Here is a 114,457-nt window from a genome sequence, read left to right on the forward strand (position 1 = left end):
CGCCCCCGCACTCGGCGCGCGGTTGCGGATCTCCGACACCGGTGAGGTGCTCGCGCGGTCCAACGTGGTGATGGAGGGCTACTGGGACAACCCGGAGTCCACCGCGGACGCGCTCGAGGACGGCTGGTTCCACACCGGGGACGGCGGCCACTTCGACGACGAGGGCTACCTGACGATCTCGGACCGCAAGAAGGACGTGATCATCACCGGTGGCGAGAACGTCTCGTCGATCGAGGTCGAGGACTGTCTGTTCTCGCACCCGGCCGTCGCCGAGGTCGCGGTCATCGGGGTGCCCCACGAGAAGTGGGGTGAAACGATCAAGGCGCTCGTCGTGCTGTCGGGTGAGGCGACCGAGGCGGAGCTGATCGGGCACTGCAAGGAGCGGCTCGCCGGGTACAAGGCGCCGACCTCGATCGAGTTCCGCGACGCGATCCCGCGGACGGCGACCGGCAAGATCCAGAAGTTCAAGCTGCGGGAGCCGTACTGGACCGGAAGGGACCGGCTCGTCAACTAGCCCGACCGGCGACACGCCCGACTCCGATCGTCCCAAAAGGACCACCGACCGTGTTCCACTGTGACACGTGTGGTTGACGGTGCGTTAGTTCCAGATGCGCACAATGGGTCTGATTGGTCTAATTCGGTCGGAGGTGATGCCTTGTGTTGACACGACTCTCCGCCGTGGTGGTGTTGATGACGGCCGTCCTCACGGGGACGGCCGTCGCCGTTCCCCCGCCTCCGCCGAACCCGAGCGACTCGGCGATCTCGGCGTCCCGGGCGGAGGAGGAGGCGAAGGCCGCCCGCGTGGGTGAGCTGACCGGACGGCTCACGCAGGCCGAGTCGCGCCTGCAGGAGCTGTACGACGACGTGTCGTACAAGCGCGAGCTCGCCAACAAGGCCCGTGTCGACCTGGAGACGGCGGTCGCCGAGGCCGAGGCGGCCCGCCGCGAGGCCACGGCCGCGCGCGTGCAGGCCGACGCCGCGTCCAAGGCCGTCGAGGAGAGCCGCCGCGCGCTCGACGAGTTCGCCGCCGCCTCGTACGCGCAGGGCAGCACCGTCGGGTCCTTCTCGGCCTACATCGGGGCGAAGTCGCCGGAGGACCTGCTGGCTCGCGCCCAGCTGCTCGAGGCGGTGTCGGCGTCCAGCCTGAACCGCCTGGACCAGGTGACCCGCGACCAGGGCACGGCCGCGAACCTCGACTCCGCCGCGCGCGCCGCGCTGCAGAAGGCCGAGTCGAAGCAGGCGGCCGCCGACGAGGCCAAGAAGGTCGCCGACCAGGCCCAGCAGGTCGCCGTGGACGCGCACGCCGCCCAGGCGTCGGCCACCGCCGAGTTGCAGGCCGACAGGGACGCCGTCGAGCGGGAGCTCGTCGCGGCGCGAGGTGCGGTCAACGGCCTCGAAGCGCAACGCCGGCAGTACGACCAGTGGGTCGAGGCGAAGAAGCGCGAGGACGAGGAGAACGCCCGTCGCGCCGCGGCCGCGGCCGCCGCCGCACCCCAGGCCGCCCCTCAGGCCCCGCCGCAGCGCCGCCCGGTGGCGGCGGCACCCGCCCCGTCCGGCAACCGCGTGCAGACCGTGATCAACCGGGCGTTGTCCCAGCGCGGTGTCATCTACGCATGGGGCGGCGGCAACTACAACGGCCCGACGTACGGCGTGCGCGACGGCGGGGTGGCCGACTCGTTCGGCGACTACCGCAAGATCGGCTTCGACTGCTCCGGCCTGATGATGTACGCGTTCGCGGGCGTCGGCGTGTACCTGCCGCACTACAGCGGCTACCAGTACAACTCCGGCCGCAGGGTGCCGCTGGCGCAGATGGCGCCGGGGGACATGATCTTCTGGGGTCCGGGCGGCGGCACGCACGTGGCGCTGTACCTGGGCGGCGGGATGATGGTCGAGGCGCCGCACTCCGGTGCGGTCGTGCGGATCTCTCCCGTGCGGTACGGCGGCATCATGCCGTATGTCACTCGCTTGTTGTGATCTCGTCGTGGGCGATGCCGTTCCCCGACGAGCTTGCGGGGAGACCGGGCGCGGCGCCGCAGGCTGGTTCTGCGGTGTGAAGATCGTGGTGTTCGGCGCGTCCGGCATGGTCGGCCGGGGTGCGCTGCGGGAGTGCCTGCTCGATCCCGAGGCCGACTCGGTCGTGACGGTCGCCGTTGGCGGTCAGCGATCCCAAGTCGCGGCACGTGCTCCACGCGGACTTCGGTGACCTCTCGCCGAGTGCGGACCAGCTTGCCGATGCTGACGCGTGCTTCTACTGCATGGGCGTTACGTCCGCCGGTCTGACCGAGGCCGAGTACACGCCTGTGACGCACGACTACGCGCTTGAGGCGGCCCGTGTCGTCGGTGGCACGTATGTGCATGTGTCCGGTGAGGGCGCGAACGCCGAGAGCAAAACCATGTGGGAAGAGTGAAGGGGCGCACCGAGAACGAATTGCCGGCGTTGGACCGGCCGGTGTTCGTCGTGCGACCGGGTTCGTGGTCCGCGTGGCTGTTCCCGGTGCTGGAGCGGCTGGCGCCGAAGTACGTCACCACCACCGAGCACGGCGACGAGCAGCGCCTGCTGCGCAGCGACGGGATCAACCGGGTGGCGGGATGACGATCGAGGAGGCCGTTCGCGAGTGCCGGGAGGACGGCTGCGAGGTCACGCACGTCGTCGAGCCGGTGTGCGGCGCGGGCTGTGAGGCGTGCACCGACTCGAAGATCGGCCCCCTGCCGGGCGGGCACCTCGTCACGCGGGCTTGAACGCGTCCTCGGTCTTGACCACGCCGGCCGTGCGGCCCGGTGCGGTGTGGTTCTCCCAGTAGAGGTTCGTGTGGGCGATGACCTTGTCCGGGGTGGGAGCGCCCCACTCGGACAGGTCCTCGGTCGTGTGCGCGTCGCTCACCAGCAGGGCGTCGTAGCCGCGGACGATGGCGCCGTGCAGCGTCGAGCGGATGCACTCGTCGGTCTGCGCGCCGGACACCACGAGGCTGCCGATCCCCTTGCGCGCCAGCACCTCTTCGAGGTCGGTCGCCTCGAACGAGTCGGCGTACGTCTTGTGCACCACCGGTTCGCCCTCGGCGGGCTTCAGCTCCGGCACGAACTGCCAGCCGTCGGACTCCTCCGGCATGTGCTCGGCGTTGCTGTGCTGCACCCACACCACGTCGACGCCGGCCGCGCGCGCCTTGTCGACGAGCGCGGCGACGTTGCCCACCACCTCGTCGCGGTGGTGGGCGTGGTCCACCACCCCGTTCTGCACGTCGATCACGAGCAACGCGGTACCGGGGCGGTTCGCCAGAGTCGTCACGCGGCCAGCTTAGGCCGCTTCCGGTGGCGTGCAAGGGTGTTCGGTCGACAGTGGACGGCCGCACGCGTGCGGCTCAGCGCGAACGCAACCGGCGCAGCATGCGGGCGTCCTCGAAACCGACGTTGCGCGCGGCGGTCTCGACCGTGGCGCCCTGACCGATGAGGTGTTCGGCCCGTTCGACGCGCAATGCTTGCTGGTACTTCAACGGCGTCATACCTGTCGCACGACCGAACAACCGTGTCACGGTGCGTTCGCTGCATCCCGCGTGTGTGGCCAGTTCCGCGAGCGAGAGCCGGTCCGTGAGCCGTGACTCGATCACGTCCTGAATGCGGTGCACCGTCTCGTTGATGTGCGACCGGTGCCGCAGCAGCACGCTCGCCTGCTGGTCGTCACCGTTCCTGCGCGCGTAGATGACCATTGTGCGTGCGATCGCGGCGGCCGTGGAAGGGCCGTGGCGCACAGCGATCAAGTGCAGCGCGAGGTCGATCCCGCTCGCGATGCCTGCCGACGTCACGACGCGATGGTCTTCGACGAACAAGACATCGCGGACGACCTGTGCGTGCGGGTAGCGCCGTTCGAGCTCCTCTTGCAGCTCGTGATGCGTGGTGCAGCGGCGGCCTTCGAGCAGGCCCGCGCGCCCCAACGCATCTGCGCCGGCGCACACACTCGCGACCGTGCCGCCGGCGTCGTGGTGCGCGCGCAACCACGCCAACGCGCGTTCGGACAGGTGTCCCGTGCCCGCGATCTTCGGTGACCGCCACCCCGGCACGAACACCAGGTCGTCCGCGTCGAGAGGGGGCAGCTCGGTCAACGCGCCCAACGGCACGCCCTGATGGCTCAGCACGGTGTCGGCGTCGCCCACGTACGACAGCGCGTAGCCGCCCACGAGGTCGGCGGCGCTGGAGAACACCTGCGCCGGCCCCGCGAGGTCGAGCAGGTGCACTCCGGGCACGAGCAGGAAGACGACTCTGGTCACGATCCGGTCAGCGTAGCGACGTCCGAGATCCGCGCGAACCGGCCCGCCAGCACGTACTCCGTCCGTTCGACGACCTCCTCGACGCCGAGCACCCTCCCGGTCCGCCAGTGCGGCAGCGGCGTGGTGGCCGTCGCGTCCGTCACGAACGTCATGTCGAACCCGAGGTCGGACCCCACGCGGGTGGTCGTCTCACAGCACTGCTCGGTTCGGATGCCGCTGACCAGCAGCTCCCGCACCCCGTGCCGCGTCAGGGTCTGCTGGAGGTTCGTCGTGGTGAACGCGTTGTGCGACGTCTTGGTCAGCACCTGCTCGTCGTCGAGGGGCTCGAGGCCGTCGATCAGCCGCACGTGCCCGAGCGCGGGGTCGAACACGTCGCCCGAGCCGGGCTCGGAGTGCAGCACCCACACGACGAGGTCACCGGCGTCGCGGCTCATGTCGACGAGCTGGTTGACCTTGCCGACGATCCCGGGGTTCGACACCTCGGCCCAGTCCGCCCGCCGGCGGAACGACTCCTGCACGTCGATGACGATCAATGCTCGCTTCATGACCACCAGCCTCGCCGTGCGCGGTGCCGGCCACGAGGCACGACCCGGCCGGGAAGCGGACGGATCCGGTCACTCTCCCGAGATCACAGCGGACGGCGGCCGGCGAACCCCAGATCGGTCCGGTGGTACCAGCCCAGCTCCCGGTCGCCCTCGAGCCAGCACAGCAGCACCGGCACCCCGTCCCTCTCGCTGGGGAAGTCGACCAGCAACGGGGCGAAGCCCTTCAGCTCGGCCCCGGTCCGCTGCACCGACTCCACCAGCTCGTCCAGCCTCGCCTGCGCGGCCTTGAACTCCGGCAGCCCGCCCAGCGAGGACCCGCCCGCGGCCAGTTCGGCGGCGTCGGCGCGCAGGCGCACGATCTCGTCGAGCACCGGCAGCAGGCGCGCCAGTTCGGTCCGGGCTTCGGCGAGCGTGAACAGTCCCACGGCGCCAAGGCTGGCACAGTGCAGGGGTGCAGTGGCGACTGGGTGACCTCACCGTGAACCGGATCGGGTTCGGCGCCATGCGCCTGCCGCAGGAGGGGACGGCGTTCGACCCCGCCGCGCGGCCGCGCGACCGCGGGCAGGCGATCCGGGTCCTCAGGGAAGCGGTGGAGCTCGGGATCAACCACGTCGACACGGCCGCGTTCTACTTCTCGGCCACGCGGTCGGCCAACGAGCTCATCAACAGCGCGCTGTCGCCGTACCCGGAGGACCTGGTCGTCGTCACCAAGGTCGGTCCCGGGAGGACGCCGCAGGGGGAGTGGCTGCCGCTCGCCACGCCGGGGCAGCTGCGCGGCCAGGTCGAGGAGAACCTGCGGCAACTCGGCCGCGACCACCTCGACGTGGTGAACCTGCGGGTCAGCGGGCTCGACGACGTGAGCGCGCACTTCGAGGCGTTGGCGAAGCTCCGGGAAGCCGGTCTCATCAGGCACCTGGGGTTGTCCAACGTGAAGCCGCACCACCTCGACCAGGCGCAGCGGATCGCGGACGTCGTGTGCGTGCAGAACTCCTACGGGCTGGGGCACCACCCCGAACAGGACGACTTCCTCGGCGTCTGCGGGGAGCGGGGGATCGCGTTCGTGCCGTTCTTCGCCCTTGCCGGAGCGAACCAGGAGGCCGGCACGTCGGCCGAAGACGACGAGGTGACCGCGATAGCGCGCGACCGGGGCGTCTCGCCCGCGCAGGTCCGGCTCGCGTGGACGCTCGCGAGAGGGCCGCACGTGCTGGTCATCCCCGGCACCGGTGATCCCGGGCACCTGCGGCAGAACGTCGAGGCGGGCGAGCTGCGGCTCACCCCCGGGGAGCTCACCCGCCTCGACGCGGTCCACCTCAACGGGAGCTGATCCGCCGGAACAGCCACGTGGCCCAGGTGAAGGCCACCACCAGCAGACCGCCCGACCACGCCAGGGCCGGCAGGGCCGAGGTGACGGGCTGGTCGGTGAGCAGGGCGCGCACGGTCTCGACGACCGGGGTGATCGGCTGGTGCTCGCTGACGGCGCGCAACCAGGGCGGCATCGTCGCCACCGGGACGAACGCGCTGCTCAGGTAGGGCAGGAAGAGCATGAAGAACCCGAGCAGGCTCGCCGACTCGACGGACCGGGCGATCACGCCGAAGCCCGCGGCGAGCCAGGACAGCGCCAGCACGTAGAGGAGCAGCAGACCCATCGCGAGCGCCCACGCGCCGGCCGACGCCGTCGGCCGGAAGCCCATCAGCAGGGCCACGAGCACGACCGCGAACGTCGCCAGGGCGTTGCGGGCGACCGAGGCGACCACGTGGCCGGTCAGCACGCTGAAGCCGCTGATCGGCATCGAGCGGAACCGGTCGACGACGCCCTTCTGCACGTCGTCGGCCACCGGCATCGCGGTGGACGTGGCGCCGTAGCCGGTGCACAGCACCACGATGCCGGGCACCACGTAGTCCACATAGGACTGAACGGAGCTGATCGCGCCGCCGAACACGTAGACGAACAGCGCCATCATCAGCACCGGCAGCACCACCGCCATGATCGCGGTGTCGAGGTTGCGGCGGCTCAGCCGGATGCTGCGGCCGACCATCGTCGCCGCCGCGCTCACGCCGCCACCGCCGTCAGGGTCGTGAAGACGTCGTCCAGGGTCGGCCGGTGCGTGGCCACGCGCAGCACGTGGATCCGTGCGGCGAGCAGGTCGTCCAGGACGCGGTGCAGGTGCGCGGCGCTGCCGTCGGACGGCAGGCCCAGGGTGGGGCCGTCGGCGAGCCCGCCGACGACGGACCCGGCCCGCAGGGCCTCCTCCCGGCTCGCGAAGGTCAGGTCGAGCCGGGTGCCGCCCACCGAGTTCTTCAACGCGTCCGCGGTGCCGTCCGCGACGACGCCCCCGTTGTGCAGCACGACGATCCGGTCGGCGAGGCGGTCGGCCTCCTCCAGGTACTGGGTCGTGAGGAAGATCGTCACGCCGTCGCGCACGAGGTCGCCGATCGCGTCCCACGTCGTCGTGCGGCTCACCGGGTCGAGGCCGGTGGTCGGCTCGTCCAGGAACAGCAGCCGCGGCCTCGCCACCAGGCTCATCGCGAGGTCCAGGCGCCGGCGCATGCCGCCGGAGTAGGTGCGCACCCGCCGGTCCGCGGCGTCCACCAGGCCGAACCGCTCCAGCAGCTCGGCCGCCCGCGCGCGTGCCGCCGGCCTGGTGCGACGGTGCAGGCGGGCGATCATGACCAGGTTCTCGCGGCCGGTCTGCTCCTCGTCGACCGCCGCGTACTGGCCGGTCAGGCTGATCACGCCGCGGACGTCCGCGGCCTCCCGCACGACGTCGAACCCGCACACCCGCGCCGAACCGCCGTCGGGCCTGGTCAGCGTGCTCAGGATGCGGATGGTGGTCGTCTTGCCCGCGCCGTTCGGCCCGAGCAGTGCGAGCACGGATCCCTCGGTCACCCCCAGGTCGAGCCCGTCCAGCACCGTCCGGGTGCCGTACCTCTTCGTCAGACCTTCTGTCTCGACGATCATCGAACCCCCTTTATGCGTACCTGATACGCAATATGTGAATTAGCGTATGGCATACGCATCTGTTTGACTAGAGGGCATGAAGAGGGGGCGCAAGCCGACCATCGACGCCGCCGACATCACGCGGGCCGCCATCGCGATCGCGGACGCCGAGGGCCTCGCCGCCGTGTCCATGGCCCGCGTCGCGCAGGAGATGGGGAACGCCACGATGGCGCTCTACCGCCACGTGAAGAGCAAGGACGAACTGCTCGCGCTCATGTGGGACGAGGCGATGGAGGACCCGCCGCCGCTGCCGGACGGACAGTGGCGCGACAAGCTCGGCTTCTGGGCGAAGGCGGTGCTGGCGGCGATCCGCCGGCGCCCGTGGTTCCTGCACATCCCGGTCAGCGGACCGCCCTCCGGGCCGCGCAACCTCGCCTGGTTCGACCGCGCGCTCACCGCCCTCGACGACACGCCGCTCGAGCCTGCGGAGAAGGTCGGCGTGGTCATGGGGCTGTCGACGTTCGTGCAGGGCGAAGCACGCCTGGGCGTCACGCTGGCCAGCGGGTTCGAGCAGGACCCCGGCCAGTTCGGCCACCGGTACGGGCAGCGGCTGCGCCAGATCGTCGACCCCCGCCGGATGCCCGCGCTCGCGGAGGTCGTCGCCGCCGGCGTCTTCGACCTCGACGACGTGCAGGACGTCGACGACCTCGACGCCGACTTCGACTTCGGCCTGCACCTGTTCCTGGAGGGCGTCGCGGCGCACATCGGAGGCCGGGCATGACGTACGCGGTGATCGTCCTGACCGGCGGCAGGGGCGAACGGCTCGGCGGCGTCGACAAGGCCGCGCTGTCCTTCCGGGACGCGACCCTGCTCGACCACGTGCTGTCCGTTGTGGACGACGCGAGCCGGAAGGTCGTCGTGGGACCGGAGAAGGACCTGCCCGGCGTGGTCTGGGCGCGCGAGGACCCGCCCGGCGGCGGACCGCTCGCCGGCTTGGCCGCCGGACTCGCGGAGGTCACCGAGGAGTGGGTCGCGGTGCTCGCCGTCGACCAGCCCGGCCTCACGAAGGACACCATCGCCCGGCTGCGGGCGGCGGGGCGCAACGCCGTGCTCAGGGACGACCGCGCCCAGTGGCTGATCGGCTTCTGGAACACCGCGCAGCTGCGCGAGGCCCTCCCCGGGGATCCGCGGAACCTGCCGCTGCGCAAGACTCTCTCGCAGCTCCACCCCGTCGAAGTGCCCGCTCTGCCCGGTGAGGCCCAGGACGTCGACACGCCCGCCGACCTGGACACCCTTCACAGCGGTTGAACAGGCGGGGAGTAAGACTGTTCCACGATCGGTAAACCCTGTTCCGCATGGAGGCCCGCACGTGACCGAGCCCGCCGCCGAGGCAACGCCGAACGCATCGGCGCCCGTCACCCCGGCTCGTGACGCCCAGCTGCTCGAACGCACCGTGTTCGAGGTGAAGCGGGTGATCGTCGGCCAGGACCGGCTCGTCGAGCGGATGCTCGTGGGTCTGCTGGCCAAGGGCCACCTGTTGCTCGAAGGTGTGCCGGGCGTCGCGAAGACGCTCGCCGTCGAGACGTTCGCCCGTGTCGTGGGCGGCTCGTTCTCGCGCGTGCAGTTCACGCCCGACCTGGTGCCCGCCGACATCCTCGGCACCCGCATCTACCGCCAGTCCAGCGAGGCGTTCGACGTCGAGCTCGGCCCCGTCGTCGCGAACTTCGTGCTCGCCGACGAGATCAACCGCGCGCCCGCCAAGGTGCAGTCGGCGATGCTCGAGGTCATGGCCGAGCGGCACGTGTCCATCGGCGGCAGGACCTTCCCGATGCCGAACCCGTTCCTCGTGCTGGCGACGCAGAACCCGATCGAGAACGAGGGCGTGTACCCGCTGCCCGAGGCGCAGCGCGACCGGTTCCTGTTCAAGATCCAGGTCGAGTACCCCACGGCCGAGGAAGAGCGCGAAATCGTCTACCGCATGGGCGTCGAGGCACCCACGCCGAACCAGGTCCTCTCCCCGGAGGAGCTGGTGCGCCTGCAGGGCGTGGCGTCGCGCGTCTTCGTCCACCACGCGCTCGTCGACTACGTGGTGCGCCTCGTGATCGCGACCCGGGCTCCCGCCGAGCACGGCCTCACCGACGTCGCCGGCTGGGTCGCCTACGGTGCCTCGCCGCGCGCGTCGCTCGGCATCATCGCCGCCGCGCGTGGTCTCGCGCTCGTGCGCGGCCGTGACTACGTGCTCCCGCAGGACGTCGTGGACGTCGTTCCGGACGTGCTGCGCCACCGCCTCGTGCTGTCCTACGACGCGCTGGCCGACGGCGTGCCGATCGACCACATCATCACGCGCGTGTTGCAGATCGTGCCGTTGCCGCAGGTGTCGGCCCGTCCGCAGCAGCCGCCGGTCCCGGCTGGTAGGCAGTGAGCAGGGAGAAGACCGAGGAGCGCCCTTCGTGGGCGCCGCCCGTGCTGCGCGGTGTCCGCATGGAGGCCGCCCTGCGCATGCTCGAGCTCGACGTCCGGCGCCGCCTGGACGGCCTGCTGCAGGGCAACCACCTCGGTCTCGTCCCGGGACCGGGCACCGAGCCCGGCGAGGCGCGGACCTACCAGCCCGGCGACGACGTGCGCCGGATGGACTGGGCGGTCACCGCGCGCACGACGGTCCCGCACATCCGCGAGACCGTCGCGGACCGCGAGCTCGAGACGTGGCTCGCCATCGACCTGTCGCCGTCGCTCGACTTCGGCACGGCGGCGTGCGAGAAGCGCGACCTGGCCATCGCCGCGACGGCCGCGGTCGCGCACCTGACGCGCGGCGGCGGCAACCGCATCGGCGCCGCGGTCTCGACGGGCGCGGAGAACATCCGCATCCCCGCCCGCGGTGGGCTGGCGCACGCGCGCGGCATGATCCGCAAGATCGCCGAGACGCCCCGGGCGCCGGAGGGCACGCGCGGCGACCTGGCGGCGTTGCTGGAGCAGCTGCGCAGGCCTCCACGCCGGCGCGGCCTGATCGTGGTGATCTCCGACTTCCTCGGCGACGTGGAGTGGCAGCGACCGCTGCGGGCCCTGTCCGCACGGCACGACCTCGTCGCCATCGAGGTCGTCGACCCGCGCGACGTCGACCTGCCCGAGGTCGGCACCGTCGTGCTGTCCGACCCGGAGAGCGGGCGGCAGCGCGAGGTGACCGCGTCGGCGTTGCTGCGCAAGGAGTTCAACGCCGCGGCCGCCGAGCACCGGGCCGAGGTGGCGGCGGGGCTGCGGCGCGCGGGCGCCGGGCACCTGGTGCTGCGCACCGACTCGGACTGGATCGCGGACACGGTTCGATTCGTGGTGGCGCGCAAGCGCCGCTGGTCCGGGGGTGTCGCATGAGCTTCTCCGACTTCGCCGCCCCGGGGTTCTTCTTCCTGCTGATCGGCGTCGCGGCGCTGACCTTCGGGTACGTGCAGGCGCAACACCTGCGCCGCAAGCGGCTGCTCCGGTTCACGAACCTGGAGCTGCTGGAGAAGGTCGCGCCCAAGAGGGACCGCTGGTCGCGGCACGTCCCGGCGGCGTTCCTGCTGGCGGCCTTGGCCTTGCTGACGGTGGCCCTCGCCGGGCCGACCTCCGAGCAACGGGTGCCGCGCAACCGCGCGACGGTCATGCTCGTGGTCGACGTGTCGCTGTCGATGAAGGCGACGGACGTGAAGCCGTCGCGGCTGGAGGCCGCGCAGGTGGCCGCCAAGTCGTTCGCCGAAGGTCTCACGCCGGGCATCAACCTCGGCCTGATCTCGTTCGCCGGCTCGGCCACCGTGCTGGTCGCGCCGACCACCGACCGCGCCGCCGTCTCGCAGTCGATCGACGGGCTCAAGCTCGCCCAGTCGACCGCGACCGGTGACGCGCTGGTGGCCGCGATGGCCTCGATCGACTCGTTCGGCAAGGTCGTCGGCGGCGCCGAGGGCCCGCCGCCCGCCCGCATCGTGCTGATGACGGACGGCAAGGAGACCGTCGGCACCCGCAAGGCGTTCGACGCGGCCGAGGACGCGAAGAAGGCCGGGATCCCGATCTCCACGATCTCGTTCGGCACCGAGGACGGCGTGGTCGACATCGAGGGCCGGCAGCAGTCCGTGCCCGTCGACGACGACTCCATGAAGGAGATCGCGAAGATTTCCGGCGGCGAGTTCTTCAAGGCCGCCTCGGCCGAGGAGCTGCGGCGCGTCTACGACACGCTCGGCGAGCAGATCGGCTACGAGAAGAAGCAGGCGGACGCGTCGAAACCGTGGCTGCTGCTCGGCACGCTGACGGCGATGTTCGCCGCCGCGGCCGCTCTGCTGCTGGGTCAACGCCTTCCGTAGGTCAGCAGCACGACCCCGTTGCCGAACGCCCTGGTGCCCTTGAGCGCCAGGGCGTTCGGCTTGCGGAAGAACGGCGTGCCGGCGCCGATCGCGACGGGGTTGACGTAGAGCCGGACCTCGTCGACCAGGTCGTGCTCGAAGAACGTCTGCAACAGCTCGTTGCCGCCGACCATGACGTCGCCCTCGAGCGCGCGGATCTCGTCCGGGTCGACCTCGGTGCGCGTCTCGGTGTTCCAGTCGGTGAACCGCCTCGTGCGCGAGTAGACGATCTTGCGGGTGTCGCGCCAGATCGGCGCGAAGTCGAGCATCGCCCGCGGCCACTCGGGGTGGTCCTCGGCGTGCGGCCAGGCGGCGAGCATCAGCTCGTGGTTGCGGCGGCCGTTGACGAACGTGCCGAACCGCGCCAGTTCGGCGTTGATGTGGCTGTGCAGCTCGTCGCTCATGTGGTGCCAGTCGATGTCGTGGCCCGGGCCCTCGAAGAACCCGTCCAGGGAGATCGACGCCATGGTGCTGATCATCCGTGCAGCCTCCGGTACTCCGCCGCCGCGCCGGGGTGCAGCGGCACCTTGCCCGTGTCGATGAGGCTGCGCACGTCGAGGTACTGGGTGCCGAGCGCCTGCTGCGGCACGAGCTGCGCCGCCTTGCCCACGAGCATCCGCACGACGGCGCCCGCGTAGGCCGCGCTCAGGTCCGGGCGGCACACCAGCAGGTTCGGCGTGCCGATCGTCGGGATGTCGACGGGGGAGCCGTAGACGCCCATGCGCACGTCGACGCGTTCGTAGACCTTGCCGTGCTGCTGGCGCAGCCTCGGCAGGAAGCCGTCCAGCGGCAGCAGCCTGATGCCGGTGGCCTTGTCGAGCTCCGGGGTCGGCACGCCGCCGGACCACAGCAGCGCGGCGATCTCGCCCGCCTTCAGCGCGTCCACGGCGTTGCGCAGCGGGTAGTGCTCCTCCCGCACGCCCAGCGCGAGCCGTTCGCCCTGCAGCGCGGCACCGGATCCCGTCGCGCCCAGCGAGACCGGCTTGCCGGCGAGGTCGGCCGGCGTGCGGTACGGGGAGGAGTCGAGGACCACGAGCTGCAGGTAGTTCTCGTAGACGCGGCCCAGGGCGACGAGACCGGGTTCCAGGTGCGCGCTGTCGCTCAGCGTCAGACCGATGTCGGCGGTGCCCTCGCGCAGGTGCTTCAGGTTGTCCGCGCTGCCGCCGGTCTGGATCGGCGTGATGGTGAGCGGGCTCGGGGCGAGGCGCGAGATCAGGGCGGCGAAGTCGTGGTAGAAACCGCCGGGCTCGCCGCCGGCGATCCTGATGGTGCCTTCGGGTTCCGAGGTGCCGCACGCGGTCAGCGCCAGCGTGCCGAGCAGGAAGGTGCGTCGCTTCACAGCAGCGGCTCCTTCGGCAGGTCCACCGTCACGACCAGGCCGTTGTCGGTGTGCAGCTTCAGCTTTCCGTTGTGCGCGGCGACGATCCGTTCCGCGATCGCGAGGCCGAGACCGGTGCCGCGCTGCGAGTCGTCGCCGCGCCAGAAGCGTTCGGTGGCGTGTTTGATGTCCTTTTTGGACAATCCTGGTCCGTTGTCCCGCACGGTGAGCGTGGCGCGGTCGCAGACGACGACGACCTCGGTGCCGCCGTACTTGATGGCGTTGTCCAGCACCACGTCCAGCACCTGGGCGAGGTCCGACACCGCGCACCGCACGAGGCCGGGCGCGCGGTCTTCGACGGTGATCGTGACGCCCTTCGCCTGCGCCGCCGCCCGCCACGCGTCGACCCGGTCGTGCGCGACGGCCCGGAGGTCGGCGAGCTCGGGTTCGACGCCGCCCGCGGCGCGTTCGGTGGCGGTGCTCTCGGCCGAGGCGAGGGCGAGCAGGCCGTCGAGCAGCGACTCCAGGCGTTCGACCTCGGTGAGCAGGGAACCGTTGGACGGCAGCATGTCCACGCGCAGCCGCAGTGCCGCCATGGGGTTGCGCAGCTGGTGCGAGGCGTCGGCGATGAGTCGCCGTTGCTGGTCCGCGGCCTCGGCGACGGCGTCGGACATGCGGTTGAACGACTCCGACAACGCCCGCAGCTCGGCCGGCCCCGCGGTGTCGGCGACGTGCGTGCGGCGCTGCCCTTCCGCCACGGCCCGCACGCCGCGGTCGAGCTCCTTCAACGGCCGCAGCAGCCAGCGGGAGACGACGAGCGCGAGCAGCACGCACGCGCAGGCCGCCAGCAGGGCGCCGGCGAGCACGAGGGCCCAGCGCCGTGCCACGTCCAAAGCGGCCACACGAGTGGAGGCACGCAGCACCACGGCGCCCGCGACCTTCGTGCCGATGCCGACGGGCCGCGCGAACAGCACGTCGCCGCCGCTCCACGGCATCACGGTCGGCACGGGCGCGGACGGCTGGTTCCGCAACGCCGCGTCGATCTGCGCCGACACGTCCGCCGCCTTCATGCCCGACTCGACGACGGGGGTGCCGGACGCGTCGACGACCACGATCTCCTCGCCGTAGACCTCGGCGTACCGTTCGGCCTCGGACACCACGACGTCCACGGGCAGCGTGGCGAAGCGGTCCAGGTCGGCGGTGCGGCTGATCACGAACTGCTGGGTGCGTTCCGACGCGGTGCTCATCAGCAACGGGAACGCGAACGCCGTCACCGCCGAGAGCGAGAACAGCAGCAGCACCAACAGCAGCCGTTGCCGCATCTATTCACCGAGCCGGTAGCCGAAACCGCGGATCGTGTGCAGCAGCCCTGGCCGGTCGAGCTTGGCGCGCAACTGCGTGAGGTGCACGTCGAGGGTCCGCGACACCGCCACGAACGCGTTGCCCCACACCTCGTCCATCAGCTGCTGCCGGCTCACCGCCGTGCCGGGCCTGCGCGCGAGCACCGCGAGGACGTCGAACTCCTTGGTGGTCAACGAGATCTCCCGCCCGCCGACCACGACCTGGCGGCTCTGCAGGTCGATCTCCACATCGGACACCCGCACCACGTCGCCCGGTTCCCGCGACCGCGCCGCGCTGCGCCGCGCCACCGCGTCGATGCGCGCCAGAAGCTCGGCCAGCCGCACCGGCTTGACCAGGTAGTCGTCCGCTCCGAGCCGGAGCCCCCGCACCACGGTGCGCTCGTCACCGCGGGCGGTCAGCACGAGCACGGGCACCGGGTCGATCTTGCGGAGCTTGCGCAGCACCTCCAGGCCGTCCTGGTCGGGCAGGCCGAGGTCGAGCAGCACCACGTCGGCGTCGCGGTGGGCGATCAGCGCGTCGGAACCCCGGCGCACGCGGGCGGGCCGGTGGCCGTTCGCCCGCAGTGCTTCCACCAGGGCGTCGGCGACACCGTCGTCGTCTTCGACCAACAGCACCCGCATGGGAGCAGTATCGCCCCCGGCGCCCGTTTCCGGGGCGTGTCGACGCGCCTAAGTGACTGTAAAGAAGCCTCAGAGGCCCAACCGGGCCGCCAGCGCGCTGGCCAGGTGGACGGGCTCGCGGTCGGTGGTGTGGCGGATCTGCGTGCGGCAGCTGAAGCCGTCCGCGATCACCAGGGCGTTCTCGTTGTCCCGCAGCGCGGGCAGCAGGTCCTGCTCGGCGCACGCGATCGAGACGTCGTAGTGGCCCTTCTCGAAGCCGAAGTTGCCGGCGAGGCCGCAGCAGCCCTCGACGACCTGCGGCTTCAGCCCCGCCTTCGCCATCGCGGCGCGGTCGGGTTCGAAGCCCAGCTCGGCGTACTGGTGGCAGTGGGTCTGCACCACGGCGTCCCGCGCGCCTTCCAGCGACGGCAGTTTCGGCTCCACGTGCTCGGCGAACGTCCGGGTGGCCCGCGCCAGCGCCAGCACCGCCGGGTCGTCGGACAACTTCGGGGCCTCCACGCGGAGGAACGCGGTGCAGCTCGGTTCCAGGCCGATCACGGGGACGCCCCTGCTCGTCCACGGGTGCAGCGCCCTCGCGGTGCGTTCGACGACCCGGCGGGCCTTGGGGAGCTGGCCCGTCGAGTGCCACGTCAGTCCACAGCAGACGTTCGCGGACGGCACCTCGACGCGGTTTCCCAGGTGCGCCAGGACGTTCGCGGCGTCGAGGCCGATGCCCGGCTCGAAGAAGTTCGTGAACGTGTCCGGGAACAGCAGCACCGGGTCGCCCTCGCCGAGCAGGCGCAGCCGGCGGACCAGGCTCGTCGTGGGGCGGGGCAGCTCGCGTTCGGGGGTGAGGCCCGCGAACCGGCCGAGTGCCGCGGTGAACCTGGTGACCAGCCCGTACTTCAGCCACGTCGGCAGCCAGCCCATGGCGTAGTGCGACCGCGGGCGCGGGCGTCGCCTGTAGTGCTCGTGCAGGAACTCGGCCTTGTAGCTCGCCATGTCGACGTCGACCGGGCAGTCGCGCTTGCAGCCCTTGCAGCCCAGGCAGAGGTCGAGCGCCTCGGCCACCTCCGGTGACCGCCAGCCGCCCTTGACCACGTCGCCGTTGAGCATCTCGAACAGCAGGTGCGCGCGGCCTCGCGTGGAGTGCTTCTCCTCGCGGGTGACCCGGTAGCTCGGGCACATCACGCCGCCGCGGGTGTTCAGGCACTTGCCGACGCCGACGCACCGCCGGGTGTCGCTCGCGAACTCCGCGCGGGTCGGGATCTTCGGTGGCGCGACCAGGATCCGCAGGTCGTCGTCGAGCTTCGACGGCTCCACGATCCGGCCCGGGTTGAGCAGGTTCGACGGGTCGAAGGCGTGCTTGAACTCCCGGAACGCCCTGATCGCCTCGGGCGGGTACATGCGGCTGAGCAGCTCGGAGCGCGCCTGGCCGTCGCCGTGCTCGCCGGACAGGCTGCCGCCGTGGCTCACGACGAGGTCCGCGGCGTCCTGGAGGAACTCCCGGTAGCCGTTCGCCAGGTCGAAGTCGATGCGGACGTGGATGCACCCCTCGCCGTAGTGGCCGTAGGTGATGCCGCGGCGGCCGTAGCCGGTCAGCAGCCGGTCGAAGTCGCGCAGGTAGGCGCCGAGGCGTTCCGGTGGGACGGCCGAGTCCTCCCAGCCGGACCAGGCCTCGCTGCCGTCGGCCATGCGGGTGGCGAGCCCGGCGCCGTCCTCGCGGATCCGCCACAGCGCCCGCTGGTGCGCCGGGTCGTGGATGACCATCGAGTTCTTCGTGATCGCGGCGACGCGCTCCGGGTGGTCCTCGACCTCGACGAACAGCCAGCTGCGGCCCTCCGGCAGGTCGGGGCGCGTGCGGACGCCGTGCACCAGGGACTCGTTCAGGCCCTCGATCGCGAGCGCGTCCTCGATCTGGGTGACCTGGTCGGCGGCCTCGTAGGTGTCCGCGAAACCCAGCACGACGAGGATCCGGCGCTCCGGCCGCCGCACGAGCCGGAGCTCCGCGCCCAGCAGCACCACGCACGTCCCCTCGGTGCCGACGAGCTGCTGCGTCAGCGTCGGGGCGTCCAGCGCGTACCCGCTGACGCGGCGGCTGAGCCGGGGAAACCACGCCGGGTCGTGCGACGGGAGGGCGAGCGGCGGGGGACTGGTCGTGTCGAACGTGCGGCCGTCGACGGTCAGCACTCGCAGGTTCGCGACGTTCTCGCTGGTCTTGCCCCATTTCACCGAATGCGCGCCGCACGCGTTGTTGCCGATCATCCCGCCGATCGTGCAGCGCGAGTGCGTGGACGGGTCCGGGCCGAAGAGGTACTCGCCGGCGCCGGCGTTGATCTTGTCGAGCACGGCGCCCGGCTGCGCGAACGCCCGGTCGCCGCTGATCTCGAACGCGTTCAGGTACCGGCTGAAGTCGATCACCAGGCCGGTGCCGCAGGCGTTGCCCGCGACGGACGTCCCCGCGCCGCGGCTCGTGATCGGCACGCGGTGCTCGGCGGCGATCCCGACGGCCGCGACCACGGCGTCCGTCGTGCGGGGACGGACGACCACGCGGGGCACGTGCCGGTAGTTCGACGCGTCCGCCGAGTACAGCGCCCGGCTGGCCGGGTCGTCGAGGACGTCGCCGTCGACCTCGCGGCGAAGCTGATCGAGAAAGGCCCGCATCACCCGATCATGCCCGCCCGGATGTGACATGGCTCCGCCGATGCCGGTCTACCTGTCGGTAGCCGATAGCCTCACCCGGTCAACCAGCGGCGATTGCAGGGAGAGCTAGTGAGTCGGTCCGTTCTGGTCACCGGAGGCAACCGCGGTATCGGCCTCGCCATCGCGCAGGCGTTCGCGGCGCAGGGCGACAAGGTCGCGGTGACGCACCGCGGGTCCGGCGCTCCCGAAGGCCTGCTCGGCGTGAAGTGCGACGTGACGAACTCCGAAGAGATCGATGCCGCCTTCAGCGAGGTCGAGGCCGCGCACGGCCCCGTCGAGGTGCTCGTCTGCAACGCGGGCATCACGCAGGACACGCTGCTGCTGCGCATGAGCGAGGAGCAGTTCACCCAGGTCCTCGACGCGAACCTGACCGGCGCGTTCCGGTTCGCCCAGCGCGCCTCGCGCGGCATGCTGCGCAAGAAGTTCGGCCGCATCGTCTTCATCTCGTCGGTCGTCGGCCTCACCGGTGGCCCCGGCCAGGTCAACTACGCGGCGTCCAAGGCGGGCATGGTCGGCATGGCGCGCTCGATCGCGCTGGAGCTCGGCTCGCGCAACATCACCGCGAACGTGGTCTCGCCCGGCTTCATCACCACGGACATGACGAACGAGCTGCCCGAGGCCGTCCGCGAGGCCGCGCTGAAGCAGATCCCCGCCGGTCGCTACGGTGCGGCCGACGAGATCGCGCGGGCCGTCACGTTCCTCGCGGCGAACGAGGCCGGCTACATCAACGGTGCCGTGCTGCCGGTCGACGGCGGCCTCGGCATGGGCCACTGAAGTTTCCGTTCTTCTTTCTGCGAAAGGGTTGGACCAAGTGACCGGACTGCTCGAAGGCAAGCGGCTGCTGATCACCGGTGTGATCACCGACGCGTCGATCGCCTTCCACGTCGCACGCGTCGCCCAGGAACAGGGCGCCGAGGTCGTGCTGACCGGGTTCGGCCGGATGAGCCTCGTGCAGCGCATCGCCCAGCGCCTGCCCAAGCCCGCGCCCGTCGTCGAGCTCGACGTGCAGAACCAGGAGCACCTGGACACGCTGGCCGACCGCGTCCGCGAGCACGTCGACGGCCTCGACGGCGTCGTGCACGCCATCGGCTTCGCCCCGCAGAGCTGCCTCGGCGCGCCGTTCATGGACGCGCCGTGGGAGGACGTCTCGGTCGCGATGCACGTCTCCGCGTACTCCTACAAGGCGCTCGTGCAGGCCGTCCGCCCGTTGCTGTCGCACGGCTCGTCGGTCGTCGGCCTCGACTTCGACGCCCGTCAGGCGTGGCCCGCCTACAACTGGATGGGCGCGGCGAAGGCGGCGTTCGAGTCGATCAACCGCTACATGGCGCGCGACCTCGGCCCGGACGGCATCCGCGTGAACCTGATCTCGGCCGGCCCGGTCCGCACCATGGCCGCGAAGTCGATCCCCGGCTTCTCCGAGCTCGAGAAGATGTGGGGCGAGAAGGCCCCGCTGTCGTGGGACGTCGACGACCCGACGCCGGTCGCGAAGTCGGTCTGCGGCCTGCTGTCCGACTGGTTCCCTGCCACCACGGGCTCGATGGTGTTCGTCGACGGCGGCGTGCACTTCCTCGGTCTCTGAGGTCACATGCGTTCGTCATGTGAGGTGTTCGGGCGTCTGATTGGATGGAGCGGTGAGTTTCGATGCGCTGCTCTGGCTGTCGTTCGGCGGCCCAGAAGGTCCTGAAGACGTCCGTCCCTTCCTGGAGAACGTGGTCCGCGGACGTGGCGTGCCGCCGGAGCGGCTGGACGAGGTCGAGGCCCACTACCAGCACTTCGGCGGCGTGTCGCCGATCAACCGCCTGAACCTCGAGGCGATCGAGGCCGTGCGCGCCACCGGTTTCGAGCTGCCGATCTACTTCGGCAACCGCAACTGGCACCCCATGGTCGAGGACACCGTCGCGCAGATGAAGGCGGACGGTGTTCGCCGCGCGCTCGTGTTCCCGACGAGCGCGTACGGCGGCTACTCCGCGTGCCGCCAGTACGACGAGGACATCCTGCGGGCGCTGCAGGCCGTTCCGGACGGTCCCGAACTGGTGAAGCTGCGCCAGTTCTTCGACCACCCGCTCTTCATCTCCGCCTTCGCCGACGGCGTGCGTGCCGCGGCGGCGTCCCTGCGGGGCGCGTACCGCCTGGTCTTCACCGCGCACTCGGTGCCGGTGTCGGCCGACAAGGCCGCCGGCCCGCCCTCCGAGGGCGGCTTCCGCTACTCGCGCCAGGTCGTCGAGGCGTCCCGCTTGGTGGCCGCCGAGCTGGGCGTCACCGAGTACGACGTGGTGTGGCAGTCGCGGTCCGGCCCGCCGCAGATCCCGTGGCTGGAGCCCGACATCGTCGACCACATCGACGCCCTGCACGCCAAGGGCGTCACCGGCGTCGTCGTGTGCCCGATCGGGTTCGTGTCCGACCACCTCGAGGTGGTGTGGGACCTCGACACCGAGGCGCGCGACCGTGCCGCGGAGCTGGGCATGGAGTTCGCCCGCGCCGCCACGCCGAACGCGGACCCCCGCTTCGCCGAGCTCGTGGTGGAGCTGGTCGCGGAGCACACGTCCGGGGCTCCGGCGCGGAAGCTCTCGTCGTTCACCTCGGCCGGGTGCACGGTGAACGGGGCTCCTTGCGCGCCGCTGTGCTGCGAGCCGGTGAAGAGGCCCGTGCGGCCCTAGCGGCCCTGCAAGGCGGCGGTCAGCGCCTGCTCGGCGTTGCCCGGCAGGGCGCCGTCGTGGTCGAGGGCGTACCGGATGACCGCGCGGAACTCGTCGCTGAAGCGCGAGTAGTACGGGGTCACCGGGCGCAGCCGGGCGTCCTCGATGGCGTCCAGCAGGGTGCCGGCGTACGGGTGCTGGGTGGCGATCCGGCTGTCCTGGTAGACGATGCCGCGGGTGGCGGCGAGCCCTCCTCGTTCGAAGAGGATCTGCTGGCTGCGGGGGCCGGTCAGGAACTCGATGAGGGCCTGGGCGGCGCGGGGTTTGGTGGACGTGGCCGAGATGGCGAGGTTCTGGCCACCCAGCACGCTCGGTCCCGTCAGCTGCGTCACCTCGAAGTCGATGCGCGGGCGGCCCGCCGACTCGTCCTGGTTGCCCTGCAGGATGCGGTGGGCCACCGGCCAGTTGCGCATGAAGGCGATCTTGCCGTCGCGGAACGCCTGGGTCGTGAGCTGCTCGCTCTGCTCACGGGACTCGGGCAGCACCACCGGCCGCTCACCCCGCAGCCCGTCGGCGAGCCAGCGCAGGGCGCGGCGGGTCCGTTCGGAGTCGATCACGACCTTGCCGGTCTCGTCGACGACGTCGCCCTTCTCCGCCCAGATCAGCTCCAGGGCGTTGACCGTGAGGCCCTCGTAGTCGGCGAGCTGGCCCGCGTAGCCCGCGGTGAGCCGGGTGTCCTGCGAGGCTCGCAGCACACGGGTGGAGGTCTTGGTGATGTCGTCGAGCTCCAACGGATCTTCCTGCACCAGGTCCTTGCGGTAGAAGAGCAGGCCCGCGTCCGTGTTGAACGGCAACGCCCACAGCACGCCCTGGTAGCGGCAGCTCTCCAGCGGGCGGCGCAGGAACCCGCTCGTGTCCACTGTGGACAACGGCCGCAGGTGGCCGGAGTGGGCGAACTCGGCGGTCCACGTGACGTCGAGGTTGAACACGTCGACGGCGCCGGTCTTCTCCTTGGCCCTCGCGACCATCTCGCTGCGCTGCCCGTCCGCCTCCACCGGCAGCTCGACGATCTCCGCCGGGTGCTCGGGGTGCTCGGCGTTCCACTGCTTGATCAACGCGCTGCGCTGGCCGCCGTCGCTCTGGTCGCGGCCGCTGAGCACGACGAGCTTGCCCTTCTCCCACTCCGTCGACTCGCGGAAGAGCGGCTGCACCCCGTTGGTGAACAGGATCGTCAGCACGATGCCGACGGCCACGCCCATCGCGAGCCACGACCGGTTCGCCCAGACCACGCCGGGCGGGCCCAGTCTCGGCAAGGCCGCCCACGTGCGCCGCAACCACCTCATCCGGCTCCTCCCCACACCCGGCGGAACAGGGCCGCCAGGTCGTCCCCGAGCGTGTCGGTCGTCGAGTCGCGGCACTCGCCGCCCGACGCGTCCGTGATCGCCGTCAGCGCGTGCGTCGCGCAGCTCGCGCCGCCGACCGCGATCACGAACACGCGGATCCCCTTGCGCCGCACCGCGTCCACGACTTCCTGCCGGGTCTGCGGGCTCGTCGTGTCCTCGCCGTCGGTCAGCGCGATCACCGCGCCGACGTGGCCCGCGTCGTCGGCGCCGATCCGGTCGAGGCTGTCGACGACCGCCTGGTGCAGCGGCGTGCCCCCGGACGGCCGGACCGTGCTCAGCGCGGCGGCCGCGGCCTCCTTGTCGCGGCGGCCGACCGGGATGAGCGGCCGCACTTCGGTGCCGCTGAACACGGACAGGCCGTAGGTGTCCTTCGGACCCATCTGGGCGAGGGCCTTGGCGACGCCGTCGACCGCCACGGCGAACCGCGTCTCCCCGGTCGGCGTCGGCTCGGTCATCGACCCGGACGCATCGAGCGTGAGCCAGACGCGGCCGTCCCTCTTGGCCTGCTCGTACCTCTTCTGGAACGAGGCCTGCGCCGCCTCGTCCGGGACGGCCTCGGCGCGGTCGAGCGCCAGACCGGCCCGCACGCCGAGCTCCTCGCGGAACTCGGCGCCCGCCGCCTGCGCCGCCGGACGCAGCCCGGCCGCGTTGAGCGCCGTCATGCCCTCCTGCGTGCCCAGCCAGGCCTGGAACCGCCTCGCCGGCCCGCGGGCGGCGTGGTTCGACACGTCCGCCGCGTCCCACGAGACCAGGTTCACCGGGTAGTCGGCGAGGTAGGTGTCCGCCGGGTACAGGGCCGTGAGGCACGGCTTCCGCGCGCAGCTCGTCCTGTTGTACCGCAGCAGCACCTGCTCGGTCGTGATCATCGCCGCACCCGGTCGCGGCCGGTCGGCCTCCTCGACCCGGCGCTCCACGACGGCGGGGTCGAGCGACTCGTACAGCGCCGTCGTGGCGAGCCTGCCGTCGGTCGCGACCAGCGGGTTCGGCCTGGCGACCGGGATGGCCGCCCCGGTCACGGCGGTCAGCGCCTCGCCCCACGTCGCCGGTGTGGCGACGACGCCGCCCCGCACCTCCTGAGCGGGCACCCCGAGCACGACGGGGGAGAACGCGACAGGCCCGCCCTGCTCGACGTGCACCGCCGACCCGATGCCCCTCGTGCGGCGCACCACCTCGGCCGTCTCCGCGGTCGAGTCGGGCACCCACACGTCCGGGTGCGGCCCGATCTCCCGCAGCGCCTGCGACGACCAGGAGGACCGCAGGGCGACCGCGCCCTGGTCGCCCGCCGCCGAGAAGACGTACAGCCGCGCCGTGCGGCACCCGTGGTTCTCCGCCGCCGTCCGCAGCTCGAACTTCCGCGCCACCTCCCCGAAGGCGGGCGCCGCGTCCTTCGACGTCAGCACGCGCACCTCGGTCGGCTGGGGGCAGCCGAGCAGCAGCACCCGCCCGTAGGCGACCACCGGCGGCCCGGCGAGCGCGATCACGCCCGCCGCGACCAGCAGCACGGCCGTGAACACCACCCAGCGCAACCGGATGCGCTTGGCCAGCTGGTTCAGCCGGTCGATCGCGGACGCGGACAGCACGAGGAGCGTGGCACCGATGCCGTAGAGCACCCACGACTGCCACGTCGTGAGCGAGCCCGTGGCCGTCTCCGACAGCAGGTGCCCGGCGACGGCGGCCAGCATGAGGGCGCCCGCGTACCGGGGTGCCGTGCTCGACCGGCGCTGGTCGACGTCCTCCATCCCGCGTCCTCCCCACCGGGCACCTTATGCGGCGCCACCGACAGTTCCGGGGGAGTTGCCGGGTCAGGGGGGACAGCGGGAGGAGAACCACTCGTTCGGGTCAGCGCGGACCCGCGGGATCAGCTCCTGGCGAACGTCAGTGCCGGCCGGCGCCGCTGTCCGCGAGCACGCGCACGGCCTCGTCGACCGCCGCGCACCGCGCCCGCCGCACGGCCTCCGACACCGGGCGCAGCGCCTCGGTGCGGGCCGTGATCGCCGACGCCGACAGCGCCCCGCCGGGGGAGTCGGACCGCGCCACCTGCACGATCGCGTCCACCTCCGCGGCGCGCTGCAGCACTCGCAGGGCACGGGGCGGCATGGCGTCGGGCCAGGGCAGCGCGGAGTTCTCCGCGGCCAGGTCGGCGATCTCCTTGCGCACGTTCGGGCGGTGTTTCGCCACGTCGAGGGCGGCCAGGGCGGCCGTCGCGCCGCGCAGGGCCGCGCCCAGGCCGTGTTCGGCCTCGCCGATCGGGATGTGCTCGAGGCCCGTGGAGGACGGCAGGTCGAACACCGTCCAGCGCATCACGCCGTCGGCGACGATCTTCGGCACGAGGCCGATGTGGACCGACGGGACCACGAGCGCCTCGCCGGAGCGCAGCGCGCAGGTCGCGAGCGTCCCCTTGCCGCCGAGGCCCCGGACGTCGCCCGGTACCGGTAGGACCATCCTCGCGGAGGTCGCGCCCGCGCGCCGCAGGGCGGCCAGCAGCAGGGCGGGGCCCACCGGGGCCTCGTCGGGACCGGGGAGGTCGAGCGCCGTGGCGGTGCCGTCGTCGTCGGCCACCACCTCGTGCTGCTCGGCCCACGTGTGCAGGGCGTCGAGGACGTCGTCGGCGGCCGCCAGACCGTGCAGCCAACCCGACGTCCACACGACCAGCGTGGCACTTGCACAGGACACCCGACGAGATTACGTGGCCGGGTGCCGGGAGCCCCACCCGGTGTGCCCGATCAGAGGCACCTACTTCGCCGGGCCGATGTGCCGTCGCAGGAGCGCGCGGAACGACGTCAGGTCCTCGTCGGACGCGAACGCCCGGTGCGGCACCGACAGCGACGCCGCGCCCTCGCCGAGGGTGTCCAGCACGAAGCCCTGCCGGGTCTCGGTCCAGCCGGGCAGCTCCTCCCAGACGATCTCCTCGCGGATCGAGCGCCCGACCGCCATCCGGAACGACTGGTCGTCGGCACTGCCCACCACGGTCCGGCTGATCATCTCGTCCGACGAGAAGCGCCACCACACCGCGACCGGTTCCATGAACCCGATGACCAGCGCGCACACCAGGCCGAAGACCGCCACGACGACCGTGTCCTCGAAGCCGAACAGCAGCACGAGCGAGATCACCGCGAACACGAGCGCGAACCACGGCGCCCACCTGAACATCGGCACCATCGCGCGCAGGCTGGCACGCCAGTCCGCCGGTGATGGGGCCCACCTGAAATCAACGCTGCTACTCATGTCGCCCCGCATTCTGGCGCACGGCGTCCGGCCGCGCCTGGAGTTGCTCCACATCGACGGGTCCGGATTCGGTGCGTAGCGTCGACCGCGTGACCCAGAACCTGGCCCGCACGGCGGGCGAACTGCGTGCCGCCGGGCACCTGCCGCGCGGCGTCAAGACCGAGATCAGGGAGAACCTCCTCGCGGCCCTGCGCGAGGGGCGCAACCCGTGGCCCGGCATCGTCGGTTTCGACCGCACGGTGCTGCCGCAGCTCGAACGCGCGCTGCTGGCAGGCCACGACGTCGTCCTGCTCGGTGAGCGCGGGCAGGGCAAGACCCGGCTGCTGCGCACCCTGATCTCGCTGCTCGACGAGTGGACCCCCGTCATCGAGGGCTCCGAGCTGGGCGAGCACCCGCTCGACCCGATCACCCCGGAGTCGCGGCGGCGTGCCGCGGAGCTCGGCGACGACCTGCCGGTGGTGTGGCGGCACCGCGACGAGCGCTACGCGGAGAAGCTCGCGACGCCCGACACGTCCGTGGGCGACCTGGTCGGCGACGTCGACCCCGTGAAGGTCGCCGAGGGCCGCTCGCTCGGCGACCCGGAGACCATCCACTACGGCCTGCTCCCGCGCGCCCACCGCGGCATCATCGCGATCAACGAGCTGCCCGACCTGGCCGAACGCATCCAGGTGGCGCTGCTCAACGTCATGGAGGAGCGCGACATCCAGGTCCGCGGCTACACGCTGCGGCTGCCGCTGGACGTGCTGCTCGTGGCGACCGCGAACCCCGAGGACTACACGAACCGCGGCCGCATCATCACGCCGCTCAAGGACCGCTTCGGCGCCGAGGTGCGCACGCACTACCCGCTGGAGGTCGACGCCGAGGTCGACATGGTCCGCCAGGAGGCGGAGCTCGTCGCCGAGGTGGGCGACCACCTGCTGGAGATCATCGCCCGGTTCGTGCGGCACCTGCGCGAGTCGTCGTCGATCGACCAGCGCTCCGGTGTCTCGGCCCGGTTCGCGATCGCGGCGGCGGAAACCGTCGCCGCGTCGGCGCTGCGCCGGTCCGCGCTGATCGGCGAGACGCCCGCCATCGCGCGCCCGGTCGACCTCGAGTCGGTGCCGGACGTGCTGCGCGGCAAGCTCGAGTTCGAGGCGGGGGAGGAGGGCCGCGAGGAAGAGGTGCTCGTGCACCTGCTGCGCCGCTCGATCGCCGACACCGCCCGCGCCCGCCTGGCCGGGCTGAACCTCCGCGCGCTCGCCGAGGCCGTCTCGGACGGCCACCCCGTCGCGACCGGTGACCGCGTGCACGCGGGCGACCTGCTGGCGGCGTTGCCGGAGCTGCCCGTCCTGCACGAGGTGGCCGCCCGCCTGGGCGCGGGCCCGAAGGACCCCGTCGGACGCATCGCGTCGGCCGTGGAACTGGCCCTCGAGTCGCTCTACCTGACTCGCCACCTGTCGAAGGACAACTCCTCCGACGACGACCGATCGGTGTACGGATGAGATACCGCTACGGACGCTGGGGCGGCGGCGCCGATCCGCTGGCGCCGCCCGTCGACCTCCGCGCGGCCGTGGACGAGCTCGGCCGCGAGATCATGGAGGGCGCGTCGCCGTCGTCCGCCCTGCGCGAACTGCTGCGCCGCGGCGTCGACGGCACCCGCGGCCTCGACGACCTGACGTCGCGCCTGTGGCAGCGCAGGTCCGCCATCCAGCGCCGGCACCGGCTGGACGGCACGCTGACCGAGGTCGCGCAGCTGCTCGGCAAGGCTCTGGAAGCCGAACGCCGGGCGTTGTTCCCGGACCCGTCCGACGACGCGCGCTTCCGCGAGGCCCAGCTCGACGCCCTGCCGCCGGGCACCGCCGCGGCGGTGCAGGAGCTGTCGTCCTACGACTGGCGTTCGCAGGAGGCCCGCGAGGCGTTCCAGCAGATCCGCGACCTGCTCGGCCGCGAGCTGCTGGACCAGCGCTTCCAGGGCATGAAGGAAGCGCTGTCCAACGTGGACTCGCGTGACGTCGAGCGCATCCAGCGCATGCTGCGCGACCTGAACTCGCTGCTGGAGGCGCACGCCGCCGGCTCGCCGGACACGCCGCGCCAGTTCGACGAGTTCATGCGCAAGCACGGCGAGTTCTTCCCCGAGAAGCCCCGCGACGTCGACGAGCTCATCGACGCGCTGGCCGCCCGCTCGGCCGCAGCGCAACGCATGATGAACTCGATGACCGAGGAGCAGCGCGCCGAGCTGTCCGCGTTGTCCCAGCAGGCTTTCGGCGGCATCGGCTCTTCGCTGTCCACCCTGGACTCGCTGCTGCAGCGGTTGCGCCCCGGTGAGGACTGGACGTCGTCCGCGCGCTTCCGCGGCCAGGACCCGCTGGGTCTCGGCGAGGGCGCGCAGGCGATGGCCGACCTCGCCGAGCTCGACGCCTTGGCCGAGCAGCTCTCCCAGTCCTACCCCGGCGCCCGCCTGGAGGACATCGACCTCGAGGCGCTCGAACGGCAGCTGGGCGAGTCGGCCACGGTCGACGCCCGCCGGCTGGCCGAGCTGGAGAAGGCGCTGCGTTCGCAGAACATCGTGGAGCGCGCCCCCGACGGCTCCCTGAAGCTGACGCCGAAAGCGTTGCGGCGCCTGGGGGAAACGGCCCTGCGCGGTGTCGTGGACCAGCTGCGCTCGTCGCAGGGGTCGCGCGAAACGTCGTCGGCCGGCGCCGCGGGCGAGCTGATCGGGTCGACGCGGCCGTGGCAGTTCGGCGACACCGAGCCGTGGGACGTGCCGCGAACGCTGCGCAACTCCGTGCTGCGCTCCGGCTCGACGTCCCTGGACGTCGTGGACCTCGAGGTGTCCGAGACCGAGCACCGGACACGTGCGGCCGTCGCGTTGTGCGTGGACACCTCCTGGTCGATGGTGCAGGACGGGCGTTGGGTGCCGATGAAGCGCACGGCTCTCGCGTTGCACCACCTCGTGCGCACCCGTTTCCGGACGGACGCGTTGCAGCTGGTGACCTTCGGGCGTTACGCCGAGACCGTGGACATCGGTCAGCTGACGGCACTGGAAGGCGTGTGGGAGCAGGGCACGAACCTGCACCACGCGCTGCTGCTGGCCGGGCGGCACGTCCGGCGGCATCCGGACGCGCAGCCGGTGGTCCTCGTGGTGACCGACGGCGAACCGACGGCGCACCTGGAACCGGACGGGGACGCGGAGTTCAACTACCCGCCGCTGCCCCGGACGTTGGCGAAGACGCTGAACGAGGTCGACGCGCTCGCGCGGCTCGGGGCGACGATCTCGGTGTTCAAGCTGGGGGACGACCCCCGGCTGGCGGCGTTCGTCGACATCGTGGCGCGGCGGGGCGGTGGCCGGGTGGTGTCGGCCGACGAGGAGGGGCTCGGAGCCGCTGTGGTCAGCGACTACCTGAGGTCTCGGCGCCGGCGGCGGTGACGGACCCCGCGCCCCGTGGCCGGCGAGGAGCGGGTGCGGGGGTGGCGGGCAGCGGCTTCCGGGCGTCCCGGCGCCGTACCCGCTCTCCCCACGTGCCGTTCCGGGGCCGTGTCAGAGGTCGTAGAGCGCGGCCAGGCGGGGCAGCCGGGGGGCCAGCCTGGCGCTGTCCTCGAAGTCGAAGTCCCAGTCCGGGTCGAGCTCCGGGTAGCGGATCCGGAAGGCGTCCTGCGGCAGCTGCATGCCGGTGGCCTTGACGTGGGCGTTCCAGGCGATCGACAGGGCCTCCTGGCACTCGAGCTCCTCGCCGGACTCGGCGGCGGCCACGACCGCCGGCAGGTCCGCCAGCGAGTCGGGTGAGGCCAGTGCCGCGTGGTAGGTCTCCTCGCCCTGCGTCAGGAGCCAGCCGCGGAAGTAGTCGAAGCCGTCGTCCGAGCAGCCGCCGTTGATGACGTACGCCGCCGCCCACAACGGGTTCCGGTACGAGGCGGCGAGCAGGTCCCACAGGACCTGCTGGGTCGCCATGATCTCGGCGGGCGGGCGCTCGGCGAGCAGCGCCACCGCGGCGGCGGCCACCTCGTAGCCGTCGGACGGGTCGGCGACGCTCGCTCTCGCGTCGGCGATGAGCTTCCAGAAGGTGTTCGGGTCCACGGCGAAGAGCTTGGCAGAGGGGTCTGACATTTTCCGGAGCCCGACCTTGCGAGCCGTGGCGTTGCAGCGGTGCGGCTGGGGAACGTCGCCGCAGATCAGTGCCACGAGGCGACCGGTGAGCGCTGATTCGCTCGCCGGCGGGCCGGGCCGCACCGCTAGGTTGTAAATATGATCAAGACTCTGTTCCGCTCGCTCGAAGCCGTGCACGGAATGATCTACTTCGCCCCCGAGGCGGACTCCCGGTACGCGAGCGCCGGGCTCGACCGTCCCGGTGGGTACTTCGCGTCACGCGCCGCGGCGATGGGCGCGGTAGGGCCCGAGGTCGTGATCGCGACGTTCTACAACTTCAACCCGGACCTCGTGCGGGCGCGCGTCCCGCAGGTGTGGGAGAAGGTCACGCCGCAGCGCGTCCTCGAGCTGCGCTGGGAGGCGGCGGACGAGGCGTTGCGCAAGGTGCTGCCCGACGACCTCGGGGAGATCACCGAGCTGGCCAGGCGCGCCGCCGAGCGGTCGAAGGACATGCCGCACGGGCGCACGCTGTTCGCCGCGCACGCGAGCCTGCCCTGGCCGGACGAGACGCTCCTGCAGCTCTTCCACGCCCAGACGCTGCTGCGCGAGTTCCGCGGCGACGGGCACCTCGCGGCTCTGCTGAGGCACAACATCACCGGCATCGAGGCGTTGGTGCTGCACGTCGCGACGGGTGACTACCCGGCCGATACGTTGCGCAAGACGCGTGCGTGGTCGCAGGAGCAGTGGAACGCCACGGTCGAAGACCTTCAGCACCGCGGACTCGTCGGCGAGGACCAGCTCCTCACCGAGAAGGGACGCGAGCTGCGGCAGGGCATCGAGGACGACACCGACCGCATGGCCGCGCCCGCCTACGACGTCCTGTCCGACCAGGAGAAGCAGCGGTTCGTCGAGCTCGCCGCACCGCTGAGCAAGGCCGTCGTCGACGGTGGTCTGCTGCCCGGCAGGCGGTAGCTACTCCGGCTCGTCGTCGCGGTGCGTCGAGGCGAGCGCCTTCTCCGTCGTCTCGTCCTTGCCCACCTGGTGCTTGCCGGGGTGGGTGAGGGAGAAGTGCGCCTCCTCGCGCATCCGCTCGACCATGTGCGGGTAGTGCAGCTCGAACGCCGGGCGCTCCGAGCGGACGCGCGGCAGTTCCTTGAAGTTGTGCCGCGGCGGGGGCGAGGTCGTCGCCCACTCCAGCGAGTTGCCGTAGCCCCACGGGTCGTCCTGCGGTGCCGGTTCGCCGTAGCGGTACGAGCGGAAGACGTTCCACACGAACGGGAGCACGGACGCGCCGAGGATGAACGAGCCGATCGTGGAGAACGTGTTGAGGAACGTGAAGCCGTCCGACGGCAGGTAGTCGGCGTAGCGGCGCGGCATGCCCTCGTTGCCCAGCCAGTGCTGCACCAGGAACGTGCCGTGGAACCCGATGAACGTCGTCCAGAAGTGCAGCTTGCCCAGCGGCTCGTCGAGGAACCGGCCGGTCATCTTCGGGAACCAGAAGTAGATGCCCGCGTAGGTGGCGAACACGATCGTGCCGAACAGCACGTAGTGGAAGTGCGCCACCACGAAGTACGTGTCGGACACGTGGAAGTCGAGCGGCGGTGACGCCAGCAGGATGCCGGACAGGCCGCCGAAGAGGAACGTGACGAGGAAGCCGATCGAGAACAGCATCGGCGACTCGAACGTGAGCTGCCCCTTCCACATCGTGCCGATCCAGTTGAAGAACTTGATGCCGGTCGGCACGGCGATCAGGAACGTCATCAGCGCGAAGAACGGCAGCAGCACCGCGCCGGTGGCGTACATGTGGTGCGCCCACACGGCCACGGACAGCATCGCGATCGCCAGCGTCGCGAACACCAGGCCCTTGTAGCCGAACAGCGGCTTGCGGCTGAAGACCGGGAAGACCTCCGTCACGATGCCGAAGAACGGCAGGGCGACGATGTAGACCTCGGGGTGGCCGAAGAACCAGAACAGGTGCTGCCAGAGGATCACGCCGCCGTTGGCCGGGTCGAACACGTGCGCCCCGAGGTGCCGGTCCGCCGCCAGGCCCATCAGCGCGGCCGTGAGGATCGGGAACGCCAGCAGGATGAGCACGGACGTCACCAGGATGTTCCAGGTGAAGATGGGCATCCGGAACATCGTCATGCCGGGCGCGCGCAGGCACACGACCGTCGTGATCATGTTGACCGCGCCGAGGATCGTGCCCAGGCCGCCCACCGCGAGACCCATGATCCACAGGTCCGCGCCGACGCCCGGCGAGTGCACCGCCGACGACAGCGGCGTGTAGGCGAACCAGCCGAAGTCCGCCGCGCCGCCGGGCGTCACGAAGCCCGCGACGGCGATGAGGGCGCCGAACAGGTACAGCCAGTACGAGAAGGCGTTGAGGCGGGGGAACGCGACGTCCGGCGACCCGATCTGCAGCGGCAGGACGAAGTTCGCGAACCCGAACAGGATCGGCGTCGCGTAGAGCAGCAGCATCACCGTGCCGTGCATGGTGAACAGCTGGTTGTACTGCTCGTTGGACAGGAACTGCAGGCCCGGCCGTGCCAGCTCACCGCGCATCAGCAGCGCCATCACGCCGCCGATCATGAAGAACACGAACGACGTGGTCAGGTACATGATCCCGATCTGCTTGGGATCCGTCGTCCTGAACAGCGAGAGGAAGTACGAGCCCTTGGGCCGTGTGCGCGCCGCCCCGGGGTGGGGGATTACGGGCGTGGGCTTGATCGTGGTCATCGCGCCTCCTCCGTGCAGGGGACAATCGTCCTCCCGGTCAGACCGCGGGGCAATCCACGACCAGCACCGCGGACGTCACCGGAACGACCGGAGCGCCTGCTCTGATGCCGCTGACCTGCACGTAGTAGGCGCCGGGGGTCAATCCGCCGAATCTGATCGCCATGCTCTCCGATATCGCCGGGCTGCGCGATTCGAGCTGTCTGCCGTTCTCGTCGAGCACCGCAATCTTCAACGCCCGCGCGGTCGTGTTCCTCAGCTCGACGGTGACCTCCACGTCCTCGCCGGCCAGCGCCAGGTCGGGCACGCTGACCTGCGGTTCCGTGTCGGTGATGTTACGCGGGACGATCTCCTTGGCCGTCAGGAACGACTCGACGGCGTCCAGTACGGCGGCGTTGTCCTGCAACGACGTGTGCTGCTCCGTCACGCGGTGCAGTGTGTTCGACGACAACGCGAGCCCACGTCGTGCGGCGCCGACCATCGGCACGGTCGCGTCGCCGTACAGCTCCTCGCCCTCGTACGTCCGGTAGCAGGTGACCTTGCCGTCGGCGATACGCGCCGTCGTCGCCGTGGGCTGCTTACCTCCGAGGATCGCGTACGTGCGGTCGGCGAACGAGTCAGTCAACGCGTCGTGGAACGCCATCGCGTCCACGACCATCTTCGTGTCCAGCTCGGGCAACGAGGTCTCGGTCGTTTTCACCAAACCGCCGGGCGTCTCTATGCACGCGTACTCGGGCAGCAGCTGGTGCAACGACGGCATCGACCGCGCGAACTCCGTGAGGTCGACCGCCAGCGGCCCGAGACCCTTGCGCACGCCGTTGACCAGCTGGTCCAGCGCGGTGGCGGCCCCGCGGTAGGGCGTGCCCATCGTGATCAGCTTGTCGGTCCGCTCGGCCATCCCGCACTGCTCGACGCACCACCGCGCCACCAGACCGCCCATCGAGTGGCACACGAAGCTGACCTTCGCGTCCGGGCCGATCCGGTCCAGCGCCTCGTCCACCCGCCTGGCCAGCAGCGCGCCGTTGTAGCGGTTCGACAGCCGCCAGTCGTAGGCGAAGAGCAGCAGGTTGCCCTTCTCGACGGTGTAGCCGAGCGAGTTCATCCTGCGCGTCACCCGGTCGTAGCCCTTGAGCGGCGTCCAGATGCCGGGGACGACGTGCAGGTCCGTCATCAGCCCCACGGGCTCGATGCCGTCACCGGGGTGCTCGTCGCCGATGCCGGCCGGGAGTGTCAGCCGCTTCAGGCTGCGGCCCAGCGTGAGGACGGCGCGCAACGCGGCCTTGGGCGACACCTCCCAGACCATGCCGTCGGCGTTGCGGAGCGTGCTGCCGAGAATGCCGGGCAGGACGACGACCAGATCGCTCATCAGGACTCCTCGGCGAGCTTGCGGATGAGGGTGAGCAGTGCGAGGTTCGCGGGCACCAGGTGGGTCAGCTCGCGGATCCACGCGAGGCGCTGGTCCGGCACGGGCAACGCCAGCCGTTCGTCACCGGCCCGAGCGCGCGCGACCACCTTGTAGAGCGCGGCCAGCGCGTGCGGCTCCAACGCCGTCACGGCCTGGGTCAGCGCCTGAGGTGACGCGGACGCCGCCAGCTCGCGCAGGACCTCCGTGGCGCGGGCGGGGTCCTCCACGGCGTCCAGCACGCGGTCGAGCACCTCGGCGTCCTGCCCGGCCAGCAGCAGCAACGCGTGCACGGGGCGGTTGTCGCGGACGTTCTTGAGGACTTCCTTGTCCAGCAGCTCGGCCCGCCGCGTGGCGAGCAGCTCGCGGCGGCGGGCGGGGGTGGCGTCGACGAACTCGTCCGCGAGGCTGGCGAGCAGCCACGGCCGGTAGGCGAGCTCGACGCCCTTCTGCCGCGCGGTGGCCCGCCGCGACTGGATGACCTGCGCCTCGATCAGGCTCGTGCCGTACAGCGCCTCCGTCACCGCGACGTCGGCGTCGGCCGACAGCAGCTCGGGGTGGCGCAGCAGGACCGCGCACTCCTCGGCGTACGAGCGCGCGAACACCCAGGCGCGGGCGGTCCGCAGCAGCGTCCGGTCGACCGTCAGCCAGTCCGGGGTCGTGTCCCACGGCCACGGACCCGAGTCGTAGTGGCGGCGCGCGATGTCGTGCACGTCGTGGATCGTCTGCCGGGACTGGCCGACGTGCGCCAGCGCCTGGCAGAGCCACTTCGCCGCCGCCGGATCACCCGCCGACGTGGCCGCCGCCCGCAGCATCAGCAGCGTGGCGAGGCGCGGGCCGGTGAACCGCGCGGTCACCCGCTCCCAGGCCCTCTCGGCGGTCTCGGGCTGCCCGAGGCCGGCGCAGAGCGTGTCGAGGGTGAACAACGCCGCCGCCAGCGTCGAGAGGCGGTCGGCGTTCTCGGGCAGCAGGCAGACCTCGATCGTCTTCTCGCCGGTCTCCAGCGCCTCGGTGGGCTTGTCCGCGTCGCGCTGGCGGCGCATCAGGTTGTGCAGGGCCTGGGCGTGGATCCGCTGGCCCTCGGCGAGGGTGGCGGCCTGCCGCGCGGCGGTCAGGGCGGCGTCGGTGCGGCCGACCATGCTGTGGGCGACGCTCAGGCTCAGCGCCGCGTCGGCGAGCTGCGGGCGGAACGCCGCGTGCCTGCCGAGCGTGCCGCTGATCTCCGCGGCCTGCCGGGTCGCGCCGTCGGCGTCGGCCAGCCTGCCGAGCGCCAGGTAGTCACGGCTCAGCTCGACGAGCGCGCTGACGAGGTCCGCGAGGAACACCGGGTTCGTCTGCGCGAGCGCCCAGAACAGCTCGACGGCCTGCTTCGACCGGTGCATGGCCTCGTACCGCAGCCCGGACTCACTGCACCGCGCGGCAAGACACGTCATCGCGCGCGCAAGGGGAGCATCGGACTCAACGGCCGCGACGGCATCACGAGCCGTGGACAGCGCATCTTGCCTACGTCCGAGCATCGCGTACGTATCGCTCAGATCAACCAACGCGCCGCTGAGGTGTGCCGCGTACGTCCGGTTGTCACCGCCGTGCGTCGTCGTCTTCGCGATGCGCTGCGCCAGCCGTTTGTGCGTCAGGCTTTCCGCCGTCGTCGGGGTCGCGGCCACCAGCTCCCGGTAGCGCACCGCGGCCTCCTCGGCGGGCCCCACGGCCTGCTGGAGCCGTCCCGCCTCGCGGAACCGCCGGCCGAGCTTGTTCAGCACGAAAGCCAGGTCCGCCAGGTACATCCGCAGTTCCGGCACCAGCGCGCGGAAGTGGTCGGCCGCCTCCTCCAACGGCGGAATGGCCTCATCGCCACGACCCCAGTGCATCAGCTCGTTCGCCGCCGTCGTGGCCGCGAGAGCGATGTCCGGCAACAACATCCGGTCCGCCACCGCGAGAGCGCGCAGTCCGTCCAACGCCCGTGTGCCCGCATGTCCGCAGTGCCGCCACGCGTACTTCCACAGGTATCCCGGCACGTTCGGCGGCACTCCGGCCTCGATGCGCTGCCGGTACAGCTCGATGAGCGCGCAGGCGACCTTCTCGGCATCCGGGGCGAAGACCTCGTCCCGGCTCGGCGCGAACGGCGGCCGCAGGTGGTCCGCGAACGTCTGGTGCGTCAGCTTGAAGACCGCCGTGCCCTCCTCGCCGTCCTGCACGACGTGGCGGCCCAGCTCGGTGAGCACCGCGGTGATGTCATCCCGCGTGAAGTCCTGTCCCGCCAACGCCCGTGCGACCGCGATCCACTCCGCTTCGGGGAATCCGGCGCCGTAGCTCCACGTCAGCGCCGTCAGCAGCGCACGTGCCGATGGAACCTTCGAGAGTTCGCGTTCGAACGCCGCGTCCAGCGACAGCTTCAGGTCGGCGCCGCCGTCCGCCAGCACCTGGTCGGTGATCATCCACGCGGTGAGGAACGGCAGCTTCGCCAGTTCGTCCACAGTGGACTGCGCGGCGCCGGCGCCCAGCCGTGCCAGGACGTACTCGCGGACGTCGGTCTCGCTGCCGGTCCGGTCGAGGTCGAGCACCTCGACCGGCGACAGCTCGGTCAGCAGGGGAGCGCCGCCCGCGACCCGCTGGGCCTGGCGCGTCGAGACGATCACGACCGCGCAGGCCGCGAGCTTGGTCAGCAGCGAGGTGGCGATCGAGAACGACTCCCCGCGCGCCTCGTCCAGGCCGTCCACGACGAGCACAGGCGGCGTCGGCAACGCGCTGACGACGCCCACCAGCTCGGCGGCACCCCGCCGCGGCCCCTCCGGCGCGGCGACCAGGCCCGCGGCGACGAGCTGGCGGCTGAGCAGGTCGGCCACGCGGTCGGCGTCCATCGCGCGGGCGTGCACGGCCGCGTCCACCGAGCCGGGACCGGGGTCGGCGTGCCGGAACGGCGGCCCGGTCGTCAGCAGCAGGTCGCGCTCGGCGGGGTTGGACAGGCTGACGACCCGGCCGACGACCGCGGACTTGCCGGTGCCCGGCGACCCGGTGACCACCCGCAGCCCGGGGACCCCGGACCTCACCCAGCCCACGACCCTGTCGACCTCGGCGGTGCGGCCGGTGAACCACGACCGGCCGGATGTCGAGTCGCCACCCCGTGCCGCGAGCAAGAGGTGCTTCACCACCGTGTTCGTGGCGTAGAGCGGATTCGGCAGCATCGGCTGTGCGGAGCCGTACTGCATGAAGCGCGGCCGTTGGACGTCGCTGTCCCACGCGTTCAGCAGCGCCATCCCGACCGCGCTGCCGTCGACGAACGCCGTGCGGTCGCTCCACCGCCGTGCGTCCTCATCGGCCGTCGGCCCCGCACGCAGCAGCTTGCGCAACTTCCCGCCGAACAGGCCGTCACGGGCCGTTTCGATGTCGGAGCACGACACGAGCACGCCTGCCCAGTGCACCTGACCCGTCAGCAGCTCGCTCTGGATCTCCGCGATCGTCCGGACGGCCTCGTCGAGCTGCGTGCCGGAGTAGCAGGCGTCGATGATGATGAGCACCTGCCGCGCCCCCGAGGCGGCGCACGACACCGCGAAGTCGTGCAGCGTGATGCCGTCGAGGTTGCCGGTGTTGTCCTTGGCCAGGAGCCGGAGGTTGCTCGCCGCGGGGATGGCGTGCCCGCTCCACAGCGCCACGAGCGCGCCGCCGTCCTGCGGTGCCGTCTGCAGGCCTTTCAGGTGCGCGCGGACCTCGGCCTCGGTCGGGTCGGCCAGCGGGTCGCCGTCGTAGCCCTTGAGCAGGGCGTGCAGCTCCCGCACGTCGCTCACGGCGTGCTGCAGCGGCTGCACCGACTCGTAGGAGCCGACGCCGATGCCGACGAACCTGTTCCTGACCCTTTCCCGCATGCGCCACTACCCCCTGTCCACACGTCGTCCGTGCGCGAGGGGCGTTACCCCGGTTAACTCACATGGAGGAGTCCTTCGTGTCCTTGGGCAGCTCCGCGTTCGTGTTCTTCTCCAGGAACCTCAGCAGCTCCACGGGGAACGGCAGCACCAGCGTCGAGTTCTTCTCCGCCGCCACCTCCACGATGGTCTGCAGCAGCCGCAGCTGTAGCGCGCCGGGAGTCTCCTCCATCGTCCCGGCCGCCTCCGAGAGCTTCCTGGACGCCTGCAGCTCGCCGTCCGCGGTGATGACGCGCGCCCGCCGCTCGCGTTCGGCCTCCGCCTGCCGCGACATCGAGCGCTTCATGCTCTCCGGCAGCGCCACGTCCTTGATTTCGACCCGGTCGATGTCGATGCCCCACGCGATCGCGGGGGTGTCGATCATCAGCTCCAGGCCCTGGTTGAGGCGCTCGCGGTTGGACAGCAGGTCGTCGAGCTCGCTCTTGCCGATGATCGACCGCAGCGAAGTCTGCGCCACCTGCAGCATCGCGAACCGGTAGTCCTCGACGTTGATGACGGCCTTCGCCGGGTCCTGCACCTTGAAGTACACGACGGCGTCGACGCGCACGGTGACGTTGTCGCGCGTGATGCCGTCCTGCGCCGGCACGGGCAGGGTGACGATCTGCATGTTGACCTTCCGGAGCTGGTCCACCCCGGGAACGAGCATCGTCAGCCCAGGCCCGCGCACGGCCTGCTGGAGCTTGCCGAACCGGAACACCAGCCCCTGTTCGAACTGCTTGATCACCCTGGCGCTCATCGCGAGGCCGATGCCCCCGAACACGACGATGCCGCCGAGGACCTCGAAGAAGACCATGAGACCCGCCTTTCCCGGCGCATGCCCTCGACCTGCAACGGTACGCCTCGGGTCCGACGATTTTCAGCAGCTCCGGCCCTCCGTCCAGGACAGACCGGGTGGTGGTTCCGACAACCGGGAAGTGCACTCCACCCGGCGGCACGCGTTAATGTCGGAAGCATGCAAACCTGGTCATCGATTCCTGTGCCGCGGGTTCCGGGGGACCCCCGCCCGCTGCGGCTGTTCGACACGGCTACGGGCGAAGTGCGCCCCACGGCTCCAGGAGACACCGCCAGGTTGTACGTCTGCGGCATCACGCCGTACGACGCGACTCACCTCGGCCACGCCGCGACCTACCTCGCGTTCGACCTCGTGCACCGCGTGTGGCTCGACAACGGTCACAACGTGCACTACGTGCAGAACGTCACCGACGTCGACGACCCGCTGCTGGAGCGGGCCCTGCGGGACAAGGACGACTGGGTGGTGCTCGCCATGCGCGAGACGGCCCTGTTCCGTGAGGACATGGAGGCGCTGCGCGTCCTGCCGCCGCAGGACTACGTGGGCATCGTCGAGGCGATCCCGGAGATCGTCGAGGTCGTCGCGAAGCTCGTGGCCGACGGTCACGCCTACCGCGTGGACGACCCCGAGCACCCCGACGTCTACTTCGAGCACAACGCCACCGGGCGGTTCGGCTACGAGTCGAACTACTCGGAGGAAACCATGCTCCGGTTGTTCGCCGAACGCGGCGGCGACCCCGACCGCCCCGGCAAGCGCCACCCGCTCGACGCCCTGCTGTGGCGCATGAAGCGCGACGGCGAACCGTCGTGGCCGTCCGAACTGGGCGAAGGCCGCCCCGGCTGGCACATCGAGTGCAGCGCCATCGCCCACAACCGCCTCGGCGTCGGCTTCGACGTGCAGGGCGGCGGCTCCGACCTGATCTACCCGCACCACGAGTACTCCGCCGCGCACGCCGAGGCCCAGACCGGCCAGCACCCGTTCGCGCGCCACTACGTGCACGCGGGCATGATCGGCCTCGACGGCGAGAAGATGTCGAAGTCGCGCGGCAACCTGGTCTTCGTCTCGAAGCTGCGCGCCGAGAAGGTCGACCCGAACGCCATCCGCCTCGCCCTGCTGGCGGGCCACTACCGCGCAGACCGCCCGTGGACCCAGGCCCTGCTCGACGAGGCGCTGACCCGCCTCGCCCGGTGGCGCCGCGCCGCGGAGCTGTCGTCCGGACCGTCCGCTGTGGACACCGTGACGCGGCTGCGCGACCACCTGGGCAACGACCTCGACACGCCGCGCGCCCTGGCGGCCGTCGACGCGTGGGCCGACGAGGCGCTGGCGCACGGCGGTTCGGACAAGCACGGGCCGTCGCAGATCCGCACGGCTGTGGACGCTTTGCTGGGCGTGGAGCTCTAAGCAGGCTGGTCGGTGGCCGTCGTCTCGGCGGCCACCGAGTGGCCGGCGACGCGGCGGATCAGGCGAGCCGGAACACGCAGGTGGCCAGCACGGTGCCGGATGTGGCCTTACGAGAGCCGTTCGTGCACCACCGCTCGGTGGTCGTGGTGGTCTGTCTTCCGCGCCCCTCGGCTGCGATCTCTTCCGGCGCCTTGCCGAAAAGTGCCGCTCGACTCTCCCGTTGCCGCGGTCGTTCGGTGCAGCGGACGTGCCGGGTCGTCATCGGCACCTGTCGCAACCGGCAACTGGAACCGCCCCCGAGGCGGAAGCACCGGGGGCGGCTCGTCCAGAGGTGGAGCGATCAGACGTCGAGCGTCCAGTTGTTCAGCGTGCCGGAGTCGAGGAGCGCCGCGTCGCGCACGCGCAGCGTCCAAGTGCCGTTGGCCGCCTCACCCGAGAGGTCGCGGGTGAAGGTCTCGTTGATGTTGTCGGCCGAGCCGCCGGCGCGGTTGTGCAGGTTGTAGACCGAGCCGTCGGGCGCGACCAGGTCCACCACGAGGTCGCCCTTGTAGGTGTGCGTGATCGAGACCTTGATCGACGCCGTGGCCGAGGCGTTGCCCGAGCAGCCGGAGACGACGATCGTGCTGTTCACGGTCGACAGGTCGCCGATGGCGACCGGGGTGGAGTTGGTGCGGGCGTCACAGCTGCCGCCGACCGCGTTGACGACCCAGGAGAAGGTCGCCGTGCCGGTCTTGCCGGCCGAGTCGGTGACGGTCGCGGTCACCGTGGAGGTGCCCGCCGTGGTCGGGGTGCCGGAGATGGCGCCGGAGGCGTTCGCCGTCAGGCCGGCCGGGAGGCCGCTCACGGACCAGGTGTACGGCGCGGTGCCGCCGGAGGCCGAGAGCTGCAGCGACACCGGCGTGCCGACCGTGGAGGTCTGCGTGCCGGGGTTCGTCACCGACGGGTTGCCCGGCTGCACGCCACCGAAGAGGGTGTAGAGCAGCTTGTTCGGGGAGCCGGTGCCGGGGCTGGTGATCTTGTTGGGGGTCGACGCGCCGTTCAGGCCCGCCCAGACGGCGGCGGGGCTGTCGGTCGGGTGCGTGGCGAGCCACAGGGCCGCGCCACCCGCGACGTGCGGCGACGCCATCGAGGTGCCGGAGATGTTGTTCGTGGCGGTGTCGCTGGTGTGCCACGCCGACACGATGTTCTGGCCCGGCGCGAAGATGTCCGTGCAGGTGCCGTAGTTGGAGAACGAGGCACGCGCGTCGGTGTTGGTCGACGCGTTGACGGTGATCGCCTCGGCCACGCGGGCCGGGGACGACGAGCAGGCGTCGGTGTTCGAGTTGCCGGACGCGACGGCGTAGGTCACGCCGGACGCGACCGAGTTGCGGACGGCGGTGTCCAGGGCGGCCGCGGCGCCGCCACCGAGGGACATGTTCGCCACGGCGGGCTTCACCGCGTTCGCGGTCACCCAGTTGACGCCGTCGACGACGCCCTGGATCGTGCCCGAGCCCTGGCAGTTGAGCACCTTCACCGCGACGACCTTGGCGGCCTTCGCGATGCCGTACTCGGCGCCCGCGACGGTGCCGGCGACGTGCGTGCCGTGGCCGTTGCAGTCGCTGTTGTTGCCGTCACCGGAGGTGTTGGCGCCCCAGGTGGCGCGGCCGCCGAACGTCTGGTGCGTGGTGCGCACACCGGTGTCGACGATGTACGCCGTCACGTTCGAAGCGGTCGTGTCGTACTGGTAGCTGTTGCTCAGCGGCAGGTCGCGCTGGTCGCTGCGGTCGAGACCCCACGACGGCGGGTTCTGCTGGACGTCGAGGAGGCTCACCTCGGCGTCCTGCTCGACGAACGCGACCTTCGGGTCCGCGGCGAGGCGGGCGGCCTGCTTGGCCGTCATCTTCACCGAGAAGCCGTTGAGCGCGTGCTGCCAGATCTTGCCGACCTGGCCGCCGTAGCGTCCCGCGAGCTCCGGAGCGGCGGCCCTCGACGCCGTTCCGGCCTTGAGCGAGACGATGTAGCTGTCCTTCACGACCTTGGCGCGGTCGGCGCCGAGAATCGTCCCCACGTTTTCTTGAGCAGATGCGGCTGGAACCACGGCGGCGGCCAAACACAGGGTGGCGGCGGCCGTGAGTCCCGTACCCAAGACTCTTCGCATTGCAGGGTTCTCCCTCGTGCAGGGAACAGGGTGACCTGCACGCTAGACCTAAACCGCAGGTCAGAGGGATACGCCGTCGAGTGCGAACTGTTGACAGATTTGACGTTCCGTGTCAATCCGAATGGTCGCTCTGAGTCACGGAAATAGACTGAGAGGACGCATTTCGATTCCCTATATCAACTCGAACGCCGAGAGGTCCACCCCTCGATCGGCCCTACCGGCCGGTAGGCAGCACGACATAGCGTCGCCCAGACGGAGGAACGAACTGATCGGGCAGTTCGACCGCCTGGGGACGCCTGTCATCCGGTGTCGTGCGAGCTGTGTTGCAGCACAGCTGATCTCCTCATCGCGGTTGCCCGGTCCGGCGTTACACCGGCCCTGCAGAAAACCGAAGATCAAGGAGAACTGCCTATGAAGCGCATGGCTGTCGCGGCTGTAGCCGTGCTGACGGGTGCACTCGCGGCCACGGCATCCCCTGTCGCCGTCGCCGCGCCGCAACCGTCGGCCGAACTGCTCGCCGCGATGCAGCGCGACCTCGGGCTCGACGCCGGGCAGGCGGTGGAGAGGCTGCGCCGGGAGAGCGCGGCCGCGGCCCTGCAGCGGGTCGTGGAGGGTTTCGCCGGTGAGAGCTTCGGAGGGGCGTGGTTCGACGCGTCCTCCGGCAAGCTCGTCGTGGGCGTCACCGACGCGGCCAAGACCGACCGGCTGCGCCAGCTCGGCGCGGAGCCCCGGACGGTCGCGCACAGGGCGAGCGACCTCGACGCGGCCAAGGCGAAGCTGGACGCCTCGCCGGCCCCCGCCGAGGTCACCGGCTGGTACGTCGACACGAAGGCCAACGCCGTGACGATCACGGTCCGGCGCGGCCAGGCCGAGGCGGCCAAGCCGCTGGTGGAGAAGGCGGGCGCCGTCGCGAAGGTCGTCGAGACCGACGAGGCTCCGCGGTTGTTCAAGGACATCCGCGGTGGTGACGCCTACTACATCAACAACGCCGGGCGGTGCTCGGTCGGCTTCGCGGTGCGGGGCGGGTTCGTGACCGCCGGTCACTGCGGTTCGCAGGGCGACTCCGTGGCCGGTGCCGACCGCACCGCGCTGGGCGCGTTCGAGGGCTCGTCCTTCCCGGGCAACGACTACGGGTGGGTCAGGGCGAACTCCTCGTGGACGCCCACGGCCAAGGTGAACCACTACGGCGGCGCCGACGTCGTCGTGTCCGGCAACACCGAGTCCGCGGTCGGCGCGTCCATCTGCCGTTCCGGCTCGACCACGGGCTGGCACTGCGGCGAGGTCCAGGCCAAGGCCCAGACGGTGAACTACCAGGAGGGCTCCGTCACCGGCCTCACGCGCACGAACGTGTGCGCGGAGCCCGGTGACTCGGGTGGCTCGTGGGTCAGCGGCACGCAGGCGCAGGGCGTCACCTCGGGTGGCTCCGGCAACTGCTCCAGCGGCGGCACGACCTACTTCCAGCCGGTCAACGAGATCCTCTCGGCGTACAACCTGACGCTCATCACGGGCTGAGGTAGCCGGGACGGGCGAGGGGGAGCTTTCAACGGCGAAAGCTCCCCCTCGTCGCGTCTCGCGGCGATGTCTCCGGCGACGGCCGTCAGGACTCCCGCTCCTCCAGCCACTTCTCCCGGTGCGTCCGCCACCGGTCGAGCAGCGCCCCGAGCTCGGAGTGCATGAACCGGAAGAACTCGCGCGTCTCGTCCAGGCGGGCCCCTGCCTCGGTGTCCGCGCCCAGCGCGGCGACTCCCTCGGCGAGCACCTCGTCGATCATCCCCAGCATCTGGTCCTTGCGGAACGTCGACTCGTACCAGACGTTGTCGCGCATCCGGTAGACGTCGCGGCGTGAGCCCGGCTCCCGTTCGCGGCTCACGACCTGCACCGTGGTCAGGTAGCGCACCGCGCCCGACACCGCCGCCGGGCTGATCTGCAGCACGTCGGCGATCTCGGCCGCGGTGAGCCGCCCGGAGTCCGTCGTCAGCAGCGCCGCGAGGATCCGCGCCGGCATGCGCGCCATGCCGGTGTCCGCCAGGATTCCGCCGAACCGCTCGACGAACTGGTTCACCGCCTGCTGGTCACGCTGTGTAGCACTCGTCACGGCCGCATCATCCCTTTCGTCAGCCGATCGGGCAAAATTTACGTGCTTCACGAAGTTGTGAAAGAAGTGTAGCTTACCGCCCATGACATCCGCGATATCCGTGTCGGGCCTGGTGAAGACCTTCGGCCCGACGCGCGCACTGGACGACCTCACCCTGGACGTCCAGACCGGTGAGGTGCACGGCTTCCTCGGCCCGAACGGCGCCGGCAAGTCGACGACGATCCGGATCCTCCTCGGCCTGCTGCGTGCCGACTCCGGCACCGCGCGGCTGCTCGGCGCCGACCCGTGGAAGGACACCGCGGCGCTGCACCGCCGGCTCGCCTACGTCCCCGGCGACGTGAACCTCTGGCCCAACCTGACCGGTGGCGAGGTCATCGACCTGCTCGGACGGCTCCGCGGCGGCGTGAACAAGGCCCGCCGCGAGGAGCTCCTGGAGCGCTTCGAGCTGGACCCGCGCAAGAAGGGCCGCACCTACTCCAAGGGCAACCGGCAGAAGGTCGCGCTGGTCGCCGCCCTGGCGAGCGACGTCGAGCTGCTGATCCTCGACGAGCCCACCTCGGGCCTCGACCCGTTGATGGAGGCCGTCTTCCAGGCCTGTGTCAACGACGAACGCGAGCGCGGTCGCACGGTGCTGCTCTCCAGCCACATCCTCGCCGAGGTCGAGGCCCTGTGCGACAGGGTGAGCATCATCCGGGGCGGCCGCATCGTCGAGACCGGCACGCTCGCCGACCTGCGGCACCTCACCCGTACGTCGATCTCCGCCGAGCTCGCGGGCCCGCCCGACGGCCTCGCGGACCTCCCCGGCGTCCACGACCTCGTCACCGAGGGCAACCGCGTCCGGTTCGAGGTCGACTCGGACAAGCTCGACCCCGTGCTCAAGCAGCTCGTGACGTCGGGCGTGCGCACGCTGACCTCGCAGCCACCCACGCTCGAGGAGCTGTTCCTGCGCCACTACGAGGACGCGAGATGATCGGCACCTGGCAGCTGGTCCGCCTCGCTCTGCGCCGTGACCGCGTCCTGCTCCCCGTCTGGGTCCTGTTCCTGGTGGGCGTCACCTACTCCACGACGACGGCGCTCGAGGAGCTGTACGGGTCGCAGGAGTCGCGGGCGCTGCTCGGCGTCACCGCCAACGCGAACTCCGCGTTCCTCGCGATGCTCGGCCCGCTGCACGACTGGTCGTCGCTCGGCGGCCTGGTCGTCTGGCGCTGGGGCGTCTTCTCCGGCCTGTTCATCGCCATCATGGCGATGCTGGTCGTCACGCGGCACACGCGCGCAGAAGAAGAAGCGGGCCGCACGGAACTCATCAGTGCCACCGTCGTCGGTCGGCACGCGCCCCTGGCCGCGGCCGTGGTCGTGGCGGGCGGCACGAGCCTGCTGATCGGGCTGCTGCAGGCGCTGGCGCTGATCGGCAAGGACCTCGCCCCGGCGGGCGCGTTCGCGTTCGGGCTCTCCACGGCGAGCGCCGGACTGGTCTTCACCGGTGTCAGCGCGTTCACCGCGCAGCTGTCGGAGAACTCGCGCGTGTCGAACGCGGTCGCGGGCGGGTTCCTCGGCGTCACCTACCTGCTGCGGGCCGCGGGCGACGCGGCGGGGGAGTCGGGGCCGCAGTGGCTCACCTGGCTCTCGCCGATCGGCTGGACCGAGCAGGTGCGGTCCTTCGGCGACAACAGGTTCTGGGTGCTGCTGATCCCGCTGGTGGTGTTCGCGGGGCTCGTCGGCGTCTCCGCGTACGTCGTGACGCGCCGCGACGTCGGTCTCGGCCTGTTCGCGGCACGCCTCGGACCCGCGCAGGGCTCGATCGGCAGTCCGTTCGGACTGGCCTGGAGGTTGCAGAAGGGGTCGCTCATCGGCTGGTCCACCGCGCTGTTCGGCGTCGGCGTGATCTACGGCAGCGTGGCGCAGGCGGTCGGGCAGATGGTGCAGGACAACCCGGCGCTCGGCCAGGTCGTGCAGCGGATCGGCGGTGCCGACGCGATGGTGGACGCGTTCTTCGCGACCGTCACGCAGCTGCTGGGGCTGATCTCGTCGATCTACCTCGTCCAGGCGCTGCTGCGGCTGCGTTCGGAGGAGACGTCGTTCCGCGCGGAGCCGGTCCTCGCCACGCCGGTCCCGCGCTGGGGCTGGGTCGCCTCGCACGCGGTGTTCGCCCTGGTGGGCGGCGCGGTCGTGCTGGCGTCGGCGGGGCTCGGCCTGGGGCTGGTCCACGGCCTGCAGGTCGACGACCTGGGCACGGTCCTGCCGCGGATGCTGGGCGCGGCGCTGGTCCAGCTGCCCGCGGCCTGGGTCCTCGCCGGCGTGACGCTGCTGCTGTTCGGGGTGTTCCCGCGGCTCACGGGCGTGAGCTGGGCGGTGGTGTCGGCGTCGTTGGTGCTCACGCTGCTGGGGCCGACCCTGGGCCTCGACCAGTGGGTCCTCGACGTCTCGCCGTTCACGCACGTCCCGAAGTACCCGGACATCACCTTCGGGCCGCTCGCGTGGCTCACCGCGGTCGCGGTGCTCCTCCTCGTCGCGGGGTTCGGCGGGTTCCGGCGCCGCGACCTGACAACGTGACGATCGCGGGGATCGTGAGCAGCAGTCCCGCCGGCACCAGGAACCCCAGCAGCGGGTGCGCCTGGTAGAGCGGGACGAACGCCAGCGGGGACGCGGCGGCGCCCATGAAGCGCAGTGACTGCACGACACTGACGCTGCCGCCCCTGTTGGCGCTGTCCCCGGTCAGCACCAGCGCGTTGATGCTCACCAGCACGCCCTGGGCGGCCGCGCCGGTCAGAGCCCACGCGAGGACCACCGCCGCGGCCAGGGGCGAGGTGCCGGCCGCCGCGACCAGGCCCGCGCCGAGCGTCGCGCCGACGACGGCGGTGGTCGTGGCGCCGAACCGGTCGATCGCCCTGCCGACGTGCCGCGCGGTGAGGAAGCCGACGACGCCGAAGCCGGTCAGCAGCACCCCGCGCTGGCCGGCGCCGAGCCCGAAGACGTCGTCGAGCCGGAACGCCACGAGGAACGACAGGCCGCCGAGGCAGCCCCAGCCGATGAAGCCGACGAGCGCCGGCCACAACGTGCTCGGGACGAAGGCGCTGCGCAGGCTCGCGTCGCGCTCCGGCTCGGCGTCGGTCGGCGGCACGCCGAGGACCGCCAGCGCCACGGCCACGACCGCGATCACCACGAACGCGAGCCGCCAGTCGATCTCGGCCGCGAGCCCGCCGACGAGCGGGGCGGAGGTCTGCCCGGCCGCCTGCATCGCGCCGAAGAGCCCCAGCGCGCGGCCGAGCTCCTCCTTCGGCGTCGAGGCGGCGATCACCGCGAGCAGCACCGGCGTCGTGAACGAGTTCGCCGCTCCCTGCAACGCGCGTGAGGCCAGCAGCACCTCGAAGGTCCAGGAGGAAGCGGCCAAAGCGGACGTGACGGCGTAGGCGACGTACGCGATCCGGACAGTCCGTTGTGGACCCCAGCGTTGCGCGAGCGTGCCGGAAGCCAGCATCAGCACGGCGAACGGCACGAGGTAGAACGTCAGCGTCGAGGCCGCGGAGCCGGCCGACCGGCCGAAGCTGCCGCCGATCTCGGGCAGGATCGACGTGGTGACCGCGCCCCCGAACGGTCCGATCAGGGCCCCGGCGTACAGCCCGGCACGTGCCAACCGTCCCACGGACACCTCCGCCGCTCACCCTATTGGGGGCGAGCGGCGGAGAGCGCGCAAAAGTGTTTCGTATCGCTGAGCACTTCGGGAGGCTCAGCGGGGACCGGTCGACGGCCAGCCGGGACCGCGGCCGCGGCGGCGCAGGTAGCGCTCGAACTCCGCGGCGATGTCGTCGCCGGACGCCTCGGTGATCTGCATGGCCGCGTCGCCGCGCTCCTCCAGGGCGCGCACGTAGTTGCGCACGTCCTCGTCCTCGTCGGCCATCTCGGAGACCGTGCGCTCCCACTCCTCGGCCTGCTCCGGCAGCGCGCCGAGCGGGACCTCGATGTCGAGCACCTCCTCCACCCGGTGCAGCAGGGCCAGGGTGGCCTTGGGGGAGGGCGGCTGCGAGACGTAGTGCGGCACCGCGGCCCAGAACGAGATCGCCGGGATGCCCGCCTGCACGCACGCGTCCTGGAACACGCCGACGATGCCGGTCGGGCCCTCGTACTTCGAGTGCTCCAGGCCGAACTTCTCGGCGGCGTCCGCGTCGTAGGCCGTGCCGGTGACCGGGACCGGGCGCGTGTGGGGCGTGTCCATCAGCAGGGCGCCCAGCGTCACCACCGTCGTCACCCCGAGCGCGTCGATGTGCCCGAGCAGCTCGGCGGCGAACTTGCGCCACCTCATGTTCGGCTCGATGCCGTGCACCAGGATCACGTCCACGTCCGACCCGGGAGGCCTGCACACCGACAGCCGCGTCGTCGGCCAGTCGACCCTGCGGGTGACGCCGTCCACCATCCGGACCGTCGGGCGGGTCACCTGGAAGTCGTAGTAGTCGTCCGGGTCGATCTCGGCGAGCGGGGTGGCGTCCCAGGTGAGTTGGAGGTGCTCGATCGCGGTGCTGGCGGCGTCGCCGGCGTCGTTCCACCCTTCGAACGCGCAGACCATGATCGGAGCCGTGAGCGGTTTGCGCGGGGTCGAGGGGGTCGGGGATTCCTGGGACGGATCGTTCACGGCGCCAGACTACGGCCTCCCCCGCCCAAGTCATCGTAGGCTTGGCCCATGCGTGATCGCGGAGAGTCGCCGTTGCTGGATGCGCTGGTCAACCGCGTTGTCGTCGCCGACGGGGCCATGGGCACCATGCTCCAGGCCGCGGATCTCTCCCTCGACGACTTCCGCGGCCTGGAGGGCTGCAACGAGATCTTGAACGTCACGAGGCCGGACGTCGTGAAGGCCGTGCACCGCGGCTATCTCGAGGTCGGCGTCGACGCCGTGGAGACCAACACGTTCGGCGCGAACCTCGCGAACCTGGCCGAGTACGACATCGCGGACCAGATCTTCCACCTGTCCGAACGCGGTGCCGCCCTGGCGCGCGAGGTGGCGGACGAGTTCAGCGGGCCGGGGCAGCCGAGGTTCGTGCTCGGGTCGGTCGGTCCCGGCACCAAGCTGCCGACGCTCGGCCACGCGTCCTACGCGACGTTGCGCGACGCCTACGAGGAGCAGTGCAAGGGCCTGCTCGCCGGTGGCGTGGACGCGATCATCGTCGAGACCTCGCAGGACCTGTTGCAGACCAAGGCGTCCGTGATCGGCGCCCGGCGCGCGATGACCGCGGAGGGCCGCCGGGTCCCGGTCATCGCCCAGGTGACCGTCGAGACGACCGGCACGATGCTGCTCGGCACGGAGATCGGCGCCGCGCTGACCGCCCTGGAACCGCTGGGGATCGACCTCATCGGCCTCAACTGCGCCACCGGCCCCGCCGAGATGAGCGAGCACCTGCGCACGCTCGCCAAGCACGCGCGCATCCCGCTGTCGGTGATGCCGAACGCCGGACTGCCCGAGCTCGGCCCGAACGGCGCGGTCTACCCGCTCTCGCCGGAGGAGCTGGCCCAGGCGCTCACGGGGTTCGTGCGGGAGTTCGGCACGCGCCTGGTCGGTGGCTGCTGCGGCACGACCGCCGAGCACCTGCGCCAGGTCGCGGAAGCGGTGAAGGACCTGGGACCCACGCCGCGCCGCCCGCGTCCCGAGCCCGGTGTGTCCTCTTTGTACCAGGCCGTCCCGTTCAAGCAGGACGCCTCGGTGCTGATGATCGGCGAGCGCACCAACGCCAACGGCTCCAAGGCGTTCCGCGAGGCGATGCTCGCGGAGAAGTGGGAGGACTGCGTCGAGATCGCGCGCGACCAGACGCGCGAGGGCGCCCACCTGGTCGACCTCTGCGTCGACTACGTCGGCCGCGACGGCGAGGCGGACATGCGCGCGCTGGCCTCGCGCCTGGCCACGGCGTCGACGCTGCCGATCATGCTCGACTCGACCGAGCCCGCGGTGCTGCGGGCCGGTCTGGAGTGCCTCGGCGGCCGGTCGGTGGTGAACTCGGTCAACTACGAGGACGGCGACGGTCCGGACTCGCGGTTCCAGAAGATCATGCGGCTCGCCTCGGAGCACGGTGCCGCGGTCGTGGCGCTGTGCATCGACGAGGAGGGCCAGGCCCGCACCGCCGACTGGAAGGTCCGCGTCGCCGTCCGGCTGATCGAGGACCTGACGGAGAACTGGGGCGTGCGGGTCGGCGACATCATCGTCGACTGCCTGACCTTCCCGATCTCCACCGGCCAGGAGGAGGTCCGCCGCGACGCGGTGGAGACGATCGAGGCGATCCGCGAGCTCAAGCGCCGCTACCCGGACGTGCAGACGACGCTGGGCCTGTCCAACGTCTCCTTCGGGCTCAACCCGGCCGCTCGCCAGGTGCTGAACTCCGTGTTCCTGCACGAGTGCGTGCAGGCCGGCCTCGACACCGCGATCGTGCACGCGTCCAAGATCGTGCCGATGGCGCGCATCCCCGACGAGCAGCGCGCGGTCGCGCTGGACCTCGTGTACGACCGCCGCCGCGAGGGCTACGACCCGCTGCAGAAGCTGATGGAGCTGTTCGAGGGCGTCACGACGAAGTCGAACTCCGCCTCCCGCGCCGAGGAGCTGGCCGCGCTGCCGCTGTTCGAACGGCTGGAGCGCCGGATCGTCGACGGCGAGCGCAACGGCCTGGAAGCCGACCTCGACCGCGCCCTCGACGAGCGCCCGGCGTTGCAGATCATCAACGACACGTTGCTCGCGGGCATGAAGACCGTCGGCGAGCTCTTCGGCTCCGGCCAGATGCAGCTGCCGTTCGTGCTGCAGTCCGCCGAGGTCATGAAGACCGCCGTCGCGCACCTCGAACCGCACATGGAGCGGTCCGACGACGAGGGCAAGGGCCGGATCGTGCTCGCCACCGTCAAGGGCGACGTCCACGACATCGGCAAGAACCTCGTCGACATCATCCTGTCCAACAACGGCTACGAGGTCGTGAACATCGGCATCAAGCAGCCGATCACCGCGATCCTGGAGGCCGCGCAGGAGCACCGCGCGGACGCGATCGGCATGTCCGGCCTGCTGGTCAAGTCGACGGTGGTCATGAAGGAGAACCTCGAGGAGATGAACTCCCGGGGTGTGGCCGCGCGGTGGCCCGTCCTGCTCGGTGGCGCGGCGCTGACCCGCGCGTACGTCGAGAACGACCTGACCGAGATGTACTTCGGTGACGTCCGCTACGCCCGCGACGCGTTCGAGGGCCTGCGGCTGATGGACGCGATCATGGCGGCCAAGCGCGGTGAGGCGCCCGTGGTCGACGAGGAGGCCAGGGCGAAGGCGGCCGAGCGCAAGGCGCGCCGGGAACGGGCGCTGCGCCTCGCCGCCGCCCGCAAGTCCGCCGTCGAGGAGGAGGCGCGCACCGGCCGTTCCGACGTGGCGGCGGACAACCCGGTCCCGGTACCGCCGTTCTGGGGCAGCCGGGTCGTGAAGGGCATCCCGGTCGCGGACTACTCGGCACTGCTGGACGAGCGGGCGACGTTCATGGGCCAGTGGGGCCTCAAGGGCACGCGCGGCGGCAACGGACCGTCCTATGAGGACCTGGTCGAGACGGAGGGCCGCCCGCGCCTGCGGTACTGGATGGAACGCCTTGCCACGGAAGGTGTTCTTGCCCACGCCGCCGTCGTCTACGGCTACTTCCCGTGCGTCTCCAAGGGAGAAGACCTGATCATCCTGCAAGAGCCCTCGCCGGACTCGCCGGAGCGCTTCCGGTTCACCTTCCCGCGCCAGAAGAGGGATCGGCGGCTCTGCCTGGCCGACTTCTGGCGCCCGAAGGAGTCCGGTGAGGTGGACGTCATCGCGTTCCACCTCGTGACGATGGGGCAGCCGATCGCCGACTACGCGAACGAGCTGTTCGGCAAGAACGCGTATCGTGACTACCTGGAAGTCCACGGACTGGGGGTCCAGCTCACCGAAGCGCTGGCCGAGCACTGGCACAAGCGCGTCCGCGAGGAGCTCGTGTGGCCGGGTGGCGGGTCAGTCGCCGCGGAAGACCCCGCCGACGTCGAGGAGTACTTCAAACTCGGCTACCGCGGTGCGCGGTACTCGTTCGGCTACGGCGCCTGCCCCGGCATGGAGGACCGCCGGCGCGTCGTCGAGCTGCTCGACCCGGCGCGCATCGGGGTCTCGCTGTCCGAGGAACTCCAGCTCCACCCGGAACAGTCCACCGACGCCTTCGTGGCGCACCACCCGGAGGCGAAGTACTTCAATGTCTGACCCGCAAGCGGTCCTGTGGGACATGGACGGCACGCTGCTGGACTCCGAGAAGCTGTGGGACATCCCGCTCTACGAGTACGCGGAGAAACTGGGCGGCGTGCTGTCGCCGGAGACCCGCGAACGCATGGTCGGCAGCAACGTCCCCACCACCATGCGCCTGCTGTTCGCCGACGTCGGCATCGAGCCGACCGACGCCGACATGGCCGACGGCGCCGCGTGGATCTCGCGCCGCACCGAGGAGGTCTTCCGCGCCGGCCTGCCGTGGCGGCCGGGCGCCCAGGAGGCGCTGAAGGCCGTGCGCGCGTCCGGTGTGCCGATGGCGCTGGTGACGTCCACCGAGCGTTCGCTGACCGAGGTCGCGCTGGACACGATCGGCCGCGACCTGTTCGACGTGACGGTGTGCGGCGACGAGGTGGACGGCCTGAACAAGCCGCTGCCCGAGCCGTACCTGAAGGCCGCGCGGCTGCTGGGCGTCGATCCGGCGCGGTGCGTGGCGGTCGAGGACTCGCCCACGGGCGTCGCGGCGGCGGTGGCGGCCGGGTGCACCGTGCTGGTGGTGCCGTGCGACGTCGAGGTGCCGGCGGGGGAGAGGCGGGTCTTCCGCGACTCCCTCACCGGCGTCGACCTCGAGGTGCTGCGCGCGCTTTAGCGGTGTGGCGCCGCGGCGGGGGTCCTCGCCCGGCGCGTGGCCGGGTCGACCAGCAGGCCGAACACCACGCCGATGCCGACGTGGAGCGTGGCGAGCTGGGCGAGCGAGCTGAGGCGGAACTGCCACAGCACGGCGACCGGCACGTCCGCGGGGATCGTGTCCGGTGACGCGGGGAACGCGAGCAGCACCACCGCGACGGCCGCGGTGACCGCGAGCAGCACGGCGGTCGTGCGGACCGGCTGCGACTGCTCGCGCAGCCGGTCGGCCAGCAGGCTCGCGCCCCACACGATCACCAGGCCCGCGACCACCACACCGAGGTAGAGCGCGGTGCGGTGGTCCACCGTCCCCGGGTCACCCACGGCGGGCGGGTTGGCCGGGTACTTGAGCCACGGCAGCAGCGCCACGGCGCCGAACACCGCGGCGCCGAGCGCGAAGCTGCGCGTGAACGGCGTGCCGGCGGCGAACCAGCGCTTCGACAGCGCGTAGGCCGTGGCGAACACCAGGCCCACCGCGACGCCGACGATCACCACGCCGAGCATGCCGCCCACGACCTGCGTGCCGCGACCGACCAGCTCCTCACCGCCGTGGGAGTGGCCGTGGCCGTCACCGGAGGGTTCCCGCGCCGCCTCGACCGCGAGCGCGGCGCGGATCGGGATCTCGGTGACCAGGAGCTGCACGAGCGCGGAGGCGACGCCGGCGACGGCGCCGGCCGCGACCCCGCGCAGCGCGAGGGACCTGTACGTCGTCATCTGCTTGATCAGCGGATCAGTGGCACGGGACGCCGAGGGCGTGGCGGCCGTCGTGGAAGAACTCGTGCAGCAGCTCCGAGCTCGCGCCGAGCGCGAGGCCGTTCTCCTGCAGGACCAGGTAGGTGACGATCAGGCCGAGCAGTGAGACGGCGAAGGCCCACTTGGGCACGCGGACGGCGGACAGGCTTGCTGCGGGGCTCGTCATGACGGGCTCCTCCATACCTCGTGGAAGGTCAACTCTCCTTGCGGCGCCGCAGCCGGTCTCCTGACTCCCGGATCAACGCTGCCCCCGCGTCTTCCCAGCCCCTCGCGGGACCAGTGACGTGCTCGGCGGGGATCGCTTCCCGGTCACAGTGGCGAGGACCGCGCCGGATTCACACCGGCTTCCCGTCACTGCGGCGCGTGCACCGTAAGTTCACCGGCCGGTCAGGCACAACCGGCCATAAGAGTTGTTGCGTTCCTCACTTCACGAGCGGACAGTCGCCGCACTTCCCACCTGCGGCGACGCGGTAGTAGAGGCAGCAACTCCTGCGCACGAACCCGACTTCGCCGGGAAAGCTCAGGAATGTGCCGGCCTGTTCGAACGGCGGTGCGCTCATGAGCAGTTCGCCCCGTTCTTCCGCTTCCTCCGCCGTGAGCATCTGTGCGCGCACAACCATTTTCAGCGCACCCGCGATGTTCGACATCGCGTTGCCCCACAACAACCCTCGCGCCACCGGCGTGACCGACTCGATCGCCTCGACCACGGGTTCCAGCGCCTCGGCGGCGGGCGGACCGAGCCGCGGCTCGTCGATGCGGACGCTCAGGCCGTTGACCGGGTGGTGCTGCCACCACAGGTTCTCCGGCCGGACGTCGATCGGGAGGTTCGCGGCCGTGAGCGGGCTGAGCAGCCGCGCGGTGTAGCCGAGGAAGAACAGGCTCGCCGCGACGCGGGGTTCCTCCGCCCGGTACCGGACAGCGATGGCGTCGATGGTGTTCTTGAGCGCCGGGCCCTCCAGGAGCGCCGTTCCCGGCGACCAGGAGTCGTCCGGACGGCCGACGTCGAGCGCGAAGAAGGGGTTGATCCCGCGCACCCGGCGCAGCGCTGCGAGGACCTCCGCGAATTCGGACACGGGAATTCACGCTACCGGGTGTTCATGCAGGACAGATCACGTCCACGGCCTGGGACAGATGCGACCGCGGTGCGGACCGGGGTCCGGGGGATGGGAGGATGTGGAGCCGTGAAGACCTTCGATTCCCTGTTCGCAGAGCTGACCGGACGAGCCGCCACCAAGCCGGAGGGATCCGGCACCGTCGCAGCGCTCGAGGCCGGGGTCCATGCGCAGGGCAAGAAGGTCCTGGAGGAGGCGGGCGAGGTCTGGATCGCCGCCGAGTACGAGTCCGACGAGAAGCTCGCCGAAGAGATCTCGCAGCTGCTGTACCGCCTCCAGGTGCTGATGCTGGGCCGCGGCCTGACCCTCGAAGACGTCTACAAGTACCTCTGACGGAGACCCTCACATGCTGCGCGTAGCAGTCCCGAACAAGGGTGCGCTCGCCGAACGCGCCTCCGCCATGCTCACCGAGGCCGGCTACCGGCAGCGGCACGAGCCGCGCGACCTGACCGTGCTCGACCCGAACAACGAGGTCGAGTTCTTCTTCCTGCGCCCCAAGGACATCGCGATCTACGTGGCGTCCGGTGACCTGGACCTCGGCATCACCGGCCGCGACCTGGCCGCCGACTCGGGCGCCGACGACAACGGCTCCTCCGTCGAGGAGCTGCTGGCGCTGGGCTTCGGCGCCTCGACGTTCCGCTACGCGGGCCCTCGCGGCACCGACTGGAAGGTCTCCGACCTCGAGGGCAAGCGCCTCGCCACCGCCTACCCGAGGCTCGTGGGCCGCGACCTCGAGGCCCGCGGCATCACCGCGCAGGTCATCCGCCTCGACGGCGCCGTCGAGATCTCGATCCAGCTCGGCGTGGCCGACCTGATCGCCGACGTGGTGGGCTCCGGCCGCACGCTGCGCCAGCACGACCTGGTGCCGTTCGGCGAGCCGATCTGCGAGTCCGAGGCGGTCCTGATCCACCGCAACGGCACGGAGCTGACCGCCGCCAAGAAGCAGCTGACGGCCCGCCTGCAGGGCGTCGTGTTCGCGCAGCAGTACCTGATGCTCGACTACGACTGCCCGCGCTCGCTCCTCGACGACGCCATCGCCCTCACCCCGGGCCTGGAGTCGCCGACGGTCGCCCCTCTCGCGAACCCGGAGTGGGCCGCCGTGCGCGCGATGGTGTCGCGCAAGGAGGCGAACAAGGTGATGGACGAGCTGGCCGCCATCGGCGCCAAGGCCGTGCTGGCCTCGGACATCAGGTTCTGCCGCCTGTGATCACGGAGCACGCCCTGCTGGACGTGCTGCCGGGTTCCGAGGCCGAGTTCGAGTGGGCGTTCGGCGAGGCGCGGGAGCTGATCTCCGCCTCGCCGGGCTTCCGCGGCCTGGAACTGCTGCGGTGCCTGGAGGCGCCGTCGCGCTACCTGCTGCTCGTGCGCTGGAACACGCTGGAGGACCACACGGTCGGCTTCCGGCAGGGACCCTCCTACGAGCGGTGGTCTTCGTTGCTGCACCGCTTCTACTCGCCGTTCCCGGTGGTGTCCCACTTCGAGAGCGCCCTGAGCACCTCGTCGTCCGTGGTCTGATCGAAGTCCTCGTACCAGGTGCTGACGGCCCGGAAGTGCCTCGGGACGAGGACGGCGACGGTTCTCGTCGTGAAGCTCCGCAGCGACTCCCCGGCCGCGACGGGAACGGCCAGGGTGGTGCTGCGCGGGCAGTGGTGCGCGATCCACCCGAGCGCCGCCTTGGCCGTGACGCCGGTGGCCAGGCCGTCGTCCACGAGGATGACGTCGCGGTCCCTGATGACCAGCGGCTTCGTGCCCCGGTAGAGGGCGGTGCGCCTCCGGGCTTCCGCGCGTTCCTCGTCGCAGATCCGGCCCAGCTGCTCCTCGGTGAGGTTCAGGGCCCGGAGCACCGCTCTGTCGTAGATCGGTGCGCTGTCGGCCGTCACCGCGCCCACGCCGTACTCGGGGTGACCGGGAGCGCCGATCTTCCTCGCCACGACCACGTCGAGCTCGGCGTGCAGGTGCTCGGCCACCTCCCTGGCGACCGGGACGCCGCCTCTGGGCAGGCCGAGGACCAGCGGGTCGTGCCACGAGCGGTCGGCGAGTCGCGCTGCCAGGGCGCGGCCCGCTTCCTTCCGGTTCGCGAACCTCTTCACAGTCCCGTTGACGCTACGCCCCTGCGAGGCCGGTCGGACAGGCCGAGGACATCGGTGGTCGTGCGGCCCGAGCCCGCGCGGGTGGCGAACCGGAACAGCATCGAGGCACGTCCCGGTGCCGGCCGCGGTACGCGGAAACTCACCCGGATGTGTCGGCCGCGGGTCTTCGTGGCGGTGGTGGGGCTGCGATTCCTGTCGTGGCCTGCGTCAGCGTTCGCGGACGAACAGCGCCTGCGCCGTCGTCCCCACCGGCCCCTCCACGTCGTGCACCACGCTGGTCGCGAGCCCGACCCCGTCCTGCCCGATGGTGGTCCGCGCGTCCAGGCCGATCCACTCGCCGGCGGGCGAGCGGTGCAGGTGCACCGTCAGGTCGGTGTTGATGGCGTACCACTTGCGGATGTCCAGACGGGACGAGACGCCGCTGGCCGAGTCCACCACGGAGAACAGGCGCTCCAGCGGGGACGGCTCCGAGCCCTCGACGACGGCCACGCGTGGGCGGGCCCACACCTGCGCGTCGCCCGGCGTGAAGATGCCGCCGGACAGGGAGAGCCACTCGACGGCGGCCAGGTAGCCACCGGACCAGTGGTCCGGGATCTCCATCGGCACGGCCGACGTGGGCGGTGCGAGCGGCGGCGGTGCGCCGGCGGCGACGGCGGTGGTGTCCGCGCCGACGATGCGCCACGCGCGGGCCGTCAGCACCGCGCGGCCCTGGAAGGACAGCGAAGCCGCCAGCAGCTCCACCGAGCGACCCGGGCGTTCGACCGAGGTGGCGACCGCCAGGTCGGCGACCGGGACGGGACCGAGCACCTCGAACGTCACGCGGGCCAGGGCGGACGACGGGGTGCCCAGGTCTTGCAGGGCGCGGACCAGCAGGGCCGAGGGCGGGCCGAGGTGCTGGCTGTCCGGGCCCCACGGGCCCACCGTGTGCTGCGTGGAGCGGAACGTGCCGTCGCCCAGCGGCTCGTAGAAGGCGGCCATCAGTCGCGGTCCCGGAGGGCCTCGGCGTCGTCGGGCTCCGGCCAGCCGGGGTAGGGCGGCGGGGTGCCGTCGAAGGCCGGGCAGAACGCCTTGTGGTCGCAGTAGTCGCACAGGCGGCTGGGATTGGGGCGGAAGTCGCCCGTCGGGGCGGCGCGCATGATGGCCTGCCAGATCGCCTCGAGGGTGCGTTCGAAGCGGGCAAGCTCCGACTCGTCCGGCGTGTAGGCGAGGGCCTGGCGGTCGGCGAGGTACATCAGGCGCAGCTGGCGGGGGACGACGCCGCGCAGCTTCCACAGCACGAGCGCGTAGAACTTCATCTGGAACAACGCCTTCGCCTCGCCGATCTCGCGGGGCGCGGCACCCGTCTTGTAGTCGACGACGCGGATCTCCCCCGTCGGGGCCACGTCCACGCGGTCGATGTAGCCGCGCAGCAGCACGCCGGAGGACAGCTCGGACTCGACGAGCAGCTCGCGGGACTCCGGTTCGAGGCGCCGGGGGTCCTCCAGGCCGAAGTAGCCGTCGAGCAGCTTCGTGGCCGACGCGAGCCACTCCGCTTCCTCGGCGCCGCCCGGCTCCTCGAACAGCGTGGCGAACTCCGGGCGTTCGGCCTTCACGCGCTCCCACGCCGGGGCGATCATCGCCCGCGCGCGGTCCGGCACGCGGTCGGCGGCGGGCAGGGCGAACAGGTCTTCCAGCACCGCGTGCACCACCGTGCCGCGCACCTGAGCCTTCGTCGGCCTCTCCGGCAGCCGGTCGACCGCGCGGAACCGGTAGAGCAGCGGGCACTGCTTGAAGTCCCCTGCCCGGGAAGGCGAGAGCGCGGGCCTGCGCAACGTGGTGCTCATGCTTCGCACCCTAGGACAGGGGTCTGACAATCCCGTTCCCGCCACCTGGCCGCGCACCAGACCGCGAGATCACACCGGTGGCTCTACAGTGCTCCCGTGGCCGCGCGGACCAGCGAACGAGAGGGCGGCCTGCTGCTGTTCCGGGTGGCGGGCATCCCGGTGCTCCTCGCGCCGTCGTGGTGGATCGGCTCGGCGATCATCGTCGCCTTCTACGCCCCGCTGGTCGACGACATCGCCCCCGGCACACCGGCGGGAACCGGCCTGCTCGTCGCCGCGCTCTTCGCCGTGTTCCTCGGTCTGAGCGTCCTCGCGCACGAGCTCGGCCACTGCGTCGCCGCCCTGCGGCTCGGCCTGCCGGTGCGAAGACTGCGCCTGTACCTGCTCGGTGGGCTGTCCGAGATCATGCGCACTCCCGGCAGACCCAGCCACGAGGGGCTGGTCGCCGGCGCGGGACCGGCGGTGTCGGTGGCGCTGGCGGTGGTCTTCGGCGTCGGCGGCTTCGCGATGACGCCCGGTGGCGTGCTGTGGCTGCTCGTCGTGCAGGTCGCCGGGGCGAACCTGGTGGTCGCCCTCTTCAACCTCCTGCCCGGCCTGCCGCTGGACGGCGGGCGGATCGTCCGGGCGGGAGTGTGGGCCGCCACAGGTGAACGGGCGGCGGGCACCCGTGTCGCCGTGTTCGGTGGTTTCGCCGTGGCCGCCGCACTGGTGGCGTGGGCGCTCTACGGAGTCGCGGCGGGCGCGGAAGACCGTTGGCTGCGCTTCGGTGTGTGCGTGCTCACGGCGTGGGTCGTCGTCGCGGGCGCGAGAAGTGAACTGGCCAGCGAACGGCGCCGTACCTGGCCCGCCGGCGTGACCCTCGAGGACCTGATCCTCCCCGTGCTCCAGCTCCCCGCCGAGAGCCCCGTCGCGGACGCGCTGAGCACCTCGGCCGGCCGGGGCGTGGTGCTGGTGCGCGCGGACGGCGTCGCGGCGGGGCTGCTCGACGCCGTGGCGGCCGAGAAGCTCGCCGCGGCGAGCCCCTTCGCCCCCGCGGAGCAGGCGGCCGAGCCGATCAGGCCGGAGACGGTGCTCCTCGCCGACGAGCCCGGCGAGGAGATCGTGGAACGCGTCCGGGGCACCGCCGCGTGGCAGTTCCTCGTCGTCGACCTGGAGGGGCGCCCGGCGGGCGTGCTGCGCAGGGAGGACCTGCGTGCGGCCATCGAGAAGGGCGTTTGACACCATTGCGCGGTGATTAGCGCAAGTGGACCGTTCCAGCCGGGTGACCGGGTTCAGCTGACCGACCCCAAGGGACGGCACTACACGGTCGTCCTGGAGCCCGGCAAGGAGTACCACACCCACCGCGGCGCCATCCCGCACGACTCGCTCATCGGCCAGCCCGAGGGCTCGGTCGTCGCGTCGGTGGGCGGCACGAACTTCCTGGCGCTGCGCCCGCTGCTGCCGGACTACGTGCTGTCGATGCCGCGCGGCGCGCAGGTGATCTACCCGAAGGACGCCGCGCAGATCGTCATGTACGGCGACATCTTCCCGGGCGCCCGCGTCCTGGAGGCGGGCGCCGGCTCCGGCGCGCTGTCGTGCTCGCTGCTGCGCGCGGTGGGGGAGAAGGGCAGCGTCCAGTCCTACGAGGTGCGCGACGACCACGCGGTCCACGCCATCCGCAACGTGGAGACGTTCTTCGGCGAGCGCCCCGGCAACTGGTCGATCACCGTCGACGACGTCAAGAACCACCGGGGCGAGGTCGACCGGGTCATCCTCGACATGCTCTCGCCGTGGGAGGTGCTGCCCACGATCGCGGAGAACCTCATCCCCGGCGGCGTCCTGGTCGTGTACGTCGCCACCACCACGCAGCTGTCCGTGGTCACGGAGGCGTTGCGCGAGCAGACCTGCTGGACGGAGCCGCACGCGTGGGAGACGCTCGTCCGCCCGTGGCACGTCGTCGGTCTCGCCGTGCGCCCCGAACACCGGATGATCGCGCACACCGCCTTCCTGCTGACCGCGCGCAAGCTCGCTCCCGGCGTGACGGCGCCCAAGCCGCAGCGCCGCCCCAGCAAGGGCTGACGCCTGTCCGGTTCCGGACGAGGATCCGGGATCTGTCCCGCAAGGTGATGATCGCCGTCGTCGCGCCGCGGGGTGTTCGGCGACGTACGAGCCTTTCAGCGGCGTCCACGAGGTCGGCTGGGACGTGTCCGAGTGCACGTCGTCCATCCAGCAGGTGCTTGATGTGCGGACGTGATCGAGCCCCGACCGGACGTCGGTCGCCTTCTGCCGCGAGTCGCACCAGGCGATCGGCGCGTCCACGCGGTTCCCGCGGAGCCGGCGCGAACGACGAGGGCCCCGCACTCCACCGGAGTGCGGGGCCCTCGGGCGTCAGGTCAGTTGCCCTCGATCTTGTCGATGCCGCAGACCTTCCAGTCACCGCCTTCCTTGGTCAGCTTGTAGATGATGCTGCCCGAGGTGGTCTTGCCGGGGTTGGCGGGATCGACGAGCCCGGTGAGCTTCTGCGTGAACGTGCCGGTGCTGCCCGACGTCTTGACCTCCGTCACGGTGGCCGTGGCGGTCGTCTGCGGCTGGCCGGACTGCGCCTTCAGCTTCGGGAACTCCGCCGTGCACACGAGGTCCTTGACGTCGTTCGGGCTGCTGCTGCCCGCGCGGACGCCCTTCAGGACGATCTCGGTGAACTCCTCGGCGACGTCCTTGGCCGCCGAGTCGCCTCCGCTCGACGAGCTCTTGGAGGACGGCGCGGTCGGCTTGCTGCTGCCGTTCGCCGGGTCCTGGGACGCCGCGGTGGGCGCGGCGGTCGTGCTGTTGTCGTCGGACTTGTCGGTGAAGTAGAAGAACCCCGCGATGCCGCCGCCGACGAGCACCAGCACACCGACGAGAACGCCGATGACCAGGCCGGTGTTGCTCTTCTTCGGAGGCGGGGGACCGCCGAACCCGCCGGGCTGGCCGTAGGGCTGCTGGCCGTAGGGGCCCGGCTGGCCGGGCTGCTGGCCGTAGGGGCCGGGCTGTCCGTACGGGCCGGGCTGGCCCTGCTGCGGGAAACCGCCGCTCTGCGGTCCCTGCTGGCCGAACGGGTTCTGCTGGGGCTGGCCGTAGGGCCCGGGCTGGCCGGGCTGCGCGGCGGGGCCGGGCTGGCCGTAGCCCGGCTGCGGCTGCTGGCCGTAACCCGGTTGCTGCGGCGGCTGCTGCCCGTAGGGCCCTGGCTGCTGGGGCGGGTAGGTCATGGAACTTCCCCCGGAGGTGGTGTGGGGACCCGGCGGTGACTTCTCACCTGGTCGTCGGGATCTTGATGTCCTTGGTGAGCGAGCAGAACTTCCAGTCGCCCGAGATCTTCCTGAACTTCACCTCGGTGTCGGCGCTGGAGCTCTGGCCGGCGACGTTCGTGGAGATGGTGACCTTGACGGTGGCCTCGTTCCCGTTCACCGTCGCGTCCTTGACCTTCGCCTGGGGCTTGAACTGCTTGGCGAGCTCCTCGGCCTGCTTGCGCTGCTCGGGGGTGAGGCTCTCGAGCTTCTTCTCGGCCTCCTTGGCCTCGTCGAGCACCTCCTGGCAGGCCATCGACTTGGCCTTGGCGGTGTTCCCGGAGAGGCCGGCCGCGTAGTACTCCTCCGCGACCTTCTTGACCTCGGCGGCCTCGTCGGAACCGCTGCTGTCGGAGTTGCCGGGGTCCGACGAGCCGCTGGAACTGGTGGAGCTGCCGGAGTCGTTGCCGCTGAGCACGACGGCGGCCGTGATGCCACCACCGACGAGCACGAGGACACCCAGGACGACGCCGATGATCACACCGGTGTTGCTCTTCTTCGGGGGCGGGGGACCGCCGAACCCGCCGGGCTGGCCGTAGGGCTGCTGGCCGTAGGGGCCGGGCTGTCCGTACGGGCCGGGCTGGCCCTGCTGCGGGAAGCCGCCGCTGTGCGGTCCCTGCTGGCCGAACGGGTCCTGCTGGGGCTGGCCGTACGGCTGCCCGTAGCCGGGCGGCGGCTGCTGGCCGTACCCGGGCTGCTGGCCGTGACCCGGCTGCTGCGGCGGCTGCTGCCCGTACGGCCCACCGGGCGGCGGCTGCTGCCCGTAGGGCCCGGGCTGCTGCGGCGGGTAGGTCATCGAAACTCCCCCGAATCGGATGAGGTGATCTTTCCTCGACATTGTGGTACTTCACCGGGCGGTCCGCGGCCGATTGACGCCTGTCGACACGCGCGAGTGGTCATGCACACGCCCTGCAGTCGCGCTCCGGTCACGCGAAGGTCGTGTCTGATAACGATTGCGGCAACTCCAGCGGGAATCGAGCGCGATGCTCTGCGCTGTCGGTGTGGTCCGCCGTACGCGTGGGCGGAACCACCCGGTTGGCCGCACGCCCACCGGTGGCACCGGCGGTCCGCTCGCGCGGATCTTCGGACGGACCCGAACGGAGTGGGTTGCGGTGCGTGACCGCCGAACGGATCAACGGCTCGTCCACCTGGTGGGACGGCGGGGGATCGCCGCCCGTCGCCGGGCCGTGAGCCGCACCAGGCGCGTCCCCGGTCGTCCGAGGGTGGTCGCGGAGCGTGGGAGCCGGGTGCCCGCACAGGTGCTCCCATGACCCTCTCCTCGGACTTATGCGCAGGTGGGCTGGCGTGTCGCGGTGCGAAACGCCGGTGGTGGTCTCCGGGACGCACCGTAGCGGGTGGGCTGGTGGGCCGGACACCGAGATGGAGCAGTTGACCTCTCCCGGAGGTGCGGTCGTTGCATCACACGGGCGAAGATGATGTTGTGTGTACCCCATTTTGTCGGTGATCGCCGGTACCGTAATCGGTACGAACACGGGAGGAGGGTGCCGACATGCAGCACGGTCATCCCGGCAGCCAACCCGATGAGGGTGGCGAGCTGAACCAGGGCAACAATTCCGCTGAGCTGACTGCGCAGATCAGGTTCCTCGAGGACGAGATCGCGTCGTTGCGTCGCAAGCTGACCGAGTCGCCGCGGCACACGCGGTTGCTGGAGCAGCGCTTGGCTGAGGCGACAGAGCGCGTCAGCCAGCTGACCGAGCGAAACACGAAGCTCATAGACACCCTCCGAGAAGCACGAAGCCAGCTGCTCGCGCTCCGCGAGGAGGTCGACCGGCTGGCGCAGCCTCCCAGCGGGTACGGCGTCTTCATGGCGCGGTACGACGACGGGACGGTGGACGTCTTCACCTCCGGCCGCCGGATGCGGGTCGCCGTGTCCCCGGCGGTCGAGCCGGAGAAGATCGCCTACGGCCAGTCGGTGCGCCTGAACGAGGCGCTGACGGTGGTCGAGGCCGGCGGGTTCGAGCGTTCCGGTGAGGTCTGCGCACTGCGGGAGGTGCTCACCGACGACGGTGAGGACACGATCGCGCGTGCGCTGGTCGTCGGCCACGCGGACGAGGAGAGGGTGGTCTGGCTCGCCCAGCCGCTGCTCGACTCGCCGCTCAAGCCCGGCGACTCGCTGCTGGTCGACTCGAAGGCGGGCTTCGCCTACGAACGGGTCCCCAAGGCCGAGGTCGAGGACCTCGTGCTCGAGGAGGTCCCGGACATCGACTACAACGACATCGGTGGCCTCTCCCGGCAGATCGAGCAGATCCGCGACGCCGTGGAGCTGCCGTTCCTGCACGCCGACCTGTTCCGCGAGTACGAGCTGCGCCCGCCCAAGGGCGTGCTGCTCTACGGCCCTCCCGGTTGCGGCAAGACGCTCATCGCCAAGGCGGTGGCGAACTCCCTGGCCAAGAAGGTGCGGGAGATCCGCGGCGAGACCGACAAGCAGGCCAAGTCCTACTTCCTCAACATCAAGGGCCCCGAGCTGCTCAACAAGTTCGTCGGTGAGACCGAGCGGCACATCCGCCTGATCTTCCAGCGGGCTCGTGAGAAGGCGTCCGACGGCACCCCGGTGATCGTGTTCTTCGACGAGATGGACTCGATCTTCCGCACCCGTGGTTCGGGTGTGTCGTCCGACGTCGAGACGACGATCGTGCCCCAGCTCCTCGCCGAGATCGACGGCGTCGAGGGTCTGGAGAACGTCATCGTCATCGGCGCCTCCAACCGCGAGGACATGATCGACCCGGCGATCCTCCGCCCGGGCCGGCTCGACGTGAAGATCAAGATCGAGCGGCCCGACGCCGAGGGCGCGAAGGACATCTTCAACAAGTACCTGACTCCGAACCTCCCGCTGCACGCCGACGACCTCGCCGAGTTCGGCGGGGACCCGAAGGCCTGCATCGAGGGCATGGTGCAGCACACCGTGGAGCGCATGTACGAGGAGTCCGAGGACAACCGGTTCCTGGAGGTCACCTACGCCAACGGTGACAAGGAGGTCCTGTACTTCCGGGACTTCAACTCCGGCGCCATGATCCAGAACATCGTCGACAGGGCCAAGAAGGCGGCGATCAAGTCGCTGCTCGACACCAAGCAGCCCGGGCTCTCCGTCCGGCACCTGCAGGCGGCCATCCTCGACGAGTTCGCCGAGAACGAGGACCTGCCGAACACGACGAACCCGGACGACTGGGCTCGCATCTCGGGCAAGAAGGGCGAGCGGATCGTCTACATCCGCACGCTCGTCACCGGGAAGAACCAGGACACCGGCCGCGCGATCGACACGGCCACGAACACCGGCACGTACCTGTAGCACGAGCCCGGACGGAACCGCCCCGGTCGCTTCTCGCGGCCGGGGCGGTTCCACGCTGTCACGCGCCCGCGGACGTGGAGCGCCGCGATCAGCAGCGCCATCACGACAGCCCGCTCACACGGCGTTCGTGTGCAGCCGCCGTGCACGCGAACCGCGCCGACCCGGCGTTGCCGGCGCACCGACGCGTCGGCTCGCGGTGGACGTTGAGCTCAGGGCACCTGGCGTCGTGGCTGACGCTCGCGGCCCTGCTCGTGGTGGCGCTGCTAGCGGACCAGTCCTGACTCGTAGGCCGCGATCACCAGCTGGGCGCGGTCGCGGGCGTGCAGCTTCGCCAGCAGGTTCCCGATGTGCGTCTTCACCGTCCCGGTGCTGACGTGCAGCTCGGCCATGATCTCCGCGTTGGACAGCCCGCGGGCGATCAGCAGCAGGACCTCCTTCTCCCGCTCGGTCACCCGCTCCAGGCCGCGCACCACCGGCGAGTCGGGCCGCCGGACGAACTCCGAGATCAGCCGGCGCGTGACCGACGGCGACAGTAGCGACTCGCCGGACGCCACCACGTGGACCGCCCTCAGGAGCTCGGCGGGCGGGGTGTCCTTGAGCAGGAAACCCGAGGCGCCGGCGCGCAACGCGCCGAAGACGTACTCGTCGAGGTCGAACGTCGTCAGCACGAGCACGCGCGGTCCGTCGATCAGCCCGGTGGCCTCGATGCCGTCCATCTCGGGCATGCGGATGTCCATCAGCACGACGTCGGGCCGCAGGGAGGCCGCCAGCGCGACGGCCTCGGCGCCGGTGCCCGCCTCGCCGACGACGGTCAGACCGGGGTCGTTGTCGACGAGGAGGCGGAAGCTGGCGCGCAGCAGCGCCTGGTCGTCGGCGATCAGCACGCGCGTCATCGGTGCGGCAGCTCCGCGACGACCCGGAAACCGCCGTCCCCGCCCGGTCCGGCGCTGAACGTGCCGCCGTAGACGGCGACGCGTTCGCGCATGCCGATCAACCCGTGTCCCGCTCCGAGCTCCTTCACGCCGGGACCGTCGTCCGCCACCTCGACGCGCACCGCCCGGGGTGTCACGTCGACCAGGACCCTGCACGACGCGGGTGCCGCGTGCTTCACGACGTTCGTCAGCGCCTCCTGCACGATCCGGTACGCGGACAGCCCGACGCCCTCGGGCACGGCGGAGTCGCCCCGCACCTCCAACGAGACGCGCACGCCCGCGAGCGACGCGCGGTCGGCCAGGTCGGCGAGGCCGTCGAGGCCGGGGGAGGGGGTGAGGTCGGCGTCGGAGCGCAGGACGCCGAGCAGGCCGCGCATCTCGTTCAGGGCGGCGCGGCTCGTCTGCGAGATCACCTCCAGCGCCTGGTAGGCGTGCTCGGGTGAGCGCACGTGTGCGGCGTTGCCCGCCTGCACGGCGATCAGGGAGAGGTTGTGCGCCACCACGTCGTGCAGCTCGCGGGCGATGCGCAGGCGTTCGTCGGACAGCGCCCGCTCGGCCTGCTGCGCGGTTTCCCGCGCGAAGTAGGACCGCCGCATCCGGGTCGTGTAGCCGATGACCCAGACGGCGCTCATCGCCGCCAGGACGACCAGCACGTTCTCGGGCTCGCCGCCGGAGACACCGGAGATCGCGACGACGGCGAACGCGAGGCAGGCGAGCGACCACGTCCGGGAACGGTCGACGGCCACGGTGTAGAGCGCGAAGCACACGGCGCCGACCGGGGCGCCGAGCGCCTCCGTCGGCAGCACCTGGCCGACCACCACCGCCGCCGTGGCGACCGTGCTGACCACCAGGCAGGTCACGGGCCAGATCCGGCGGACGGCGACCGGCAGCGCGACGAGGAGGGCGCCGGGGACCACCAGCCACCACGGCTTGTCCTGGTGCTCCACCATCGCGTAGCCCACGAGGACGCCGATGACCACCGCGGCGGTGAGGTCGACCAGGTAGAGGTGCAGTCGTGCGATCACGGCCACGACGTTAACGAGCGTGCGCCCGAACCGCCTCGGACCACGGTCCGATACCGCGGTTCGGCCCTCGGGCCGATCCCTCCGCACGGCGAACGGCCCACTCTCTTCCGCATGATCGAGGTGCGGAACCTGACGAAGAGATACGGCGGCACGACGGCCGTCGACGACCTGTCGTTCACCGTCCGGCCGGGACTGGTGACGGGCTTCCTCGGCCCGAACGGTGCCGGCAAGTCCACGACGATGCGGATGATCCTCGGCCTCGACCGGCCCACCGGTGGCGAGGCGCTGGTCGGCGGCAAGCGGTACGCGGACCTCGACCAGCCGTTGCGGCACGTCGGCGCGCTGCTCGACCCGGCGGCCGTGCACCACGGCCGCAAGGCGCTCGACCACCTGCGCTGGATCGCCGCGAGCAACGCGATCCCGCAGCGGCGCGCGGTCGAGCTGCTGGAGCAGGTCGGCCTCGGAGGCGTGCGGCACAAGAGGATCCGGGCGCTCTCGCTCGGCATGAAGCAACGGCTCGGCGTCGCGGCGGCGTTGCTCGGCGACCCGCGGGTGCTGATGTTCGACGAGCCCGTCAACGGCCTCGACCCCGAGGGCGTGCGGTGGATCCGCGACCTCATGCGGAGCCTCGCCAACGAGGGCAGGACGGTCTTCGTCTCCAGCCACCTGATGAGCGAGATGGCGCTGACCGCCGACCACGTCGTGATCGTCGCAAGAGGACAGCTGATCACGCAGACGCCGATGGAGGCGTTGACGCGCAACGGGTCCCTGGAGGACGCCTACCTCGAACTCACCTCCGGGAGGGGACTGTGAAGAACGCGCTCGCCGCGGAGTGGCTGAAGCTCCGGACCGTCCGGGCTCCCCGCGGCATCCTGCTGGCCATCGGCCTCATCCTCCTGTTCGGCGCGTCGATCTCCTTCTTGATCGTGCGGGACTACGACACGTCTCCGGCCGCCGAACAGGCGAAGTTCGCCTCCGCCGACTCCAGCGTGGTGATCACGCCGGTCGTGCAGTTCCTCGTCGCCGCTCTCGGCGCTCTCGTCGCGACCTCGGACCCGCGGCTCGCCGCGCTGACCGCCGTGCCGAACCGGAAGCGCCTGCTGGTGGCCAAGACCGCGCTCGTCGCCGCGACGTCCGCGGTGCTCGGAGCCGTGGCGCTGGCGGTCAGCACCGGCGTGAGCCGGGTGATCGCGGGAGACCGGCCACCACCGATCGCGCCCTGGGACACCGTGGGCGACGTGCTGCCGTGGGCGGGTACCGCGGTGCTGTCGATCCTGGTGACGGGCCTGATCGGACTCGGGACCGGCCTCGTGGTGAGGTCCACGGCCGTGACGGTCGTGGTCGTGGGCGTGCTGCTGTGGGGCCTGCCGGCCATCACGCCCATGCTGCCTGATCCCTGGAACGTCGACGCGTCCGCCGTGATGGTGCCGTACCTGGTGTGGGAGGTGGCCGGGGTCGTCGAGGACGCCCCGCTGGGCCCGCTCGCCGCCACCGCTGTTTTGGCGCTTTACGCACTGGTCGCGCTGGGTGCCGGAACTGCGACCCTGCTGCGACGGGACGCTTGACTCCTCCCAGGGCCGGCCCTATGGTCGTCTGTACCTTTAATCGGTAAGGAAACTTACCTAACTAATCCGCCGCCGACAGTCCGAGAGGAGACGCTGAATGGCTTGGCAGAAGTCCGTGGTGGCGCTCGCCGCAGCAGTAGTGCTTCCGTTGACCGGAGTGATGGCGGGCAGTTCCGTCGCCGCCGCACCCGCCGGTGACGTCTCCGCCACCGCGCTGCCGCCGGGCTCACCCGCGGCGGTCAACGGCCAGCTCAAGGTGTGCGGCGTCAAGCTGTGCAACAAGAACGGCAAGCAGATCCAGCTGCGCGGCATGAGCACGCACGGCATCCAGTGGTACTCCCAGTGCGTCAAGACCGCGTCGCTGGACGCGCTCGCGAACGACTGGAAGGCGGACATCCTCCGCATCTCGATGTACATCCAGGAGGGCGGCTACGAGTCGAACCCCCGGAAGTTCACCGACATGGTGCACGGCTACATCGAGGAGGCCACCAAGCGCGGCCTGTACGCGCTGGTCGACTGGCACCAGCTCTCGCCGGGCGACCCGAACCACAACACCGAGCGCGCCAAGACGTTCTTCAAGGAGATCGCCCAGCGCCACAAGGACAAGACGAACATCATCTACGACATCGCGAACGAGCCGAACGGCGTCACGTGGTCACGGGTGAAGTCCTACGCGGAGGCCGTCATCCCGACGATCCGCGCGGCGGACCCGGACAGCCTCGTGCTCGTGGGCACGCACGGCTGGTCGACGTTCGGCCTGTCCGACGGCAAGGACGTCAACGAGGTCAGCCGCAACAAGGTCAACGCCTCGAACCTGATGTACACGTTCCACTTCTACGCGAAGGACCACCGCGACTCGTACCTCAACGCGTTGCGCACGGTCTCGAGCCAGGTGCCGGTCTTCGTCACCGAGTTCGGTTCGCAGGAGGCCTCCGGTGACGGTCCCAACGACTTCACCATGGCGAACAAGTTCATCGCGTTCATGAAGGAGGCCAAGATCTCCTGGACGAACTGGAACTTCTCCGACGACCACCGCACGGGCGCGGTGTTCAGGAGCGGCACGTGCTCCGGCAGCAGCTTCGCCGGTGAGGGCCCGCTGAAGGACGCCGGCAAGTGGGTGCGCAACCACATCCGCACGGCGGACGACTTCTGATCCCACCCGGTTCGGCCGACCCCGGCGGGTCACGTGAGCGGCGGTCCTGCGGGGCCGCCGTTTACCGTTGGGGGCATGGCACAACTCGCGCTCGGTCTGGCGTCACTCGGTCGTCCCGCCTACATCAACCTCGGCCGTGAGGACGCGTTGCCGCGCGTCCGCGACGTCGACTCGATGCGCGCGCAGTGCCACCGCGTCCTCGACACCGCCTACGAGCTGGGCATCCGCTGGGTCGACGCGGCCCGCTCGTACGGGTTGTCCGAGGACTTCCTGTCGTCCTGGCTTCCCGGCCACGACGACGTGACGGTCTCCAGCAAGTGGGGCTACGCCTACACCGCGGACTGGCGGCCCGACGCCGAGGTGCACGAGGTCAAGGAGCACTCCCTGGCCCGGTTCACCCGGCAGTGGCAGGAGACCTCCGCGCTGCTGCCGCGCGTCGACCTCTACCAGGTGCACTCGCTGACGGCCGACAGCCCGCTGTTCGAGGACGCCCGGCTGCGCGACGCGATGACCGGGATCGGCGTCCCGCTCGGGTTCTCGACGTCCGGGCCCGGGCAGGCGGACACGATCCGCAAGGCGCTCGACCTCGGCGTCTTCCAGTCCGTCCAGTCCACCTGGAACCTCCTGGAGACCTCTGCGGGCGACGCGCTGCAGGAGGCGCACGACGCCGGGCTGCGCGTGATCGTCAAGGAGGGCTTGGCCAACGGGCGGCTCGTCGTGGACCCGCCGCCGGCGGTGGCGGCGCAGGCGGAGGCGCTCGGCGTCGGCCCGGACGCGGTCGCGCTCGCCGCCGTCGCCCGCCAGCCGTGGGCGGACGTCGTGCTGTCGGGCGCCGCCAGCCCGGAGCAGCTGCGGTCCAATGTGGAGGCGCTGCGCGTCGACGTGGACCTGCCGGAGCTGTCCGAACCCGCCGAGCGGTACTGGAAAACCCGTTCCGGGCTCGCCTGGAACTAGTTACGGTGGCGCCGTGAGCGCTGCGCCCGTCGAGGCTTTCGACCCCCCGTACTACGCCGTTGTCTTCACCACCGTCCGCACCGACGACCAGACCGGCTACCGCGAGACCAACGCGCGCATGGAGGAACTGGTGCGCCAGGTCCCCGGCTACCTCGGGATGGACCACGCCCAGAACCCCGGCGGGCTCGGCATCACGGTCGCGTACTTCCGCGACGCCGACGCCCTCACGCGGTGGCGGACGGACCTGGAGCACCGGGCGGCGCAGAAGCGCGGCCGCGCCGACTGGTACGAGAGCTACACCCTGCACGTGGCCAAGGTCGAGCGCAGCTCCGGCTTCAAGCGCTCCGAACAGTCCTAACCCCGGCGCCGCAACCACTCCCGGCCGATCGCGCGGCCGTCCGGGACGAGCGGCCAGTCCGGGTCCTCGATCCTGCCGCGCAGCTCGCCGGCGTCCATCCACCCGCCCCAGGCGACCTCCTCGGGCTGGTGGGTGAACGGGCCGTCGGTGTGCGTTTCGTAGACCCACGCGTGGTAGCGCGTCAGCTCGTCGACGTAGGTCGTCCGGAACAGCGGCGTCAGCGGTGCCTCGACGCCGAGCTCCTCGCGCAGTTCGCGGACCGCCGCGCTGTCCGGCGTCTCGCCCGCGTCGATCACGCCGCCCGCCGAGAAGTCGTACAGGCCGGGGTAGATGTCCTTGGTGTCCGTGCGGCGGTGGACGTAGACCCGTTCGCCGTCGCAGGAGAACACCACCGTCAGGACGCAGCCGTGCCAGAGGTTCTCCGCCCTCATCCGCTCGCGCGTCACCTCGCCGATGACGTTGGCGTCCTCGTCGTAGAGGTTGATCATCCCCGTGTCCTCCTGTGGTCGTACGCGAGCTTGCTACCCCAGTCCGACGCCCGCTGATCGCCCCCCTTCCTACCTTCGTGACCATCGGACGTCACCGAGGAGGATTCGTGTCCACTTCCCTGCGGCTCGGCGTCGCCGAGTTCCGCGCCCGGCCGGGCCGCGCGCTGCTGCCCGGCGTCGCGCTCGTCGTCGGCGTGGCCTGCCTGCTGGCCGCCCTGGTGCTGAGCGACGCGCTCGGCCGGTCGGTCGACGAGGGCGCGCCTCTCACACCGTCCTCCGTCGGACACGTCGTGGAGGTCGAGCCGCACCAGTACGACAGCGACACCCCCGCGGCGAACCAGGCGGAGCTCGACGACGCGTTGCTGGGCAAGCTCTCCGCGGTCGGCAGGGCGGTGCCGGTGCAGGTGGCGCAGGCGGACCTGCTCGACGCGAACGGCCGCGCGGGGCAGCACCGGGCCGAGGTGCACGTCCAGCAGCCGGACCTGGTGCGCTGGCCGCTGGCCGAGGGCAGGCAGCCGGCCGCCGGCGGCGAGATCGCCGTCGACAAGATCACCGCGTACGAGCGCGGTCTGAAGCCCGGTGACGCGATCTCGCTCGCGGCCGCCGACGGCAGGCCGTTCGAGGTCACCGTCAGCGGTGTCCTGAAGAGGGGCGCGGTCGACTCGCGGCCCGTCCTGGTCGCCGGTCCCGATCTCGCGCGCAAGCTCGACCCGCGGCCGCACACCAAGCAGGTCTGGGTGATCGGTGGAGCCCGTGACGCCGTCAAGGCCGCGGCGGGCGCCTCCTACGTCGTGTGGAACCCGGACCCGGACGCCGACAGGGTCGGTGACGACCTGAAGTTCGTCCTCCTGCCGTTCAGCATTCTCGCGCTGGCGACCGCTGTGTTCGTTGCCGCGGCCACGTTCCGTGCGGTCTATGCGCAGCGTCAGCGGCAAACGGCGTTGCTGAGGTGCATCGGGGCGCAGCGCGGGCCGTTGGTGCGCAGGAGCTTGTTCGAGGCGCTGGTGACGGGTGCGGTCGCGGGGATCGGCGGTGCGCTGCTCGGCGGGCCGATGGCGTGGGCCCTCGCGAGGACGTTCGACGTCACGGGCATCTCCGTGCTGTTCGGGGCGGTCGAGCTCAGCCCCGACCTGCTGCCGTCGCTCGGGTACGTGGTCCTCGGCGTCGCCGTCGCCGCGGTGCTCTCGGTCGTCGCCGCCGTTCGTCCCGCGATCAACGCCGCGCGTGTGTCGCCTCTCGCCGCGTTGCGGGACGCCGACAACGAGGTGCCGAAGCGCTCCGTGCGTCGTCTTCGGCTCGTGTTCGGTCTTCTGTTCACCGGTGGCGCCGCGGTCCTCGCGCTGGCGGCCATCGCGGCCAAGGGCACCGCGGCGGCGCCCCTCGCCGTCACCTTCTCCGCGATCGCCGCGGTGACGGGCCTGTTCTGGATCCTCGGCCCGGTCACGGTGCCGTTCATCGCGCGGCTGTTCGGCAGGATCGGCGGCACGCACTGGAAGCTCGCCGGCGCCGAGGTGCGCAGGATGCCGCAGCGGTCGGCGTCGGTCGCGCTGCCGTTGCTGCTGGCCAGTTCGATGGTGACGTTCTTCCTGGTCCTGCTCGGCACCGCGCAGGAGATGACCTACACGTTCGCCAACGAGGAACGCCCGGACGCCACCGTCGTCGACGCGGGGGAGCGGCCGCTGCCACCGATCCCCGCGCAGGACGGCGTGGCCGCGAGCGTCGTGCTGCACCGGGCCGAGACCGGTGCCGGCGCCGACCCGGAGCAGTTCAAGGCCTGGCTCGCGGCGCAGAACGTGCTCGGCGCCGAGCGGTTCACCTCCGGGACGGCGATCGTGCCGCAGCACTGGGGAGACCGGCCCTTCGTCGAGGCGGGTGGCAAGCGGTACGAGGTCGTCGGAACGGTGCCCGGCACGCTCACCGGCTATACGCCGGTCCTCGGCGGCCTGACCTCGGGACCGGCCGAGAAGGTGCTCGTCGCCCTGGAACCGGGGACGGATCCGGCGCGGTTCCGGGCCGGGTTGCAGGCGGCGCTGCCGGACAACCCGACGGTCATCGTGCAGACCGACGCCGACGAACGCGCGGAAGCCGACCGGTACATGCACCTCGGCACCGTGCTGATGATGGTGCTGCTCGGGCTGAGCGTCGCGGTGGCCGTGACCGGCATCGGCACGGCGCTCACGATCTCCGTCCAGGAACGCCGCAAGGAGCTCGCCCTCAGGCGCGCCTTGGGCGTCACCCGCGGCGGGCTGCAGGGCGGTGTCATCGCCGAGGCGGTCATGCTCGCCCTCGTCGGGGTCGTCGGCGGTGGCGTGCTCGGGTTCGGGTACGCGGTGGTCGCGATCCTGTCCGTCGGGATCCCGCTGGTGCTGCCGGCCGTCTCGGTGGTGTTGCCGCTGGTCATCGGCGCGGTGACGGTCGTCGTCCTCGCCGTGCTGGCCGCTTTCGGGCCTTCTCGCGGCGCCTCGCGGATTCGTCCTGCAGCAGGATTGGCGTCCGGGTGAATAGGGTGGGGGGAGTTTCACCGTGAAGCTCCCCTCACGCTGTTGTCCGGGGTCAGGTCATAAGGTGTGGCGTATGCGGCGGATCATGGGAACCGAGGTCGAGTACGGCATCGCGGTGCCGGGAGACGCGACCGCGAACCCGGTGCTCACTTCGACACAGGTGGTGCTCGCGTACGCGGCGGCGGCGGACATACCGCGCGCCAGGCGGGCGCGCTGGGACTACGAGGTGGAGTCGCCGCTGCGCGACGCCCGCGGGTTCGACCTGGGCAGCCCCGGCGGGCACTCCGCCGACTCCGACGTCGAGGACCTGGGCGCGGCGAACGTCATCCTCACCAACGGCGCGCGGCTCTACGTCGACCACGCGCACCCCGAGTACTCGGCGCCCGAGGTCACCAACGCGCGTGACGCGGTGATCTGGGACAAGGCGGGGGAGCGGGTGATGGAGGAGGCGGCGCTCAAGGCCGCCACCGTGCCCGGCCAGCCCCGCCTGCAGCTCTACAAGAACAACGTCGACGGCAAGGGCGCGTCCTACGGCACGCACGAGAACTACCTGATGCAGCGCTCGACGCCGTTCACGGCCGTCATCGCGGGCCTCACGCCGTTCTTCGCGTCGCGCCAGGTCGTGACCGGGTCCGGCCGGGTGGGCATCGGGCAGTCCGGCGAGGAGGCCGGCTTCCAGCTGTCGCAGCGCTCCGACTACATCGAGGTCGAGGTCGGCCTCGAGACGACGCTCAAGCGCGGCATCATCAACACCCGCGACGAGCCGCACGCGGACGCGGACAAGTACCGCCGCCTGCACGTCATCATCGGCGACGCGAACCTCGCCGAGTACTCCACGTACCTCAAGGTCGGCACGACCTCGCTGGTGCTCGACATGATCGAGGCCGGTCAGCGGTTCGACGACCTGCGCATGGTCGACCCGGTGCGCGCCGTGCACCAGATCAGCCACGACCCGACGCTGAAGACCAAGGTCGAGATGACCGGCGGGCGCAAGTTCACCGGCCTCGACGTGCAGTTCGCCTACCACGAGCGCGCCATGGCGTTCGTGGAGAAGGAGGGCGTCGGCGACCGCGAGGTCCTGCGCGTCTGGGGCGAGGTCCTGAACGACCTCGCCAAGGACCCGTCGCTGTGCGCCGACCGGCTCGACTGGGTCGCCAAGCTGCGGCTGCTCGAGGGCTACCGCCAGCGCGACGGCCTCGCCTGGGGCTCCGCGCGGCTCAACCTCGTCGACCTGCAGTACTCCGACGTCCGCCTGGACAAGGGCCTCTACAACCGCCTGGTCGCGCGCGGCTCGATGAAGCGCCTGGTCAGCGAGGAGGAGGTCATCGCGGCCATCACCACGCCGCCCGAGGACACGCGGGCGTACTTCCGCGGCCGCTGCCTGGAGCGCTACCCGACCTCGGTCGCGGCCGCGTCGTGGGACTCGGTGATCTTCGACCTCGGTCGGGAATCACTCGTGCGGATTCCGACGCTCGAACCGCTCCGAGGCACGAAAGCCCACGTCGGAGCGCTGCTGGAAGCCTCCGACACCGCCGAGCAGCTGGTGGACGCGCTGACTCGCGGGTGATCGTCTACCCGAGTGGCTCACAATTTTTGTCGGTGCCGCTGGGTAGTGTTCTTGTCAGGCGAGTCAGTGGGAGGCCGAGATGTCCCAGGAACAGAAGCAGCACCAGGGCGGTGGCGACGGCGACGAGGGTGCCGACGGCGCCGCCGGAGCCGGTCAGGAACGCCGCGAGAAGCTCGGCGAGGACGTGGACGCGATCCTCGACGAGATCGACGACGTGCTCGAGGAGAACGCGGAGGACTTCGTCCGCGCATACGTGCAGAAGGGTGGTCAGTAGGCCTTCGGGGGCCTGTTGACCACTTCGGGGACGGGAGAACAACCAACACATGGACAACAGCTCGACCGGGCGTCACCCGGCCGCGGCGCTGCCGACGGCGTACCTCACGCCGGGCTCGTCGTCGTTCACGGACTTCCTGCGGGCCCAGGCACCCGACATGCTGCCCAGTGCCCGGAAGCTCCCGGAGGGGACCGTCCAGGCCCCGCACGGGACGACGATCGTCGCGGCCACCTACAAGGGTGGTGTCGTGATCGCCGGTGACCGGCGGGCCACGATGGGCAACGTCATCGCCCAGCGCGACATGAAGAAGGTCTTCGTGACCGACGACCACTCGGCCGTCGGCATCGCGGGCACCGCGGGCATCGCGATCGAGATCGTGCGGCTGTACACGGTGGAGCTGCGGCACTACGAGAAGATCGAGGGCGTGCCGCTGTCGCTCGACGGCAAGGCGAACCGCCTCTCGGCGATGATCAGGGGCAACCTCGACGCGGCCATGGCGGGCCTCGCCGTGGTGCCCCTGTTCGCCGGGTACGACACCTCCGCCGCCGACCCGGAACGCGCCGGCCGCATCGTGTCCTACGACGTCACCGGCGGCCGCTACGAGGAGTCGCACGGCTACCAGGCCGTCGGCTCGGGCTCGCTGTTCGCGAAGTCGGCGCTCAAGAAGCTCTACGACCCGGACGCGGACGCCGACGCCGCGATCCGCTCGGTCGTCGAAGCCCTCTACGACGCGGCGGACGACGACTCGGCCACGGGTGGCCCGGACCCGGTCCGCCGCCTCTACCCGATCGTGGTCACGATCAACGGCGCCGACGGTGCCGTCGAGGTGCCGGAGTCGCAGGTCCAGACGGTCGCCGACGCGGTCGTCGAAGGCCGCCGGTCCCGCCCCGCAGGCTGAGTCCCCCACAGGTCCGACGTCAGGAGCACCACCCATGACGATGCCGCTGTACGCATCGGCAGAGCAGGTGATGCGCGATCGCTCCGAGTACGCCCGCAAGGGCATCGCGAGGGGTCGCAGCGTCATCGTGCTGAAGTACGCGGACGGCATTCTGTTCGTCGCGGAGAACCCCTCCAGCACGCTGCACAAGGTCTCGGAGATCTACGACCGCATCGGCTTCGCCGCGGTCGGCCGCTACAGCGAGTTCGAGAACCTGAGGCAGGCCGGCATCCGGTTCGCCGACGTCCGCGGGTACCAGAACGACCCGCGCGACGTCACCTCCCGTTCGCTGGCGAACGTCTACGCCACGACCCTCGGCACCTACTTCACCGAGCAGATCAAGCCCTTCGAGGTGGAGATCTGCGTGGCCGAGGTCGGGGACACGGCCGAGTCGGACACGCTGTACCGGTTGACCTACGACGGGTCCATCGTGGACGAGCCCCAGTACATCGTGATGGGGGGCACCGTCGATGCCGCCAACACGGCGCTGAAGGAGGCCTTCGCCGACGGGTTGTCGTTGGCCGAGGCCGTTCCTGTTGCCGTGAAGGCGTTGTCGGCCGGGTCCCCGTCCACCGGGAACGGGTCCGCTGAGCTGCTTCCGGCCGCCAAGCTGGAGGTCGCCGTGCTGGAGCGGGCCCGGCCTCGGCGGGCTTTCCGGCGGATCGCCGGGGCGGCGCTGGACGCCCTCATGCCCGCGCCCGTCAAGGACGGGAAGGCCGTGGAGGACGTCGAGCTGCCCGGGGACGAGTCCTCGAAGTAGGCGTCGAGTTCCGGTGCTGGGCCCCTGGCTTCGGCCGGGGGCCCTTCGCACGTCTCGGGTTCGGCTGGGCGCGCCGGGTTGGGTGAGTCGTCTCCTCGTTCCCGCTGCCTCCGGCACCGTCAGACGTCTGTCTTCTCCGGATCGGGCTGTGCCTGGTGGCGCAGCAGGCTCGACTCGCAGTGGTCGAGCCAGCGCAGCTCGGCCTCGGCCTGGAAGATCGTCGCGTCGAGCACGAGCAGCCACGGCAGGCCGGCGGGACGGGTCTTGAGCCTCGTGCACTCCTGCAGCGTGCGTGTGGTGGCGGTGCGCTGCGTCCTCACGACCTCGGCGACGTCGACGCCCGGTGTGGTGATGGCGAGCGCGAGCTTGATCGCCACCTCGTCGCGGGGGCGGTCGCCGCGCCGCACGGGCGTGGCGAACCACTTCTCCAACTCGTCGCGGCCGTGCGGGGTGAGCTCGTAGGGGCGCTGGCCCTGGTTCTCGGGCAGCGCGGCGACCAGGTCGTCGCGCTCCAGGCGTGACAACGTCGTGTAGACCTGCCCGATGTTCAACGGCCACGTGCCGCCGGTGGCCGCGTCGAACGCCGCCCGCAGCTGGTAGCCGTACATGGGCCCGCGTTCGAGCAGCGCCAGCAGACCGTGTTTGACCGACATGCACGCCGAGTTTGCCTACCGGGTATGTACCTGGCAAACGGTGAAGCGGAAAGAGGCGTGCGGGCGGCTCCGGCTTCAGGAACCCTGGACGGTGCCGGAGACGTCCGGCGTGCAGTCGGACTGGGGGAACGACGTGGTGGACGCCGCACGGGGGCGAGCCGGGGAGGTGCGCCTGCTGGGAGCACCGGGCCGCTCCAGGGGCACGCCGGGGCTGCCCGTGGAGATCAGGAGCTACGAACCGGAGGACGAGGTCCCGTGGCTGCGGTGCCGCGTGCTCGGGTTCCTCGCGACCAGCTACCACGACGACGTGTGGCAGGTCAGGCACCGCACCGACCTGGAGCTGGTCGCGGTCGTCGGGGACGTGGTGGCCGGGATCCTGGACGTCTCGGTGCCCGGAGCCGAGGCGACCATCGGCACGGTGGTGGTGCACCCGGACCACCAGGGCCGGGGGATCGCCACGGCACTGCTGGACGAGGCGGTGCCGCGGCTGGAGCGGTGCGGGGTGCGGACGCTCGACGCCTGGCCGCGGGAGGACCGTTCCGCGCTGAAGTGGTACGCGCACAACGGTTTCAGGGAAGAGCAGCACCACCTGCACGTGCACGCGACCGCCGAGGAGCTCGGCACGGTGCTCGTCGCGAAGCACGGCCTGGTCCCGGCCGGGGCGTTCCTGCACGCGCGGATCGAACGGGAAACCGAGATGCGCCAACGGTTCGAGCGCGTCCACGTGTGCCGCAGGGTGGTGCGCGAGCTCAGACCGTGATGCCGGTGAGCCGGGGGATCGTCGCGGTGCGTCCGGCCAGCAGCACGACCAGCGCCTCGATCGGGCCGCTGATCTCGGCGCCCTCACCCGCGGACCAGTCCGCGTCGGTGGCGACGAGGCGGTGACCCTCGAAGCGCTTGCGGGCGTGGAACGGGAAGCCCATGCGCCACAGGTCGTCCGCCGCGACGACGGCGGCGTCGACCGGCATGTGGCGTTCGACGCCCAGCGGCAGGGCGATGTCCTGCGCGTGGACCATGGAGTCCATCAGCGCGTTCTTGAGCGTCTGGCCGGGTGCCAGCTTGCGGTTGCCGACGATGCCGCGCAGCTCCGCGACGAGCTCGCCGGTCGGTCTGCGCGCTTCGGCGCGCGAGGTCTGGTCGACCATGCGGTTGAAGCTGCCGCGCGCCTTGGCGAACGCGACCAGGACCGCGCCGATCCCCAGGCGCGGGCCCAGTGACAGGTGCGCCGCGACCTCGCGCACCGTCCAGCCCTCGCACAGCGACGGGTAGGACCACTCCACCTCGGTCAGTCCGGCGAGGAGCTCGGCGGTCGCCGCGCGTTCGGTGTCGACCACCTGCCACATCCGAGTCTCGTCCATCGCGGTTCTCCTCTTGATTTAGTTCGATGGACTGACTACTTTAATCAGAGTATCTGACTAAAACAAGGGGGCTCCTCGAGTGAACATCGGTCTGCTGCTCTTCATCCCGAGCCGTGAGGTGGAGAACCGCGTCCTGGCCGCCGTCACGGCGGCGGGGTTCGAGATCACCCAGGCCCAGGCCCGTGTGCTCATGCGGGTCGGCCCGGACGGGACGCGCCTCACCGAGCTCGCGGAAGCCGCCCAGGTGACCAAGCAGACCGCCGGGTTCCTCGTGGACCAGCTGGAGAAGGCGGGCTACGTCGAACGCGTGCCCGACCCCACCGACGGCCGCGCGCGGCTCGTGCGCGTGACCGGCAAGGCGAAGGAAGCCGTCCCCGTCGCGGACGCGGAGATCGCCAGGATCGAGGTGGAATGGGAACAGCACATCGGCAAGCGCCGCATGACCCAGCTGCGCGAGGCCCTGGACATGCTCGGCGAGATCACCGACCCGTACCGCTGACCCGCGTGGTGCCGGTCGGCTTCCGGCCGGTCGCGATCACCACGGCGGCGCTCTACCGGGTCGTCTCGGCCGGGGAGCCGGTCTTCGTGAAGGTCCTGCGCACACCCGTGATCCCGAAGACCTGGCGGACCCGGTCGGCGACTTCCCGTGGCGCGACGAGGCGGACTTCCTGCTGTCGGACTTCGTGCTGCCACCGGGGTTCCGCCGCCCACGGGTGGTGCGGGTGGACGACCTCGGCGACCGCGTCGGGCTGTGGCTCGAGGACGTGCGCTGCGCCGACACAGAGTGGGACCTGCCGCGCTTCCGGCGGGCCGCGCTGGGGCTCGGCCGCTGGGCCGGCCGGCGGTTCGGCGGCGCGCCGGGACGGGCGTTGCGGTTGCTGTACGAGGGGAGGCTCGTGCGGGACGCGTTCCTGCGGCCGGACTGCCCGCCGTTCGCCGCGCGGGTGCCGGAGCTGGTGCGACGGCTGGAGGCGTTGCCGCAGGCGAACGGGCACAACGACGCGTGCCCGCAGAACCTGCTGGTGCCGGCCGGCGACCCCGAGTCGTTCGTGGTGATCGACGTGGGGTACCAGTGCCCGAACCCGATCGGCGCCGACCTCGGTCAGCTGCTCGTCGGGCTCGTGCACGAGGGGCGCATGGCCGTCGCCGACCTGCCTCCGGTGCACGAGGCCGTCGTCGACGCCTACCTCGAAGGGGTGCGGCTCGAAAACCGCGCTGTGTCACGGGAAGAGGTCGTGCTGGGGTGCGACGGGATGCTGGCGGTGCGCAGCGCGTTCCACTCGGAACCCGAACTGGCCGGGTACCTCCTGGAACGCGCCGCGGCGCTCTAGGAAGCCAGCAGCTCCGACACCCGCGTGCGGACCTCCGGCGAGTCGAGCCCGCGCACCACCACGGTGGTGCGGCGGCGCAGCACGTCGTCCACCTCGGACGCCCACTCGGTGCGGCGGGCGTGCTCGACCTGCGCCCAGATGTCCGGCCCGTCCGGGTGGACGCGTTCGAGCAGTGCCGGGTTCTCCAAGCCGAGGGCGACGACCTCGTGCGACGTCGTGCCGTAGTGGGTGGCGAGGTGGCGGACCACGTCGTCGGGCAGCGCGTCGTAGGCGTGGTTCAGCACCGAGCCGACGGTCTCGGGCGACGCCGAACCGGGCAGCGCCACGCCGTCCAGCGGGCTGTCGAAGGTGCGGCCGAGCTCGGAGTTCACGCGCGCGAGGACGGTGGCGCCGATCTTGCGGAACGTCGTCCACTTGCCGCCGGCCACGCTGATCATGCCGCCGGAGCCCGCGGTGATCACCGTTTCGCGCTTGGCGTGCGAGGTGTCGCCGGGGCCGCCGGGCAGGACCCGCAGGCCCGCGAACGTGTACGCGATGCGCGAGCGGTCCAGGCCGGTGACCGCGGTGCCCGCCTCGCCCAGGATCTGGTCGACGTCGGCGTCCGTGCAGGCGACCGCGGCCGGGTCGCCGTCGTAGGCCTCGTCGGTGGTGCCGAGCAGGAGGTGGCCCTCCCACGGGATCGCGAACGACACGCGCACGTCGTCGACCGGGATCGTCAGCGCGGCCTTCCACTCCGACGTCTGCCGCAGCACCAGGTGCGAGCCCTTGGACAGGCGGATCGACGGGTCGGCGGCGGGGTCCTCCATGCGCCGCAGCACGTCCAGCCACGGGCCTGTCGCGTTCACGACGACCTTCGCGTCCACTCCGAACTCGCCGAGCGAGTCGCGCAGGTCGACACCGGTGACCTTCGCGCCGGTCTTGCGCAGGCCCACGACCGAGATGTGGTTGAGCAGCACGGCACCGGCCTCGGCGGCGGCGCGCGCGGCGGTGATCGCCACGCGGCTGTCGTTCATCTGGTGGTCGTAGTACATCGCGGCACCGCGCAGACCGTCGGCGCGCAGGTCGGGCACCCACTCCCGCGCCCTGCGCGCCGACAGCACCTTCCCCATGCCGTCGCCGAAGCCCGACAGCGCGGAGTACAGCGTGACGCCCGCACCCAGCACGAACCGGCTGTGCGGGCCACCCTTGTAGACCGGGACGAGGAACGGCAGCGGCCGCACCAGGTGCGGGGCGAGGTGGTCACCCAGCGCACGCCGTTCCTTGTGGTTCTCGTGGACCATCGGCACGGCCGACGGGCCCATCGCGAGGTAGCGCAGGCCACCGTGCACGAGCTTCGAGGACGCGGACGACGTGGCGCCCGCGAAGTCGCCGCTCTCCACCAGGGCGACGCGCAGACCGGAGCGGGCCGCGGCCCACGTGGTCGCGATGCCCAGGATGCCGCCGCCGATCACGACGACGTCGAACTTGCCGTGCTGCAGTTCTTCGCGGGCGCGTGTCCGCTGTGCTGAGTCAGTCATCGTCCTCGTCCATCCAGCCGACGGTCCGCTCGACCGCCTTCTTCCACTTCCGGTAGCCCTTGGCGCGGGCGGCCGGTTCCATCGACGGCTCCCATTGCGCCGCCTTGTGCCAGTTGGCCTTCAGCTCGTCCGTGCCGGTCCAGTAGCCGACCGCGAGGCCTGCCGCGTACGCCGCGCCGAGGCACGTCGTCTCGGCCACGATCGGGCGCACCACCGGCACGTCCAGCACGTCCGACAGGAACTGCATGAGCAGGTTGTTCGCCGTCATGCCGCCGTCGACGCGCAACGTCTTGAGGTCCGCTGCCGAGCGGGCATTCACAGCGTCGGCGTTCATCGCGTCCACGACCTCGCGCGTCTGCCACGCCGATGCCTCCAGCACGGCCCGTGCGAGGTGCCCGCGCGAGATGTAGCCCGTCAGGCCCGCGATGACCCCACGGGCGTCCGACCGCCAATGCGGTGCGAACAGTCCGGAGAAGGCGGGCACGAAGTACGCGCCGCCGTTGTCGTCGACCGTGCGCGCGAGCGTCTCGATCTCCGCCGCCGAACCGATGAGGCCGATCTTGTCGCGGAACCACTGCACCAGCGCGCCGGTCACCGCGACCGCGCCCTCCAGCGCGTACGCGGCCGGTTCGTCACCGATCTGGTAGCCGACCGTGGTGAGCAGGCCGTTCCGGCTGAGCACCGGCTTGTCGCCCGTGTTGACGAGCAGGAACGCGCCCGTGCCGTAGGTGCACTTGCCCTCGCCGGGGGAGAAGCAGGTCTGGCCGAACAACGCGGCCTGCTGGTCGCCGAGCGCTGACGCGACCGGGACGCCCTCGTAGGTGCCGTAGACCTCGGAGGAGGACCGGATCTCGGGCAGCACGGCCCGCGGCACGCCCATCGCCTCGACGAGCTCGGGGTCCCAGTCGAGGGTCTCGAGGTTCATCAGCATGGTGCGCGACGCGTTCGTCACGTCGGTGACGTGGCGGCCGGTGAGGTTCCAGATCAGCCAGGTGTCCATCGTGCCGAACAGGACCTCGCCGTTCTCGGCGCGGGCGCGCAGGCCGTCGACGTCGTCGAGCAGCCAGCGCAGCTTCGGGCCGGAGAAGTAGGTGGCGAGCGGCAGACCGGAGCGCTCGCGGAACCGGTCCTGGTCGCCGAGCTGCTTGATCAGCGCGTCCGTGCGCGTGTCCTGCCAGACGATCGCGTTGTGCACGGGCTCGCCGGTCGCCTTGTCCCACACGACCGTGGTCTCGCGCTGGTTCGTGATGCCGAACGCGGCTATGTCGGCGTACGTGAGCGATGCGTGCGCAAGGGCGTCGCGCACCACGGCCTGCACGTTCGTCCAGATCTCGGTCGCGTCGTGCTCCACCCAGCCTGGCCGCGGGAAGATCTGCCGGTGCTCGCGCTGGGCGACCGACACGATCCCGCCGGACCGGTCGAACACGATGCACCGGGACGACGTCGTGCCCTGGTCGATCGCCGCGATGTACGCCACGTGCACACTCCTCTGTGTGAACCATTCGACAATGTCGAACGCTTCCACAGTACTACCAGGAGAGGCCGCCCAGCTCCCTGGAAACGCTGCGAGCTGCCTCACGTACGTAGGAGACGAGCTCGAGGCGCGGGGGCTGATCAGGCGAGTCGCACAGCCGCTCGACCGGCCCCGACACGCCGATCGCGCCGACGACCACCCCGCGCCGATCGCGGATCGGCGCCGCGGCGGACGCCTCGCCCTCGACGAGCTCGTGCAGGTCGTAGGCCCAGTCGCGGTCGCGGACGACGTCCATCGCCGCCCGCAGCTCCTCGGGGTCCAGCGTGTGCCTGGTGAACCGCCGCAGGTCGCCGTCAGGCCATTCGCCGAACGCGACCAGCGCCTTGCCGAGCGCGGTGGCGTGCCACGGCAGCAGCGAGCCGGTGTCGAGCGTCTGCCGGCTGTTGTCCGGCCGGAACACGTGGTGCACGACCAGCACGTGCCTGCCGTGCATCACGCCGATGCGCACCGCCTCGCGTGCACGCATGGCCAGCGTGTCCGACCAGTTCAGCGCTTTGGCGCGCAGCTCGTTGCCGTCGAGGTAGCTCGTGCCGATGTGGAACAGCGCGGCACCCAGGCGGTACTTGCCGCCCTCGACCTCCTGCTCGACGAACCCGACCTCCTGCAGCGTCCGCAGGATGCCGTGCACCGTCGGTTTCGCGAGGTCCAGGGCGCGGGCGATCTCGCCGACGCTCAGCTGGTGCGCGCCGCCGTGGGCGAGCAGCTTGAGGACCTCGGCCGCGCGCTGGATCGACTGGATGGGTCCGGGCACGCACCCCACTCTAGCTGCGACCGTTCGACAATGTCGAACACTAGGGCCGATAGATGCCCAGCGCCGCCGCCCGCGACCGGAACCGGAAGTGGTTGCCCCGCTCGCGCACCTCGCCGTCCGTCGCGATCGAGATGGGCGGGCCGTGCACCTCGACGTTCAACGAGGCCACCTCGAAGTGCTTGTACATGCGCGAGTGCTCCAGCGCACCGAACAGGGCGCCCAGGAAGAACCTGGTCCGCGAGTACCTCCGGTCCGCCCGGACGAAGCGCACGTCGAGCAGCCCGTCGTCCAGCCGCGGGCGCATCGTGGGCGCGAAGCCCTTCGGCCGGTACGGCCCGTTGCCGACGAACAGCAGCCAGACGAGGTGCTTGTCGCCGTCGATGGTGATGTCGAGCGGCTTGGCCCGCTGCAGCACGCGGAACAACGCCATGCCCGCCGCCGGCCACTTGCCCCAGCGCTTCTCGAGCTTCTCGCGGATCCGCACCATGTCCGGGTAGCCGCCCAGCGAGGCCGTGTTCACGAACCACTGGCCGTTGACCTGCGCCAGGTCCACCCGCACACCCACGCCGTCGGCCACGGCCTGCGCCGTGTCGTGCAGGCCGGTGATGCCCACGTCGCGCGCGAAGTGGTTGAGCGTGCCGGAGGGGATGAGGACCATCGGCAGGTCGCGCTCGGCGGCGATGGAGGCCACGGCGGCCACCGTGCCGTCGCCGCCGGCCACGCCCAGCGCCTTCGCGTCCGGGAGCGAGTCGAGCTCCTCGATCGTGACGACCTGCGCCTTCGGCCACTCCTCCACGATCTGCGGCGTCGGGTCGGGGCCGATCCCCGAGTGCGGGTTGACCACCACGACCAGGCCGTCACCGTCCTGCAGCGACGTCAGGTCGGCGTGCTCGTAGGCCGACGCCGGCTCGTTCATCCCGAGCGGCCACCACCGGCGCGTCAGGAACGCCGCGCCGACGCCGACCGCCGCGCCGGCCACGACGTCGGTCGGCCAATGCACGCCGGTGTGGACGCGTGAATAGGCCACGGCGGCCGCGATCGGAGCGACCACGGCGCCTGCTCCGGGCGATTCCAGGGCCACCGCCGTGGCGAACGCGGCCGCCGACGCGGAGTGCCCGGAAGGAAAGGACGACGACGTCGGCCGCTTGGACAGACGGCGTTCGAGCGAGATCAGGTCGGCGGCGGGTCTGCGGCGCGGGAAAAGCGACTTCCCGACCAGGTTCGCGCTGGCGGAAGCGCCGGCGATGGCCGCGAGACCGCGGAGCGCGCCACGCCGGAACGGCCCCTTGCCCGTGGCCAGGATCGCCGCGATGACGAACCACAGCAGGCTGTGGTTCGCGGCTTTGGAAAGCCTCTTCATACCCCTGTCGAGCCTGCTCGGAGGCAGTCCGGCGGAGGAGCTCATGAGCTTCTTGTCGAGAGCGCTGACCCGTTTCCACACCCCGTTGACACTAAACCGCAACCGGCGCGCCGCCCGAACGGATCACCCTGCTCCGCCTGAGAGTCGCCTACTGTTGACGTATGCAGCGGCGGATCTTCGGCATTGAGACAGAGTTCGGGGTGACCTGCACCTTCCACGGGCAGCGTCGTCTGTCCCCGGACGAGGTCGCGCGGTACTTGTTCCGCCGGGTCGTGTCCTGGGGGCGTTCTTCCAACGTCTTCCTGCGCAACGGCTCCCGGCTCTACCTCGACGTCGGCTCGCACCCCGAGTACGCCACAGCCGAGTGCGACGACCTGGCCCAGCTCGTCACGCACGACAAGGCGGGGGAGCGGATCCTCGAGGACCTGCTCGTCGACGCCGAGCGCAGGCTCGCCGACGAGGGCATCGGCGGCGACATCTTCCTGTTCAAGAACAACACCGACTCTGCGGGCAACTCCTACGGCTGCCACGAGAACTACCTGGTCGCACGGGCCGGCGAGTTCTCGCGCATCGCGGACGTGCTGCTGCCGTTCCTGGTCACCCGCCAGCTCATCTGCGGCGCCGGCAAGGTGCTGCAGACCCCGCGCGGGGCCGTGTACTGCCTCTCGCAGCGGGCCGAGCACATCTGGGAGGGCGTGTCGTCCGCGACGACCAGGTCCCGCCCGATCATCAACACCCGCGACGAGCCGCACGCCGACGCCGAGCGCTACCGGCGGCTGCACGTCATCGTCGGCGACTCGAACATGTCCGAGGTGACGACGCTGCTCAAGGTGGGCAGCGCGAACCTCGTGCTGGAGATGATCGAGCAGGGCGTCCAGTTCCGCGACTTCTCGCTCGACAACCCGATCCGCGCGATCCGCGAGATCTCCCACGACCTGACGGGCCGCCGCACGGTGCGCCTGGCGGGCGGCAAGGAGGCCTCCGCGCTCGACATCCAGCGCGAGTACTACGAGAAGGCCGTCGAGCACTGCGCCAAGCGCTCCCCGGACCCGATGGCCGAGCGCGTCCTCGAACTGTGGGGCCGGACCCTGGACGCCGTCGAGTCGCAGGACCTCACCAAGATCGACCGCGAGATCGACTGGGCCATCAAGAACCGCCTGATGGAGCGGTACATGGCCAAGCACGGCATGGACCTGTCGAACCCGCGCATCGCCCAGCTCGACCTCGCCTACCACGACATCCGCCGCGGCCGGGGCATCTTCGACCTGCTGCAGCGCAAGGGCCAGGTCGAGCGGGTGACCGACGACGGCGAGATCGAAGCCGCCAAGGACACCCCGCCGCAGACGACGCGGGCCAAGCTGCGCGGTGACTTCATCGCCGCCGCGCAGGCCGCCGGCCGCGACTTCACCGTCGACTGGGTGCACCTCAAGCTGAACGACCAGGCGCAGCGGACGGTGCTGTGCAAGGACCCGTTCCGGGCGGTGGACGAGCGGGTGGAGCGGCTGATCTCGTCGCTTTAGAACGGTTTCGGACAGGCAGAGGCGAGGGGCGCGCTCCACACTGGAGCGCGCCCCTCGCGTTGTTCGGATGTAGTGGGCTGGGGGATGCGCGGTATGCACTCCGGCACCGCTGATCCGGATCGACCGGTAATCGTGGTTCGCGGGCGAGCACGGCCATGTGAGACGGCCGGTTCACGGAAATCTCCGCCCGTCGCCAATTGAGTCGGGACGGCGGATCGATCGGATGTCTCTCCTGGAGATCTGATGCGTTCGCAGCTCATCGGCGGTTCGCCCGCAACCGTCGATTCCTCGGCGTCCGCCACTGGTGTGGCCGCGTCGGCGCACGAGCAGGGGCAGGCTGTGATCGTTCTTGCCATATGCGGCAAAACGGGCACTTTGAAGCCCGAACGGGCACCGCGACCGCTGTGGTGGATCGCGCAGGTCGCCAGCCGGGAACCGCAGGCCGGGCAAGATCGGCGGTAGCCTCGGCAGCCCCGATTCGCGCCGCAGCGCCGCCGGCGGGGACGAGGCGTCGTGTGCCGCCCCCGGACGCCTGGCGGGCATACCGCCGTGGCACCACTTACCGCGTAGTCGGTCACCTGCGCGAGGCCGACCTGGAATTCACGGCCCCGTCACGCGGAAAGATCCGATCGATCGCCGTGCGGTGAACGGATCGGAGCAGCGCGTCTCATCCGGTCACCCGTCCCGGACGGTGATCGGGCCTCGCCGTGGCGGCGACGGCGGTTGACATCCCCGGTGGCACCGCGCGATTCTCCGGGCCGATCGGGTGGGAGGTTCTCGGGTGAATCCGGAAAGCAGCGCCCCGCTGGAAATCCACGTCTCGTCCGGCTCGGCGCAGCACTTGTGAGGAAATCGTTTCCTGCTGTTGCCGCCGGTCATCCAGGACGGGAAAAGAAGCGTGGGCACACCTCTGAGCGAGAATTCCGCGCAATGGGACCGTTCCCCCGGACCGCCTCTTCCGCTGCGCGGGCGTGAGGACGAGACCCGGAAGCTGGAGCGGCTCGTCCTCGGAGTGCGGACCGGGCAGGCGCGCCTGCTGGTCGTGTCGTCCCCCGCGGGCACGGGGGTCACCAGGCTGGTCGCCGAGGGCGCTGCCCTGGCCACCCTGCGCGGCTTCTCGGTGCTCGACCTGTCACCGGGCGCCTTCCCCGCCCGGGAACTCGTGACCGGCCACCCGCACGTCGCCGGCGTGAGCGCGCTCGCCGCACAGCTCGAGCCGCGCGTGGTCCAGCGGCTCCGGCAGGGCCCGGTGCTGGTCACGCTCGACGACGCCCACCGCGCGCCGATGTCGGTGCTCGCCGCCGTGAGCACGGTGATGGCCGAGCTCGGGGACCTGCCCGTGGGCTGGCTGATCACCCTGCACGGCGACCAGTTCGCGAACGCCGTCCTCCAGGACATGGCGACCGTCGTGCCGTGCGACTGGATCGAGCCGCTCACGCCGTTGTCCGACGACGCGGCGCTGCTGATGGCCGCCGACCTCCTGGGCGCGGCACCGGACCCGGACGTCGCCTCGCTCGTCGGCAGCGCCGGCGCGACGCCGTCCGCGGTGACCGGCGTGGTGATGGGGCTGCTGGCGGAGAACCACGTCCAGGTCGTCGCCGACGTCGCCCGGCTGACCGCGGGCCCGCTGCGGTGCGGCACCGCCGCCGCCGTCTCGCCTCAGCCCGCCGAGCAGCTGCCCGCGTCGTTGCGGCGGAGGATCGCCGGACGGCTGGCCGTCCTCTCGCCCGAGGCGCAGGACGTGCTCCAGGTCGCGGCGGTGCTGGGCAACGGCTTCGCCCCGGACGACCTCGCCGAGATGCTGGGCAAGTCCGCGGCCGTGCTGCTGCGGCCCCTCAGGGAGGCGCTGGCGGCCGGGTTCCTGGACGCGGACGGTGCCGAGTTCGTCTTCCACCGCGAACCGGTGTGGCGGGCGGTGCTCGGGTCCGTGCCGGCGCCGATGCGGTCGGCGCTGCACCGGCAGGTGGCCACGATGCTGCTCGGCCGCGAAAGCCAGGACGTCGTGCGGATCGCCGTGCACCTGGTGCACTGCGCGCGCACCGGGGACGCGCGGGCCGTCGCGATCGTCGACGAGGCCGCGCGGATCCTGCTGCCGTCCTCGCCCGAGGCCGCCGCGGCACTCGCGACCAGCGGCCTGCGGATCACCGAGCCGGGGGAGCCCGGCCGCGGGGCGCTCGGCGTCACCGCGGCCGCCGCCCTGGTCAGGACGGGCAGGCTCAGCGAGGCGGTGGAGCTCGCGCGGGAGTTCCTGCAGCCCGACGACCCCTGCCACGTGCTGCGCGTGCCGTCCGGTGATGCCCACGAGCTGTCGCCGGAACTGGTGCTGCTCACCACCTTGTCGCTGCACGACCTCGACGCGGCGGCCTGCCTGGCCGACCAGCTGCTGGAGATTTGGGAGCACCACAGCTCCGAAGTGCTGGTGGGCGCGCTCACCGTGCGGGCCGTGACGAGCTGGCGCGAGGGCCGGCTGGACTCGGCCGTCGACGCGGCCGGCGCGGCGGTCCTCGTGCGCGGCGAGCCGGCCGGGATCGGGCAGGGCGATCCTCTGTGGACGAAGGCGTGGATCCTCACCCGGCTCGGCAGGCTGGACGAGGCGCTCGACGCGGTGGACCAGGCGTGCGTGAACGGCGTCGGCGTGACGAGCCCGGTCCCGTTCGCGCTGCGGGCCGCGATCTTGCTGGCCCGGGGGGACGTGACCGCCGCCGAGGCCGCCGTAGCCGCCGGTCTCGCCGCCTCCGACCAGACCGGGACGGCGGCGTTCCCGCCCCCGCTCGGCGCGGTCCTCGTGCTCTGCGCGCTCCGGCGGGGTGACCTGGTCGCCGCCGCGGACGGCCTGCGGAGGCTGGAGGAGTCCGTCCCCGCCGGGCGCACCGACCCGTGCGAGGTGGAGCTGCGGCTGATCGCGGGGCAGGTGGCACTGGCCGGCGACGGCCCGGCGGCCGCGATCGCCGAGATCCGCGCCGCGGCGGAGGATCCCGTCCTGCGCACCCGGCTGCTGCTGGAAGCGCCCACCGCGACCGCGTGGTGCGTGCGCACCGCCATCGCCGCCGGTGACCCGGCCCTCGCCGAACTGCTCGCGAGCGCCGCCGAGGACCTCGCCGCCGCCAACCCGGGTCACGAGTCCGTGGCCGCGGCAGCAGCGCACGGCCGTGCCCTGCTGAAGCAGGACGTCGCCGCGCTCGTCGAACTCGAAGCGGGCTGCTCCGACCCGTGGACGAAGGCCTCTCTCGCGGAGGACATCGGGTCCATGCACCTCGAAACCGACCGCCGGCAGGCCGTCGTCGCCTTCCACCGCGCGCTGTCCGGGTACGACGGGGTCGAGGCCGAACCGGACTCCGCCCGCGTGCGCCGCACCCTGGGGCGGCTCGGCGCCCGGCGGCGCCGTCCCGCACCGGGGAGGCGGGACGACCACGAGCACGAACCCCGGCCCCGCACCGGGTGGGGCAGCCTCACCGGCGCCGAGCAGGAGGTCGCGCGGCTCGTCGCGGACGGGCTGACCAACCGCCAGGTGGCCAGGGAGCTGTTCGTCTCCCCGCACACCGTCGGGTTCCACCTGCGGCAGATCTACCGCAAGCTCGCCATCGGCTCGCGGGTGGACCTCGCGAGGATCGCGCCGTGACCGCCGATCGGAGGGTGGGAGGCAGGCCGCCGCCTGGACGAGAGTGATCCCATGAGGATCATCGCGGCGACGCTCGCCGCCTTCCTGGCTCTTCCCGGGGTCGCGTCCGCGGACCCCTACTGGGAGCTGAAACCGACCGGCACGGACGTGCGCCTGCGCGGGCTGTCCGCCGTGTCCGGTCAGGTCGCGTGGGTCAGCGGCTCGAAGGGCACCGTCCTGCGCACGACGAACGGCGGCCGGACCTGGGACCCGGTCGGCCCTCCCGGCGCCGAGGCGCTCGAGTTCCGCGACGTCGAGGCCTTCGACGCGCGCACCGCCGTGGCGCTGTCGATCGGCGAGGGCGAGTCGTCGCGGATCTACCGCACGTCCGATGGCGGCAGGACGTGGCAGGAGTCGTTCCGCAACACCGACCCGAAGGCGTTCTACGACTGCATGGCGTTCTTCGACCGGTTCCGCGGACTGGCGCTCAGCGACCCCGTCGACGGCAAGTTCCGGGTGCTGCGCACGTGGGACGGCGGACGGTCGTGGCACGTCGACGACACGAAGGGCATGCCGGACGCGCTGCCGGGCGAGTTCGCGTTCGCGGCGTCCGGGCAGTGCGTGACGACCAGCGGCAACCACGCGTGGATCGCGACCGGCGGCGGCGCGAGGGCACGGGTGCTCGAGTCGCGGGACGGCGGCCGGTCGTGGAAGGCGTCGGACGTGCCGCTGCCCTCGGGTGCGGCGGCCGGGGTGTTCGCCGTGGCGTTCAAGACGCCGTGGCGCGGGGTGGCCATCGGCGGCGACTACCTCGAGCCCACCGATCCGACGCCGGCGTTCGCCACGAACGACGGCCGGGGCTGGAAGGCGGGGGCCACCGCGCCGGTCGGGTACCGGTCCGGCATCGCCTACCGCGGCTCCGGCCTGGTCGCGGTCGGACCGTCCGGTACCGACACCAGCAGGGACGGCAGGACGTGGGAGGTCGCGGACACGGGCAGCTTCGACACCGTTGACTGCGCCGGCGACACCTGCTGGGCCGCCGGCGAAAAGGGACGTGTCGGCCGCGCGTAGCCGGGGTAGTCGTAGCGGGTGTTCGAAGGATTCTCGTTGCGGCACATCGATGTCGGCGAGGCCGTGCTGCGAGTGAGGACCGGTGGGGCAGGGCCACCGGTCCTCCTCCTCCACGGCCATCCCCGGACGCACACGACGTGGCACCGCGTCGCGCCGTTGCTCGCCACGGACCACACGGTCGTGTGTCCGGACCTGCGCGGCTACGGCGAGTCCAGCAAACCCGGCGACTACTCGAAGCGCGCGATGGCCCGCGACTTCGTGGCCCTCATGGACGAGCTCGGCCACGAGACGTTCGCCGTCGCCGGGCACGACAGGGGCGCGGCCGCGGCGATCCGGCTCGCCCTCGACCACCCGCGCCGGGTCACGCACCTCGCCGTCCTCGACGGGCTGCCGATCGGCGCCCACCTCGCGCGGGCGGACGACCGGTTCGCGCAGGCCTGGTACCACTGGTTCTTCCTCGCGCGGCAGGAGCTCGCCGCCTCGATGATCAACGAGAACCCCGACCTGTTCTACGGGGGGCGCTACGGCGACACGCCGCTCGCGATGGGCGTCGAGAACTGGGCCGACTTCCAGCGGGCCGTCCACGACCCCGAGACCGTCCTCGCCATGTGCGGCGACTACCGCGCCGGGCTGGAGGTCGACCGCCACCACGACGACGAGGACTTCGCCGCAGGCCGGAGGATCACCTGCCCGGTGCTGGCCCTCTGGTCGGCCAAGGACGACCTCGGCGACCTCTACGGCGACCTGGCGGCGATCTGGGCCGACTGGGCGGACGACGTGCAGGTCCGGGCCCTCGACTGCGGGCACCACATGGCCGAGGAAGCACCGGTCGAACTGGTCCGCGAACTCCGCACCCTGATCTGAACGGACCGTTCACCACAGGTGGTGATGAGGTTTCGGCGCGCGCACGCGTTAGGGTTTGTCCGTGGCCATCGCACGTGCCGAACGCCTTGTCAACCTGGTGCTGTGCCTGCTGTCGACCCGTCAGTACCTGACAGCGGAGCGCATCCGCGCCATCGTCCCCGGCTATCACGAAGCGCCGACGGACGAGGCGTTCTTCCGCATGTTCGAGCGGGACAAGTCCGAGCTGCGCGATCTCGGCGTGCCGCTCGAGACCGGGCGCCAGACCAACGCCGAGGGCGCGGAGGACGGGTACCGCATCGCGCGCCGCGACTACGAGCTCGGGGACATCGACCTCGAACCCGACGAGGCCGCCGCGGTCGCCCTGGCGGCCCGGCTGTGGGACTCGCCGCAGCTCACGGGTGCCGTGCACGGTGCGTTGATCAAGCTCCGCGCCGCCGGCGTCGACGTCGACCAGGACACCCCCGCGGCCGTCGAGCCCAAGGTGCGCGCGAGCGAGCCGGCGTTCCCGCCGCTGCTGCAGGCCGTGCAGGCGGGACAGGCCGTCGCGTTCGACTACCGCAAGCCGCCACCGGGCGGGCAGAAGGAGCGCACGGTCGAGCCGTGGGGCGTGGTCGCGTGGCGCGGCAAGTGGTACCTGGTGGGCTGGGACCGCGAACGCAACGACACGCGCTGCTTCCGCCTCTCCCGGGTCGTGGGGACCGTGCGGACCGTCGGCAAGCCCGGCGCGTTCACCGTGCCCGAGGGCACCGACCTGATGAGCCTCATCGCGCGCACGGAGGCTGATCCGCACCAGACGGCGCCGGCCAGGATCTGGGTGGCCAAGAACCGGGCGCAGGGTGTGCGGCGGCACGCGAAGGTCGTCGAGGAACGCGACGGCGGCGACGTGGTGGAGATCGACCTGAAGTTCCCCGACTCGGCGGCCAAGTGGCTCGCCGGGTTCGGGCCCGACGTCGTCGTGCTGGAGCCCGAGGTCCTGGCCAAGTCGGTCCGCGACCGCCTGCAGGGCGCACTGGAAGGAGCGCGGTGACCGCGTCGAACGAACGGCTGCCGCGCCTGCTCGCACTCGTTCCGTACCTGCTCAACCGGCCCGCCATCACCGTCAAGGAGGCGGCGGCCGACTTCGGCATCACGCCCAAGCAGCTGCGCAAGGACCTGGAGCTGCTGTGGATGTGCGGCCTGCCCGGCTACGGGCCCGGTGACCTGATCGACCTGTCGTTCGAGGGCGAGACGATCACCGTGTCGTTCGACGCGGGCCTCGACCGGCCGCTGCGGCTGACCGCGGCCGAGGCGGCGTCGCTGCTGGTCGCGCTGCGGGCGCTGGCCGACACGCCCGGCGTGGTCGACACGGACGCGGTGCAGCGGGCGCTTGCGAAGATCGAGGCCGCGGTCGGCAAGGCCCAGCCCGCCGGCATGGTCGTCGGGCTCGGGGCGTTCGAGCGCGGGGAGACCGCGGAGATCCGTGCCGCAGTCCAAGACGCCGTGAAGCGTGAACGGGCCGTGCGCATCCGTTACTACTCGCAGTCGCACGACGCGATGAGCGACCGTGTGGTCGACCCGATGCGTCTGCTGCTCGTCGAAGGGCGCGGCTACCTCGAAGGATGGTGCCGCTCGGCGCTCGGCGTGCGGTTGTTCCGGCTCGACCGCATCGACGCCGTGGAGGTGCTCGACGAGCCCTCGGCGCCCCCGCCGCACGCCCAGCTGACCGATACATCGGAGGGGTTGTTCCAGCCGCGGGACGATCAGAAGATCGCGGTCCTCCTCCTCGAACCGGACGCGCACTGGGTCGCCGAGTACTACCCCGTGGACCACGCGGCGGAGCTCTCGGACGGCCGCACGCGTGTCCTCATGCGCTACGACGACCCGTCCTGGATGGTGCGCCTGCTCCTCGGGCTGGGCGGTGACGTGCACGTCGAACAGCCGTCGGAACTCGCTGCCGAGGTGCGCCGCCAGGCGCAGGAGGCGTTGCGCCGGGCAGATCACCTGCTGTCCACCTAAGCCGTATAACGTGTGTTCGTGCCGTCTACACCGACCCTGGCGCTGATCGCGCTCGGCCTCGTCGTCCTCGTGGTGATCGGGGTTCGAGTCCTCCGATCCTTGCGTCGACTCGCCCGCGCCCGCACTCTGGTGGGGGACGGGGTCGGGAACGGCGTCGGCCTGCTGAAGGCGCGGTCCGCAGCGCTGAAGGTGGCCCTCGCCGGACGGCGGCCCAAGGAACAGGCCCGCACCAGGGCGAACCCCGCGTACGATCGTCGTGGCGGGGGAGACAGGAGGATCACCAATGGGTAACCTCGGACCCACCGAGCTGATCATCATCGCTGTGGTGATCATTCTGCTGTTCGGTGCGAAGAAGCTTCCTGACATGGCCCGGTCGCTCGGCAAGTCGGCGAAGATCTTCAAGGCCGAGACCAAGGGCCTGCGCGACTCCGACCCGGACGACGCGCCCGCCCAGCAGCAGCCCGTGCAGCAGCCGGTCCAGCAGCTCCCCCCGGCCCAGCCGCAGGTGCAGCAGCAGCCGCAGGTCGCTCCCCCGATCGAGCAGACCGCGCAGAACAAGGCCACCAACAACTGACCTCCCGGGTCCCGTGACTTGTAAGGACGGTCAGCGAGGTGGCGAGTCCGTTCCGGTGGTTCGCTGAACGCCGGGAACGCGGCAGGCGCCGTCGGGGCAACGCCGACGGCACGATGTCGCTCAAAGAGCACCTTTACGAGCTGAGGTACCGGCTCGGCCTGGCGATGCTCGTCATCGCCGTCGGTGCGATCTTCGGCTTCATCTGGTTCCAGGTGCGGCTCGGCCCGATCCCGTCGCTGGGCGACATCCTGACGGGGCCGTACTGCCAGCCCGACCTGGAGAAGTACCGCGCGAAGATCACCAACAACGGTGAGTGCGCGCTGCTGCAGACCGAGCCGTTCGAGATCTTCCTCGTGCAGCTGCAGGTCGGCACCGCGGCGGGAGCCGTGCTGCTCAGCCCGCTGTGGCTGTACCAGATCTGGGCCTTCATCACGCCCGGTCTGTACCAGAAGGAACGCAAGTTCGCCCGCGTGTTCGTCGGCGCCGGGGCGCTGCTGTTCATCGCCGGCGCGGTGCTCGCGTACCTGGTGGTGCCCGAGGGCCTGAAGGTGCTGCTGGGCTTCGGTGGCGACAACTGGGTCACGGCGCTCACCGGCAGCAAGTACATCAACTTCGTCATCACGATGCTGTTCATCTTCGGCGTCAGCTTCCTGATCCCGCTGGTCGTGGTGATGCTCAACCGCGCGGGCGTGCTGTCCTACGAGCGGCTGGCGAGGTGGCGGCGCGGCCTCATGATGGGCCTGTTCGTGTTCGCCGCGGTCGCGACGCCGGGCACCGACCCGATCTCGATGGTCGTGCTCGCCCTCGCGCTGGTGGTGCTGTTCGAGATGGCGATCCAGATCGCCCGCGTCCACGACAGGCGCAAGGCCAAGCTGCGCGCGGCCGAGGGCTGGGACGCGCTCGACGACGACGAGGCGGCGCCGTTCCACTACGTGGCCTCCGACGCCGAGGGCAACGACCCCGGTGAGAAGGCCGTCGCTTCGGAGCAGCCGAAGCGCGTGAACTACGACGACGCCACGTGACGCGGGCGGCTCTGCTGGTCTGCCCGGCGTCGGGCAAGGGGCGGGCGGCCCGGATGGCCGGGTCGACCGCCGCCGCGCTGCGCCCGCACGTCTCGTCGTTGACGCAGCTCGTGGCGCACGACGCCGTGGGCACGCTGGCGATGGCCCGCGAAGCCGTCGCCGGCGGTGCCGACCTGCTCGTCGTGCTCGGCGGTGACGGAGCGGCCCACCTGGGCCTCCAGGCGTGCGCGGGCACGCCGACCGCTCTGGGCATCGTCCCGGCGGGCACCGGCAACGACCTGGCGAACGCCATCGGGTCGCGGACCGTCGAGGACGTCGTCCACGGCACCCGCAAGACCCTCGACCTGGGCCGGCTGTCGACGGGGCAGTGGTTCGCGACGGTGCTGTGCGCCGGGTTCGACTCCGCGGTGAACGAGCGGGCGAACGCGATGCGCTGGCCCGCCGGTCCCCGCCGCTACGACCTCGCGATCCTCGCCGAGCTGGCGTCGCTGAGGTCGGCGCCGCTGGTGGTGACGACGGAGTCGGAGACGTTCTCGCTGGACGCGACGCTCGTGGCGGTCGGCAACACGCCGAACTACGGCGGTGGCATCCCCGTGTGCCCCGGCGCCGACGCGAACGACGGGCTGTTCGACGTGACGGTCGTGGAACGCGCGAGCCGCGCGATGCTGATGCGGATGCTGCCGACGTTGCGCACGGGCAGGCACACCGAGCACCCGGCCGTGCGGACCTTCCGCGCGCGCGAGGTCTCGCTGGCCGGGGGCAACGGCTGGGTCGCCTACGCCGACGGTGAGCGCCAGGAGGCGCTGCCCGTGGCGATTCGGACGGTTCCCGGCGCCCTCACCGTCGTGGGTCGCTAAGTTATAGGGCTGATCGTTCCGCTCCAGTTCTTTCGGTAGGGATTCATGGAGACTCTTGAGTTTCAGTCCGAGGCGCGTCAGCTGCTGCAGCTGATGATCCACTCGATCTACTCGAACAAGGACACGTTCCTGCGCGAGCTGGTGTCGAACGCCTCCGACGCGCTGGACAAGCTGCGGCTGGAGTCGTTCCGCGACAAGGACATGAAGGTCGACGTCGACGACCTGCACATCGTGATCGAGACCGACCCCGCCGAGCGCACCCTCACCGTGCGCGACAACGGCATCGGCATGACGCGCGAGGACGTCGTGCGCCTGATCGGCACGATCGCCAAGTCCGGCACCGCGGAGTTCCTGAAGCAGCTCAAGGAACAGCAGTCCTCGACGTCCGACCTGATCGGCCAGTTCGGCATCGGCTTCTACTCGTCGTTCATGGTGGCCGACAAGGTCACCCTCGTGACGAAGTACCCGCACGCCGAGAAGGGCGTCCGCTGGGAGTCGACCGGCGAGGCCACGTACACGATCGAGGACGTCGACGACGCCCCGCAGGGCACCTCGGTGACGCTGCACCTCAAGCCGTCCGACGACGAGGACCGCCTGCCCGACTACACCGAGCCGTCGAAGATCCGCGAGATCGTCAAGCGCTACTCGGACTTCATCACCTGGCCGGTCCGCCTGGGCGGCGACGAGATCAACTCGCGCAAGGCCCTCTGGGCCCGCCCGGCCTCCGAGGTGACGGAGGAGGAGTACGCGGAGTTCTACCGCCACATCAGCCACGACTGGAACGCGCCGCTCGAGACCATCCGCATGCAGGCGGAGGGCACCTTCGAGTACCAGGCCCTGCTGTTCCTGCCCTCGCAGGCGCCGATGGACCTCTTCATGCGCGACGCCAAGCGAGGCGTCCAGCTCTACGTGAAGCGCGTCTTCATCATGGAGGACTGCGCCGAGCTGATGCCGGAGTACCTCCGCTTCGTCAAGGGCGTCGTCGACGCGGCGGACCTCTCGCTGAACGTCTCGCGCGAGATCCTGCAGCAGGACCGCCAGATCCAGCTGATGCGCCGCCGCCTGGTGAAGAAGGTCCTCTCGTCGATCAAGTCGCTCATGGGCTCCCGCCCCGACGACTACCGGAAGTTCTGGGGCGAGGTCGGCGCGGCGCTGAAGGAGGGCCTGCTCTCCGACCACGACAACCGCGACGCGATCCTCGAGATCTGCTCCTTCGCCTCCACGAACTCCGAGGACACGCCCACCACGCTGGCCGAGTACGTGGGGCGCATGAAGGACGGTCAGGAGCACATCTACTACATGACCGGCGACTCGCGGGTCGCCGTCGAGAAGTCCCCGCACATGGAAGCCCTGCGCGCCAAGGGCTTCGAGGTCCTCATCCTCACCGACCCGATCGACGAGATGTGGGTCGACTCCGTCCCGTCCTTCGACGGCAAGACCCTCCAGTCCGTCGCCAAGGGCCAGGTGGACCTCGAGACCGACGAGGAGAAGTCCGCGAACGAGGCCAAGGCCACCGAGTTCGCCGACCTCCTCACGTGGCTGAAGGAGCAGCTCGCGGACGACGTGAAGGAGGTCCGCCTCTCGTCCCGACTGACCACCTCGCCCGCCTGCGTGGTCGGCGACGCCCACGACATCACCCCGACCCTGGAGAAGATGTACAAGGCGATGGGCCAGGAGCTGCCGAAGATCAAGCGGATCCTCGAGCTGAACCCGTCCCACCCGCTGGTCGAGGGCCTGCACGGAGCGTTCGCGGCCGGCGAACGCGACGGCCTCGCCGACACCGCCGAGCTCCTCTACGGCCTCGCCCTGCTGGCCGAGGGCGGCGAGCTGGCCGACCCGTCCCGTTTCGTGAAGCTCGTGGCCGACAGGGTGCAGCGCACCTTCTAGCGGCCGGGACCTTCCCGTCGCAGGCGTGGCGGGTGGCGATGCGAACGCAGCCACCCGCCCCGTCCGGCGTTGGGCGGGGTGGCGTCAGGCGGGCGGAGTGCCGCCTGCCGGGCAAGGCGGTGCTGAGCGGAACGGCGTCGGGCGAGGTTGCGGCTGGTTGCTGTTCCGGCGGGGTGGTCATCTTGCGGCGTTGTCACCTTTGTGTGGTGGTCGCCTTGGAGCCTGTATCGCGCGTGGTTGAGTCATCGCCGCTTCGCGACGATTGCGATCGGGGCTTGACTTCGGGGCCCTCGCGAGATGCCGGGTCGGTCTGAAAAGCCGAGCAGAAAGGCTCGGCCGATCCGGGCAACGGTAGCATCTCGCACCCGAAGTCAAGCCCCGATCGCCGTCGTGGTTGCGCCATCACCGCTGCTCAGAGCCGTCTGGTCTGAACGGCTCGGCTTCGCCATCGCGCTCGGTGGCTTGGTGGCTCGCCTCCGGCTTCGCCCTGTTGGCCATGCGGTTCGCCTCGGCTTCGCCGTCGCGGTTGTCAACGGTGGCTCGCATCGTTCCGGACCGGCGGAGACTGTCAGACCCCGCGAGTACGTTGAGTCGCGGGGGACCTGGGATCAGAGGGGACCCCTGCGCGAGCCCGCCCGGCGCCGCAGCACTCGGAGCCTTCCGGCCGACCCGGCCAGACCCGCGAACCACTCCCGCAGCCTACTCAGTATCTTCAGTGCAGGCTGAAGTCAATCAATCTCGACGGCAATTGTCGGTGCGATGTGAAAGCCTGAAGGGGTGTCACGTGCTTCGCGGTCCCCGGCCGAGGCCTACGCCGACTCCCGGCGTCGCGCTCAGCGGCCCAAGCTGACCGACTTCGGCTCCGTCATCTCGTTCGAGCTGGACCCGTTCCAGCGCCAGGCCTGCGAGGCCCTGGAGGACGGTCACGGAGTGCTCGTCTGCGCCCCCACCGGCGCCGGCAAGACGGTGGTGGGTGAGTTCGCCGTGCACCTCGCGCTGAGCGAGGGGCGCAAGTGCTTCTACACCACGCCCATCAAGGCGTTGAGCAACCAGAAGTTCGCCGACCTCACCGCCAGGTACGGGCCGGAGAACATCGGTCTGCTCACCGGCGACACGAGCGTGAACGGTGGTGCGCCGGTCGTGGTGATGACGACCGAGGTGCTGCGGAACATGCTCTACTCGGGTTCGTCCACTCTGGACGGTCTCGCGTACGTCGTGATGGACGAGGTGCACTACCTGGCGGACAGGTTCCGCGGTCCCGTGTGGGAAGAGGTGATCCTGCACCTGCCCGAGCACGTCCAGGTGGTCGGTCTGTCCGCGACGGTCAGCAACGCCGAGGAGTTCGGCGAGTGGCTGGTCGAGGTGCGCGGCGACACCACGGTCGTGGTCGACGAGCACCGGCCCGTGCCGCTGTGGCAGCACATGATGGTCGGCAACCAGATGCTGGACCTGTTCGAGGGCGACGAGACGCACGCGCGGATCAACGCCCAGGTCCTGCGCAAGACCGAGGAGCTGACCCGGTACCACGTGCCGTTCAGCCGCGGGCGCAACCGGGGTGGCGGCGGGGGCCGGCCGCCGCGCAACACCGGGTACAAGCCGCCGTCGCGCATCGACATGATCCAGCGGCTCGACGCCGCGAGCCTGCTGCCCGCGATCGTGTTCGTGTTCAGCCGCGCGGGCTGTGACGCGGCGGTCGCGCAGACGGCGCGGGCCGGGTTGCGGCTCAACACGCCGGAGGAGACCGAGCAGGTCCGCCGGATCATCGACGAGAAGACGCGCGACCTGCCCGAGGCCGACCTGATGGTCCTCGGGTTCTGGGAGTGGCGCGAGGCGCTTGAACGCGGCATCGCGTCGCACCACGCCGGGTTGCTGCCCGCGTTCAAGGAGACCGTCGAGGAGCTGTTCGTCCGCGGTCTCGTGAAGGTCGTGTTCGCGACGGAGACGCTCGCGCTGGGCATCAACATGCCGGCGCGCACGGTCGTGCTCGAGAAGCTCGTGAAGTACAACGGCGAGGCGCACGTCGACCTCACGCCCGGCGAGTACACGCAGCTCACGGGTCGTGCGGGGCGGCGCGGCATCGACGTCGAGGGGCACGCGGTCGTCGTCTGGCAGCCGGGGATCGACCCGAAGTCGGTCGGTGGTCTCGCTTCCACGCGCACGTACCCGCTGCGGTCGTCGTTCCGGCCCGGCTACAACATGGCCGTCAACCTCGTGCTCCAGCTCGGCGCGGCGTCCGCGCGCGAGATCCTGGAGCAGTCGTTCGCCCAGTTCCAGGCGGACCGGTCGGTCGTCGGCCTCGCGCGCCGCATCGAGCGCAACAAGGAGGCGCTCGAGGGCTACTCCGAGTCCATGACGTGCCACCTCGGCGACTTCGCGGAGTACGCGTCGCTGCGCCGGCGCATCGCGGACCGGGAGAAGCAGCTCGCGAAGCAGAACACGAACGCGCGCCGCATCGAGACGGCCAAGTCGCTCGAACGGCTGCGCAAGGGCGACGTGATCGCGGTGCCGTCCGGCCGCCGCAGCGGTCTCGCGGTCGTGATCGACCCCGGTCTCGAGCCGATGGGGGAGGCGAAGCCCCTCGTCGTCACGGAGGACCGCTGGTCGGGGCGCCTCACGTCGGCGGACTTCCCGTCGCCGGTGGAGGTGCTCGGCCACGTCCGGCTGCCCCGGCAGGTCGACGTCCGCTCGCCCAAGTCGCGCCGCGACCTGGCCTCGACGATCCGCAACACCGGCATCACCGTGCCCTCGCGCGGCCGCAAGCGGACGACGGCGGACGACGACCCCGAGCTCGCGACGCTGCGCCGCGCCCTGCGCTCACACCCGTGCCACGGCTGCGACCAGCGCGAGGACCACGCGCGCTGGGGCGAGCGGTTCCACCGGCTGAAGGCCGAGACCGAGCAGCTGGAGCGCAAGGTCGCGGCGACGACGCACTCGCTCGCGCGCCAGTTCGACCGCATCCGCGCGTTGCTGCGCGAGCGCGGCTACCTGAGCGAGTCGGAGGAGGTCACGGCCGACGGCAAGCGCCTGACCAGGCTCTACAGCGAGTCGGACCTGCTGGCGGCCGAGTGCATCCGCCACGGTGTGTGGAAGGGCCTCAAGCCGGAGGAGCTCGCCGCCGTCGTGTCGTCGCTGGTCTACGAGGCGCGCCGGGACGGTCCCGTCGAGGCGCGCCTGCCGCAGGGCCCGGTGGCCGACGCGATGCTCAAGACCGTGCGGCTGTGGGCGGAGATCGAGGACGACGAGCGCCGCCTCAGGCTGGAGCGCATCACGCGGCAGCCGGACGCGGGCTTCGCGTGGCCGGTGTTCCGCTGGGCGCGCGGCGAGTCGCTCGAGAAGGTGCTCAGCGCCGCCGAGGCGGGGGGCAACGAGCTCGGCGCGGGCGACTTCGTCCGCTGGTGCCGGCAGGTGATCGACCTCCTGGACCAGATCCGTGACGTGGTCGGCCGGCAGGACCCGGTGGGCGCGGCGGCGGCGAAGGCCGTCGACGCGCTGCGCCGCGGAGTCGTGGCGATGATGTGACGTGGCCTGACGAAGGTTTTGCGAGTCGGAGTAAAGACTGACGTCAACGGTGTGATTGGATTTCGCCGCAACGTCGTACACACGGAGGTCGACAGATGAGCAGCCCGTACGGACCGTCCGGAGGGAACGATCCGCAGCAGCCCTGGGGCCAGCCGCAGCAGCCGCAGCAGCCCTACGGTGGCGGTTTCCCTCCCGGCACCCCGTCTGGCGGCTTCCCGGCTCAGAACCCCTACGGCCAGCCGCAGCAGCCCCAGCCGGGCCAGCAGCAGCCGTACCCGGGTTTCGACCCGTCGCAGCAGCAGACGCAGCAGTACGGCGTGCCCGGCCAGCAGCCGCAGTCGAACCCGTACGGCACCCCGCAGCAGGACCCGTACGGCCAGCAGACGCAGCAGTACGGCATGCCGGGCCAGCAGCCCAACCCGTACGGCCAGCAGCCGGGCTACGGCCCGCCGATGCCGCCGAAGAAGAAGTCCAGCGCGGCCATCTGGGTCGCCGCGGTGGTCGTCGTCCTGCTCGTCGGCGCCGTGCTGTTCACCGGTTTCGTGTCGCCGGCCTTCTTCAAAAAGAAGATCTTCGACAACACCGCCGTCCAGAACGGCATCGTCCAGATCCTGAAGGACGAGTACAAGATCTCCGACGTGGGCGCCGCGACGTGCAGCGGTGAGAACGAGGTCAAGCCCAACACCTCGTTCGAGTGCAAGGTCCAGGTCGGCGGCAAGGACAAGAAGGTCAAGATCGTCGTCAAGACCGAGGACGGCGAGTACGAGGTCGGCCAGCCCACCGGCTGATCGCGGTCGTGCCGGAAGGCGCCCCTTCGCGCGAGCGGAGGGGCGCCTTCCGCGTCCCGGGAAACTGAGGTGCGTTCGCCGTCGCGCTGGGCGACGATCGCGGGCGTGACGGAGATCCGCGTTCTCAGCGACGAATCGCAGTACCGCGCCCACAACACGCTCTTCCGCCGTGCGATGCACTGGGCCCCACTCAGCGACGAGCAGTGGAAGGTCACGCTGCCCTCCTACGAGCCCGGCAGGGTGCACGCGGCGTTCGAGGGCGACGAGATGATCGGGACGACGCAGTCCTACGGCGGCTCGATGGTGGTGCCCGGTGGCGCCGTCGTACCGCACTCGGCCGTCTCACGTGTGGGCGTCCGTGCCGACTACACGCGCCGTGGCGTGCTGAGCGCTCTGATGCGCGAACAGCTCTCCACGCTCCCGGACCCCGTGGCGACGCTGCGCGCGTCCGAAGGCCGCATCTACGGCCGCTTCGGCTACGGCCTGGCGGGCCGGGTGCGGTTCCTGCGCGTGGACACCCGCCGGGCCGTGATCCCGGGCGGCCCGACCGGCCGGGTGCGCATGGTGGACCCCGACACCGCCGACAAGCTCCTGCCGGAGCTGCACACCGCGTTCGGCCTCGGCAGGCCGGGCCAGATCTCGCGCTGGCCGGGGTGGTGGGCCAAGGCGCTCGACCGCGGGTCCGACGGCGACAACATCGTGACCGTGGTCCACAGTGGACCGGACGGCGACGACGGTTACGCGTCCTACAAGGCCTCCTCCGACAAGGACTTCAAGCACAAGCTGCAGGTCGTGGACTTCGCATGGGCGGACACCGACGCGTGGCGCGACCTGTGGATCTACCTGACCCGCCTGGACCTGGTCGACACCGTCGAGGTCGACGCGGCGCTCGACGACCCGCTCACCTGGCTCTTCGAGGACCCGCGCGTCGTGCACACCAAGGACGTCTTCGACCAGGTCTGGCTGCGCCTGGTGGACGTCCCGCGCATGCTCGCCGCCCGCACCTACGGCGTCGCCGAGGCCGTCGTCCTCGAGGTCCACGACAAGCTGCTGCCCGCCAACACCGGCTGCTACCGCGTCTCGGCCGACGGCGTCGAACGCGTCGAGGCACGGCCGGACATCACGATCCCGGTCGACCTGCTCGGTGCGGTCTACTTCGGCGACACGAGGTTCTCGGACCTGGCCGCGGTCAGGCGGATCGAGGGCGCGCGGTTCGGCGACGCGGACGCGTTGTTCGCGAGCCCCGTCGCGCCGCTGTGTTCGACGTTCTTCTAGAGCCGCACGGGCGCGGGTCCGGAGCGGTGGCCGCCCCGGACCCGTCCGTCAGGCGCGCCGCTCCATCGCGTTCACCAGCCGCGGCACCGAGCTGCCCAGCCCCCAGCGCTGCGTCAGCTCACGCAGCCGCTCCGGGTCGGCGGGCACGCGCGGCACCTCGTCGGAGCGGTCCAGCACGACGGGGGCGTCCAGCGCGGTGCGGACGACCACCGGTGCCGCGGCCAGGTACTCCTCGGCCGCGATGAGCGAGTTGCGGGCCTTGGTGGTGAGCTTGCGGTCCATCGGGTCGGTGACGGCCTCGAGCACGGCGTCGAGGGAACCGAACTCCGTGATGAGCTTGGCGGCCGTCTTCTCGCCGATGCCCGCGACGCCCGGCAGGCCGTCGGAGGGGTCGCCGCGCAGCACGGCCATGTCGGCGTAGGCGGAACCCGCGTTCTCGACGGGCAGCGAGTACTTGGCGGCCAGTTCCTCCGGGCCGAGGATCTCGACCTTGTTCCAGCCACGGCCGACGTAGAGGACGTGCACGGGTGTCGGTTCCGCGCGCACGACCTGGAACATGTCGCGGTCGCCCGTGACCACCTCGACGGGGGACTTCTTCTCGCGGTGGGCCAGCGCGCCGATCACGTCGTCGGCCTCGTAGCCCGCCGCCTCGCCGGTGCAGATACCGGCGGCGTCGAGAACGTCGAGGATGATCGGGATCTGCGGCGTCAGCGTGTCCGGGACCTCCTCCGACCCGTCGGTCGCGCCCTCGGCGACGCGGTGCGCCTTGTAGGACGGCAGCGCCCGCACCCGGAACTCGGGGCGCCAGTCGGCGTCGAGGCAGGCGACCAGGCGGGCCGCGCCGCGGTCGGTGATGACGCGCGCGATCGTGTCGACGAACCCGCGCACGGCGTTCACCGGCGTGCCGTCGGGCGCGGTCATCGAGTCCGGCAGCGCGTAGTACGACCGGAAGTAGAGGCTCGCGGAGTCGAGCAGCACCAGGGGAGAGCTCACGGGTGGACAAGCTACTAGGCTTTCCGGCATGGCAACGATCACCGGGCCCATCGACGTGTCCGCGCTGCGTGCGCGGCTCGACCGCGCTTGCGCCGCCGCCGAGCAGGCGGGCGTCGACGCCCTGCTCATCTCGCCCGGTTCGGACCTGCGGTACCTGATCGGTGCCGGGGGCGACTCGTTCGAGCGCCTCACCTGCCTCGCGCTGCCCGTGGGCGGCACGCCGAGGCTGGTCGTGCCGAAGCTGGAGCAGCCCGGCTACGCGGCCATCCCGACCGACGAGCTGGGCGTCGAGGTCGTCACGTGGGTCGACGGCGAGGACCCGTACGCGCTGGTCAAGGCCGCGCTGAAGGGCACGCGCGTCGCCGTGGCGGACATGATGCCCGCCCTGCACACCATCAAGCTCGGCCACGCCATCGGCGGCGAGCAGTCCCTCGCCGGCCCGATCATCCGCGAGCTGCGCATGCGCAAGGACGCCGCGGAGATCGCCGCCCTGCGCAAGGCGGGCGCCGCCATCGACCGCGTCCACGCGCGCATGGGCGAGTTCCTCCGCGTCGGCCGCACCGAGCGCGAGGTGGCCGTGGACATCGCCGCCGCCATCGTCGAGGAAGGCCACACCGTCGCCGACTTCGTGATCGTCGGCTCCGGCCCGAACGGCGCGTCCCCGCACCACCGCGACTCCGACCGCGTCGTCGGGGCGGGCGAGGTCGTCGTCATCGACATCGGCGGCCCGGTCGCCGAGGGCTACAACTCCGACTCGACCCGCACCTACGTGATGGGCGAGCCCGCGTACGACGACGTCCGCGAGACCTACGCGGTCCTGCAGGCCGCGCAGAAGGCCGCCGTCGAAGCCGTCCGACCCGGCGTGACGTGCGAGGAGATCGACGCGGTCGCCCGCAAGGTCATCGCGGACGCGGGCTTCGGCGAGTACTTCGTCCACCGCACCGGCCACGGCATCGGCCTGGACGTGCACGAGGAGCCCTACATCGTCAGCGGCAACTCCCTGCCGCTGGAAGCGGGCATGGCCTTCAGCGTCGAGCCCGGCATCTACCTGCCCGGCCGCTGGGGCGCGCGCATCGAGGACATCGTGGTCGCCACCCCGGACGGCGTCGAGTCCTTCAACAACCGACCTCACGACCTGGTGGTGCTTTGACCCTCGAGCAGATCGACAGGGCAATACTGAAGGAGCTCGCCTCGGACGGCAGGTGCAGCTTCACCGACCTGGCCGAACGCGTGGGCCTGTCCGTCTCGGCGGTGCACCAGCGGGTGAAGCGCCTGGAACAGCGAGGCGTCGTCAAGGGCTACGCCGCCCGCCTCGACGGCGCGGAGGTCGGCCTGCCGATGTCCGCGTTCATCTCGCTGTTCCCGATCAACCCCTCGGAGCCCGACGACTACCCGAAGCGCCTGGAGCACCTCCCGGAGATCGAGGCCTGCTACTCCGTGGCGGGCGACGCCTCCTACGTCCTGCGGGTCCGCGTCGCGTCGCCGGTCGCGTTGGAGGAGCTGCTGCAGAAGATCCGGGAGTCGGCCAACGTCTCCACGCGCACCACGGTCGTGCTGTCGACGCCTTACGAGGACCGGCCGCCCGCGGTGTGAGCGCGGGCCGCACGCGCCGCCGGGGTGGACCGGACGTGCTGCTGCGGTGGGGAGAACCCGCCGCAGCACCCGACTTCAGCCGACCCGCCCGTCGGCCAGCACCAGCACCCGATCAGCCACCTCGTGCACGGCCTCGTGATGGGTGGCGATCAACACCGCGGCCCCCTCGTCGGCAACCCGCCGCAACACCGCCACCGCCGCCACCGCGCTGACGGCGTCCAGGTGCGCGGTCGGTTCATCGGCGAGCAGGGCGGCAGGCCGGGCCACCACGGCCCGGGCCAGAGCGGCCCTCTGCCGCTGCCCGAACGACACCTGCGGGGGGAACCGCCCGCCCGAAGCGGAGATCCCCAGCTCCTCCAGCAACGGCGCGACCCCGTCGACGGGCAACCCGGCCAGCCGCAACGGCAGAGCGACGTTCTCCTCCAGCGTCAACTCCGACGCAAGCCCCAGGGCCTGCGGCAGAACGGCGCAGTCGGACCAGGAAGCCGGACCGGGCGACACCGACCCGCGATCCGGGACGTCGAACCCGCACAACAACGACAGCAGCGCGGTCTTCCCCGACCCGGACGGCCCGCTCAGCGTCACCAGCTCACCGGCGGCCACGGCCAGGTCCACCCCGCGCAGCACCGAGACCCCGCCGAAGCTCCGGTGCACCCCCGAAGCCCGGATCACGACGCGGCCAGCGGGATGCACAGGTCCGCCAGCGAGACCAGCCGGGGATCGTGCGACGCCACGACCGCGGGCACCGGCAGCGAGGCCAGCGTCTCCAGCACGAGGTCGGCGGACCGGACGTCCAGTTGCGACGTCGGCTCGTCCGCCACCACGACGGACGCCCCCTGCGCCACAGCGCACCCGAAGGCCAGCCGTTGCTGCTGCCCGCCGGACAGCGCGCCGATGCGCCAGGTCGCGGACCCGCCCAGCCCGAGGCGGTCGAGCAGCGACAGGTCGCGGGCGCCGGCCGCGCGCAGGTTGTCGCCGACGGTCAGGTGCGTGATCAGGTTGTCCGGCGGGTTCTGGAACACGACCGCGATCTCCTTGCGCCGCAACGCGCGCAAGTCCGACCACGACAGGGCGGAGGTGGGCACGTCGCGCACGTAGACCTCGCCGGCGGACGGTCGTTCCACGAGGGACAGCACGCGCAGCAGGGTCGACTTGCCGGAGCCGGAAGGGCCGGACAGCACGGTGAGGCCGGGCGCGATGGACAGCGACATGTCCGAGACGGCGCGCACGGAACCGTAGGACACCTCTACGCCACAAGCGCGGATCACCTGAGCAGCTCTCCCAACCGCGCGGTTCGCACACCGCGCAACGCAAGCCATGCCGCCACGAGGACCACCACGGCACCGCAGCTCACCATGACACCCAGCAGCGGCAGCAGGTTCGGGAGCACGGGGGCCGGGTTGAGCCAGGGGGCGGGATCCAGGCGCGGTACGGCCGCCCCGGTGCTCGTGAACGACGCCAGCAGGCCGACGGCCAGTGCCGGCAACGCGAGCGCGCCCACCTCCAGCAGGTGGCTCCACCACAGCACCGCCGGGCGCATGCCCATGCGGGCCGAGAGGGCGCCGGAGACGGCGTTCTGGCGGCGGCGCACCTCGACGGCCAGCAGCAGGGCCACGGCGGCGACCACGGCCAGCACGACGCCGATCGCGGCCACGAAGCCGAACGTCCACTCCACGGTCAGGAACGGCAGGCCGTCGAGCACGCGGGCACGGTCGACGACGTTCGTGTAGTGGATCCCCTGCGCCCGCAGCGCGGAGGTCAGGTCGGCCAACGGCAGCGCCGACCACAGGTGCCACGAGCCGACCTGGTCGACGGCGGGCACCGAGTCGCGCGCGACGACGTAACCGCGAGTGCCGAGCTTCGGGAACGACGGCAGCGATGCCACGGGCTTGAGCAGCGGCAGACCGGGGATCTGGATCTCCTGGTTCGCCGAGCGGCCGATGCGCACCGCGGGTGCGATGTCGCCGGTGCGCTTCAGGTCCGAGATGAGCGCACGGACCGAAGCAGCGTCGTCCAGGACGGCCGCGTCGGTGAACGTCGCCGGGTCCACGACCAGTACGCCGGTGCTCACGCCGACGAGAGTTGTGTTGCCGCGCAACGACGACGGCAGCTCGACGCGTCCGAGGGCGACGTCCTGCGACACCTGCACGGTGCTGTTGGCTCCGACGAACACGCCCGACTTGGAGGCGAGCGCCGACTGCTGCGCGTCCGCCACCGTGCTGCCGACGGCGATCGTGCCGACCGCCAGCACGCCCACGAGCAGCACGCCGGTCACGGGTCCGGCGGCCGCGGCCAGCCGGCGCACCGCGAACTGCGCGGCCGGGACCTGCCACCACCGCACGCGGTGCGACCAGCCGAGCGACCACCGCAGCAGCCTGGTCGCGAGCAGTGCCGCCGCCAGCACCACGAGCAGCGGGAACGCCAGCGCGGCCACGTCCACGCGCGGCAGCGAGCCCGCCTTCGGCGACGTGCCGAGCCCGTTGTCCGACAACCGGAACCAAGCGAGCACGGCGAGGGACGCCACGACCAGCTCCCACGGCACGAGGCCGAACCGACGCGCCCGCGCCCGCCGCTGGAACGTCCGATGCGCCCGCCACGACGCCACGAGCACCGTCACCGCCAGGCTCAGCACCACGACGCCGAGCACGAAGCCCAGCGCCACCCACAGCGTTCCGGGAGCCGGCACGACGCCCGGCGCGTACAGCGGCAGCAGCAGCCGCGCGGCCACCAGCCCCAGCACGCCGCCCAGCACCAGCGGCAGACCGAGTTCCAGCACACCGCGGAAGCCCAGCGCCAGCGGGCTCGCCCCGCGCACCCACAGCAGCCGCAGCTCCGAGTGCCGCCGCTGCGCCCACTGCACGGTCACGGTGCCGACGCCCGCGAGGCCGACCAGCACGCTGATGACCACCAACGGCAGCAGTGCCGACGAGACGTTGCGCTCGGACGTCCGCGCCGCCGCGATCGCGCCGGACAGCGGGTCGGTCCGCGTCAACGGCAGCCCGAGCGCCGTCAGCCGCGCGTTGCCCCGATCCCGCAGGGATTCGGCCTCGGCGAGCGTCGAGAGCCGCTCGGAGGCGAAGCGCAGCGTCACCGTGGCGTTCGACGCGAACTCCGGCGGCAGCAGCGCGAGGTCGGACGGGCTGGACACCCAGATCACCGACGTGCTGGCGCCGTCACCGCCCAGCGGGTTCGGCACCGCGGTCTTCGCCTCGGAGCACCACCACCCGTCCACCGGCTGCGCCAGATCGGCGTAGACGGCGGTCACCACGAGCGGGGACCCGGTCAGCCGGTCGCCGACGCGCACCTTCGCGGCCGTGGCGATCGTCTGCGGCACCCACAGGCCCGTGCCGCCGCCCTGCAGAACGGTGAGGTGCGCCCGCGCGTCCGGCCGGTAGCCGAACCGGCCGTAGGTCGCGATGCCGCCGAAGTCCGGCCTGCCGATCCGCGAGTAGGCGCCGCCGAGGTCGCTGCGGGCGGCCATCGAGACGGCCTGCGACAGCGGCAGGCCCTCGCCGTCGAGGCCGGGGTGCACGGTGTGCGGGCAGATGCGGTCCTGCTGGTAGGCGAGCGCGGCGCTGCCCGAGGCGGACGAGTGCAGCGCGGCGGCGGCCACCACGAAGCCCAGCAGCAACGTCGTCACGATGCTCACGACGAGGGTGAGCGGACTCGACAGCGCTGCCCTGGGCGCGGCTCTCCACGGCAACTGCACGAGCGCACGCTAACCGGCGTTCGTCGTTTTGGGGAGGCTCGGGAGGTAACGGAACGATTCGGCGCGGCAGGGACTCCGGACCGACCGTTGTCACGCACCCGAGCCCGGTGGCTAGAGCGCGAACCCCTCCGGGAACGGATCGGACGGGTCGAGCAGGTACTGGCCCATGCCCGTGATCCACGCGCGTCCGGCCACGGTGGGCACGACGGCCGTCCGGTCCCCGAGAGGGACCTCTTCCAGCAGACGGCCGATGAACCTGGTGCCGATGAACGACTCGTTGACGAAGTCCGTCCCGATCCCCAGCTCCCCGCGGGCGTGCAGCTGGGCCATCCGGGCGCAGGTGCCCGTGCCGCAGGGGGAGCGGTCGAACCAGCCGGGGTGGATCGCCATCGCGTTGCGCGAGTGGGCGCCGTCCTCGCCGGGCGCGGTGAACTGGACGTGCTTGCAACCGCTGATCGCCGGGTCCACGGGGTGCACCGGGCGGTTCACCGCGTTGATCCGGTCCATGATGGACAGTCCGGCGGCCAGGATCCTGTCCTTCTCCGCCCTGTCGAACGGGATGCCCAGGTCCGCGAGCGGCACGATCGCGTAGAAGTTGCCGCCGTAGGCCATGTCGTAGCGGACCTCGCCGAGCCCCGGCACGTCCACGACCGCGTCCAGCTCGTGCGCGTACGCCGGGACGTTGCGGATCGTCACGAGCTTCGTGCGGGTGTCGTAGTCGGCGAGCACCAGCCCCGCCGGGGTGTCGAGGCGGACGGTGGTGACGGGTTCGGTCACCTCGACCATGCCGGTCTCGACCAGCACCGTCGCCACGCCGATCGTGCCGTGCCCGCACATCGGCAGCAGACCGGACACCTCGATGAACAGCACGCCCCAGTCGGCGTCCTCACGGGTCGGCGGCTGCAGGATCGCGCCGCTCATGGCCGCGTGGCCGCGCGGCTCGTTGACGAGGAGCCTGCGGACGTGGTCGTGGTCCTCGATGAAGTTCAGGCGCTTCTCGGCCATCGTCGCGCCGGGGATCACGCCGACGCCACCGGTGACGACCCGCGTCGGCATGCCTTCGGTGTGGGAGTCGACGGCGCTGAAGTACTTCGCGAACCTCATGATGTGGCCAGCGCCATGTCGGCGTCGACCTGCGCGAGCTGCTCGGCGCTCAGCGGGCCGCGCGGGGGACGGCACGGACCGCCGTAGCGGCCGACGTAGTCCATGGAACGCTTGATGGCCTGGACGAACTCGGTGCGCGAGTCCCAGCGGAACGCCGGCACGAGCTTCTCGTACAGCGCGCGTGCCTTGTCCAGCTCGCCGTCGCGCGCCAGGGTGAACAGCTCGACGCTCTCGGCGGGGAACACGTTGGGGTAGCCCGCGAACCAGCCCGTCGCGCCCATCAGCAGGCTCTCCAGCACGACGTCGTCCGCGCCCGCCACGACCGTGAGGTGCGGGGCGGCCGCGCGGATCTCCAGCACGCGCCGGACGTCGCCGGAGAACTCCTTGACCGCCACGACGTTCTCGATCTGGCCGAGCTCGGCGAGCAGGTCCGGGGTCAGGTCCACCTTGGTGTCGATCGGGTTGTTGTAGACCATGATCGGCAGCCCCGCCTTCGCGACCTCGCGGAAGTGGTGCACCACCTCGCCGCGGTTGGCCCGGTACATGGTGGGCGGCAGGCACAGCACGCCGTCCGCGCCGTCCTCGGCCGCGAGCTCGGCCCAGTGGCGGGCCTGGTGCGCGCCGACGCCGTGCACGCCGATGACCGCGATGCCCTTGCCCTTCACCGCGGCGATGGCGGTCTGCGCGACCTCACGGCGTTCGGCGTCGGTCAGCGACGAGTACTCGCCCAGGGAGCCGTTCGGGCCGACGCCGCGGCAGCCGTTCTCGACGACCCACCGGCAGTGCTCGGCGAACCTGTCCAGGTCGGGGCGCAGTCCTGCCGGGGCGTTGCGGTCCTCGGCGTAGGGCAGCGCGGTGGCGACGATGACGCCGTCGAGGCGTTCGGTCATGACTTCTCCTCCGGGAGGTCGGCGAGTTCGCCTAGGGGGATCGGGACCGCGATCACGCGGCGCTGGCCGTCGAACGGGACGCCGGTCAGCTCGGCGGCGTTGCGGGCGCAGATGCGGCCCTGGCAGCGGCCGAGCGCGACGCGGCTGGACAGCTTCAGCTCGCGCATGCTCGTGGCGTCGGTGAGGTCGCCGAGGCGGACCTTCTCGCAGCGGCACACGGTGGTGTCCTGGTCGAGCCACGTCCGCCAGCCGGGCTGGACCTCGTGCGCCCTGGCCAGCGCCGCGGCGAACAGGCGGCCCCTGCGCACGGCCTCCAGCGCCTTCCCCGGCGGCGTGAGGCCGGCCGCGGCGGCCCCGGCGACGACCCCCTCCGCCTCGGCCAGGTCGGCGCCGCCGATGCCGGTGACCTCGCCGGCGGCGTAGACGTCCTCGACCGACGTCCGCTGGTGCTCGTCGACCTCCAGGAAGTCGTCGGTGCGCCTTGCCCGCGGCACCAGGTCGGTGCGGGGCAGGAAGCCGTAGCCGATGCAGACCAGGTCGGCCTGCACGGTGCGGTGGCTGACCGGGTGCCAGCCGCTGTCGAGCTTCGCGACGGTGACGTTCGGACCGCGCTTGGCGATCACCGCCGTGCGGGTTTCCAGGCGCGGCAGCACCTTCCGGTAGCGCGCGAGCTCGCCGAGCTTGTGCCGGTTGGCGGCGACGGCCTTCGCCTCGCGCAGCCACCGGGCGGGGGAGGAGGCCTCGTAGACGCCGACGAGCGTGGCGCCCATGTCCTGCAACGCGGTCGCGACGGGCAGCAGGAACGGGCCGGTGCCCGCGACGACCACGCGTTCGGCCAGCGTCACGCCCTGCTTCGCCAGCGCCTGGGCGGCACCCGCGGTGATCACCCCGGGGCCGTCCCAGCCGGGGAACGGCAGCGGGCGGTCGTAGGCGCCGGTCGCGATGACGAGCCTGTCGAACGCCAGCCGCCGCGGACCGCGCAGGTGCAGCGTGTGGTCCTCGACGAGCCA

General features: G+C 71.3%; 106 protein-coding genes, 1 pseudogene and 1 riboswitch (2 of these 108 cut by a window edge). Of the genes and pseudogenes, 59 read left to right on the forward strand and 48 right to left on the reverse strand.

The features are described 5' to 3' along the window. The 5 genes from L6E10_RS14295 to L6E10_RS14315 all read left to right on the forward strand — a co-directional run. Positions 1–514, forward strand: the 3' end of a protein-coding gene (locus L6E10_RS14295; protein ID WP_236219988.1) for a class I adenylate-forming enzyme family protein. It extends 1,001 nt beyond the left edge of the window; the window shows 514 of its 1,515 coding nt (coding positions 1,002–1,515); its start codon lies off the left edge, out of view; it ends in the stop codon at positions 512–514. A 143-nt stretch (positions 515–657) separates the two neighbouring features. Continuing rightward, positions 658–1,974: an NlpC/P60 family protein gene (locus L6E10_RS14300; protein WP_236219989.1), complete on the forward strand. Its 1,317-nt coding sequence runs from the start codon at positions 658–660 to the stop codon at positions 1,972–1,974. A 176-nt stretch (positions 1,975–2,150) separates the two neighbouring features. Continuing rightward, positions 2,151–2,408, forward strand: coding sequence for a hypothetical protein (locus tag L6E10_RS14305; protein WP_236219990.1), 258 nt, complete (start codon positions 2,151–2,153; stop codon positions 2,406–2,408). Continuing rightward, positions 2,405–2,593, forward strand: a complete 189-nt coding sequence (locus tag L6E10_RS14310; protein ID WP_236219991.1) for a hypothetical protein — start codon at positions 2,405–2,407, stop codon at positions 2,591–2,593. The genes L6E10_RS14305 and L6E10_RS14310 overlap by 4 nt, the downstream gene beginning before the upstream one ends. Then, positions 2,590–2,739, forward strand: a complete 150-nt coding sequence (locus L6E10_RS14315; protein WP_236219992.1) for a hypothetical protein — start codon at positions 2,590–2,592, stop codon at positions 2,737–2,739. The genes L6E10_RS14310 and L6E10_RS14315 overlap by 4 nt, the downstream gene beginning before the upstream one ends. On the opposite strand, the gene L6E10_RS14320 is transcribed toward L6E10_RS14315, so the two are convergent. The 4 genes from L6E10_RS14320 to L6E10_RS14335 form a co-directional block, all read right to left on the reverse strand. Continuing rightward, on the reverse strand, positions 2,726–3,283 hold the full coding sequence (locus L6E10_RS14320) for an isochorismatase family protein (RefSeq protein WP_236219993.1): 558 nt from the start codon (positions 3,281–3,283) through the stop codon (positions 2,726–2,728). The two genes, L6E10_RS14315 and L6E10_RS14320, sit on opposite strands and share 14 nt — an antisense overlap. A 73-nt stretch (positions 3,284–3,356) precedes the next feature. Beyond that, positions 3,357–4,259 (reverse strand): GlxA family transcriptional regulator, encoded by a 903-nt coding sequence (locus tag L6E10_RS14325; protein WP_236219994.1) that lies wholly within the window; start codon positions 4,257–4,259, stop codon positions 3,357–3,359. Next, positions 4,256–4,804: a cysteine hydrolase family protein gene (locus L6E10_RS14330; RefSeq protein ID WP_236219995.1), complete on the reverse strand. Its 549-nt coding sequence runs from the start codon at positions 4,802–4,804 to the stop codon at positions 4,256–4,258. Before L6E10_RS14330 ends, L6E10_RS14325 begins: the two co-directional genes overlap by 4 nt. Positions 4,805–4,887: 83 nt before the next feature. Further along, complete coding sequence (locus L6E10_RS14335) at positions 4,888–5,229, reverse strand: DUF2203 domain-containing protein (protein ID WP_236219996.1); 342 nt, start codon at positions 5,227–5,229, stop codon at positions 4,888–4,890. Between the two features lie 26 nt (positions 5,230–5,255). Between L6E10_RS14335 and L6E10_RS14340 the strand changes: the two genes are divergently transcribed. Next, a complete protein-coding gene (locus L6E10_RS14340) occupies positions 5,256–6,128 on the forward strand; it encodes an aldo/keto reductase (protein WP_308102787.1) in 873 nt (290 codons plus the stop codon). Here the strand turns inward: L6E10_RS14340 and L6E10_RS14345 are convergent. Both L6E10_RS14345 and L6E10_RS14350 read right to left on the reverse strand, forming a co-directional pair. Then, complete coding sequence (locus L6E10_RS14345; protein ID WP_236219997.1) at positions 6,115–6,858, reverse strand: ABC transporter permease; 744 nt, start codon at positions 6,856–6,858, stop codon at positions 6,115–6,117. The genes L6E10_RS14340 and L6E10_RS14345 overlap by 14 nt on opposite strands. Further along, on the reverse strand, positions 6,855–7,763 hold the full coding sequence (locus L6E10_RS14350; protein ID WP_236219998.1) for an ATP-binding cassette domain-containing protein: 909 nt from the start codon (positions 7,761–7,763) through the stop codon (positions 6,855–6,857). The genes L6E10_RS14345 and L6E10_RS14350 overlap by 4 nt, the downstream gene beginning before the upstream one ends. Before the next feature lie 76 nt (positions 7,764–7,839). Here L6E10_RS14350 and L6E10_RS14355 point away from each other — a divergent pair, with 76 nt between their 5' ends. The 5 genes from L6E10_RS14355 (at position 7,840) to L6E10_RS14375 (ending at position 12,067) form a co-directional block, all read left to right on the forward strand. Beyond that, on the forward strand, positions 7,840–8,523 hold the full coding sequence (locus L6E10_RS14355; RefSeq protein ID WP_236219999.1) for a TetR/AcrR family transcriptional regulator: 684 nt from the start codon (positions 7,840–7,842) through the stop codon (positions 8,521–8,523). Next, complete coding sequence (locus L6E10_RS14360; protein WP_236220000.1) at positions 8,520–9,050, forward strand: molybdenum cofactor guanylyltransferase; 531 nt, start codon at positions 8,520–8,522, stop codon at positions 9,048–9,050. The genes L6E10_RS14355 and L6E10_RS14360 overlap by 4 nt, the downstream gene beginning before the upstream one ends. Positions 9,051–9,111: 61 nt before the next feature. Continuing rightward, complete coding sequence (locus L6E10_RS14365) at positions 9,112–10,164, forward strand: MoxR family ATPase (protein ID WP_236220001.1); 1,053 nt, start codon at positions 9,112–9,114, stop codon at positions 10,162–10,164. Positions 10,165–10,223: 59 nt separating this feature from the next. Further along, on the forward strand, positions 10,224–11,105 hold the full coding sequence (locus tag L6E10_RS14370) for a DUF58 domain-containing protein (RefSeq protein ID WP_240010651.1): 882 nt from the start codon (positions 10,224–10,226) through the stop codon (positions 11,103–11,105). Next, complete coding sequence (locus L6E10_RS14375; protein WP_236220003.1) at positions 11,102–12,067, forward strand: VWA domain-containing protein; 966 nt, start codon at positions 11,102–11,104, stop codon at positions 12,065–12,067. The genes L6E10_RS14370 and L6E10_RS14375 overlap by 4 nt, the downstream gene beginning before the upstream one ends. Here the strand turns inward: L6E10_RS14375 and L6E10_RS14380 are convergent. The 5 genes from L6E10_RS14380 to L6E10_RS14400 all read right to left on the reverse strand — a co-directional run bounded on the left by L6E10_RS14380 (position 12,052) and on the right by L6E10_RS14400 (position 18,049). After that, entirely contained in the window at positions 12,052–12,585 is a 534-nt protein-coding gene (locus L6E10_RS14380) for a dihydrofolate reductase family protein (RefSeq protein ID WP_236220004.1), read from the reverse strand. The two genes, L6E10_RS14375 and L6E10_RS14380, sit on opposite strands and share 16 nt — an antisense overlap. Further along, positions 12,582–13,445, reverse strand: coding sequence for a TAXI family TRAP transporter solute-binding subunit (locus L6E10_RS14385; protein WP_236220005.1), 864 nt, complete (start codon positions 13,443–13,445; stop codon positions 12,582–12,584). Before L6E10_RS14385 ends, L6E10_RS14380 begins: the two co-directional genes overlap by 4 nt. Then, entirely contained in the window at positions 13,442–14,746 is a 1,305-nt protein-coding gene (locus L6E10_RS14390; RefSeq protein ID WP_236220006.1) for a HAMP domain-containing sensor histidine kinase, read from the reverse strand. The genes L6E10_RS14385 and L6E10_RS14390 overlap by 4 nt, the downstream gene beginning before the upstream one ends. Then, a complete protein-coding gene (locus L6E10_RS14395; protein WP_236220007.1) occupies positions 14,747–15,406 on the reverse strand; it encodes a response regulator transcription factor in 660 nt (219 codons plus the stop codon). It lies immediately after the preceding gene. A 69-nt stretch (positions 15,407–15,475) separates the two neighbouring features. Continuing rightward, positions 15,476–18,049, reverse strand: coding sequence for an FAD-binding and (Fe-S)-binding domain-containing protein (locus tag L6E10_RS14400; protein WP_236220008.1), 2,574 nt, complete (start codon positions 18,047–18,049; stop codon positions 15,476–15,478). Between the two features lie 108 nt (positions 18,050–18,157). On the opposite strand from L6E10_RS14400, the gene fabG reads away from it, so the two are divergent. The 3 genes from fabG to L6E10_RS14415 are packed head-to-tail and all read left to right on the forward strand — an operon-like array spanning position 18,158 to position 20,745. Further along, positions 18,158–18,862 (forward strand): beta-ketoacyl-ACP reductase, encoded by a 705-nt coding sequence (fabG, locus tag L6E10_RS14405; protein WP_236220009.1) that lies wholly within the window; start codon positions 18,158–18,160, stop codon positions 18,860–18,862. A gap of 37 nt (positions 18,863–18,899) precedes the next feature. Beyond that, positions 18,900–19,667, forward strand: a complete 768-nt coding sequence (fabI, locus tag L6E10_RS14410; protein ID WP_030471460.1) for an enoyl-ACP reductase FabI — start codon at positions 18,900–18,902, stop codon at positions 19,665–19,667. A 52-nt stretch (positions 19,668–19,719) separates the two neighbouring features. Further along, positions 19,720–20,745 carry a ferrochelatase gene (locus L6E10_RS14415; RefSeq protein ID WP_236220010.1) on the forward strand — a complete coding sequence of 342 codons (1,026 nt, stop codon included), beginning with the start codon at positions 19,720–19,722 and terminating at the stop codon, positions 20,743–20,745. Here L6E10_RS14415 and L6E10_RS14420 read toward each other — a convergent pair. From L6E10_RS14420 to L6E10_RS14435, 4 genes are all read right to left on the reverse strand, one after another. Then, on the reverse strand, positions 20,742–22,067 hold the full coding sequence (locus L6E10_RS14420; protein ID WP_236220011.1) for an extracellular solute-binding protein: 1,326 nt from the start codon (positions 22,065–22,067) through the stop codon (positions 20,742–20,744). The two genes, L6E10_RS14415 and L6E10_RS14420, sit on opposite strands and share 4 nt — an antisense overlap. After that, a complete protein-coding gene (locus L6E10_RS14425; RefSeq protein ID WP_236220012.1) occupies positions 22,064–23,866 on the reverse strand; it encodes a VWA domain-containing protein in 1,803 nt (600 codons plus the stop codon). Before L6E10_RS14425 ends, L6E10_RS14420 begins: the two co-directional genes overlap by 4 nt. A gap of 136 nt (positions 23,867–24,002) precedes the next feature. Further along, positions 24,003–24,800: a hypothetical protein gene (locus tag L6E10_RS14430; protein ID WP_236220013.1), complete on the reverse strand. Its 798-nt coding sequence runs from the start codon at positions 24,798–24,800 to the stop codon at positions 24,003–24,005. A gap of 60 nt (positions 24,801–24,860) precedes the next feature. After that, on the reverse strand, positions 24,861–25,286 hold the full coding sequence (locus tag L6E10_RS14435; RefSeq protein WP_236220014.1) for a YcxB family protein: 426 nt from the start codon (positions 25,284–25,286) through the stop codon (positions 24,861–24,863). Positions 25,287–25,441: 155 nt separating this feature from the next. On the opposite strand from L6E10_RS14435, the gene L6E10_RS14440 reads away from it, so the two are divergent. Together L6E10_RS14440 and L6E10_RS14445 are read left to right on the forward strand one after the other, a co-directional pair. After that, positions 25,442–26,833: a sigma 54-interacting transcriptional regulator gene (locus L6E10_RS14440; RefSeq protein WP_236220015.1), complete on the forward strand. Its 1,392-nt coding sequence runs from the start codon at positions 25,442–25,444 to the stop codon at positions 26,831–26,833. Further along, on the forward strand, positions 26,830–28,758 hold the full coding sequence (locus L6E10_RS14445; protein ID WP_236220016.1) for a VWA domain-containing protein: 1,929 nt from the start codon (positions 26,830–26,832) through the stop codon (positions 28,756–28,758). The genes L6E10_RS14440 and L6E10_RS14445 overlap by 4 nt, the downstream gene beginning before the upstream one ends. A gap of 111 nt (positions 28,759–28,869) precedes the next feature. On the opposite strand, the gene L6E10_RS14450 is transcribed toward L6E10_RS14445, so the two are convergent. After that, a complete protein-coding gene (locus L6E10_RS14450; protein ID WP_236220017.1) occupies positions 28,870–29,436 on the reverse strand; it encodes a DUF4240 domain-containing protein in 567 nt (188 codons plus the stop codon). A 138-nt stretch (positions 29,437–29,574) separates the two neighbouring features. Between L6E10_RS14450 and L6E10_RS14455 the strand changes: the two genes are divergently transcribed. Beyond that, a complete protein-coding gene (locus L6E10_RS14455; RefSeq protein WP_236220018.1) occupies positions 29,575–30,387 on the forward strand; it encodes a hypothetical protein in 813 nt (270 codons plus the stop codon). Here L6E10_RS14455 and ctaD read toward each other — a convergent pair whose 3' ends face one another. The 4 genes from ctaD to L6E10_RS14475 are packed head-to-tail and all read right to left on the reverse strand — an operon-like array spanning position 30,388 to position 38,260. Then, a complete protein-coding gene (gene ctaD / locus L6E10_RS14460; RefSeq protein WP_236220019.1) occupies positions 30,388–32,151 on the reverse strand; it encodes a cytochrome c oxidase subunit I in 1,764 nt (587 codons plus the stop codon). 37 nt (positions 32,152–32,188) lie between these two features. Further along, a complete protein-coding gene (locus L6E10_RS14465; protein WP_236220020.1) occupies positions 32,189–33,514 on the reverse strand; it encodes a triacylglycerol lipase in 1,326 nt (441 codons plus the stop codon). Then, positions 33,514–37,410: an AAA family ATPase gene (locus L6E10_RS14470; RefSeq protein ID WP_236220021.1), complete on the reverse strand. Its 3,897-nt coding sequence runs from the start codon at positions 37,408–37,410 to the stop codon at positions 33,514–33,516. Before L6E10_RS14470 ends, L6E10_RS14465 begins: the two co-directional genes overlap by 1 nt. Positions 37,411–37,468: 58 nt before the next feature. Beyond that, entirely contained in the window at positions 37,469–38,260 is a 792-nt protein-coding gene (locus tag L6E10_RS14475) for a slipin family protein (RefSeq protein WP_236220022.1), read from the reverse strand. Positions 38,261–38,419: 159 nt separating this feature from the next. Here L6E10_RS14475 and mshC point away from each other — a divergent pair, with 159 nt between their 5' ends. Continuing rightward, positions 38,420–39,658, forward strand: a complete 1,239-nt coding sequence (mshC, locus tag L6E10_RS14480; protein ID WP_236220023.1) for a cysteine--1-D-myo-inosityl 2-amino-2-deoxy-alpha-D-glucopyranoside ligase — start codon at positions 38,420–38,422, stop codon at positions 39,656–39,658. 340 nt (positions 39,659–39,998) lie between these two features. Here the strand turns inward: mshC and L6E10_RS14485 are convergent, their stop codons facing one another. Then, positions 39,999–41,705: a S8 family serine peptidase gene (locus tag L6E10_RS14485; protein WP_236220024.1), complete on the reverse strand. Its 1,707-nt coding sequence runs from the start codon at positions 41,703–41,705 to the stop codon at positions 39,999–40,001. Between the two features lie 501 nt (positions 41,706–42,206). Between L6E10_RS14485 and L6E10_RS14490 the strand changes: the two genes are divergently transcribed. Next, on the forward strand, positions 42,207–43,307 hold the full coding sequence (locus tag L6E10_RS14490; RefSeq protein ID WP_236220025.1) for a S1 family peptidase: 1,101 nt from the start codon (positions 42,207–42,209) through the stop codon (positions 43,305–43,307). 85 nt (positions 43,308–43,392) lie between these two features. Here the strand turns inward: L6E10_RS14490 and L6E10_RS14495 are convergent, their stop codons facing one another. After that, the gene (locus L6E10_RS14495) at positions 43,393–43,890 is read right to left on the reverse strand and encodes a GbsR/MarR family transcriptional regulator (protein ID WP_236220026.1); all 498 of its coding nucleotides are present in this window, start codon (positions 43,888–43,890) and stop codon (positions 43,393–43,395) included. Positions 43,891–43,972: 82 nt separating this feature from the next. Between L6E10_RS14495 and L6E10_RS14500 the strand changes: the two genes are divergently transcribed. Further along, entirely contained in the window at positions 43,973–44,860 is an 888-nt protein-coding gene (locus L6E10_RS14500) for an ABC transporter ATP-binding protein (RefSeq protein ID WP_236220027.1), read from the forward strand. Continuing rightward, positions 44,857–46,440 carry an ABC transporter permease gene (locus L6E10_RS14505; protein ID WP_236220028.1) on the forward strand — a complete coding sequence of 528 codons (1,584 nt, stop codon included), beginning with the start codon at positions 44,857–44,859 and terminating at the stop codon, positions 46,438–46,440. The genes L6E10_RS14500 and L6E10_RS14505 overlap by 4 nt, the downstream gene beginning before the upstream one ends. Here L6E10_RS14505 and L6E10_RS14510 read toward each other — a convergent pair. Beyond that, positions 46,370–47,530: an MFS transporter gene (locus tag L6E10_RS14510; protein WP_236220029.1), complete on the reverse strand. Its 1,161-nt coding sequence runs from the start codon at positions 47,528–47,530 to the stop codon at positions 46,370–46,372. The genes L6E10_RS14505 and L6E10_RS14510 overlap by 71 nt on opposite strands. Positions 47,531–47,614: 84 nt before the next feature. Further along, entirely contained in the window at positions 47,615–48,514 is a 900-nt protein-coding gene (locus L6E10_RS14515) for a PAC2 family protein (protein ID WP_308102788.1), read from the reverse strand. A 48-nt stretch (positions 48,515–48,562) separates the two neighbouring features. Here L6E10_RS14515 and metH point away from each other — a divergent pair, with 48 nt between their 5' ends. Continuing rightward, complete coding sequence (metH, locus tag L6E10_RS14520; protein WP_236220030.1) at positions 48,563–52,102, forward strand: methionine synthase; 3,540 nt, start codon at positions 48,563–48,565, stop codon at positions 52,100–52,102. Beyond that, complete coding sequence (locus tag L6E10_RS14525; RefSeq protein WP_236220031.1) at positions 52,095–52,751, forward strand: HAD family phosphatase; 657 nt, start codon at positions 52,095–52,097, stop codon at positions 52,749–52,751. The genes metH and L6E10_RS14525 overlap by 8 nt, the downstream gene beginning before the upstream one ends. Here L6E10_RS14525 and L6E10_RS14530 read toward each other — a convergent pair. The 3 genes from L6E10_RS14530 to L6E10_RS14540 form a co-directional block, all read right to left on the reverse strand. Beyond that, a complete protein-coding gene (locus tag L6E10_RS14530; RefSeq protein ID WP_236220032.1) occupies positions 52,748–53,500 on the reverse strand; it encodes a CbtA family protein in 753 nt (250 codons plus the stop codon). The two genes, L6E10_RS14525 and L6E10_RS14530, sit on opposite strands and share 4 nt — an antisense overlap. A gap of 16 nt (positions 53,501–53,516) precedes the next feature. Next, positions 53,517–53,705 (reverse strand): CbtB-domain containing protein, encoded by a 189-nt coding sequence (locus L6E10_RS14535; RefSeq protein ID WP_089955709.1) that lies wholly within the window; start codon positions 53,703–53,705, stop codon positions 53,517–53,519. Positions 53,706–53,758: 53 nt separating this feature from the next. Further along, a riboswitch (cobalamin riboswitch) is annotated at positions 53,759–53,891 on the reverse strand. A 70-nt stretch (positions 53,892–53,961) separates the two neighbouring features. Continuing rightward, on the reverse strand, positions 53,962–54,612 hold the full coding sequence (locus L6E10_RS14540) for a (2Fe-2S)-binding protein (RefSeq protein ID WP_236220033.1): 651 nt from the start codon (positions 54,610–54,612) through the stop codon (positions 53,962–53,964). A gap of 108 nt (positions 54,613–54,720) precedes the next feature. Here L6E10_RS14540 and L6E10_RS14545 point away from each other — a divergent pair, with 108 nt between their 5' ends. Genes L6E10_RS14545 through L6E10_RS14555 form a run of 3 tightly spaced genes read left to right on the forward strand, consistent with a single transcriptional unit; the run spans position 54,721 to position 56,166 of the window. Continuing rightward, positions 54,721–54,984 carry a phosphoribosyl-ATP diphosphatase gene (locus tag L6E10_RS14545; protein ID WP_090098071.1) on the forward strand — a complete coding sequence of 88 codons (264 nt, stop codon included), beginning with the start codon at positions 54,721–54,723 and terminating at the stop codon, positions 54,982–54,984. A gap of 13 nt (positions 54,985–54,997) precedes the next feature. Then, entirely contained in the window at positions 54,998–55,858 is an 861-nt protein-coding gene (hisG, locus tag L6E10_RS14550) for an ATP phosphoribosyltransferase (protein ID WP_236220034.1), read from the forward strand. Next, complete coding sequence (locus L6E10_RS14555; RefSeq protein ID WP_236220035.1) at positions 55,855–56,166, forward strand: antibiotic biosynthesis monooxygenase; 312 nt, start codon at positions 55,855–55,857, stop codon at positions 56,164–56,166. Before hisG ends, L6E10_RS14555 begins: the two co-directional genes overlap by 4 nt. Here the strand turns inward: L6E10_RS14555 and L6E10_RS14560 are convergent. The 3 genes from L6E10_RS14560 to L6E10_RS14570 form a co-directional block, all read right to left on the reverse strand. After that, the gene (locus L6E10_RS14560; protein WP_236220036.1) at positions 56,100–56,741 is read right to left on the reverse strand and encodes a phosphoribosyltransferase; all 642 of its coding nucleotides are present in this window, start codon (positions 56,739–56,741) and stop codon (positions 56,100–56,102) included. The two genes, L6E10_RS14555 and L6E10_RS14560, sit on opposite strands and share 67 nt — an antisense overlap. A gap of 207 nt (positions 56,742–56,948) precedes the next feature. Beyond that, complete coding sequence (locus tag L6E10_RS14565; RefSeq protein ID WP_236220130.1) at positions 56,949–57,722, reverse strand: thioesterase family protein; 774 nt, start codon at positions 57,720–57,722, stop codon at positions 56,949–56,951. After that, a complete protein-coding gene (locus L6E10_RS14570; RefSeq protein WP_236220037.1) occupies positions 57,719–58,564 on the reverse strand; it encodes a PD-(D/E)XK nuclease family protein in 846 nt (281 codons plus the stop codon). Before L6E10_RS14570 ends, L6E10_RS14565 begins: the two co-directional genes overlap by 4 nt. A 96-nt stretch (positions 58,565–58,660) precedes the next feature. On the opposite strand from L6E10_RS14570, the gene L6E10_RS14575 reads away from it, so the two are divergent. Both L6E10_RS14575 and L6E10_RS14580 read left to right on the forward strand, forming a co-directional pair. Next, on the forward strand, positions 58,661–59,779 hold the full coding sequence (locus tag L6E10_RS14575) for a site-2 protease family protein (RefSeq protein WP_236220038.1): 1,119 nt from the start codon (positions 58,661–58,663) through the stop codon (positions 59,777–59,779). 15 nt (positions 59,780–59,794) lie between these two features. Continuing rightward, positions 59,795–60,619, forward strand: a complete 825-nt coding sequence (locus L6E10_RS14580) for a tRNA (adenine-N1)-methyltransferase (RefSeq protein WP_236220131.1) — start codon at positions 59,795–59,797, stop codon at positions 60,617–60,619. Positions 60,620–60,933: 314 nt separating this feature from the next. Here the strand turns inward: L6E10_RS14580 and L6E10_RS14585 are convergent, their stop codons facing one another. Beyond that, the gene (locus L6E10_RS14585) at positions 60,934–61,785 is read right to left on the reverse strand and encodes a hypothetical protein (protein ID WP_236220039.1); all 852 of its coding nucleotides are present in this window, start codon (positions 61,783–61,785) and stop codon (positions 60,934–60,936) included. A 43-nt stretch (positions 61,786–61,828) separates the two neighbouring features. Next, the gene (locus tag L6E10_RS14590; RefSeq protein WP_236220040.1) at positions 61,829–62,659 is read right to left on the reverse strand and encodes a hypothetical protein; all 831 of its coding nucleotides are present in this window, start codon (positions 62,657–62,659) and stop codon (positions 61,829–61,831) included. A gap of 714 nt (positions 62,660–63,373) precedes the next feature. On the opposite strand from L6E10_RS14590, the gene arc reads away from it, so the two are divergent. Together arc and L6E10_RS14600 are read left to right on the forward strand one after the other, a co-directional pair. Beyond that, positions 63,374–65,170: a proteasome ATPase gene (gene arc, locus L6E10_RS14595; protein WP_089912058.1), complete on the forward strand. Its 1,797-nt coding sequence runs from the start codon at positions 63,374–63,376 to the stop codon at positions 65,168–65,170. Positions 65,171–65,310: 140 nt separating this feature from the next. Further along, positions 65,311–65,451, forward strand: coding sequence for a hypothetical protein (locus L6E10_RS14600; protein ID WP_236220041.1), 141 nt, complete (start codon positions 65,311–65,313; stop codon positions 65,449–65,451). On the opposite strand, the gene L6E10_RS14605 is transcribed toward L6E10_RS14600, so the two are convergent. Continuing rightward, the gene (locus L6E10_RS14605; RefSeq protein WP_236220042.1) at positions 65,434–66,063 is read right to left on the reverse strand and encodes a response regulator transcription factor; all 630 of its coding nucleotides are present in this window, start codon (positions 66,061–66,063) and stop codon (positions 65,434–65,436) included. The two genes, L6E10_RS14600 and L6E10_RS14605, sit on opposite strands and share 18 nt — an antisense overlap. Continuing rightward, complete coding sequence (locus L6E10_RS14610) at positions 66,060–67,127, reverse strand: sensor histidine kinase (RefSeq protein ID WP_236220043.1); 1,068 nt, start codon at positions 67,125–67,127, stop codon at positions 66,060–66,062. Before L6E10_RS14610 ends, L6E10_RS14605 begins: the two co-directional genes overlap by 4 nt. A gap of 111 nt (positions 67,128–67,238) precedes the next feature. Between L6E10_RS14610 and L6E10_RS14615 the strand changes: the two are divergent. From L6E10_RS14615 to L6E10_RS14635, 5 genes and pseudogenes are all read left to right on the forward strand, one after another. After that, positions 67,239–67,886 (forward strand): annotated as a pseudogene (locus L6E10_RS14615) (ABC transporter ATP-binding protein); the annotation flags it as partial. 50 nt (positions 67,887–67,936) lie between these two features. Next, a complete protein-coding gene (locus tag L6E10_RS14620; protein ID WP_236220044.1) occupies positions 67,937–68,692 on the forward strand; it encodes an ABC transporter permease in 756 nt (251 codons plus the stop codon). A gap of 97 nt (positions 68,693–68,789) precedes the next feature. Further along, positions 68,790–69,845 (forward strand): glycoside hydrolase family 5 protein, encoded by a 1,056-nt coding sequence (locus L6E10_RS14625; protein ID WP_236220045.1) that lies wholly within the window; start codon positions 68,790–68,792, stop codon positions 69,843–69,845. A 75-nt stretch (positions 69,846–69,920) separates the two neighbouring features. Continuing rightward, positions 69,921–70,799 carry an aldo/keto reductase gene (locus L6E10_RS14630; protein WP_236220046.1) on the forward strand — a complete coding sequence of 293 codons (879 nt, stop codon included), beginning with the start codon at positions 69,921–69,923 and terminating at the stop codon, positions 70,797–70,799. A 13-nt stretch (positions 70,800–70,812) separates the two neighbouring features. Next, positions 70,813–71,157 (forward strand): antibiotic biosynthesis monooxygenase, encoded by a 345-nt coding sequence (locus L6E10_RS14635; RefSeq protein WP_236220047.1) that lies wholly within the window; start codon positions 70,813–70,815, stop codon positions 71,155–71,157. Here the strand turns inward: L6E10_RS14635 and L6E10_RS14640 are convergent. Continuing rightward, positions 71,154–71,645: an NUDIX domain-containing protein gene (locus L6E10_RS14640; RefSeq protein ID WP_236220048.1), complete on the reverse strand. Its 492-nt coding sequence runs from the start codon at positions 71,643–71,645 to the stop codon at positions 71,154–71,156. The two genes, L6E10_RS14635 and L6E10_RS14640, sit on opposite strands and share 4 nt — an antisense overlap. A gap of 107 nt (positions 71,646–71,752) precedes the next feature. On the opposite strand from L6E10_RS14640, the gene L6E10_RS14645 reads away from it, so the two are divergent. From L6E10_RS14645 to prcA, 5 genes are all read left to right on the forward strand, one after another. Next, positions 71,753–74,146, forward strand: coding sequence for an FtsX-like permease family protein (locus L6E10_RS14645; protein ID WP_236220049.1), 2,394 nt, complete (start codon positions 71,753–71,755; stop codon positions 74,144–74,146). 73 nt (positions 74,147–74,219) lie between these two features. Beyond that, on the forward strand, positions 74,220–75,713 hold the full coding sequence (gene dop, locus L6E10_RS14650; protein ID WP_236220050.1) for a depupylase/deamidase Dop: 1,494 nt from the start codon (positions 74,220–74,222) through the stop codon (positions 75,711–75,713). A gap of 79 nt (positions 75,714–75,792) precedes the next feature. Next, positions 75,793–75,987 carry a ubiquitin-like protein Pup gene (locus L6E10_RS14655; RefSeq protein WP_236220051.1) on the forward strand — a complete coding sequence of 65 codons (195 nt, stop codon included), beginning with the start codon at positions 75,793–75,795 and terminating at the stop codon, positions 75,985–75,987. Positions 75,988–76,036: 49 nt separating this feature from the next. After that, the gene (gene prcB, locus L6E10_RS14660) at positions 76,037–76,885 is read left to right on the forward strand and encodes a proteasome subunit beta (protein ID WP_236220052.1); all 849 of its coding nucleotides are present in this window, start codon (positions 76,037–76,039) and stop codon (positions 76,883–76,885) included. A gap of 34 nt (positions 76,886–76,919) precedes the next feature. After that, positions 76,920–77,684 carry a proteasome subunit alpha gene (gene prcA, locus L6E10_RS14665; protein ID WP_236220053.1) on the forward strand — a complete coding sequence of 255 codons (765 nt, stop codon included), beginning with the start codon at positions 76,920–76,922 and terminating at the stop codon, positions 77,682–77,684. A 119-nt stretch (positions 77,685–77,803) separates the two neighbouring features. Here prcA and L6E10_RS14670 read toward each other — a convergent pair whose 3' ends face one another. Beyond that, positions 77,804–78,337, reverse strand: a complete 534-nt coding sequence (locus tag L6E10_RS14670; RefSeq protein ID WP_236220054.1) for a PadR family transcriptional regulator — start codon at positions 78,335–78,337, stop codon at positions 77,804–77,806. A gap of 91 nt (positions 78,338–78,428) precedes the next feature. On the opposite strand from L6E10_RS14670, the gene L6E10_RS14675 reads away from it, so the two are divergent. Continuing rightward, positions 78,429–79,097, forward strand: coding sequence for an N-acetyltransferase (locus tag L6E10_RS14675; protein ID WP_236220055.1), 669 nt, complete (start codon positions 78,429–78,431; stop codon positions 79,095–79,097). Here L6E10_RS14675 and L6E10_RS14680 read toward each other — a convergent pair. Then, complete coding sequence (locus L6E10_RS14680; RefSeq protein ID WP_236220056.1) at positions 79,087–79,695, reverse strand: maleylpyruvate isomerase family mycothiol-dependent enzyme; 609 nt, start codon at positions 79,693–79,695, stop codon at positions 79,087–79,089. The two genes, L6E10_RS14675 and L6E10_RS14680, sit on opposite strands and share 11 nt — an antisense overlap. A gap of 79 nt (positions 79,696–79,774) precedes the next feature. Between L6E10_RS14680 and L6E10_RS14685 the strand changes: the two genes are divergently transcribed. Continuing rightward, positions 79,775–80,194 (forward strand): MarR family winged helix-turn-helix transcriptional regulator, encoded by a 420-nt coding sequence (locus tag L6E10_RS14685; RefSeq protein WP_236220057.1) that lies wholly within the window; start codon positions 79,775–79,777, stop codon positions 80,192–80,194. 223 nt (positions 80,195–80,417) lie between these two features. After that, the gene (locus L6E10_RS14690; RefSeq protein WP_236220058.1) at positions 80,418–81,026 is read left to right on the forward strand and encodes a phosphotransferase; all 609 of its coding nucleotides are present in this window, start codon (positions 80,418–80,420) and stop codon (positions 81,024–81,026) included. On the opposite strand, the gene L6E10_RS14695 is transcribed toward L6E10_RS14690, so the two are convergent. From L6E10_RS14695 to L6E10_RS14710, 4 genes are read right to left on the reverse strand one after another with little or no spacing between them, the layout of a single operon-like run. Next, a complete protein-coding gene (locus tag L6E10_RS14695; protein ID WP_236220059.1) occupies positions 81,023–82,543 on the reverse strand; it encodes a glycerol-3-phosphate dehydrogenase/oxidase in 1,521 nt (506 codons plus the stop codon). The two genes, L6E10_RS14690 and L6E10_RS14695, sit on opposite strands and share 4 nt — an antisense overlap. Further along, a complete protein-coding gene (glpK, locus tag L6E10_RS14700) occupies positions 82,536–84,020 on the reverse strand; it encodes a glycerol kinase GlpK (protein ID WP_236220060.1) in 1,485 nt (494 codons plus the stop codon). Before glpK ends, L6E10_RS14695 begins: the two co-directional genes overlap by 8 nt. 52 nt (positions 84,021–84,072) lie before the next feature. Further along, positions 84,073–84,828, reverse strand: a complete 756-nt coding sequence (locus tag L6E10_RS40785) for an IclR family transcriptional regulator (RefSeq protein WP_236220061.1) — start codon at positions 84,826–84,828, stop codon at positions 84,073–84,075. 40 nt (positions 84,829–84,868) lie between these two features. Continuing rightward, complete coding sequence (locus tag L6E10_RS14710) at positions 84,869–86,233, reverse strand: bifunctional phosphatase PAP2/diacylglycerol kinase family protein (protein ID WP_236220132.1); 1,365 nt, start codon at positions 86,231–86,233, stop codon at positions 84,869–84,871. Positions 86,234–86,349: 116 nt separating this feature from the next. Here L6E10_RS14710 and pafA point away from each other — a divergent pair, with 116 nt between their 5' ends. From pafA to L6E10_RS14785, 14 genes are all read left to right on the forward strand, one after another. Beyond that, on the forward strand, positions 86,350–87,708 hold the full coding sequence (gene pafA / locus L6E10_RS14715) for a Pup--protein ligase (protein WP_236220062.1): 1,359 nt from the start codon (positions 86,350–86,352) through the stop codon (positions 87,706–87,708). An 898-nt stretch (positions 87,709–88,606) separates the two neighbouring features. Further along, positions 88,607–91,327, forward strand: coding sequence for a LuxR family transcriptional regulator (locus tag L6E10_RS40790; RefSeq protein ID WP_236220063.1), 2,721 nt, complete (start codon positions 88,607–88,609; stop codon positions 91,325–91,327). Positions 91,328–91,378: 51 nt separating this feature from the next. Further along, complete coding sequence (locus tag L6E10_RS14725; protein ID WP_236220064.1) at positions 91,379–92,377, forward strand: oxidoreductase; 999 nt, start codon at positions 91,379–91,381, stop codon at positions 92,375–92,377. A 36-nt stretch (positions 92,378–92,413) separates the two neighbouring features. Continuing rightward, a complete protein-coding gene (locus tag L6E10_RS14730) occupies positions 92,414–93,241 on the forward strand; it encodes an alpha/beta fold hydrolase (RefSeq protein ID WP_240010496.1) in 828 nt (275 codons plus the stop codon). Between the two features lie 61 nt (positions 93,242–93,302). Beyond that, positions 93,303–94,268, forward strand: a complete 966-nt coding sequence (locus tag L6E10_RS14735) for a YafY family protein (protein WP_236220066.1) — start codon at positions 93,303–93,305, stop codon at positions 94,266–94,268. After that, entirely contained in the window at positions 94,265–95,236 is a 972-nt protein-coding gene (locus L6E10_RS14740) for a YafY family protein (RefSeq protein WP_236220067.1), read from the forward strand. The genes L6E10_RS14735 and L6E10_RS14740 overlap by 4 nt, the downstream gene beginning before the upstream one ends. 18 nt (positions 95,237–95,254) lie before the next feature. Further along, positions 95,255–95,527, forward strand: a complete 273-nt coding sequence (locus tag L6E10_RS14745; RefSeq protein ID WP_236220068.1) for a bacteriophage holin — start codon at positions 95,255–95,257, stop codon at positions 95,525–95,527. Next, positions 95,520–95,810, forward strand: coding sequence for a Sec-independent protein translocase subunit TatA (gene tatA / locus L6E10_RS14750; protein ID WP_236220069.1), 291 nt, complete (start codon positions 95,520–95,522; stop codon positions 95,808–95,810). Before L6E10_RS14745 ends, tatA begins: the two co-directional genes overlap by 8 nt. A gap of 113 nt (positions 95,811–95,923) precedes the next feature. Beyond that, positions 95,924–96,832 (forward strand): twin-arginine translocase subunit TatC, encoded by a 909-nt coding sequence (gene tatC, locus L6E10_RS14755; RefSeq protein ID WP_236220133.1) that lies wholly within the window; start codon positions 95,924–95,926, stop codon positions 96,830–96,832. Further along, a complete protein-coding gene (locus tag L6E10_RS14760) occupies positions 96,829–97,689 on the forward strand; it encodes a diacylglycerol kinase family protein (protein WP_308102790.1) in 861 nt (286 codons plus the stop codon). The genes tatC and L6E10_RS14760 overlap by 4 nt, the downstream gene beginning before the upstream one ends. A gap of 45 nt (positions 97,690–97,734) precedes the next feature. Beyond that, positions 97,735–99,576 carry a molecular chaperone HtpG gene (gene htpG / locus L6E10_RS14765; RefSeq protein ID WP_236220070.1) on the forward strand — a complete coding sequence of 614 codons (1,842 nt, stop codon included), beginning with the start codon at positions 97,735–97,737 and terminating at the stop codon, positions 99,574–99,576. Positions 99,577–100,353: 777 nt separating this feature from the next. Next, the gene (locus tag L6E10_RS14770) at positions 100,354–103,095 is read left to right on the forward strand and encodes an RNA helicase (protein ID WP_236220071.1); all 2,742 of its coding nucleotides are present in this window, start codon (positions 100,354–100,356) and stop codon (positions 103,093–103,095) included. 95 nt (positions 103,096–103,190) lie between these two features. Beyond that, positions 103,191–103,883, forward strand: a complete 693-nt coding sequence (locus L6E10_RS40335; RefSeq protein WP_275676481.1) for a DUF4333 domain-containing protein — start codon at positions 103,191–103,193, stop codon at positions 103,881–103,883. A 69-nt stretch (positions 103,884–103,952) separates the two neighbouring features. After that, positions 103,953–105,158, forward strand: a complete 1,206-nt coding sequence (locus tag L6E10_RS14785) for a GNAT family N-acetyltransferase (protein WP_236220072.1) — start codon at positions 103,953–103,955, stop codon at positions 105,156–105,158. 48 nt (positions 105,159–105,206) lie between these two features. Here the strand turns inward: L6E10_RS14785 and L6E10_RS14790 are convergent, their stop codons facing one another. Further along, a complete protein-coding gene (locus L6E10_RS14790; protein WP_236220073.1) occupies positions 105,207–106,151 on the reverse strand; it encodes a 5'-3' exonuclease in 945 nt (314 codons plus the stop codon). Between the two features lie 28 nt (positions 106,152–106,179). Here L6E10_RS14790 and L6E10_RS14795 point away from each other — a divergent pair, with 28 nt between their 5' ends. Next, positions 106,180–107,301 (forward strand): Xaa-Pro peptidase family protein, encoded by a 1,122-nt coding sequence (locus tag L6E10_RS14795; protein WP_236220074.1) that lies wholly within the window; start codon positions 106,180–106,182, stop codon positions 107,299–107,301. Continuing rightward, positions 107,298–107,744, forward strand: a complete 447-nt coding sequence (locus L6E10_RS14800) for an Lrp/AsnC family transcriptional regulator (RefSeq protein ID WP_090098115.1) — start codon at positions 107,298–107,300, stop codon at positions 107,742–107,744. Before L6E10_RS14795 ends, L6E10_RS14800 begins: the two co-directional genes overlap by 4 nt. A gap of 75 nt (positions 107,745–107,819) precedes the next feature. On the opposite strand, the gene L6E10_RS14805 is transcribed toward L6E10_RS14800, so the two are convergent. The 6 genes from L6E10_RS14805 to L6E10_RS14830 all read right to left on the reverse strand — a co-directional run. Continuing rightward, entirely contained in the window at positions 107,820–108,398 is a 579-nt protein-coding gene (locus tag L6E10_RS14805) for an ATP-binding cassette domain-containing protein (protein WP_236220075.1), read from the reverse strand. Between the two features lie 14 nt (positions 108,399–108,412). After that, a complete protein-coding gene (locus L6E10_RS14810) occupies positions 108,413–108,988 on the reverse strand; it encodes an ATP-binding cassette domain-containing protein (protein ID WP_236220076.1) in 576 nt (191 codons plus the stop codon). 20 nt (positions 108,989–109,008) lie between these two features. Continuing rightward, a complete protein-coding gene (locus tag L6E10_RS14815) occupies positions 109,009–111,453 on the reverse strand; it encodes an ABC transporter permease (protein WP_236220077.1) in 2,445 nt (814 codons plus the stop codon). A gap of 111 nt (positions 111,454–111,564) precedes the next feature. Then, complete coding sequence (locus tag L6E10_RS14820) at positions 111,565–112,557, reverse strand: proline racemase family protein (protein ID WP_236220078.1); 993 nt, start codon at positions 112,555–112,557, stop codon at positions 111,565–111,567. Continuing rightward, entirely contained in the window at positions 112,554–113,447 is an 894-nt protein-coding gene (locus L6E10_RS14825) for a dihydrodipicolinate synthase family protein (RefSeq protein WP_236220079.1), read from the reverse strand. The genes L6E10_RS14820 and L6E10_RS14825 overlap by 4 nt, the downstream gene beginning before the upstream one ends. Next, a protein-coding gene (locus tag L6E10_RS14830; protein WP_308102791.1) for an FAD-dependent oxidoreductase crosses the window boundary here: on the reverse strand, positions 113,444–114,457 show its 3' portion. The gene runs 177 nt beyond the window's last position; the window shows 1,014 of its 1,191 coding nt (coding positions 178–1,191); the start codon falls outside the window, past its right edge; its stop codon occupies positions 113,444–113,446. The genes L6E10_RS14825 and L6E10_RS14830 overlap by 4 nt, the downstream gene beginning before the upstream one ends.

This window comes from Lentzea sp. CC55, assembly GCF_021056325.1.
Classification (GTDB): Bacteria; Actinomycetota; Actinomycetes; order Mycobacteriales; family Pseudonocardiaceae; genus Lentzea; species Lentzea jiangxiensis.

What these genes read in the sequence shown, in the direction of transcription:
- L6E10_RS14315 (WP_236219992.1), top strand. Translation starts at nt 2,590, where the DNA reads ATGACGATCGAGGAGGCCGTTCGCGAGTGCCGGGAGGACGGCTGCGAG.
- L6E10_RS14330 (WP_236219995.1), bottom strand. Translation starts at nt 4,804, where the DNA reads ATGAAGCGAGCATTGATCGTCATCGACGTGCAGGAGTCGTTCCGCCGG.
- L6E10_RS14350 (WP_236219998.1), bottom strand. Translation starts at nt 7,763, where the DNA reads ATGATCGTCGAGACAGAAGGTCTGACGAAGAGGTACGGCACCCGGACG.
- L6E10_RS14355 (WP_236219999.1), top strand. Translation starts at nt 7,840, where the DNA reads ATGAAGAGGGGGCGCAAGCCGACCATCGACGCCGCCGACATCACGCGG.
- L6E10_RS14360 (WP_236220000.1), top strand. Translation starts at nt 8,520, where the DNA reads ATGACGTACGCGGTGATCGTCCTGACCGGCGGCAGGGGCGAACGGCTC.
- L6E10_RS14370 (WP_240010651.1), top strand. Translation starts at nt 10,224, where the DNA reads ATGGAGGCCGCCCTGCGCATGCTCGAGCTCGACGTCCGGCGCCGCCTG.
- L6E10_RS14375 (WP_236220003.1), top strand. Translation starts at nt 11,102, where the DNA reads ATGAGCTTCTCCGACTTCGCCGCCCCGGGGTTCTTCTTCCTGCTGATC.
- L6E10_RS14380 (WP_236220004.1), bottom strand. Translation starts at nt 12,585, where the DNA reads ATGATCAGCACCATGGCGTCGATCTCCCTGGACGGGTTCTTCGAGGGC.
- L6E10_RS14390 (WP_236220006.1), bottom strand. Translation starts at nt 14,746, where the DNA reads ATGCGGCAACGGCTGCTGTTGGTGCTGCTGCTGTTCTCGCTCTCGGCG.
- L6E10_RS14395 (WP_236220007.1), bottom strand. Translation starts at nt 15,406, where the DNA reads ATGCGGGTGCTGTTGGTCGAAGACGACGACGGTGTCGCCGACGCCCTG.
- L6E10_RS14400 (WP_236220008.1), bottom strand. Translation starts at nt 18,049, where the DNA reads ATGCGGGCCTTTCTCGATCAGCTTCGCCGCGAGGTCGACGGCGACGTC.
- L6E10_RS14420 (WP_236220011.1), bottom strand. Translation starts at nt 22,067, where the DNA reads ATGAGGTGGTTGCGGCGCACGTGGGCGGCCTTGCCGAGACTGGGCCCG.
- L6E10_RS14425 (WP_236220012.1), bottom strand. Translation starts at nt 23,866, where the DNA reads ATGGAGGACGTCGACCAGCGCCGGTCGAGCACGGCACCCCGGTACGCG.
- L6E10_RS14435 (WP_236220014.1), bottom strand. Translation starts at nt 25,286, where the DNA reads ATGGTGCCGATGTTCAGGTGGGCGCCGTGGTTCGCGCTCGTGTTCGCG.
- L6E10_RS14445 (WP_236220016.1), top strand. Translation starts at nt 26,830, where the DNA reads ATGAGATACCGCTACGGACGCTGGGGCGGCGGCGCCGATCCGCTGGCG.
- L6E10_RS14450 (WP_236220017.1), bottom strand. Translation starts at nt 29,436, where the DNA reads ATGTCAGACCCCTCTGCCAAGCTCTTCGCCGTGGACCCGAACACCTTC.
- L6E10_RS14455 (WP_236220018.1), top strand. Translation starts at nt 29,575, where the DNA reads ATGATCAAGACTCTGTTCCGCTCGCTCGAAGCCGTGCACGGAATGATC.
- ctaD (WP_236220019.1), bottom strand. Translation starts at nt 32,151, where the DNA reads ATGACCACGATCAAGCCCACGCCCGTAATCCCCCACCCCGGGGCGGCG.
- L6E10_RS14465 (WP_236220020.1), bottom strand. Translation starts at nt 33,514, where the DNA reads ATGAGCGATCTGGTCGTCGTCCTGCCCGGCATTCTCGGCAGCACGCTC.
- L6E10_RS14470 (WP_236220021.1), bottom strand. Translation starts at nt 37,410, where the DNA reads ATGCGGGAAAGGGTCAGGAACAGGTTCGTCGGCATCGGCGTCGGCTCC.
- L6E10_RS14475 (WP_236220022.1), bottom strand. Translation starts at nt 38,260, where the DNA reads ATGGTCTTCTTCGAGGTCCTCGGCGGCATCGTCGTGTTCGGGGGCATC.
- mshC (WP_236220023.1), top strand. Translation starts at nt 38,420, where the DNA reads ATGCAAACCTGGTCATCGATTCCTGTGCCGCGGGTTCCGGGGGACCCC.
- L6E10_RS14490 (WP_236220025.1), top strand. Translation starts at nt 42,207, where the DNA reads ATGAAGCGCATGGCTGTCGCGGCTGTAGCCGTGCTGACGGGTGCACTC.
- L6E10_RS14500 (WP_236220027.1), top strand. Translation starts at nt 43,973, where the DNA reads ATGACATCCGCGATATCCGTGTCGGGCCTGGTGAAGACCTTCGGCCCG.
- L6E10_RS14505 (WP_236220028.1), top strand. Translation starts at nt 44,857, where the DNA reads ATGATCGGCACCTGGCAGCTGGTCCGCCTCGCTCTGCGCCGTGACCGC.
- metH (WP_236220030.1), top strand. Translation starts at nt 48,563, where the DNA reads ATGCGTGATCGCGGAGAGTCGCCGTTGCTGGATGCGCTGGTCAACCGC.
- L6E10_RS14525 (WP_236220031.1), top strand. Translation starts at nt 52,095, where the DNA reads ATGTCTGACCCGCAAGCGGTCCTGTGGGACATGGACGGCACGCTGCTG.
- L6E10_RS14530 (WP_236220032.1), bottom strand. Translation starts at nt 53,500, where the DNA reads ATGACGACGTACAGGTCCCTCGCGCTGCGCGGGGTCGCGGCCGGCGCC.
- L6E10_RS14535 (WP_089955709.1), bottom strand. Translation starts at nt 53,705, where the DNA reads ATGACGAGCCCCGCAGCAAGCCTGTCCGCCGTCCGCGTGCCCAAGTGG.
- hisG (WP_236220034.1), top strand. Translation starts at nt 54,998, where the DNA reads ATGCTGCGCGTAGCAGTCCCGAACAAGGGTGCGCTCGCCGAACGCGCC.
- L6E10_RS14570 (WP_236220037.1), bottom strand. Translation starts at nt 58,564, where the DNA reads ATGAGCACCACGTTGCGCAGGCCCGCGCTCTCGCCTTCCCGGGCAGGG.
- L6E10_RS14585 (WP_236220039.1), bottom strand. Translation starts at nt 61,785, where the DNA reads ATGACCTACCCGCCCCAGCAGCCAGGGCCCTACGGGCAGCAGCCGCCG.
- L6E10_RS14590 (WP_236220040.1), bottom strand. Translation starts at nt 62,659, where the DNA reads ATGACCTACCCGCCGCAGCAGCCCGGGCCCTACGGGCAGCAGCCGCCG.
- arc (WP_089912058.1), top strand. Translation starts at nt 63,374, where the DNA reads ATGCAGCACGGTCATCCCGGCAGCCAACCCGATGAGGGTGGCGAGCTG.
- L6E10_RS14605 (WP_236220042.1), bottom strand. Translation starts at nt 66,063, where the DNA reads ATGACGCGCGTGCTGATCGCCGACGACCAGGCGCTGCTGCGCGCCAGC.
- L6E10_RS14625 (WP_236220045.1), top strand. Translation starts at nt 68,790, where the DNA reads ATGGCTTGGCAGAAGTCCGTGGTGGCGCTCGCCGCAGCAGTAGTGCTT.
- L6E10_RS14630 (WP_236220046.1), top strand. Translation starts at nt 69,921, where the DNA reads ATGGCACAACTCGCGCTCGGTCTGGCGTCACTCGGTCGTCCCGCCTAC.
- L6E10_RS14640 (WP_236220048.1), bottom strand. Translation starts at nt 71,645, where the DNA reads ATGATCAACCTCTACGACGAGGACGCCAACGTCATCGGCGAGGTGACG.
- dop (WP_236220050.1), top strand. Translation starts at nt 74,220, where the DNA reads ATGCGGCGGATCATGGGAACCGAGGTCGAGTACGGCATCGCGGTGCCG.
- L6E10_RS14655 (WP_236220051.1), top strand. Translation starts at nt 75,793, where the DNA reads ATGTCCCAGGAACAGAAGCAGCACCAGGGCGGTGGCGACGGCGACGAG.
- prcB (WP_236220052.1), top strand. Translation starts at nt 76,037, where the DNA reads ATGGACAACAGCTCGACCGGGCGTCACCCGGCCGCGGCGCTGCCGACG.
- prcA (WP_236220053.1), top strand. Translation starts at nt 76,920, where the DNA reads ATGACGATGCCGCTGTACGCATCGGCAGAGCAGGTGATGCGCGATCGC.
- L6E10_RS14670 (WP_236220054.1), bottom strand. Translation starts at nt 78,337, where the DNA reads ATGTCGGTCAAACACGGTCTGCTGGCGCTGCTCGAACGCGGGCCCATG.
- L6E10_RS14680 (WP_236220056.1), bottom strand. Translation starts at nt 79,695, where the DNA reads ATGGACGAGACTCGGATGTGGCAGGTGGTCGACACCGAACGCGCGGCG.
- L6E10_RS14695 (WP_236220059.1), bottom strand. Translation starts at nt 82,543, where the DNA reads ATGACTGACTCAGCACAGCGGACACGCGCCCGCGAAGAACTGCAGCAC.
- L6E10_RS14710 (WP_236220132.1), bottom strand. Translation starts at nt 86,233, where the DNA reads ATGAGCTCCTCCGCCGGACTGCCTCCGAGCAGGCTCGACAGGGGTATG.
- pafA (WP_236220062.1), top strand. Translation starts at nt 86,350, where the DNA reads ATGCAGCGGCGGATCTTCGGCATTGAGACAGAGTTCGGGGTGACCTGC.
- L6E10_RS14725 (WP_236220064.1), top strand. Translation starts at nt 91,379, where the DNA reads ATGAGGATCATCGCGGCGACGCTCGCCGCCTTCCTGGCTCTTCCCGGG.
- tatA (WP_236220069.1), top strand. Translation starts at nt 95,520, where the DNA reads ATGGGTAACCTCGGACCCACCGAGCTGATCATCATCGCTGTGGTGATC.
- tatC (WP_236220133.1), top strand. Translation starts at nt 95,924, where the DNA reads ATGTCGCTCAAAGAGCACCTTTACGAGCTGAGGTACCGGCTCGGCCTG.
- htpG (WP_236220070.1), top strand. Translation starts at nt 97,735, where the DNA reads ATGGAGACTCTTGAGTTTCAGTCCGAGGCGCGTCAGCTGCTGCAGCTG.
- L6E10_RS40335 (WP_275676481.1), top strand. Translation starts at nt 103,191, where the DNA reads ATGAGCAGCCCGTACGGACCGTCCGGAGGGAACGATCCGCAGCAGCCC.
- L6E10_RS14795 (WP_236220074.1), top strand. Translation starts at nt 106,180, where the DNA reads ATGGCAACGATCACCGGGCCCATCGACGTGTCCGCGCTGCGTGCGCGG.
- L6E10_RS14820 (WP_236220078.1), bottom strand. Translation starts at nt 112,557, where the DNA reads ATGAGGTTCGCGAAGTACTTCAGCGCCGTCGACTCCCACACCGAAGGC.
- L6E10_RS14825 (WP_236220079.1), bottom strand. Translation starts at nt 113,447, where the DNA reads ATGACCGAACGCCTCGACGGCGTCATCGTCGCCACCGCGCTGCCCTAC.